Genomic DNA, 115,343 nt, shown 5'->3' with positions numbered 1-115,343 from the left:
TCAAGAGGATGTTAAGAAAGGTGATTTTCCGAAGGAGCTATCTTTCAAGAATTATAAGGCGAGATTGCCTTCTGATCATTTTCCAGTCGTAGCTGAAATAACGATCCCGATTCGGTAAAAACAGGAATTAAAAATTAACGTCCCTTTAGCAGTATGATTTGAAAACTTACTGCAAAAGGGACGTTTTTAGTTTACGGTATACTCTAAGACAAAAAGTAGCAAAATGATCAGCGCCAGCATGGATATGTTTCCCAATATATCGCGTATCGCCTTTGGCTGTCTACTGATAGAATTTTTGATATTCATAAATCTATTATTTGTTGTACATATCTCCGAAAGGCATTTTACTGCTTCATCCTAACAATTTCGCAGAATAGATTGCCTTTGATTTTAGCATTATGCAAAAAGTAAGCCAAAATATAAGTTATCTCACAGTAGGCACGCCGTTTTGATAGCAAATTTCCTTAAACTTTGAGGATAAACCGCTATATTGGGTCGTAACCATGTGATTAAATAAGACGAAGGCAATAATGTTAAATCAATACATCAAAGACCACACGAAAGAGGCTCATCAATCGCTAGAAGGTGTGGTGATTAGGCAATTAAAAGCGATCAAAACCGAAAAGGATTATGCAAAAATATTGCAGAAGTTCTATGCCTATTTTTCATCGGTAGAGCTTGCTATTCAGCCATTCATTAATGAAGGTGTACTTCCTGATTACGCCGAACGGCGCAATTCTCAGCATATTCGTGCCGATATCAAAGCATTAGGTGAACAGGTAGACGAAAACATACGCGCAGTTGTTCCTTCCGTCCGAAATGTGCAGGAAGCACTTAGCGCATTGTACGTTTTGGAAGGCTCGATCCTTGGTGGTCCGTACATCGTACAGATGCTCAAAAAGTATGGCATTAGTCGAGGATTTAGTTTTTTCTCTGGATATGGTGATCAGTCGTCCCATATGTGGGATAGATTTATTCACATTCTAAACACCGTCGGTAGCGACCCGTCAACCTATGCGAGTAGTGTGGATATGGCAAATCAGACTTTCGCGCGTTTTCAAGATGTACTGAATTCCGATACGCAACAATAAACGATGAGCTAAACAAACAATACAGCTAGAAAGCCTGTTTATCCAACGTGCTAATAGAACAACTATCATGTGGAAGGAACAAGATCATCAGTTATACCAGGAATTTACCTTTGCTAATTTTTCACAAGCATTTGCTTTTATGACGCAGGTCGCCATGATCGCCGAATCACTCAACCATCATCCCACCTGGAAGAATACATATAATAAAGTAGAAATCTGGTTGACTACTCATGACAGTGGTAACACCATAACAGAAAAGGATCGTCGATTCGCAGACGCTATAGATCAATTAAGTATATGAAGACAAACCCGACCAAAATGACCGTGTTAGGAAGTTTTAACCAAGTTTTAGCTTTCATTGTACTGTTTTTTCTGATTATGTATTTCGCCAAGGGCTTTTTAGTGCCGATTGTGGTTAGTGGCCTTATGGGGATGTTGCTCTTGCCGGTTTGTCGCAAGTTGGAAAGTTGGAATATGAGCCGCGGAATTGCGGCGGCTGTATCGGTGCTATCTACCTTATTGCTCATCGTCGGTGTAATGTATGTACTCGTCAATGAATTGGTTGGCTTAGGAGCAGAGATGGCATCGATCGGCGAAAAATTCAATGCGATGTTTGCGCAGGGACATAGCCTAGTTTCTGAACATTTCGACGTGTCGATATCTAAGCAAAAGCAGTATTTACAAGAGCAAATCGCGACTTGGTCGAGTTCTGCTGGCAAACTGCTCGGTGGAGTGCTATTTTCAGTGGTTACGATCCTAGGTAATTTATTGATAATTACAGTTTACACCATATTGATGCTGATCTACCGTCGTCGAATCAAAAGTTTTGTATTGCAGATTGTAGACAAGTATGCTGGTCACAATGAAGTAGGCCACACGCAAGAAATCGTGGACAAGATCACTCGCGTATCCAGTCGTTACGTCGCGGGCATTTTTCTGGTGGTATTGATTCTTTCTGTGATTTATTTTATAGGACTTACCATTATTGGTATTGAGAACGCTTTGTTTTTCTCTATCGTGGCTGCCCTTATCAATGTGATTCCATATATCGGTTCAGTCGCTGGCGGTGGTATTGTTGTATTGTATACTTTAATTACACGGGATACGCTCAGCATTCCTATTATTGTCACGGTATTTTTTACGGTGACGCAGCAGTTGGATAGCTATCTCCTAACTCCAAAAATTACCGGTGGGCAAGTGCAGTTAGGGCCATTGTTTACAATTATGGTTTTGTTGCTTGGTGGTATGGTCTGGGGCACAGCGGGAATGATCTTATTCATTCCATTGCTTGGTATATTTAAAGTGATATTTGATCAGGTAGATACGCTCAAACCATATGGTTACCTTATCGGAGATTGACAGTTCCTTCCAATTTTAACTGTTTAGGAAACGCTTAAAATGCTTCGCCATTAAAGATGTAGATATTTGCTCCTTCTCTCGTGAAAGCTAGGTCAAATCGTAGATAAATGTCTTTCTTAGGGAATAGTAAGAATCGTAAGCCTACACCACCAGCGACGCGCGTATTGCGCATTTGAAAGGAACCTAAGTCAGGCGCCACATTTCCTACTGAGCCAAATATAGCTGCACCAAAACGTTTGCTGAATGAAAATGGTAGGATTCGGTATTCGGCCTGCGCAGCCAACATCGCTCGGTCTCGGTATCTCCCAAGATAATATCCTCGCATCAAGCGATCGCCACCCAACAGCGCCGTTTGATTGAATGGAGGTTCACCATGCACGTACTGGCCGACGGCCTGCCATGCAAATACCGTATTCTTCTTGACTGTATGAAATGAGCGAAGATCAAGATTGATCGTGCCAAAATCATGTTGGCTTACAAAACCTTTTATCGTTTTGAGATATGCTATTTCGCCAAACAAACCCTCGCGTACGTTAAGAACATTGTGTCTATTGTCGTAAACAAAGCCAAATCCTAAACCCATGTTGCGAGTGCCTTCGCCTCCGCGCGGTATTTCAAAAGGTTGCCCTTCCTCCGGTTGCTGAAAGTTGACGCCAGAAAGTAATTGAAAATCAACTTCTGGGCCGGCAAAGAAATTATCGGCAATTTTCCGTAAAACGCGTTGCTTGGCCGAGATTTGAAAAGCATCTACAGTTGCTGGGTTTTCCTTTGATGTGCCTGGGCCAATGCCGTAATAAGAAAGAGGGAACCGTTGAATTTTAGTTTCGCCCAAGAAAAACCATTTATCCTGATCGCCATACAATGCGTTTTCTAATTGTAAGCCATATTGACCTTTAAATGTGAAAAAAGTAAAAGCTTGCATTTCGCTCAACCTGTTCAACGTGTCGCCATTAGCATAATAGAGTTTTAAGGTGGATAAACCCAATTCGACGCCTGTCTCTGGCGCACTTGCGAAGGTAGGATATATCGTCAGGTTGGCCTTGCTAGCCTCTGTAGTATCGTTAATGATAGAGTTAACATATCGTCCTACCCAGCCATTGCGAAGCCGCGTGGCAAACTGAGCATTGACATAACAACTAACAAAAAACAACGACAATAATAGAGTAACTCTAAGCATTTTGCATATATCCTTAAATCTCGAAACACATGCCGCAATGTGGAGTGCAGCCTATATTCATTTCTTGTAAACTCTCTGTGCAAATTGATTGCCGAAATGTATATATGTGAGCGAATAATTAAATTTTTTTGATTTTTATTCAAAAATGGTCAATTTAATTGGTATAGCGGGTAATCTCTGTAAAGTTGACTTTTTGATTACAAAAAATGATGTTGTCACAATGATATATTAAAAAAGGTGACATGCCACTAACGGCACGCCACCCATAATTATCTAGCTATAAATAATGTAGAGCGAATAAATCAATGATCGTGTTCGGCATGAATTTCGAAATTCAATGCCAATTCATTCTCTCCAGCAAACGCAGCAGCATAATCGCTACGATTCCAGTCCAAACGTGTAATTTTTTCTTTTACACCAGATTGCAATTTGCGTAATACAAATGTGATTTGGCGTGATTTGCCGGCATTACTATGTCCGATACCAAAATAAGATAATACTCCCGTTGTTCCTGTACCACCTGCGCCTGTGACAGCCGTACCATCTCCATAGGTTGTTTCCCTCGGTTGGAAGATAGCCCCGCTTTCATCGGTTGTATTCGAGTTGAGAATATAATCGCCACCTACTAGAAATGCCTTGTAGTTGGCTGCCGCGGCTTCTGTCGCAACAATATCTGCCGTAACTTCATGCCCAGTATGATCCCAAGCTTTTAAATCAATGCGATAAACTGCTTCGGCATCGAGGTGAAGATGACCGTTAGCTGTTGCTTCTCCTTGTGCGTTGAAAGTGACCACCTGCGCCGTTCCATCTGTCGCACCAGCCAAGCCATGAAAATGATCGCCATGTGGATACACGCCCTCTCCCGTTACTTCTGTGAAAGTCAATTCGGCCTTTTGTATTCCTTCTTGGACGATATCTACTGGATCGTCGCTGCTACAGGAAGTAAATGATGTGATAAGACCAACTGCAATGATAGCGCTTAAAAATTTGTTTTGTTTTTGATGTTTCATAGATATGATGATTTAATTAAATGCCAGTAGCTATTTTTCCTGTTATTGCAACAGTGTGGCAAATGTACGACATCATCTCTTTAAATGCAACAATGTTGCCAAACAAAAAGCTCCGACAGAGAAATCTGTCGGAGCTTTTTTTAAAATAGCCCGAAGGTGAGTGGTATGCTTATTTTACTTCTTCAAAATCAACATCCTGTACATCATCTCCACCGCCGTTGCTGTCGGCTTGGCCTGCATCGCCCTGAGGCTGTTGTGCAGAACCATCTTGAGATGCTTTGTACATGTCTTCAGAGGCAGCATTCCATGCCGCTTGCAATTCTTCAGAAGCCGTGTCGATCGCAGCAAAATCACGTGCAGCATGTGCTGCTTTCAGTTTCTCTAAACCAGCTTCAATTGCTGATTTTTTCTCTGCAGGGATTTTGTCACCGTATTCAGTCAACTGTTTTTCGGTTGAGAAAACCAAGGCATCAGCTGCATTGATCTTGTCTACTTCTTCCTTCAGTTTTTTGTCCGCATCAGCATTTGCTTCAGCTTCTTGTTTCATTTTTTGAATTTCTTCTTCGCTCAAGCCAGATGAAGCTTCGATACGAATGTTTTGCTCCTTACCAGTTGCTTTATCTTTAGCAGATACTTTGATGATACCATTGGCATCGATGTCAAATACAACTTCAATCTGAGGCACTCCACGTGGAGCTGGAGGAATATCTGTTAACTGGAAACGACCCAGCGTACGGTTCTGAGCAGCCATCGGGCGCTCACCTTGTAATACGTGGATTTCTACTGATGGCTGATTGTCTGCCGCGGTAGAGAATACTTCTGATTTCTTTGTAGGAATTGTTGTATTTGCTTCTATCAACTTGGTCAATACACCACCCATAGTTTCGATACCCAAAGAAAGAGGCGTAACATCTAATAACAATACGTCTTTTACTTCACCTGTCAATACGCCACCTTGAATCGCAGCGCCTAATGCCACTACTTCATCCGGGTTCACGCCTTTAGAAGGTTCTTTTCCGAAGAAACTTTTTACTGCTTCCTGAATAGCAGGGATACGAGTAGAACCACCTACCAAAATGATTTCGTCGATATCTGATGTACTGTAACCAGCGTTTTTCAATGCTGTTTTACATGGTTCGATCGTACGTTTGATCAAATCATCTGCCAAGCTCTCGAATTTCGCGCGAGATAAAGTACGCACTAAGTGTTTCGGTCCAGTCGCATCAGCGGTAATGTATGGCAAGTTGATCTCAGTAGAAGAAGTGGATGATAATTCTACTTTGGCTTTTTCGGCAGCTTCTTTCAAACGCTGTAAAGCCATTGCATCTTTCTTCAAATCAAATCCGTTGTTCTCATTCGCGAACTCAGAAGCCAACCAGTTGATGATTACGTTATCAAAGTCATCACCACCTAAGTGTGTATCACCGTCAGTTGATTTTACTTCAAATACACCATCACCTAACTCTAATACCGAAACGTCATGAGTACCACCACCACAGTCAAATACGACAATTTTCATGTCTTTATTCGCTTTGTCCAAACCGTAAGCTAATGCTGCTGCAGTTGGTTCGTTGATGATACGTTCTACTTTAAGACCGGCAACTTCACCCGCTTCTTTAGTAGCTTGGCGTTGTGCATCATTAAAGTATGCTGGCACAGTGATTACAGCACGAGATACCTCTTGACCCAAGTAATCTTCTGCTGTCTTTTTCATTTTCTGCAAGATCATCGCAGAAATTTCTTGCGGCGTGTATTTACGATCATCGATCTCTACACGTGGCGTGTTATTTTCGCCTTTTACCACATTGTATGGTACTTGAGATACTTCTTTTTCGGCTTCGCCGTAAGAAGAACCCATAAAGCGTTTAATGGAATAAATAGTTTTGTGCGGGTTGGTAATGGCCTGACGTTTTGCAGGATCACCTACCTTGCGCTCTCCACCCTCAACAAATGCAACAACAGATGGCGTTGTACGCTTTCCTTCATTGTTCGCAATAACCACCGGCTCGTTACCCTCCATTACGGCAACACATGAATTCGTGGTTCCTAAATCTATACCTATTATTTTTGACATATCTTATTTTGTTTCTCGTAATCTTAATTTCCTATCCTATATCAACCGTTGTGCCAATATTTATATGGCATTTGTCGCGTCATAATTCTGTACAATGTGTCTTACTGTTGTCAAATTTGAATGACATCCTGTCATTTTTAAGACGGTGCTGAGTAATAGAGTGGCAAAATTATGACAGTATGAGCATCATAGCTGCTCAAGAAAATTGTGTATTTTAGCGGCAAATTAATTGATTTATGAATTTCGACGAGTATCTGGTACATTTTGGTGACATACTTGCACAACCTGAAAAACACGCACCCTACGATAACGAGGAATATTTGCAATATGCAAAGATGAATTGGACGCGCATGAGTCGTTGGACAAAACGATTCGAGCCCAATGAAGCAATGAAACGCTATGTAGATAGCATTACAGAAGAGCAGCATTGGATCGTAATTACAGAACCTTGGTGTGGCGATGCAGCACATTCTGTTCCGCAGATCTACCAAATGGTTAAAAATAATCCTAACATCGACTTTGATATCCAGCTTCGTGATAGCGAGCCGCACTTGATCGATGATTATCTGACGAATGGCGGTAAATCTATTCCCAAATTAATCATTCGCAATGATGTGGGGCACGACAAAGCCGTGTGGGGTCCACGACCAGCACCATTACAAGCAATTTTTGAAGCCATGAAGGCCGACAACCAACCTTTTGAGGAAATCAAAGAAGCGCTTCAAAAATGGTATAATGAGGATAAAGGAGTAGCTATTCAGCAAGAGTTATTAGCCTTGCTTGCTTAATAGCCGTTTCAACATCTTATACCGAGTATCATCTTGCAATACACGTTATGGACATAGAAAGTTTGCGTATTTATTGCTTACAAAAGCCAGGCGTATCGGAAGAACTGCCGTTTGGGCCAGATACGCTGGTCTTCAAAGTTGGGCTAAAGATTTTTCTTTTAATAGGATTGGATCAGGTCGATGCGCTTAGTTTTAATGTCAAATGCGCTCCAGAATGGGCGATAGAATTACGCGAATCGTATCCGCAAACGGTCTTTCCGGGGTATCATATGAATAAGAAACATTGGAATACCGTCTTTGCGCATCGCGAAGCTGATGATCACCAACTACGCGAGTGGATTGATCATTCGTACGATTTAGTCTTCCGTGGACTGCCGAAGAAGCAGCAGGAGGAAATAAAAGAAATGGAGTAGGTGTTGGCCTACTCCATTTCTTTTATACGATCTTTTATATATGTGCTTACATTTTTAAGCCAATTTCGCGAAGGCGCTCATCCAAATATTGTCCTGCGGTGTAATCTTCATACAATTTTGGGTATTCGTCTGAGATCGTCGCATCCAAACTCGCCAAGCTCATGCTCGATTTTGGATGTAAGAAGAATGGCACGGAATACCGCGAAGTCTTCATCAATTCACGCGGCGGATTTACCACACGGTGTGTAGTCGATTTCAATTTATTATTAGTCAATCGTTGCAACATATCGCCTACGTTGACCACGATATCTTCCCCTTTTGCTTTGATCGGAAACCACTCATTGTCTTTCGTGAGTACTTCCAAGCCATCTGCACTAGCACCAATTAATAAAGTAATCAGGTTAATGTCCTCATGCGCTCCAGCACGCACCGCGTCTGGTGAGATCGCATCTGGATTTTCGATCGGGAAGTAGTGAATCGCGCGAAGAATCGAATTACCATTAATCACGAAAGATTCAAAATAATCTTCATCCAGATTGAGGTATACAGCAATCGCTTGTAGAATATTTCTACCCGCATCTTCTAGTTTTCTGTAAACTTCTGCGGTAATTTCATTAAAACGCGGCAACTCCGATACGACAATATTATCCGGAAAGTCTGTTTTCGAATATTCTTCCCCCACAATAGTTTGTCCGCGTTGCCAGAACTCTTTTAAGTCAGGCGTGCTGGCATCCTTCGCTTTTTCTTTCCCTTTAGATGTATAGCCACGCTGTCCAGCTAACTCCGGGAATTGGTAAGCGTTTTTAATATCTTCTGGTAGGTCAAAAAAATCTTTAACTACTTTATACAGTTCATCAATCAACGATTGGCTTAACCCGTGATTAGCAATCGTGACGAATCCTGTCTCGTTAAAGGCCTTGCCAATATCTTGTGAAAACTGTTTGCGCTGCGCGTCATTCCCTTCGGTATACTGCAACAAATCTAGTCTAGGTATGTTTATATCTGCCATGCGACATATTTTTGTGATTACGCAAAGTTAAATCATATTGGGCGAATTGCGTAATGCGATTTTTTACAAATTAAGGAGATAATAATTTTGGATTGTGCTAAACATCTGTTAAATTTGATATGCTAGCATAGTAATTGATAGCAACTACTAATTATGAGTCAAGATAACACATTAGATTATTTTTTGAAAGCCTGTTGGCAGAATTTGGCGAACAAGTACAACCAGATCGCTAACCAGCACGGCTTTACGCAGGCTGCAGGTTATATTTTGATTAATATACATCGAGAAGGTACGCCCGTATCTCATATAGCCAACTCTACCGGAGTGAAAACCACTAGCCTTTCCCGAGTGCTAAACAATTTAGAAAATTTGGGATTTATTTATAGGGAAGCTAGTACGACGGATAAACGATCCGTTAAGGTGTATTTGACCGAGTTGGGTGTCGAGAAAAGGAAAATTGCCAAAAATGTCGTGCGTGATTTCAATTCATTTTTGGATAAAGAGCTGTCTGCCAAAGATCGAACACAATTAATCAAAACCTTATTGAAGATTAATGACCTCGTCTCGCAATACGACCCGAAAGTAGAGAAATCGACAATAGAACTTTAACGTCTGCCGATCGGTATTGGCAGCTCGCAATAGTAAATCTAAAATAAGATGGTATGAAAAGAAATATTAAAAAGGTAGCCGTGTTAGGTTCGGGCGTAATGGGCTCGCGGATCGCATGTCACTTTGCAAATATTGGTGTAGAAGTGCTTCTTCTGGATATCGTTCCAAAAGAGCTTTTACCTCAAGAAGAATCAAAAGGACTGAATCTGGAAAGTAAAGCAGTGCGAAACCGAATTGTCAATACTTCCTTAGATACGGCACTAAAATCAAATCCTTCTCCCATATACAGTAAGCGGTATGCCAACCGCATCAAAACCGGAAACTTCGACGACAACATGAAAGATATTGCCCAGTACGATTGGGTAATCGAAGTAGTCGTAGAAAGATTAGATATCAAAAAATCAGTGTTTGATCAAGTCGAGAAGTACCGCAAAGAAGGCACTTTGGTTACTTCCAACACTTCTGGAATTCCGATCAACCTTATGGCTGATGGCCGTAGCGAAGATTTCAAAAAGAATTTTTGTGGTACGCATTTCTTCAATCCACCGCGCTATCTAGAGCTATTTGAAATCATCCCCACCAAACATACCGATCCTGCAGTGATCGATTTTCTTACCTACTTCGGCGACAAGCTCTTAGGTAAAACAGTGGTATTATGTAAGGATACGCCTGCTTTTATTGGCAATCGTATTGGTGTCTATTCTATGTTGGCACTCACTCATTTGGTCGAGCCGCTAGAGCTTACCATAGAAGAGGTAGACAAGTATACCGGCCCCGCTATGGGACATCCAAAATCTGCAACCTTCCGTACAGCGGATGTGGTTGGATTGGATACATTAGTGAATGTCGCAAATGGATTAATAGAAAATGCCCCGGATGATGAGGCCAAAGGTGTCTTTCAATTGCCTGCCTATATCAGTCAGATGGCGGAAAAGAAATGGCTGGGCGAGAAAACAAAACAAGGTTTCTACAAAAAGGTAAAAGACGATAAAGGAAACTCGAATATCCTATCCTTAAATCTCAAGACGCTAGAATATGGCGAACAGCAAAAGGTGAAATCCAGCACGCTGGAAGCAACCAAGCCTGTAGAAGATATTCGTAAACGTATGAAAGTGTACGAACAAGGTACAGATAAAGCTGCCCAATTATTTCGTGCTATGCACTATCCCCTGTTCGAATATGTGTCGAATCGTGTGCCAGAGATTACAGACGATTTCTACCGTATTGATGATGCTATGCGAGCTGGTTTTGGTTGGGAGCTGGGGCCATTTGAGGTGTGGGATGCTTTAGGCGTACGCGAAACGATCGAAAAAATTAAGAGCGAAGACAAACGTTTGCCAGGCCAATCAGGCGAAGTCGCTTCATGGGTACACGATATGCTGCAAGGAGGTCATGAGCAATTTTATAAAGTGATTGACGGCGTTAAGAACTTCTATGACATCAAATCCAAGTCCTATCAACCTATACCTGGCACAGAAGATTTGATTGTGTTAGATAATATTCGCGACAAGAAAACGATCTGGAAGAACACCGGCGTCACCATTACAGATCTTGGTGATGGCATTATCAACTGCGAGTTTCATACCAAGATGAATACCATTGGTGGTGATGTTATTCAAGGCGTAAATAAAGCGATTGACCTAGCCGAGCAAGAATACCGCGGCCTAGTCATCACCAACGAAGGCAAGAACTTCTCTGCCGGAGCTAATATAGGCATGATTTTCATGATGGCCGTAGAGCAAGATTATGACGAGCTGAACATGGCGGTTCGCATGTTTCAAAATACGGCTATGCGTCTACGTTACTCGTCTATTCCGGTAGTAGTCGCTCCTTTCCAACTCACGCTTGGCGGTGGTTGTGAATTCTCCATGCACGCGGATTTTGTACAGTTACATGCCGAAACCTATATGGGCTTGGTAGAATTTGGCGTGGGAGTTATTCCAGGTGGCGGCGGTTCCAAGGAATTTGCACTACGTGCTTCAGACGAGTTCAAGGACGATCAAATTACACAAAACACGCTGAAAGAGCGCTTTTTGACCGTTGGGCAAGCAAAAGTATCGACCTCTGCTGTAGAAGCCTACGAGTTAGGCTATTTGCAACAAGGCAAATATGCCATCACGATGAATAGGAAGCGCCTTTTAGCGGATGCGAAAGCAAAAGCACTGGAGCTGGCCAATGAAGGTTACTTACAGCCTGCAGCGCGCAAGGATATCAAAGTATTGGGAAAACAAGGACTAGGGATTGTGTATGCCGGAGCAGCGTCAATGCATGCTGGACATTATATTTCGGAGCACGACAAGAAGATCTCCGAAAAGCTAGGCTATGTCATGTGCGGAGGCGACCTGTCTGTACCCACCGAGGTTTCTGAGCAATATTTGCTAGATCTAGAGCGCAAGGCATTTTTAGAATTGTGCGGCGAACGGAAAACCTTAGAACGAATACAACACATGTTGACAAAAGGTAAACCACTTCGTAACTAAAAAGAGCAGCATAAAAAAGTTTAAACCAGGTCGATAAGGTTGGTGTACTAAACGCCGAAAAGTCGATCATTTAGTAGAATAATAATCATGGAAGCATATATTATAGCAGGTTATCGCACCGCAGTAGGTAAGGCACCGAGAGGCGTATTCCGTTTTATGCGCGCAGACGAATTGGCAAGTGAAGTCATTCAACACATGGTGTCTACCATTCCTAATCTGGATGTGGCGCAAATAGATGATGTAATTGTGGGCAACGCAACACCCGAGGCCGAGCAAGGTCTAAACATTGCGCGAATGATCTCATTGATGGGATTAAATACAGACAAAGTACCCGGAGTTACCGTCAATCGGTATTGCGCTTCGGGGTTGGATACCATTGCGACTGCAGTCGCAAAAATTAAAGCTGGTATGGCAGATTGCATCATCGCAGGAGGTGTAGAAGTAATGTCTGGCATGCCGATGGGCGGCTGGAAACTAGCTCCAAATCCCAAAGTTGCCAAAGAAAATCCAGATTGGTATTGGGGAATGGGCCTAACGGCAGAAGCAGTAGCCAAAGAGTACAATGTATCTCGCGAAGATCAAGATGTATTTGCATTGGAGTCACATCAGAAAGCTATTGCAGCGATTAAGAATGGTAATCTAAAAGATGGTATTGTCCCGATTAAGGTAACAGAGAATTACTTGAAAGATGACAAAATCACCTCACGAGATTATGTAGTAGACACCGACGAAGGCCCTCGTGCAGATACGTCTTTAGAAGTATTGAACAAGCTAAAGCCAGTATTTGCAGCAGATGGCGTTGTGACGGCTGGAAATTCTTCCCAAACCTCCGATGGCGCAGCTTTTGTGCTCGTCGTGTCAGAAGCTAAACTTAAAGAGTTAAACGTCGCACCGATCGCTAGGATGGTGAGTTATGGAGTAGCTGGAGTACCACCGCGTATTATGGGTATCGGGCCGATTTATGCCATTCCCAAAGCATTGAAAATGGCTGGATTAAAAAAAGAAGATATCGATTTGATTGAACTCAATGAAGCTTTCTCTTCGCAATCCCTAGCCGTTATCCGAGAATTGGAATTGGATCAAAGTAAGATCAATGTAAATGGAGGCGCCATTGCCCTCGGCCATCCACTAGGATGTACAGGAGCAAAACTCACCGTACAAGTGCTGAACGAAATGAAGCGTCGCCAAAATAAATATGGCATGGTCACAATGTGTGTCGGCTCTGGACAAGGAGCGGCCGGTATATTCGAAATGCTATCCTAAAATGTTCCAACGATAAACTATACAGATATGAGCAATAATAGCGCAATCAAGGGCGGAGAATTCGTGATCCGCGAAACATCTTACCAAGATGTCTTCATCCCCGAAGAATTCGATGAAGAAGCGAAAATGATACGCCAAACCTGCACTGACTTCATCAACTCAGAAGTCATGACAAATTTAGACCGTATTGATAAGCAAGAAGACGGTCTAATGCAGCAATTACTTAATAACGCAGGCGAATTAGGTATGCTTGGAGTATCTATTCCAGAGCAATACGGTGGTTTTGGAAAAAACTTCAATACCTCTATGCTTGTGGCAGACGCAGTCGGTGGAGGGCACAGCTTTGCCGTCGCAATTTCCGCACATACCGGTATTGGTACTTTACCAATTCTCTATTATGGAAATCAAGCACAAAAAGACAAATACATTCCAAAGTTAACGACCGGAGAATGGAAAGCATCTTATTGTCTTACGGAGCCCAATTCCGGTTCTGATGCTAATTCTGGACGAACCTCCGCGAAATTAAATGCCGAAGGTACACACTACATCATTAACGGGCAGAAGATGTGGATCACCAATGGTGGGTTTGCAGATATATTTATCGTTTTCGCCAAAATAGACGATGATAAAAACTTAACCGCATTTATCGTAGAACGCGAATTCGGAGGAATTACGATGAATCCGGAAGAACATAAACTTGGTATCAAAGGATCTTCCACACGGCAAGTCTTTTTTAATGATTGCGCCGTACCAGTCGAGAATATGCTTTCAGAGCGCGAGAATGGGTTCAAGATCGCTGTTAATATTCTGAATATTGGTCGTATCAAGCTTGGCGCATCAGCGATTGGCGCATCACGTTCCGTGATTCACGCTTCTGTTCGCTATGCCAATGAGCGTGTACAGTTCAATTTGCCAATCTCCAAGTTCGGAGCGATTCGGTACAAATTGGCAGAAATGGCCACTCGACTGTACGCTAACGAAAGTGCGGCTTATCGTGCCGGCCAGAACATTGATGATGCGTACGATGCATTGATCGCCGAAGGCATGGACGAAGCCAAAGCCAAATTGAAATCCGTAGAACAATTTGCTATTGAATGTGCCATAATAAAAGTATGGTGTTCCGAAATGCTTGATTATGTAGTCGATGAAGGAGTACAGATTTATGGAGGAATGGGCTACTCCGCCGATGCACCAATGGAGCGTGCGTACCGTGATGCACGAATCAATCGAATTTTTGAAGGAACAAACGAAGTAAATCGCCTTCTAGTTGTCGATATGTTGTTGAAGCGTGCGATGAAGGGTGAATTGGATTTGATGGGGCCTGCAACTTCAGTCGCCAACGAGTTAATGGCAATCCCCGATTTCGGAGCAGACGATGACACGCCATTTGCGGCAGAAAAGAAAATCATTGCCAACCTGAAAAAGACAGGCTTATTAGTTGCTGGCGCTGCGGTACAAAAGCTCATGATGTCTCTATCAAAAGAGCAAGAGATCCTGATGAATATAGCAGATATTATTGGTTACGTCTATGTCGCCGAATCAGTGCTGTTGCGCGTAGAGAAAATTTATCATACCAAAGGCGAAGAAGCGGCTCAGTTGCCAACCGACATGGCGCGGGTCTATCTACATTCTATCGTAGATAAAGTGCAGATCGCAGGTAAGGAAGCGTTAAATTCATTTGCCGAAGGTGATGAATTGCGAATGATGCTAGTCGGATTGAAGCGTTTTACTAAGGTTGAACCGTTTAATATCAAAGAAGCTCGTCAACGAATTGCCCGAAAGCTCATTGACGACAATAAATATCCCTTCTAAAGTGATATAACATTATTATTTTGCACACACTAATAATTAGAATACCCAATGGTTAGCTCCCTGTTCGCAGGGAGCTTTTTTGTGGCTTACATTAGCCTTTGAGATCAGCAAAAAAGAAAAAACAGGCGGCATTAATTACAGAAATGTCTCTTTTATATATCATCCATCACCATCCGTATTATTTTTTGGGGACTGATGATTTTAATAGTCAGATCTCGCTTATTTAACAAAAAAAGATACTTTTACCAAAGTTTTCACTAAAATTGTACTTTATCCGCCAAAAATAAGAGTCTATGTAATTCCTAATTTCTGCCAAACACTGATGTATTTAATGCGCGCAATGTGTCGCCGCCTTTTCGTATCCAGTAAAAAAAAGAAATTATGCTCGAATTACAGAATATCACTTATATCCTGCCGAATGGCAGTATGCTGCTATCGGCAGCAAATCTCACTTTACAATCTCGACAAAAAATAGGTATCGTTGGCAGAAATGGAGCTGGTAAATCCTCGCTATTTCGCTTAATCACTGGAACAATCACGCCTCAAGAAGGGCAGATTATTTGTACCGCAAATGAAATCTATATCGTTCCTCAAAACTTTGGGCAATTCGACCAGATGACGGTCGCACAGGCCTTAGGAGTAGATGCCAAAATCAATGCTTTGCGCGCTATACTGGCTGGTAGCGCCTCCGAAAAACATTATGATGTTTTGCAAGATGATTGGACTATCGAAGAGCAAGCCGTACATGCACTGATACGCTGGAAGCTATCGCCCGATATCTTAGATGCTCCAATGCATCGGCTAAGTGGCGGAGAAAAAACAAAGATTTTTCTGGCAGGTATAGCAATAGGTAAGCCCGACTTGATCTTGCTTGACGAACCTACAAATCATTTAGATCAGTGGGCACGCGAACAGCTGTATCTTGAAGTGAAAAGATCTAACAGCTGCTGGGCGATCATTAGTCACGATCGTATGCTGCTGAACCAAATGGAGCGAATCATCGACCTCGATGCAGGGAAGCTAACCAATTATACTGGAAACTATGCACATTATCGCGCGCAACGCGATGCCCAAGCAGAAATGTTGCAACAACAGATCGAGCAACAGCAAAAAGAGCTACGTAAAGCAAAACTGGTGCAAAGAAAAACGCTGGAGCGTCAGCAGCGTAGCGACGCGCGAGGGCAGCAAAAACAGGAGCGGGCAGGCGTTGCTCGCATTATGATGAATACATTGCGAAATAAGGCGGAACAGAGTACGTCAAAAACCAAAGAGGTACATGCTGATAAAATTGATCGTTTACAAAGCTCATTGAAAGATTTGCGAACAGATCGAGTGGATAATTCTGCTATCAAAGTAGTTTTTGACCCTGCTAAAGTACATAAGGGTAAACTGCTTTTCGAAGCGAAGCAGTTGCAATTGCGGTATAATGACGTACCGCTTTGGACGGAGCCAGGCATTGACTTTCGCATCACAAGTGGAGATCGTGTACATATTATCGGGCTCAATGGATCTGGAAAATCGACTTTGTTAAAGCTATTTTTGGGCAGGTTAGAGCCGAATGGCGGGCAAGTATATCGAGCAGAAAGCAGCATTTTATATTTGGATCAAGATTATACCGCTATTAATCCCACTGAAAGCGTGCTGGAACAAGCACAAGAAAGTAATTTGCATGGCTTAGAGCAGCACGAGGTCAAGACGCTTTTAGCCAGGCACCTGTTTTATGAGTACGATTGGGACAAACCTGGCCAAGTGTTGAGCGGAGGCGAATGCATGCGTTTGCTTCTTTGTAAGATGGCGATTCGGCAAGAAGCTCCAGATGTATTGGTATTGGACGAACCAACCAATAATCTAGATCTCTTTAGTCTTGAAATTTTAACTGATGCCATTCGCGATTATAAAGGTACGTTGATAGTGGTATCGCACGATGCATCGTTTGTTGGTGAATTGGCACTTACGAAAACACTAATGCTATGCCTTAATGGTTCTTAAATAAGCATCTCCAAAGGTGAAATATGCCCAAGCCCAGCGCTTGGGCATATTTGATAGGAACAAGAGCAGAAGTTAGGAGCCGCCAAATTCCATTAAGTAAGCCTTTAGGAATGGATCGAGATCACCGTCTAATACGGCTTGCGTATTAGATGTTTCGACGCTAGTGCGTAGATCTTTGATCAATTTGTAAGGATGTAATACATAATTACGTATCTGCGAGCCCCATTCTATTTTCTTTTTTGAGCCTTCAATGGCAGCGCTAGCTTCTTGGCGTTTTCGCATCTCGATCTCGTACAATTGCGATTTTAGCAAGCGAAGAGCATTCTCTTTATTCTGTAATTGCGAGCGCGTTTCCTGATTTTTGATAATGATACCCGTAGGTTTGTGATGTAGGCGCACCGCAGTTTCTACCTTGTTCACATTCTGTCCGCCAGCACCGCCCGCACGAAAAGTATCCCATTCTATTTCGGAATCTTTTACATCGATCTCAATATTATCGTCCACCAAAGGATATACATATACCGAGGCAAAGGAAGTATGTCGTTTGGCGTTGGAATCAAACGGAGAGATGCGCACCAAGCGATGAACTCCATTCTCACCTTTTAAGTAACCATATGCAAAATTGCCTGAAAATTGCAGAGTTACTGATTTGATACCGGCTACATCACCTGCTTGATAATCTTGTTCAGTGACTTTGCAGCCATGTTTTTCGCCCCACATGATATACATGCGCATGAGCATGGCTGCCCAGTCGCAACTTTCTGTTCCGCCTGCTCCAGCCGTGATTTGTAAGATCGCATCTAACTGATCTTCTTCAGCACTAAGCATGTTTTTAAACTCCAGTTCAGCGACACTTTCCAGTGCTATTTGATACAATTCATCTAGCTCCTGCTCGCTAGCATCACCACTTTGGAAAAAATCGTACATTACCGCCGTATCATCTACCGCGGCAGATACTTCGTCAAATTGATCTGTCCACACTTTCGTGTTTTTGATCGACAAAAGCACCTTTTCGGCTGCTTTACTATCGTCCCAGAAGTCTGGCCGTAGCGTAATTTCTGTCTCTTCTTCTACTGATTTTTTTCGGACATCGATGTCAAAGATGCCTCCTCAGGGATGTTACACGATCCCTCAAGTCTTGGATTTGTTCTTTTGTCATAATCACAAAAGTAACAATTGCTGGCACGTTTTCTCCTTTTAAAGGTCGAATTAAGTATGTCAATTTACAGCAATACACTAATTCTTGCCGACATAAACCGAATAGATGTACGAAGTATTAATTAACTTTAACTGAACGTTAAAAGTCGGCAAGCATGGAAACTCCATTTAGAAATCAATCTTTAAAAATTAAACGTACCGTCAGATTGACGCAAATTTTGGCAAAATATGGGTTTCAAGATTTACGAGGAAAGTACAGCTCTTCGGCAGCGTCGGACGAATTATCATCTGAAACAAGTGAATTGGCGTCGCCTTATAAGCGCATTCGCCTCGCGATCGAAGAATTAGGGCCTACATTCGTTAAATTTGGTCAGACGCTTTCCTCAAGGGAAGATTTGTTGCCAAAAGAATTGATTGTCGAGCTTAAAAAACTGCAAGACCGTGTCCCTACGCAAGAATTGGATATTCGCACTTATCTAGAGGACGAATTGGGAATTGATGTAAACGATCATTTTACCGAAGTTCGTGATACACCAATAGCTTCTGCTTCTATTGCACAGGTATACGAAGCATCGCTAAGGAATGGAGATCAAGTTATTTTGAAAGTGAAACGCCCACACATTAAGGAAACGATAGATTCAGATTTGTTGATACTAAAAGATATTGTCCACTTTTTATCTAATTACTTCGACAGTATTCGCAAGATCAATTTAGAGTATATCTTACACGCGTTCAAAAAAACACTGATGGAAGAAGTTTCTTTTATTAACGAAACTAAAAATATTCAACAGTTTGCTCAAAATTTTCGCGGTAGTGAACACATCAAATGCATGAAAGTTTACGAAGATTACAGTAACGACAATCTGCTGTGTATCTCTCGGATTTCAGGTGTTAAAATCAACGATGTGGAAAAAATAAAATCCTTTGGGTTGAGCGTAAATACGATAGTGGATCGAGGCTTGGATGCTTTCTTGACACAAATCCTTTATCATGGATTTTTCCATGCCGATCCGCATCCAGGCAATATACTGGTTAACTCGCAAGGTCAGATTACATTTCTGGACTTGGGCGCAGTCGGTACTATGTTGCCATCAGATAAGCTGCTATTGGAGGATTTTGTTAGTTCTTTCATTGCAAAAGATGTAGATAACATCATCTACATCATCAAAAAGATGGCCGTTCATATCGAAATTGAAAATGAAAAAAACTTAAAAAGAGAAATATCAGCGCTCTTGGAAATGGCAAACGCTAATTCGCTAGCCAGCATCGATACCAAAGTGTTCTTCTCCAAATTTTCGAATATTTTAAATGAGAATAACATCATCATGCCCGACCATATTTATCTCCTGGTGAGAGGTATTGTATTGATGGAAGGGATTGGGCGGGAGTTGCTTCCGGATATGAATATTGTAGAGAAACTCAAGCCATACGTTGATGACATGATCAAAAAAAGATTGTCTATGGAGCATATACAATCTCAATTGATGAGAAAACTACAAGAAAGTTATCACCTGCTCGATCAAGCTCCCCATAACTTGCGCGTTATCGCACAAAAGCTAGAACAAGGGGATTTGTCGATTGTTGTACAAAGTCAAGAACTAAAGAATATCCAAAAACAATATAAGAAAAATCAATCAACCAGTCGGTTACTTGCCATTGGATGCGTTTTTTTTTATTGGCGGATGCCTACTATCGGGCGGTCATCATTTTTTGATCTTCGGATTGCCAATAATCTCGTGGTTAGCTTTTTTTGTAGGGCTCGCTTTTATGGCATACGCTAAAGTTAGAAATCTAAAAATAGACTAGTTGGCTTGACCGTAAATTAGTGTACTTTGCTAAGCATATCAAAAACACCTTGTCTTTCCACGATAAGCGTAGTATATTAGTTGATATTTCTCTTGGCAGAGGATCTCAACTATCTTAATAGAAACACATTTAATATTATCCGACATATGTTGCCAAAAATAAACTTTACAGAGACGGCTTCTTACAAATACCTCGTAGATCACTATATTGATCTCAATACACATTCATTGAAAGATCTTTTTGCAGAAGATGCTGAACGTTTTGAAAAATTCTCCATTCACTTTGGTGATATTTTATTGGATTATTCCAAAAATCGCATCAATGATGAAACAAAAGCATTACTGATCCAGTTGGCGCGAGAGTGCAAATTGGGCGATGCCATAAAAGCGATGTTTTCTGGCGAAGCCATCAACGAGACGGAGGGCAGGCCAGTTTTGCACACGGCATTGCGCAATCGCAGCAATAAACCTGTGCTAGTAGATGGTCAAGATGTTATGCCGCAGATAAATGATGTTTTGGCACAGATGAAAGCATTCTGCGAGCAGATCCATTCGGGCAGTTGGAAAGGTTTTACGGGCAAGGAGATCACCGATGTCGTCAATATCGGTATTGGCGGTTCAGATCTTGGACCTGTTATGGTAACCGAAGCGCTAAAGCCATACAAAACGCATCTTGATACGCACTTTGTATCCAACGTGGATGGGACGCATATCGCCGAAGTTCTCAAAAAAGTGAATCCTGAAACAACCTTGTTCCTGATTGCTTCGAAGACTTTTACTACGCAAGAAACTATGGCTAATGCTAATTCGGCGAAAGACTGGTTCTTAGCCGCAGGAGCATCACAAGCTGACGTTGCCAAACATTTTGCGGCATTAAGTACCAATGCCAGTGCCGTGGCAGACTTTGGTATTGATACTAAAAATATGTTTGCTTTCTGGGACTGGGTTGGCGGCCGTTACTCATTATGGTCTGCTATTGGCTTATCCATTGCATTGAGCATCGGATTTAATCATTTTGAAGAGCTTTTAGCTGGTGCGCATGAAACTGATGTTCATTTTCAAGAAACCGACTTTGAAGAGAATATTCCCGTTATCCTAGCGTTGCTAGGAGTTTGGTACAACAATTTCTTCCAGTCAGAAAGCCACGCAATCCTGCCTTACGATCAATATTTACATCGGTTTGCGGCTTACTTCCAGCAAGGCGATATGGAAAGTAATGGCAAATACGTGGATCGTAACGGCGCGCGTGTTGAGTACGAAACAGGTCCAATTATTTGGGGTGAGCCTGGCACCAATGGTCAACATGCTTTCTATCAGCTGATTCATCAAGGTACTAAATTAATTCCTTGCGACTTCATTGCGCCGGCGGTATCACACAATCCGATGGGAAATCATCACACACTTCTTTTATCAAACTTCTTCGCTCAGACAGAAGCCTTGATGAACGGGAAGGAAGAAGATATCGTCGTAGCAGAATTGCAAAAGGCGGGCAAATCGGAGGCAGAGATTGAGAAATTGAAAGCCTTTAAAGTATTCGAGGGTAATCGTCCAAGCAACTCATTCTTGATCAAGAAAATTACGCCACATACCTTGGGTGCCTTGATCGCACTATACGAGCACAAGATTTTTGTGCAAGGCGTGATTTGGAACATATTCTCTTTCGATCAATGGGGGGTAGAATTAGGTAAACAATTGGCAAATCAGATCTTGCCAGAGCTAAATAGCGAAGACGTCATCACTTCGCACGATAGTTCGACGAATGGATTGATAAATCAGTTCAAAAAGTGGCGTTAAGAATAGAAATATTGTAAAAATTAGGACACAATGATCTAAATGTGGTCACTATTTCCGAGTTTTAGGACGAACTCATGATTAAAAACATGAGTTCGTTTTCATTTAAGCCCAAATATTAGCATTATGAATAGCTTTAAAGAGTGCAGTTTTGTAATACACGGTTTGTTTATTGCGGTCGCAACAACTTCGTTAGCCAACCCATCTTTTGGGCAAGTTCAACAACTTCGTCAGCAGCAAGAAACCGTTGTCAGCGATCCAATTATTCAGCAAATTGTTGATGAAGCGAATAACAATTCGCAGCTGGAAGATTTAGCTTTTGAACTTTTGGATGTGGTGGGACCACGTTTGGTGGGTACGCCGCAGATGACTAAGGCGAATGACTGGACTGTTGAGAAGTTTCAGAGCTGGGGCATAAAGGCCGAAAAACAGCAGTTTGGCGAATGGCATGGTTGGGAACGTGGCATATCGCACATCGATATGGTACACCCTCGCGTCAAAACTTTGGCCGGCACTCAATTAGCATGGAGCCCAAGCACCAATGGCAAAGCAGTAGAAGCAGAAGTAATTGTACTGCCCGAGTGGAAAGATTCGCTAGATTTTCGAAGCTGGTTGCCAGCTGTGAAAGGCAAATATGTGATGATCTCGCAACCACAATTAACAGGACGACCGGACTATAATTGGAAGGAATATGGCACGCCAGAGTCCATCGATCGCATGAACGATCAGCGTATAAGCTTGATCAAAGCATGGGAAGAAAATATTGCTAAAACAGGATTCTCGGCCAATTCTCTACCATCAATTCTAGAAGAAGCCGGTGCTGTTGGTATCCTGACCAGCTTTTGGTCATGGGAGTTTGGTGCAAATAAGATATTTGGTGCTCGCTCTAAAATGGTGCCGTCGCTAGATATCTCACTAGAAGATTACGGCATCTTGCATCGCCTGGCAGCGCGTGGACACAAGCCGCGAATCAAAGTAGAGACATCATCTAAATCGCTCGGCATCGTACCTTCCTTTAATACGATTGCAGAAATAAAAGGTACTGAGTTTCCAGATGAATATGTAATTCTTTCCGCTCATCTGGACTCCTGGGAAGGAGGTTCTGGTGCTACAGATAATGGTACAGGAACAATTACGATGATGGAAGTTGCTCGTGTACTCAAAAAAATCTTGCCAAACCCGAAACGAACAATTTTGATTGGATTATGGGGAAGTGAAGAGCAAGGCTTGAATGGTTCGCGCGCTTTCGTTATTGATAATCCCGATATTGTAGAAAAAACACAAGCTGTGTTTAACCTTGATAATGGTACAGGTAGAGTAGTGAATATCGATGGTTCGGGGTTTGTGCATTCGTACGATTATATCGGTCGTTGGCTATCGGCGGTCCCAACAACTATAACAAAAGAAATTAAAACTAATTTTCCAGGTAATCCGGGCAGCGGCGGTTCAGATCACGCTTCTTTCGTGGCGGCCGGTATTCCAGCTTTTATGTTAAGTTCGCTATCGTGGGGTTATTTTAGCATCACTTGGCATACCAATCTTGACACCTATGATAAGTTGGTGTTCGACGATTTGCGGAGCAATGTCATTTTAACAGCAACGATGGCCTACAAAGCGTCAGAAGAACCAGAATTAGTCAATCGTGAGCAACGCGTAATGCCTGCAGGACGAAATGGACAGCCAACTGCTTGGCCTGCCATCCGTCAGCCACGACGCACAGGCGTCGGGTATTAATTGGCTTACATGGCTGTTCAAAAATAGAAGAACAGCCTTTTAAATATCCGAATGAAGTATGTGTGTAGCTTTGTAGCTTCGCCATTCGTTAATAAATCTTAAAAAGAGAATTACTTGGTCGATAATTCTTTAAATTTACAGACTAATCTACTCTACACATCGCAAATGTTTCCTATCTTGGTGAAGCGGAAAGTATGAAATAGATCCGGATTTTAATTCTTAGAATGATACATTTAAATCAGACAATAAATATGTTTAAACAGTTATTAGTTTCGTTGGTGTTAGTGTCGGTGTTGGCCTGTGGATCGAAACCTAGAGTTAGTCTGAATCAAGAAGAAACCTTAAAGCCATCGGCGCAGCATGAGGTGATTGCCAAGGAGGTGGCAAATATATTGGAAAATATCAGTTATAAGAAGGTTGCCATGGGCGACTCGCTGTCCAACATCGTATTTAAAAATTTGTTGAATAGCGTGGATATGGGCAAGGTGTACCTTTTGCAATCCGATATTGACGATTTCGAGCAATTTCGCAATTCCATCAGTCAGGATTTTAAAGATGGCGATTTGTCTGCTCCGTTTTACATGTTTAACCAATATGCAAAACGCTATATAGAAAGCATGGAGTACGCGCTTTCTCAGGTCGATGTGGAGCATGATTTTACTGTAGAGGAAGAATACATTAACAATCGGGAGAAGCTAGGCTGGTTCAAGACGCAAGATGAAGTAAACGACCAGTGGCGCAAGCGCGTGAAGTATGATTTGCTAAATCTAAAGTTGATTGGTAGTGATACCACTAGCATGGAAAAACACAAAGATGTATTGCGCTCGCGCTATAAGAACTTGATTTCGCAGGCCAAAAAAATTGATTCCAATGAGGTGTTTCAAGTCGTGATGGGTTCGCTTACCGATGCGGTTGATCCACATACCACATATTACAATCCATTCTTCGCACAGGCCTTCAATGAGAGTATGTCCAACACATTAGAAGGTATTGGAGCGCAGCTAATGATGGAAAACGAAACCGTTAAGATTACGGATATCATTGCAGGCGGACCTGCTTTTAAAGACAAACGACTTAAAATTAATGACCGAATAATTGGTGTAGCGCAAGGTGATGGCGAATTCGAAGATATTATAGGATGGCGATTAGATGCGGCAGTGTCGAAAATCAAAGGGCCAAAAGGTACAGTAGTGCGATTACGCGTGATCCCTGCAGGCCAAGATTTAACAGCGCAGCCAAAAATCGTTGAACTAACGCGTGATAAAATTGTATTGGCCGAAGGCTCGGCCAAATACGAGATCAAAGATGTGAAGGGAGATGATGGCGCCAACTACAAAGTAGGAGTAATCAGTTTACCGAAATTCTATATTGACTTTGAGGCATTGCGTCGCCGTGATCCAAATTATAAAAGTGCCACGCGCGATATTCGGTATATCTTAGATACATTGAAACAAAAGGATGTACAGGCAGTAGTACTCGATTTGCGAAATAATGGCGGAGGATCCTTGCAGGAAGCGATCGAGCTAACTGGTCTGTTTATTGACCAAGGTCCCGTTGTACAAGTTAAAGATGTGCGTAATCGCGTAGAGATCAATAGCGACCGTGAGCCAGGAGTTTCTTGGGATGGTCCGTTGGGTGTGATGGTCAATAGATTCTCCGCTTCGGCTTCCGAAATCTTCGCTGGTGCAATTCAGGATTATGGACGCGGCGTGATCTTAGGTTCTACGACCTTCGGTAAAGGTACGGTACAGTCTGCCTTAGATATGTCGCGCTTTATCAGTACGACGAGCCGTTTGCTGCTCAAAGCATCGGACGCGAGTGAAAGTAAAAAGAATGAAAACATTCCGGCAGGTGCGCCGGAGTTTGGCCAAATCAACGTGACCATGGGCATGTATTACCGAGTTAGCGGAAGCAGTACACAGCACAGAGGTGTCGAAGCAGATGTGTCATTCCCATCTCAATTCTCTGCTGATAAATTTGGTGAAAGTTCAGAGCCGGCAGCATTGCCTTGGGATTCGATCAAAGCAGCGCCTTTCAAAAAGGTAGCAGATCTGAATAGCATCAATAAAACACTGAATGAAAAACACCAAAAGCGTATTGAAAAGTCGCCAGCATACGGATTTCTGCTGGAGGATATCAAAAAGTTCAACGAGGAGGATTCTATTCCAAAAGTAAGTTTGAACGAAACCAAGTTGCAAGCAGAACGGGATAAATTCAAAAAAGAGAATCGTGAGCGAATCAATCAGCAACTCAAATATTTGGGTATGCCACTATGGGAAGAAGGTAAGCCGCAGCCACAGCACGAGTTTGACTTTATATTGGATGAAAGCTTGACGGTAATGACGGACTATATCCGACTGAGTGAGAAATAACAATTAATTCCGATAAAGTATTAATCAGATTTCTGATGAAAACAAATGGTCGTAAGCTATAGCTTACGACCATTTGTTTGTTTTGTGGTATGAGATGCAGTAGCAATTGCTGCCGTTTTGTTTCTACGCTTCGCGCGAGGACGGGCTCGACAAAAGCTTACATCCAAATAACTTAAAAAAGCTTCTCGCGCAATTTCCAATATTGTGTCAACTCCTCCTTGGCTTCTTTGAATTGAGATAAAGCGATATGCGCTTCCCCTTTTTTATCGTGTATCGCTAACTGAAGGAGGGGATCTTGCTCTTCGATAGCCAACTTTTCGGCTCTAGCAAATTCAGCCAAAGCTACCTTGTAGTTTTTTTGCGCCAGTTTAGACGATGCAAGCATGTACTCTATTTTGCCGAGCTCGCGGCGAAAATTGCTGCTAGCAGCCAGGTCGCGAGCCTGGATCAAAAACCACTGCGCTTCGGTGTGTTTGTCGTGCATCTGATAGATGGCTGCCAACAGTTGCCATGCCAGCACCTTACTTTGTCGATCTTTGGCACGATTGTACAACGGAATGGCCTTACGAATGATCGAGTTCTCAGCAAGTTTATAATCTTTTAGATATGCCTGAACTAATGCAATTTTTGTATAAGCATGTGCTTGGTCTACAATCGAGCTTCGCCGGTCCAATTTTGCTAGTAGGCGCTCTTGTAGGCTTGCCGCCTCTCGATAATTGTGATTGTATAGATATACATCTGCCAGATTACGTTGAAGATCCGAGAAGTCACTTTCTAGCATGCCCGTATGATTCAGCTCCACTGCGCCGATAAGCAAACCTACTGTTTGAGGTACATAATGCTGATTGAGCGACAGCCAGGCATACTCATTCATCAGAGCAGCTGCGAGCGCTGTGTTGCCCAATGAAGTTTCTTGATTGATAGCCTTATTCCACTCTTCGGTCGTGCTTGGCAATGTCGCGTAATACTGCTGAACCAAATACCTTTTACTGGTAAACCGAAATTCGGTGAGTAGATCCTCAAACTGCATCGCGCGTTCGATCGAGTCTTGGAATGTCCTTTTCTCGGCATACTCATCGATTAGAATCTCACTTTCAGTACGCGGTGGAGGAAGAAAATAGACCTTCGGTCCAATCCCATCAAACGTGGGATTGTATTTGGGATTTGAATCCGTAGCCGGCTTTGCCGATTGGGCCTGTGCGCCACAAAGGATGCCAAGCGATCCTACCGTGACAACTAACTTCTGTATGTGCTTCATCGTTCTAAGCTAAGATACAAAAGTATTGAGTAAGTTGATGTCTTTTCGCGATAAACAGAAAACGGAATCCGGAGGAAATCTGTTAACTTAGTCAGCAGGCATTACTAAGACTAAAATACAAGGCAGAGCCTATGGCAACGAAGATACCTCTAGCAGAGCGCATGCGCCCCAAAAATCTTTCCGACTATATCGGTCAAAGTCATATTGTCGGCGAAGGCGCAGTGCTTTACAATGCAATTCAACAAAAAAATATCCCTTCCATGATATTGTGGGGGCCTCCAGGAGTGGGCAAAACCACACTGGCGCTACTTTTTGCGAAAGAGATTGATCGGCCATTTTTTAGCCTGAGCGCCATTCAATCGGGTGTGAAAGAAGTGCGTGAAGTGATCGAGAAAGCACGCCAACTTTTTGAGTTCAATCAAGAGCAGCCGATTTTATTTATTGATGAAATTCATCGTTTCTCCAAATCGCAGCAAGATTCGTTGCTGGGAGCTGTAGAGAAAGGTTTGGTTACTCTAATCGGCGCTACCACCGAGAATCCTTCTTTCGAAGTCATCAGTGCACTATTGTCCCGATGTCAAGTTTATGTGTTAGAATCGCTTTCGGAAGAGCAGTTGGTAGCTATTATTCAGCATGCATTGACCACCGACGATACACTGCTAGAGCAGCAGCTCAAGATCACAGAGTATGAAGCTTTGCTGCGCCTCTCTGGCGGAGATGCCAGGCGGTTGCTCAATGTACTGGAATTAGTTGCTCAGGCCGCACATCAGCAAAAAGCAATCATTGACAATGATTTTGTGCTAAAGCAGGTGCAGCAGAACATGGCGCGCTATGATAAGACAGGCGAGCAGCATTACGACATCATTTCAGCTTTTATCAAATCTATTCGTGGTAGTGATCCCAATGCTGCCGTGTATTGGCTCGCGCGAATGATTGCTGGAGGTGAAGATCCAAAATTTATCGCAAGACGCCTGCTGATTCTGGCTTCTGAAGATATTGGTAATGCCAATCCAAATGCGTTATTGCTAGCGAATAATTGTTTTCAAGCTGTTAATGTGATTGGCTGGCCAGAGTCGAGAATCATTTTGTCCCAAACGGTGACCTATCTGGCTAGCTCTGCGAAGAGCAATGCGGCGTACGAAGCGATTAATCAGGCGCAAGCCTTAGTAAAGCGCACGGGTGATTTATCAGTGCCATTGCATTTGCGCAATGCGCCCACCAAACTGATGAAAGAGCTGGATTATGGAACAGAATACCAGTATGCCCACGCATTTCCAGGCAATTTTGTAGATCAGGAATTTATGCCAAATGAGCTGTCTGGAACAAAACTATATGACCCCGGCCACAATGCGGCCGAGGATAAAGTAAGGCATTCTCTGCGCGAAAAATGGAAAAGTAAATATAAGTACTAATCCGATTAGAATAACTTAGCAGGATAAGTGCCGTTTTTGATTAACTCAGAAATACTTTCCTGTACGATGGGTTTGTCTTCTTTGTATGTCACGCCAAACCATTTGGACGAAGTCGGAATGACTTTAAAATTTGCCAAACCTTGCTTTACCATATAATCAGGGATCGTTGGGATGAAGAATTCTGCCTTCGGATTGTCCGCATTTTTGGCGACAAAATCTGGGAATAGATCTTGAAGCACGTTGAATATATGTGGCGTGAAACCCCAAAAGTTCATTGATACACGCGTGTCGAATGGAAGCTGATGTTTTTCTCCCTCTTCTTCGAATACGATAATGTTCGAGTCATCGTCGCCTTTTGCGTAAAAGATATTAGTACGCTCGGTGACCGATTGCATATTGCCAGCCGAATCCACTTCACACACGCCACGAGAAACATAGCCATAATCAGACATGGTGTTACCCAATTGGAACCCCATCGATGCCATATTGCTGTTCGTTGCGTCTTCTGTTAGAAATTTGGCCATCTTGTCATACGCATCAAAGCCATAGAAATCATCCGCATTGATTACACAGAAGTTTTCTTGAACCTGTTCTTTGGCAGACATCACGGCGTGCGCCGTACCCCACGGTTTTGTACGTTCGATCTCACGATCAATCCCAAAACGGCGTAGATCAAAATTCTGGAAAGCGTAAGCAACCTCAATTTTGCCCTTGAGTTTTTCGTCAAAGGTACTGCGCATTACGTCTTCAAATTCTTCACGAATTACGAAAACCACTTTGCCAAAACCGGCACGAATAGCATCATAAATAGAATAGTCAATAATAGTTTCCTTATGAGGGCCAAAGCCATCAACCTGTTTAAGAGAACCATAACGGCTAGCCATTCCGGCTGCAAGTACTACTAGTGTGGGTTTGCTCATATTATGACGCTATTTCGTTTTTTAAATGTTATCTTTCACTGAAAGCAGCCCAAAGATAGAACATTCTCGCGGGACATATAAATTTTGTTAATTTTCGCCAAGAAAAGCATCGTGTCATATGTATCACTATTTTTGGCGAAAATTTTGCTAGGTTAATGCAAAGGGAAGTCAACTTTTGCAGGGTCGATGGCGATTGTAAATGAGAGTAATGTAAACTTAGATAGCTAAAAAACAACATATTATGAAGAATCAAGCTTTAGAGCAAAGCTTCAATGAAATTTTGGAGGGTAATAAAGGCTGGGTAGATTTTGTCAGTAAAGACACAACCGGCAGATTTCAGCAATTAGCAAAAGGGCAAAGTCCAGAAATTCTGTGGATTGGTTGCGCCGACAGTCGTGTGCCTGCCAATGAGATTACAGGTCGTAAGCCAGGAGAAGTATTTGTACATCGGAATATCGCCAATATGTGCGTGCACTCGGATATGAGTATGCTCTCGGTGCTAGATTATGCGGTAAATGTGTTGAAAATTAAGCACATTATCGTAGCTGGTCATTATGGTTGTGGTGGTGTAGCGGCGTCATTAAGCAGAAAACAATTCGGTATTATCGACAACTGGTTGTGTCACATTAAAGATGTATATCGCTTGCACGCCGAGGAAATTGACGCTATTAAGGATGAAGAAAAGCGGGTCGATCGATTAGTTGAACTAAATGTAAATGAGCAAGTTTTCAACTTATGTACTACTTCTATCGTGCAAAATGCTTGGAAAAATAACCAAGATCTGGCTGTACATGGTGTCGTGATCAATATCGGAACAGGTGAATTGGTAGATCAGCAGTGCACTTTTGAATCTAATGATGAGCTAGGTAAAGTATTTGCCTACCAATAGGCTTAAAATAAGCCATTCAAAACAAACAAAAGCGGCCTAAGGCCGCTTTTTCATTATCTCCGTATCTCACCCGCCTGTGTGATAGCAATACCATAAGGATCAGCAAATTGATCTAGTATCACTGCAAATTCGCCGCGCGTAATGGCACTTGCGGGATCGTACTCGCCTTCAAAATGAAATTTCTTTTGCCAATCTTCCGTGATCTGTCTGTTTACCTCTTGACCACGCGTGGCCAGAAACGTCACCAATTCAATTGCATCTTTCCACAATAGTTCTTCACCATCATGCTCCATAAACCAAAGTTGGCTTCGAGAATATAATGCATTGAGCACTGTACGAATCTCCGCATACAGCACTTCTCTTTGAGGATCAAACATATTTTGTTCGATAGCGAACAATCCAGTTAGATAGATTTTCTGTATGCTTTTAAAATGTGGGTTTTCTGTGGCAACATCCAACACGGGCAACAGTCTGCTATGATAAGTCAGTAACTCGGATTGTAACTTGCGAAGATCTATTTTATCAATTGTAGTCTTGAAAAAGGTAACGTAAGCTGCGGTAGCGCCAATAGCTTGTGCATAATGCATGCGCAGCGGAATATTTCCTGCCGAAGGTTCGAAAGCGCTTAATGCTTGCAAAGAGAAAAAATTGTTTTTAACCGATCCGAATAATTCTGGAGCGGTCAGTGAGTAGATCTTTCCATGATCTTCACCTATCGCTAATGTGGTGCGAGGTAAATTCTGAGTAGCACTTTCCAGAAAACCGGCCTGACCGGTTTGAGCTTGTCCGCGATCCTGTTCTGGGATCCTGATTACGAGTTCTTGCTTCGTCGAAGCGTCTATTACAGCGCGAAAATCATAACGTTTACGATCATTTAATTGTACTTGCCAACCTCTTTTGCCTAAGGAAATCTTTTTGATGGTGGTGTTTTCTACTAAAGTCAGGTTTGGTAGTTTTGCTGCGATTCGCTCTGCCGCTATCCACAATTGTCCTGCTGCGATATGTTTTTTTATTTCAACAGCCACGCTATCACTTGGCGTTTTGTGGTCGGCCATTTCCATCAGGAGTTTCATCCAGATGCCGCCATCCAATGAGTAATTTTTAGTGAGAAGCCAGTCTTCATCTTGGTTCATCGTAGCTTGCGCTTCGTGCGGAATAACCCACAGCGTGGGCACATTGGAAAGGGCGGCTTGTACAGCGGCGGCATACGCCTCCACGCCGCCTCCATATACCAACAAAGTAGGTTTTGATTTGCGTTGCGCAAGCAATAAAAAAGGAAAGAGTAATAAGAATAACAAGAAAAGGCCAACCTTTGTCATGGATTTTATATTAGGAAGAAATAAAGTTCACCATAAATGCCGGCTTATTCAAATATGGAAAGGTATTTCCACAAAGTATTACAAGCTGATTTCGTCGTTTACGTGTAGCAATTATACCGAGGAATTACCTAAATTTGCAGCATGTTAGAGGAAGAAAAATCACTGAATTTTATTGAGGAAATCATAGAAACTGATTTGAGTGAGGGTAAGAATGATGGTCGCGTATTGACCCGTTTTCCGCCCGAGCCCAATGGATATCTTCATATTGGCCATGCCAAGTCGATCTGTTTAAACTTTTCTATTGCGAAAAAATACAACGGACAGACCAATCTACGTTTCGACGACACTAATCCGCTTACCGAGGATACCGAATATGTAGAAAGCATAAAACGCGACATTCAGTGGTTGGGCTTTCAGTGGGCAAATGAATTGTACACTTCTGATTATTTTGATCAGTTATACGCTTTCGCGGTCGAGTTAATACGCAAAGGATTGGCTTACGTGGATGATAGCACGGCCGAAGAAATTGCGGCTGGGAAAGGCACTCCAACAGAACCGGGCGTACCTACGCCGTATCGTGATCGTTCGATCGAGGAGAATTTGCAATTGTTTCAGGAAATGCGCGATGGCGTATATCCAGACGGTGCAAAAGTATTGCGTGCAAAAATTGATTTGGCAAATCCAAACATGCACTTGCGCGATCCCTTGTTATATAGAATCAAGCATGCGAACCACCACCGTACAGGCGATAAGTGGAAGATCTACCCGATGTATGATTTCGCGCACGGTCAATCAGATGCGATTGAGAAAATCACGCATTCGATCTGTACGTTGGAGTTTATTCCACATCGTCCATTATACGATTGGTTGATCAATAAATTAGAAATCTTCCCGTCCAAACAATACGAGTTTTCACGCCTAAATCTGAATTACACGGTGATGAGTAAGCGTAAGCTGCTTCAACTGGTCAACGAAGGTTTGGTAGAAAGTTGGGATGATCCGCGTATGCCAACTATTTCGGGATTGCGCCGTCGTGGTTATACACCGGCGAGTATTCGCAACTTCTGTGAGCGCATCGGTGTACAAAAGCGCGAGAATATGATCGATGTAGGTTTGTTGGAATTCTGTATCCGCGAGGATCTTAATAAAACAGCCTGGAGACGTATGGCCGTGATCGATCCGATCAAATTAGTCGTAACCAACTATCCAGAGGGAAAAGAAGAAATCTTAGTTGGTGAGAATAATCCAGAAGTAGAAGGAGGAGAAGGCTCACGCGAGATTCCATTCTCCCGCGAGCTGTGGATTGAGCGCGAAGATTTTATGGAGAATGCGCCAAAGAAATTCTTCCGTTTGGGTCCTGGTTTGTCAGTTCGCCTAAAACATGCGTACATCGTAGAATGTCATGATTTCGTGAAAGACGAATCCGGAAAAGTAACCGAAGTGCATGTGAACTATTTGCCAAACTCCAAATCTGGAGAAGATACCTCTGGTCTGAAAGTGAAAGGAACCATTCATTGGGTATCTGTACCACATGCCAAAACGGTGGAAGTACGTTTGTACGATCGCTTGTTCCAAGACGAAAATCCTGCGGCCGCAGAAGATTTCCGTGCATCGATCAACCCAGATAGTTTGCAAATTGTAGAGCAAGCTTACGTGGAGCCAGATCTGGCGAATGCTGAACTGGGCAGAGGATATCAGTTTATCCGGATGGGATATTATACTTTAGATACTAAATCTACACCAGAGCACTTGGTTTTCAATCGCACGGTGACGCTGCGCGATTCTTGGGCTAAGGAAGTGAAAAAAGGATAAGAAAAACAAAAGAGCGGATCATGAGAATCCGCTCTTTCTATTTATTGTCCAAAAATTTGATGATATTTCTGATCTAGCGCCTGCACCTCGGCAAGCAAAGCTGGATGTTTTTCTTCTTGCAGCATCTCGGTGTACATCGCCAAGGTTATCATTCCTAAACGAATATTGCGCACATCCAATTCTTGGTTGCTGGCATATACAGAAGCTTTATAGTCCATATCTGCGGCCAGAAAGGCGAGGTTTTGCTGCAACATCGTATTTGCTTCGCTGGATTGTTTTGTTTTGTACAAGGTATCGATCACCAACGTGTTTTGATATACTTGAGTAAGATTGTTTACCTGCTTAGGCCGTTCTTTGTAGGCAATAGCCGCAACGCGCCCCGCTTTATCGAGCTCGTCTTGCTGCCGCAATTCTTGTAATGCTAAATGCAACACATCAGGATATAAGTAATTCTCATAGATAAAGCGCGAATCGGTGTCCAAGTGTGCCAATTGATTCAGATTGCCCCATTGCAGTTTCTGCGTGATGTTTTCATACAATGTGTCCATATTCACCAAAGTTGGTTGCTCTGTGGGCTGACCGCGTTCCACCGGCATCAGCCGATGCACCAATCCTTCTGATACCAAATATTTGTTTAGTCCCATCGTATGCTCTTCGGGCATTCTTGAGAAGAAGTAAACCGGACGTTCCCAATTATTATTCACCAACAAAGACATTAATCCCAGCTCGGCGCGCGATACATAATTCTTATTGTACGTCCATTCCAACTTTTCAGGAATGCTATCTTCCCAAGTTTTAGGAACTACCTGATGGGCGATTACCGCTTCTTTATCAATGGGGAGCTGGAAGTTTTTAGTGGGTAAAACGTTCGCGTATTTTCCGTTTTGCAGCTGTAGCTGATTGCTCTGATTGTCTGACAGCATAATGTCGAGCAGGGTGCTAACATCCACATTTCCATCGATCTGCATATCGACAAAATGCAATACTTCACGTACGCCTTTCGCGATCTTCTGCGGATCAATGTGGATCGGCAATGCCTTCAAATCGGCCTGATCCTGCATCAGTTGTTCCAAATACCAGTCCGATTGTAGATAACCAATATTAACCACGCGTACATCGCGACGCACTTGTTCTACTTCTTGCAAATACCATAATGGAAAAGTATCATTATCGGTGTACGTGAATAGAATGGCATTCGGAGCACAAGATTCTAAATAATTGTACGCCATATGCTTCGCCATCGTGCGATCAGATCGGTCATGATCGTCCCAATTTTCTATAATTAACAAGGTGGGTGCAGCCAATAGTCCAATTATTACGGCCGAACCTGTTGCCCAACGCAGCGCCATCCGCTTACGCAAAAGTTCTGTAATGGCCAAAACGCCCATCCCAATCCAGATCGAAAACATATAAAATGAACCCGCATACGCATAATCGCGTTCGCGTGGTTGCAATGGTGATTGATTCAGATACAATACAATGGCGATGCCCGTAAAAAAGAACAGCAAGCTAATGACTAGTGCGTCGCGTTTACTTTTGCGGAAATGCCAGATCAGCCCTGCTATACCAATCAACAGCGGTAAAAAGAAATAGGTGTTGCGGGACGGATCTTTGGTGAAAATCGGATCGAGAGTCTGTTGTCCGCCTAAGCGCACCTCATCAATGGCTTTGATACCCGACAGCCAGTTTCCATTGAAGGAAGAAACCATCGGGTTCGGCGTATCATTTTGCCTACCGACAAAATTCCACATAAAATACCGCCAGTACATGTGGTTCAGTTGGTATCCTAAGAAGAAGTTGAGATTGTCTGCTTGCGTTGGCGTTTGCCCATCGTTTAAGCCCAAGTAGTTTTGATAGTACGCAGCATGGCGCTCACTCCAAACACGCGGGAATAGCATTTCTTGATCATACACATACGATTTGTTAGATGAAATTTCGGTGTATTTTGAAGCGTCTTTTCTATAAAAGGATTGTTCATTGACATCAATAGGATTAGCATTGAAAGTGGGTCCTTTCAATAATGGTTCCGACGGATATTGCTCCCGCGTAATGTAACCATACAAAGAAAATACATCGTCGGGATTATTATTATTCAGCGCAATTTCTGTTTGAGCCCGCACGGGCAAAAAGGTGTAGGAACTGTATCCAAATAGGACAAAACAGGTAGCTAGTAGCGCGATATTCCAGATCGGTTTGTTACGCTGATTGGTGATAACCAATCCGTAGATCAAGCCGGCAATCAAGAGAATGACAAAAAAAGCAATGCCACTACCAAAAGGCAGGTGGAAGCTGTTCACAAAAGCAAGATCAACATAGGCTGCCATCTTCACCGTGTATTGAATAATGCCCCACAGAATAAATCCAAGTACGCCCACGCCGATCACCATCGTTTTTAAAATGCCTTTCCAATGTACTGTTGGCGATAGCTGATAATAGATCAATAAAGCGATCGCCGGAATGGTGAGCAAGTTGAGCAAGTGGACACCGATGGATAATCCCATCACGTAAGCGATCAACAGCAGCCATCGGTTGGCATCGGGTTGATCCGAGCGATGCATCCATTTCACAGCCAACCACAATACAACTGCGGTACATAATGACGACATGGCATATACTTCGGACTCGACCGCGGAATACCAAAAGGTGTCCGTAAATGCGTAAGCCAAAGCGCCAATAGCGCCTGCGCTGATGATTTGTAAGCGTTGTGTGGTATTCGGCTCGATGCCGCGTTTGACCAATACTTTGCGCACCAATGCGGTAATAGTCCAACACAAGAAAACAATGGTAAAACCACTGCATAGCGCTGAGCCGATGTTCATCCAAAATGCCACACGTGTCACATCGCCGCCTGCAAGGTTGCTAAAGATATTTTGAATCATGAGGAAGAGCGGCGCACCGGGTTGATGTACGATCTGCAACTTGTAAGCCGAAGCAATAAATTCTCCTGTATCCCACCAGCTTGTGGTACGATCAGCCGTGAGGATATATACGAGGGTTGCCAGTAGGCCACATAGCCATCCCGTAAGATTATTCCATTTATTGTAATTCATAATAAGGTAGTTAAACAGAATTAAAAGTAGCGAATTCTTATTCTGTGAATTAGATGATTAACATAACTTAACAGACTTGCGTGAACAAGAAATTAATTCTAATTTACTTCCGTTATGAAGAAGCCTATTCTGGTGATAAAGTTTGGCTCTGCTGCGGTGACCGATCAGCAGGGAGAAGTAGATGAACGCGTTATTTTAGAGATCGCGCGACAAGCCAGTAAATTACAAGAACAGTACAATATTGTATTGGTGTCATCCGGGGCTGTAGCTGCTGGGAAAAGATTCTTGCCGCATTATCGCGGTACATTATCCGAACGAAAAGCTGCGGCGGCCATTGGTAACCCACGCTTGTTGCAAACCTATGCCACGTATTTCAAACCGTTTAAGATTGCGCTGGCGCAAAGTCTTTGTGAGCGACAGCATTTTGCCAACCGCGATCAGTTTCTACAATTGAAAAGCACATATGAAACGCTGTGGCGCAATCAAATTATTCCAATTGCGAATGAAAATGATGTGGTCAGCAGTCAAGAACTGAAATTTTCGGACAATGATGAGCTGGCGACCTTGATTGCCGTAGGATTTGGCGCGGAGAAATTGCTTTTTAGCACGTCGGTTCCGGGCGTTTTAGATGCCGCTGGCGAGGTCGTGCCGGAGATTGCGCAGATTGATAGTGCGGTGTTGGGCTTGGCGCGCAAAGAAAAGTCGGCTGTAGGTTTAGGAGGAATGACTTCCAAACTTAATTTTGCGCGATTGGCGAGCCAAATGGGTATTGAATCGGTGATCTTCAGCATGAAGACAGAAGATGGATTGCTGAAAGCAATGCATGGCGAAACCGGTACCATCTGCCGAGCACAAGGCAAACGCATTTCTTCGCGCCACAAGTGGATGGCTTCGGGAAGTTTGATTTCGGGGAAATTACAGATTGACACAGGGGCTATAGCAGCTTTGAAAGCAAGAAAAAGCCTATTGGCTGTCGGTGTTCAAGAGATTATTGGCGATTTCGTAGCTGGAGAGATTTTCCAACTCGTCGATGAGCAACAGGTCGTGTATGCCGTGGCCAAAGCGCGTATTGATTCTGCGGAGTTGCGCGCACATGCAGGAGAGAAAAACTTGGAAGTCGCACATGCGGATGACATTGTATTGCTGTAGTACTTTGCTATACTTTGCGTGTATCTCTTAGGATGAATAAGGTGAGTTTATCGAGCTAATAGTAGCTCGTGAGCGACTATTAGCATGATCTGTTGTTTAAAATAAAAAGTAACATTTAATATAATCGAATGGGAATACGAGTTGAGAAAGATACCATCCTTAACTGGATCAATGAGATGGGCAAATTTCTACGATTAGTCGTAGAGAAATGGGAGAGTGGTTTGTCTTCTCCTGAAGAGCATGCAGAAATTGGTGCGGGATATACTGACTTTTTCGGCAAAGAGCGGGGCTATTTTCAGTCGCTAGATTTGGTCGCGTTGAAAACGTATACCGATGAAACATTGCAAGTAGAGCAAGTCCGCCCTTTAGCGTTGCTGATGATGTACGATGGATTTTTAACAAACGATAGATCGCTATTAGAAAAAGCCAAAGGTTTGCTAGAGCATCATGCTGCTAAGACAGGCAGTTTTTCATTCGAGGATTTTGATCATCTAGCGAAGCTTGATGCCAAGTTGAAGCAGGGCTAGCAGCTTTGAATAAAGCTCAGATTCATTAAAGAAAACACCTTTTCTAATGCTCGACTATGCCAATCTCATTGGTGTAGTCGAGCATATTTTTTAGTTAGCATTGTTTCATCACGAGTACCTTTTGTATCGATTAGATTCGGCTAGCTTCTTCGTGGTTACTTTTCTCTAGTTTCCGAATGCTAAATGCTTTTCCCAAATTGAAGTTATACGTTAAAGATAAATTGAAAGCCCTCGTTTGTTGACGATTCTGGATCACAATGGTTTCGTCATTAAAATAGCTAGTGCCCCCAAAATTAGCCGTGTAAAAAATGTCACTTACAGAAGCAGCTACAGTAAACTTATCTTCGAAAAATTTCTTCCGAAAGCCTACATCTACACTAGCGATAGTTGTGGTAATCAGGTTTCCTGACAGGATTCTCGGGGTGTAAATAGCAGTTAAATTAGCAGTATATCCTTTTCCCAATTTATAATCATGATTGGTCTGAAGCATTAAGCTGTAAATGGAAAGATCAAATTGGGGTGCCACAGAAGTCGAATAGCTGAGCTCCAAATTGCTGCTGGAGTCCCACCAAGAAGCGAACTTCACCGGAGCGTTACCCGTGATTGAAAAACGCTCTGCTGTACCAGTATTAGCTCTATTTACGATAATGTCTGGTGCATCAGGAGTCAAGATAAATACCTGATTGATGATACCTTTGGTCTGGGAATAAGCAAATCCAAGATGATATTTTTGTTTAAGTAAATAACCAATCTCTGCACCTGTCGTGAGTTGAGGTTGCAAATTCGGATTTCCTGTAACAACTGTGAAATTGTCGATAAAGTATTGGTAAGGGTTCATTTCTGTGTAGGTTGGTCTACGGATGCGCCGATTAGCAGATAAGGTTAAGATATGAATGCCTTCTGCATCCAATTTTTTCTGTAGGTGTAAGGACGGAAATAGATTAAAATAATCTTGGCGAACCAGAGAATCCTGCAATTCGCTGCTCAAATCTCCTTTGATATTGCTGTGTTCTCCGCGCAATCCTAACAAAATTTCTGTTCCCCAAATCGTTCCTGATAAGTTAGCGAAACCCGCAGTAACACGTTCTCTATAAAGAAAATCAAAGGCATCCTGTCCGTACATCCAGGTACCATTATTGAAAATGTCATAGACATTATTGTTGTCAATAGTTGCCGTAGCGATTTTTCCTCCGAAAAGGATACTCCAATTGGTAGAAATCTTTTCGTTATACTTCACCTCGGCTGTGAATAGCTGGAGATTGCTGGGAAACCTGAATACAAAAGCGGTGTCACTTATAGGGTTCCCTAAATAATTAAAGGTTGTACTATTGGTGGTTGAACTAGCATCCGCCTTGTTAACTGTGTAATCCGCGATCAGCTGTAACTGTGAACCTAAGGTGTCAGTTTTCCAAGTGTAGTTTAGTCCTATATTCTGGTATTGTGTATTTCTATATATTGGGAAATCACCATTAGAAAATAAGTTACGCGTTTCGTCTATTGCTATGATCTCAGTAGACGAAATCATCGGCATGTCGGCCTTAAAACTTCGTGCCGTATAATCTAAGGAAATAAGATGATTTTCATTGAAATCATACGTTCCGTACAATCTTAAACGGTTGATTTTTCGTGTTTCGTCAGAGGTGGTTTTATTAATATAATCGCTGCCATCAGCGAGTGTCCGGTGTTGATCTAAGTTTTCGAACATCTTCCCATTGAAATAGGAATAGTCTGCCGAGAGGGCCAGTTTTCCAGTATTATAACTAACGTTCGCAAAGGGTCTAAATCCGGCAAATCTTCCTAAACCTTGACTAAAGTCATGTCCAACGTGCGCATTTAAGCCAGACTCGCGTCTTTTTTTCAGGATAATGTTGATCAATCCGCCAGAGCCTTCGGCCTCAAATTCTGCAGATGGTTTGGCAATCACCTCGATGGATTGTATGTCTTCTGGTTTAAGGCTTTTCAAGTAATCCGTTAGCTCTTGCCCAGCAAGTTGCAAAAGACGGTTATTCACCATCACGCGAGCACCCTGCACACCATTGATAGCGATGTTGTCTCGAATAATAGATACTCCTGGGGCCATTCTAAATACATCGAATGCTGAACGCCCAGCTGCAGCTGCAAGATTATCTACGTTTAGTACTACGCGATCAATCTTACGTGTAATAGTTGGTTTTCGCCCTTGTACGGTGACACTTTCTAAGACGTTTTGCGCTGCTATCAAATAGATGTTGCCAAGTTCTTTGTTTTCATCAACATCTATTATTATTTCCTGTGTTTCAAAGCCGATGTTTTCTATTACAAGGGTGTATGCACCTTCGGAAACGGCAGTTAGCCGAAATTCGCCATTTTCGTCTGCGGTGGTGGAAGCTATGGCTTGCTGCTCTGTGGCAAGTTTGAGCACAATCATTGCATATGCTAGCGGTTGGTTATCTGTATCAATAACTTTTCCGGATATTTCGAATTTGTTTTGAGCGAATAGTGTAAAACAGTTAAACAGCAAAATGCTATAGCAGAGTAAGGCTTTCTTTGTAAACATACATTTTAGTTAGTTAGATTCAATACTCACTAATATTATAAAATAACTGACTTTTACAAAAAGTACTCGTTTAACTAGATGATATTTTCGACGAAGAATCGTATGCTAGCTATTTATCACAATAGAATACGACAAGTCTGATGTGAAGAGCGTGGAATTTAGGATCCTCAATCATTACATAATACAATATTGTATCATGTAACAGCTCTTTTGAATTAACCTCTTACCGCAATATCTCTCGTGCGATCACCAAGCGTTGGATCTCCGAAGTTCCTTCGTAGATCTGAGTGATTTTTGCATCGCGCATCAATCGCTCTACATGGTATTCTTTGACATAGCCATAGCCGCCGTGGATCTGTACAGCTTCTACCGTGTGCTTCATAGCTACTTCGGATGTATGTAATTTCGCCATAGCCGCTTCTTTACCGTATGGAAGGCCTTGATCTTTTGTCCAGGCAGCTTTATAGGTGAGCAAGCGCGCGGCTTCGATCTCCACTTCCATATCGGCTAACTTGAATTGTATCGCTTGATGGTTATTGATCGGCTTACCAAAAGTCTTCCGTTCATGCGAGTACGCCAAAGCCAGATCGTATGCCCCAGCCGCAATACCCAATGCTTGTGCCGCGATGCCGATGCGTCCACCGTCCAAAGTTTTCATGGCAAACTTAAATCCGAATCCATCTTCTCCGATGCGGTTTTCTTTCGGAATTTTTGCGTCGGAGAACATTAAAGAGTGCGTATCCGAACTTCGTATTCCTAGTTTGTTTTCTTTTGGTCCAATACTGAAACCTGGCGTACCTTTCTCTACGATCAATACATTGATTCCGCGATGTCCTAAAGCGGCATCCGTTTGCGCGATCACCAGATAGATATCTGCATTGCCACCATTGGTAATCCAATTTTTCGTACCATTTAAGAGATAGTGATCGCCCTTATCCTCGGCGGTAGTGTGTTGTGAAGAAGCATCCGATCCTGCCTCTGGTTCAGACAATGCAAAAGCGCCTAACTTTTCGCCAGTAGCTAGTGGGCGAAGGAATTTTTCTTTTTGCTCTTCTGTGCCATATTCATTCAAACCCCACAATACGAGCGAATTGTGCGCGGAAAGTATTACGGCTGCAGAGGCATCTATTTTCGCGATCTCTTCCAATACCAATACGTAAGCTAACGTATCCAATCCTGCACCGCCATATGACTCTGGAACCATGAGCCCCATAAAACCCAGATCTGCCATTTTCTGCATGAATTCATGCGGGAAGAGTGCTTTTTCATCTCTTTCGATCACACCTGCCTTGAGCTCTTGGGCGAATTCACGAGCTGCTTCTTGAATCATTGTATGTTCTTCGGATAACTTAAAATTCATCATATCGCTTACGTTGGTTATTCAAATATAATGTTATTTATTATGCTGGCATAATAAAAGAATCTGTTTTTTGTCACTAAAATTGCGAGGATCTGCCTATTTTTGAATATATTATCTCATTAATACCTTTGCTAGAACCCTTATGAACAGTTTTGAAAATAATCCTGTCGACTTAGATAATCTGCCGAAGTGGGAGACGCTCTCATTTCATGGCATTTCCAAAAAATATCGGGTTTTTATCCTGACAAATACGGTGCTCATTTGGTTATGTGCATTGGTTATTCTGGCAGTTGTGGTATTGACGTCCGACGATGATAAGAGGATGGAAAATTCCATCTGGATCGCTACCGCTGCCTCGTGGACGGTGCTTCTTGTCCTTTACTTGGTTTTTAACTTGATTTCTTTTCGCCGTCGCGGTTACGCGGTTCGTAAGCACGATGTATTGTATCGAGCAGGCGTGTTCTCTCAATATACATTGGTGATACCGATCAAACATATACAGCATATTAAAGTAAAGACATCTGTGCTCAGCAGGTTGCTAGGTTTGGTGTCTGTCGAACTATTTACGGCCGGAGCCGGCAAGGATATGCAGATCGCAGGATTGGAAAATCAACATGCGATGGCCTTGCAGCAGCATTTATCAGAGCGCGTAGCTGCTATTGAGCAAGAAAATCCGTCAGAAGATGCCTAATACAATAGATTTTTCGAAACCTACCCGATTAGATGCAGGCGGATTTGTCGTGGAGGGATTGCTGTCTTTTGGTCGGGTGCTGCGTTCGATGGCGATCCCGATTATCTTTATTGCTGTACGCAATGGACATATATTCTTGACTTGGCAATTCTGGGCTATTTTTGGAGTATTGGTTATAGGGCACTTTGTATTGGCTTATTTTCGTCATCGCAATTTTAGCTTTTATATCGATGAAAATGCATTTGTGCTGCAAAGCGGATTGCTCAGTAAGAGCAAAATCGTCTTGAAGTTTGAAAATATCTTACAAGTCAATGTTCGGCAGAATGTGGTGCAGCAGGCGTTGGATCTGTATAGTGTAGAAATTGAATCCGCAGGAAGTAAAGAAAAAGAAGTCGATCTGTATGCTTTGAGTGAGCCGACTGCCTTAGCACTGCGCGATTATTTAGTGGCTCAACGACTTACCGAATCTAGTCGAATTGATACGGATGGCACCGTGACTGCAACAGGGGAAGATGAGCTTCTTTTTCGGATCCCGAATACATCGATCTTATTGGTCAGCTTATTTACAAATTATAAACAAGGGCTTTTATTATTCTTCACCTTTTTGCTTGGTCTGTTCGATGCTTTTCGAGATTTTATTCCACAGGTAGATTATGAGGGATATTATCACGACTTCCAAGCGCAATGGATGAATTTTGTCGGCCAACTCTTGCTGATTTTTGCTATTATTATCTTGATCCCGATTGTCATCAACCTCATCAAATACTTTGCAGTCTATTTTAGTTTTTCTCTCAAAAGAAATGGTAAGGGTGACTTTATGATGCATTATGGACTATTTCAATTGCAGCAGGTGATTTTCAACCGTACGAAAATCCAGATGATGACTTTTGTGCAGAATCCAATATTACGCATGATGGATCTTGGTGTGCTATCGTTGCATCAGGTGATCACCGACGTGCAGCGCAGCAGTGAGAGTACCATTCATATTCCGGGGATCAATACTTCCGCGAGAGTGGCGGTGTGGCAATTGATTTTTGCAAGATCGCTGTCGGAGCCAAACACCACACTAAAACCAAAAATTGGCTTATTCATAAGTCGGATGGTGAAGCTTAGCGTATTGATGATTGGTTTATTAGCATTTTGGTATTATCGAGATGGTGGAATGTTTGAGTTAGCTACGATTGGTTTTTTCTTTTTCCTGATCGCCATTTATAATATCATCTACTATCGTTCTTATTCGTTCAGGTTATTTGGTGATAGCCTTACCAAAGAAGATGGCGTATGGGATCGTAAGCAGACGGTGATTCCTATTGATCGAATCTTGGCGGTCAGCGTATCTCAAACGCTATGGCAGCGCGGGGTGAAGACGGGTAATCTTCATATCAGTACCGCGTCAGGCGAGATCACTTTTCGTCATTTCGATCGGCAGACACTGGTCGATTTATCCAATGTTTTGTTGTATTCTATTGAAAAAGAGTAAATTTTGACAAAACAGTAACTTCTCTCCTTTGTTATCACTATAATATCTATTACATTAGTAGATATTATAATTGTTCATTAAGAAAGGAGTTTAAGATATGAGTTTAAGATTAGGCGATGATGCCCCAAATTTTCAGGCACAAACGACTGTTGGCGATATTGATTTTTACGAGTATACAAAAGATAGTTGGGTGGTATTATATTCGCATCCTTCCGATTATACACCGGTATGTACCACGGAGCTAGGACGTACTGCGCAACTTAAACAAGAATTTGAAGCGCGTAATGTAAAAGTTTTGGCATTAAGCGTAGATTCGGTAGAAGATCATCACGAATGGATTAAAGATATCAACGAGACGCAGCAAACGACAGTTGAATTTCCAATCATCGCTGATAAGGATCGAAAGATCGCCGAACTGTACGATATGATACATCCCAATGCTTCGGCCACTGCTACGGTACGTTCGGTATTTGTGATTGGTCCAGATCGTAAGGTAAAGTTGACGCTGACTTATCCAGCATCTACTGGAAGAAACTTTCAAGAGATTCTTCGCGTGATCGATTCGTTGCAACTAACGGCCGAATATTCGGTAGCTACGCCAGCAGATTGGAAACATGGCGAAGATGTGATCGTAGTACCTGCTATTAAGACGGAAGATATTCCGGCCAAATTTCCGAAAGGACACAAGGAGATTAAACCATACTTGCGCACTACGCCACAACCGAATATTTAGGAGCAAGTATCACATCACAATCTTTATTGATATTGATGCTGACAAATAAAAAGAGGCTCATAACTATAGTTATGAGCCTCTTTTATAATTCGGGGAAACCACTATGCGGGTTTTAATATACTTTGACAATGTAGATGAAATCTTGTAATTTCTTGATCTGTTCCGTACGGCTAAGGCTGCTCATCGAATTTTTTTCGCTGAGCTCTAGACCGCCTCTTAACACCTCCTCAGGAATATCTTTAAGCGCATTCATCAATGCTTCGGTCTTAATTGCAAAGCCCGCGCCATCAATGCCTTTTTGCTTTCCAGAAATAATGCCGATAATGTTTCCGTAATGATCAAAAACAGGACCGCCACTATTACCAGGGTTTAGCGGAATAGAGATCTGATAAGCTAAAGTATCGCCTGCATAACCAGTGGCCGAGCTTAGATAACCTTCGCCATATACGGCCTCGTCGCGAGGATAACCAATGGTAAAGATGTCGTCTCCTAAATCTAGATTTTGTCGGCGGAATGAATACGGAATATTTCTACTTGGTGTAAATTCACCATCGTTGATATGAAGTATTGCCAAATCCTTCGTCATATCTTTGTAGATAATGTCGGCTTTGTACGATTCTCCTAAGCGATTTTGTAGATGTACAGAATCTGCACCGTTTACTACGTGATAATTCGTTACTACGTACCCATTTTTGTTCAGTAAGAAACCTGTAGCACCATAATGCATATCTGGCTGTTCACTTTGGCTATTGTTAATGTTTTTGATAGCAGTATGCTGTGCATTAACATTGCGTTTTACATTGTTTACCTCCCGGCGCAGAGCACTGTAGTCAGAAGTGGTTCTTTTGATGGTTGAAAAATACCCAGTGCTGTATAAAGTAGCCAAAGAAGACAATATCGCAACAACGGCAGCAGCTACTCCATTAATGCGTAGCACGTTCCACATGCGTCTGAAAACTGCTTTACTTTGGTAATTTTGTACAAGCACATCATTCAGCGATTGCTTGAATTCTGCTCGTCGCTTGTACTGCATCATGTCGCTAATTAGCGCTTGATGTTGTTGAAATTTTTCTTCAAAAAGGGGATTCTCCACACGGAATCGATCGAATTCCGCGCGCTCTTCTATATTTAGCTCATCCGCCAAATACCTATCGGCTTTTTCCAGAAATTCTTGTAAAGTCCATTTTCCCATCGTCCGTTGTTTTTGAAGGTCTGTTTCACCACATCCAGTCAGAATCGTCCGAATGCGAGGCAGGGATATAAGCTAGGCATCGTGCGGGTTTCCACTGAAAAATAATTTTTTCAATCTTTGCAAGCACTTATATTTTTGCGTTTTGGTGTTATCCGTATTGGTATAACCAAATTTTTCGCAAATGTCTTGCATCGACTTATTACGGAAATAAAAGTCCGTCAATATACTTTGACAAGGTTCGCCTAATACGCGCAGCGCGCTTTCCATTTTCTCAAATTGCTGCTCCTGCACTTCATGCAATTCCAAATCCTCGTTAAGATCTAAGCTTTCTTCTAATCCATCTTGCTCAATCGAATAATGGTTATTCGATTTCTTGCTTAGCTGCTTCAGCCACAATCTGCGACTTACTGCATATAGAAACGTTTTTAGCTTGCTTTCTAGTACGAAGCCTTGTCCAGTAACCTTATCATACAATACCATAACAGCTTCTTGAAAGACATCTTTAGCTTGGTCTTTCGATCCGTTGTTATTCAAGATCATCCGCTCCACATACGGGTAATGCAACTTATACAGTTGCAAAATAGCTCGGTTATCGCGATTGGCTATGCCTTTTAATAAAGACAAGTCGTCGATCTCTTTTGGCAATATGTTTCTAATATTACTCACCTATTAATACGTAATTAGCTAAAATAGTAACCCTTTGTTGCTTACTTAATTTATGAAAATAATGTCAAACGTACTGGATTTTTTGTGAAATGTATGTGATTCAGGTTGTGTTTTCGCTATCTAATTGACAATGAGCTTATTTTTTGATGCATGTGCCCCCTTATCATTTAGTGCTGATGTTCTTCCATTTGTAACTAAAACGTGGTTTGCTGCAATTTGTTTCGTTGGCCTATCTTTAACAAAGAGCGCTGAAATACGTGAGAAACAAAAAAAGGTCTTCATCTCAAAAGACGAAGACCTTTTACAGTTGGCGGTCTGGACGGGACTCGAACCCGCGACCCCATGCGTGACAGGCATGTATTCTAACCAGCTGAACTACCAGACCAGTATTCTCAAGACTTTTTAATTGTTGTTTTAAAAGAACGTTTCGGAATTGTATTCCTTTTTTATTGCGGTCTGGACGGGACTCGAACCCGCGACCCCATGCGTGACAGGCATGTATTCTAACCAGCTGAACTACCAGACCATTTCCCTCTTTTTAGAAGGTGTGCAAATATAGTGTTTATTTCCATATCCACTAGCACTTTTTTCAAAAAAGCTACTCTACGGTACCTTCCTTCATCTTTTCTGCATTCTCTGCAAACTGCAATGCGTCGATAATATCTTGGATTGCGCCATCCATTACGGCAGGCAAGTTATACATAGTCAGGCCGATGCGATGTTCGGTGACGCGGCCTTGCGGATAATTGTATGTACGGATTTTGGCCGAGCGGTCTCCGGTAGAGACCATGGTTTTTCTTTTGGCAGCAACATCTCCGTGCTTTTTCTGCACTTCCAATTCATACAATTTGTTACGAAGCATTTCCATCGCCAACTCCCGGTTGGCCAATTGCGAACGCTCTACTTGACAAACTACCACAATACCAGAAGGCTTGTGTGTTAATTGCACCTTTGTTTCGACCTTGTTGACATTCTGTCCACCAGCACCGCCAGAGCGGGAAGTTTGCATCTCGATATCGCCCGGGTTGATTTCCACATCCACTTCTTCAGCTTCTGGCAATACAGCTACCGAAGCAGCCGATGTATGCACACGGCCTTGGGTTTCGGTGTCTGGTACACGTTGTACACGATGTACTCCCGATTCATACTTCAGCTGTCCGTATACGTCTTCACCAATTACTTTTAAGATCACCTCTTTGTAACCGCCCGACGTACCTTCTGTCACATCCATCACTTCATTTCTCCAGCCTTTGGTTTCAAAGTAACGCGTGTACATACGATACAAATCGCCCGCGAAAAGCGCAGCTTCGTCGCCACCGCTACCACCACGGATCTCAATGATGGCATTTTTGCCATCTTCTGGGTCTTTGGGAATCAGCATCAAGCGGATTTCTTCTTCCTTTTCTTCTCTCTGAGTCCACAAGGTGTCCATTTCTTCTTTGGCCATCTCGCGTAGCTCTTGATCTTTTTCGTTCGCGAGAATATCTTTGTTTGTATCGATATTGCTTACGATGTTCTTATAGATATGGTATTGTTCGACGATTTTACCTAGATCTTTATACTCTTTATTTAGTTTAGCGAAACGTTTCATGTCGCTAATCGTATCTGGATTGCTAAGTTCGGCCTCGACACTTTCCCAGCGTTCTTTTATTGCTTGTAATTTCTCTAACATAATGAATGTCTAATGAATAATGTGCGGGCATCGGCTAAGGCGAATACCTCTATAAAGGTGCAGTGCCAGATCGTGCAGCATTATTGTCAAAGTGCACAAAAGTACTTAAAAAACTTCGCTTTAGCATGCGCTTGCCGATATTAAAGATCGACTATATTAGCAACAATTCTGCAATTGCTACTTATCCTTCCAGCTTGTTAATGTCAGGTCGTGACCATCCCATACGGCATAGGTTTCAAAGTTAACCCATTCGCCCAAGTTTACGATCCTGCTCTGATTTGCGAGTGGTAAATCGTATGGAAGATGGCGATGCCCAAAGATGTAGTAATCATGATGATCGGTCTTTTCGACTGCGGACGCATATTGATATAACCATTCTTCATCTTCGCCCAAGAAGCCTGCATTCTCTCCGCTTGCCAATCGACTTTGCTTGGACCACAACGTTGCAATGCCGATCCCTAAATTAGGATGTAAGCGCGCGAATAGCCACTGGCACAAAGCGCTTCGAAATATTTTCTTTAAAAATTTGTATTTCCGGTCGCCCGGGCCTAATCCATCACCATGATGCAAGTAAAAACTTTTTCCATCCAATTGGATCACTTTTTCATCAGCGATGATGGTTGCGTTCAGTTCTTCTTGTAGATAACCAAACATCCACATATCATGGTTGCCTTTGAAAAAGGTAATCGGGATACCCAAGTCGGCTAACTCGGCCAACTTCCCCAAGAAACGAATGTAGCCTTTGGGAGCCACGGTTTTGTATTCAAACCAAAAATCAAAAATATCGCCAATTAGGTAAAGTGCTTTTGCATCTTGTTTGATATGATCAAGCCAAGAGACAATGCGCTTTTCACGAATCTTAGATGCTGCGAGCGGATAGGCTCCTAAGTGGAAATCGGAAGCAAAATACACTTTGGTTTTCGTGGACATAACGACGAAATTACCTATTTTTTGTATTATGTTAGTATATTTAATTTTTTCGAACAAATAGCAAAAAAAGATGGTTAATAAAAGATTTGGTTATGTAGTGGTTTCCTTGGCATTTGTGGCCTGCAATGAATCTAAGGAAATCGCGCCGGCAGAAAGCATTGCTGTGAAACCCTATCCGCAAACGGAGAAAGTAGGGCAGCAGGACGTATATTTTGGAACTACGGTAGATGATCCATACCGTTGGTTGGAAGATGACCTTTCTGAAAAAACCAAAGCGTGGGTCGTGGCCGAGAATGAAGTGACGAATGACTACCTGAGTCAGATTCCATTTCGCGAAGCGATGCGTGAACGTCTACAAAAATTGTGGGATTTTGAGAAAGTAACTGCACCTTTCGAAGAAGGTGATTTCACGTATTTCTACAAAAATGACGGTTTGCAAAATCAATATGTATTATACCGCAAAAAAGGTGAGCAGGACAAAGAAGAAGTATTCTTAGATCCGAACAAGTTCTCGGAAGATGGTACTACATCATTAGCGGGAGTGAGTTTTAGCAAAGATGGCTCCTTGGTTGCTTATCAGATCTCCGAAGGTGGCTCAGATTGGCGTAAAGTGATCGTGTTAAATGCGGCTGATAAATCGGTCGTGGGCGATACCTTGGTCAATGTGAAATTCTCCGGATTATCTTGGCGAGGTAATGAAGGATTCTACTACAGCAGCTACGATAAGCCAAAAGATGGTTCGGCACTTTCTGCGATGACCGACCAGCACAAATTATTCTTCCATAAACTGAACACGCCTCAGGCAGATGATGAATTGATCTTAGGTGGATCTACCTTTCCACGCCGTTATATTGGAGCGGGCGTGACAGAAGATAATCGGTTTTTGATCGCAAGTGCGTCGAATACGACTTCTGGAAATGCCTTGTACATTAAAGATCTGACAGATCCTGCGGCTAAGTTTGTGCCGATCGTCGATAATATGGAAAAAAATCATTCGGTAATCGACAATGACGGCACGAAGCTATTTATCTACACCGAGCTGAATGCGCCAAATGGTCGCGTGGTATCGGTTGATTTTGCTAATCCGGGAACTGCAGCTTGGGTAGATGTGATTCCTGAAACAGAACAGGTGCTACAACCATCTACCGGTGGTGGAAAGATCTTTGCCAACTACCTGAAAGATGCGACTTCTTTGGTTAAGCAGTTTGATCGTAACGGGAAACTGGAACGAGAAATTGATCTTCCAGGTGTGGGTACTGCGTCAGGATTTGGCGCAAAACAAGATGATAAGACATTGTATTATTCTTTCACGTCGTATGTAGATCCTGGAACGATCTTCAAGTATGATATCGACGCGGGCAAATCAGAAGAATACCGACGCTCGGGCGTGTTATTCGATGCGGATAAGTATGAATCGAAGCAAGTATTCTATACGTCGAAAGATGGCACTAAAGTGCCGATGATCATTACGCACAAGAAAGGCTTGAAATTAGACGGTACAAATCCAACCTTATTGTATGGATATGGTGGCTTCAATATTAGCTTGACTCCTTCATTCAGCACGAGCAATATCTTATTGCTCGAGCAAGGCGGTGTCTTTGCCGTAGCCAATTTACGTGGTGGTGGTGAGTATGGTGAAAAATGGCACTTGGCCGGTACAAAATTGCAAAAGCAAAATGTATTTGATGATTTCATCGCGGCGGCAGAATATTTGGTAAATGAGAAATTCACTTCATCAGAGCGTTTAGCGATTGCTGGTGGTTCTAACGGTGGTCTGTTAGTCGGCGCCGCAATGACGCAACGTCCAGAATTATTTAAAGTAGCATTCCCGGCGGTAGGTGTCTTGGATATGTTGCGCTACAATAAGTTTACGGCTGGTGCAGGTTGGGCATTTGACTATGGTACTGCCGAAGATAGTGAAGAGATGTTTTCGTATTTATACAAATATTCTCCATATCACGCTTTGAAAGCCAATACCGCTTATCCAGCGACAATGGTGCTAACGGCTGATCATGATGATCGCGTGGTGCCAGCGCACTCGTTCAAATTTGCGGCGCGCTTGCAGGAATACCATACAGGAGATAATCCTGTTTTGATCCGTATCGACACCAAAGCAGGACACGGAGCCGGAAAATCAACCGAAATGGTCATCGCCGAGCAAGTTGACAAATGGGCATTTATGTTCCAAAATATGAACGTGCCATTCAAAGAGATTAAGTAATATCTGCAAGGAGATCTTGAATAAATTAAAAGAACGGGCTGTATGAATATTCATACAGCCCGTTCCTTTAATTGTTAGATGGCGCTACCAGCATATCACGCTTTGGCTAGTGCTATTGATTCACTGTTGTCAGCACATTATATGCCGCATATTATAGCGATATGGTAGGTTCTACGATAATATTTGTTTCGCCTATCGTCGTGCGCCGATTCGAAGAGTTGCTTCCAGTTTCACTTGCAATCCGCCTCTAAAATCTTGATTAAGGCGCGTTCTGTTATCTCCAATATTAGCTGCCGATATACCTGCCATTTTACTATCGCTCGTGGCGAACAGGCCAAAGTCTGCGGTAGAATAGCCGCCCTTCAACCTTAGTAAGAGCTTGGAATCCGCGGCTGCATACTGAAAATAGGGGGTAAAGCTGATCTCATTGTTTTCGACATATAACTGAGTTGGCGAATCTGGTCCAATAAAAAAGCTTCTGCGTATAGCGAAGAAGTCAAGACCTATGCTAGTTTTTTTTTGGTTATTGAATGCATAGTTGACATCGGCTACTAGTGGTAGGCTGGCATCTATAGTTAGTTTATTATTAGGGCTTCGGTAGAAAAGCCCAATAACAGGAGTTCCAAAAAATCCGTACGCCTCCTGAGATCCATACAAACCAAATTTCCAGGTAAGGGTTTCGCTTTTTACGTTTTTGAGCATAGCAATTCCGCCCATCAAAAAGGACGAGCCAAAATTACGCTGATAGTCCGAGGCAAATTTGGGCAAAGCGATTATGTAACCATTCCATTCATCGTTGAATGTCTTGGCGACACCAAACTTTATAATCGTATTGTAGAATGTGCTGTTTTCATTGTTTATCAACGCTAAACTTTTGATGCTTAAATCTCCACCAATTAGTACATGCGAACTAGGTGCAATCTGCATTGGCGTGAGTAATGATACGTCAAAACCTTTCATACGAGAACTTCTATCTATGGCTTCGTTAGAGATTTGCGTATTGGTGTAACCTATTTTTACGACATCTACATAATCTTGGGCATAGAGTGGGCCTGCTGCCCATAGCAAACAGAGAAATAAAAATATTCTTTTCATAACAAAAGTTTTGTTGGTGCAGTTGGCACATGGGTTTAATTTTACAACGGATTTGTGGAGTAGATAAACTCCGATTGGTTAATTTGCAGCATTAATAATCCTCTGTTAAGTTATATAAATTTTCTAATTAAGAAAATATTTTTTATTTGTTTATTGAAACAAATTGTCTTGTTACATGGTTGAAGGGGTGTTTTTTTTAAGTGCAAAATGGGATCAATCCTCTTGAATACAATAACGGGGGAATATAGTTATGACTATATTCCCCCGTTTGGTGGATAGCTATTTTATGAAAATTTACTTAGATGCTTAGTTTGCTTTTCATGGTTTTTGAGATACCATCTTTGTGCAGTAATAAAGAAATCGTTTTGTAACGAACGAATTCTTTAGTGACATACATGTATCCCTTGTAGTCATTTGACTCACCCCACGAATTTTTTACGGTGTAGTATTCCTTGCCATTTTGATCTTTGACCATTCCGACGATATGCATGCCATGATCATCGGTTGTCGAATAATCATCGAACGCAGCCTGACGTTGTGCCGGAGTGATTGTTGCTTCTGCTTTCGGCTCGTTAAACATCTCTGCTTGCTCTGTCGCGGTCATTTTTTCAAATGGTTTCTCAGGTACGTATGCTACACCATTGCGCCAGCTAAAGCTTTTCTCGGATACATCAGTTGCCCAAGCCACGGTAAAACCTTTGCTTAGTGCTTGATCGATGATATCCGTTAGATCGTTGATCTGAACATTGTGAAAGCGCTCGAAAGACCAGTTATCCGGAATTAATAACACGAATGATTCGTAATATGGATATGCTTCAAACGAAGAAATCGCGACATAATCTGCCGGTTTGATACCGATAACTTGGTCGGCAAAGGTACGCGGCGTATAATTTTTTCCGTTGTAATCAAAGCTTTCAGGGACTTTGCCGAGATATGCATCAAGTACTCCAGTGTAAGCCTGAATCCAATTTGGATTTGGCTTTTTAGACTTAGCAACATTCTCGGTCATATTGTGTAGGATTGGCGTCATTTCCCCAAAATTGTTGCGAGTCTGTCCGTCCTGCAAGCCACTATATACCTCTTTAGGTACGGCTCCGTACTTCTTGAAAATAGTGAGTACATCGTGCACTTGTCCGCCTTCACCTTGTGCTTGGTCACCGTGCAGTCTTACATAGTTTTTCGCTTTTTCGATATAAGTTTGTCGTGCGGTATAGATTTGCGAAATCTCTACTGGAGCCTTGCCCATACGAATCATCTCCGACTCTAAAAAAGAGTTGCCAGAGTAAGACCAGCACGTACCAGTAGACCCCTGATCTTTAATTGGTGTATTCTCCAGATTAAGCACTTGCGTGAATTGAAAGCCAGCTTTACTATTTTCGCTCGCATTGTCCTGGATTGAGTTGATCAGGTTGTCTTGTGCTTGTACACCTACCGCGCTTATGAATAGCCCCAGCGATAGTACAATCGATTTGTTTAGATACATGGTGTAGTCGTGTTTAGTTATTGGCACGAATTTATACATTATGTACGAAACTACGAATCGGCTTTATGGTCTGATCATTGGGTTATCTTCTGCCTTTTTTGGAAAAATAAGAGAAGCTATAATGCTGATAGCCAATATGCCTATAATAATGATCAAAGAGTGAACGGTTTCGAATCCCCAACTGTGTAGCCAATCATGTAGCAACATCTTTACACCGATAAACACCAATAAGAAGGCCAGGCCGACTTTGAGATAATGAAACTTGTGAATGATATTGACCAACAGAAAAAACATCGAACGCAAACCCAAGACGGCAAAGATGTTGGAGAAGAATACGATATATGGATCTTGTGTAACCGAGAAAATCGCGGGGATAGAATCAACTGCAAAAATGAGATCGGTAAATTCAATAACTAACAACACCAGAAATAATGGCGTCATGTAACGCACTCCGTTCTTAATGTCGAAGAAATTGCCGCTCTCCGTCTCGTGTGTTACCTTGAAATATTTGGAAGCAAACTTGACTACGGGATGGCTTTTAGGATCTACCTCTTCTTCTTCATTGCGTTTGATGTACATCATCACTCCGGTATAGACCAAGAACGCACCAAAAAGATATAATATCCAGCCAAATTTGGCGATCAGTGCTGCGCCGATGAAGATGAATATGCATCGTAGCAGAATAGCGCCAATGATGCCCCAAACTAAGATCTTGTGATAGTATTTTTCTGGAATACCGAAAGAGGAGAATAACAGCACCATCACGAAGATATTATCTACGGATAACGCGTATTCAACGACGTATCCAGTGAGGTATTCCAAACTCAAGTTGCGATTGTACAGGGCAAGACTTTGCTCAAAGCTATTCTCTACGATTTCAATATTGTGCGAATGCCGATGTACCACTTCTTTGAGCGTTGCCATGTCGACAATGCTATGTAATTCGTGCCCCCAGAAATACAGAATAAGGCCAAAGCCTAGCGCGAAGGAAATCCACACCAAACTCATAATGGTGGCAGATTTTAGGCTGATTGGTTTGTTGCCTTTCGCAAACAAACCCAGATCAATAGCTAGCATGAGGATGATAAACAGTATAAATCCTCCAAAAAACAGCAATTCGTGGCTCATATTTATTTACTACGTTCGGTGGTGTATCGTACTAATTGCTCCAGCCCGGTTTTGTAAACGCTATCCGGAAATTCTGCCAAGATATCAAACGCTTCTTTTTGATACTGTAGCATGCGCTCGGTAGCCATCTCTAAACCATTGCTGCTGCGCACAAATTCGACTACTTCGGCGATCTTTGCGCGATCCTCATTGTGGTTTTTTACCAAGTTAATGATGCGCCTCTTTTCTTTCTGATCGGTCTCTTGTAAGGCCAATATGAGTGGGAGCGTCATTTTTTTCTCCTTTACATCATTGCCTACGGGCTTGCCCACATCATCCACACCAAAATCAAATAGATCATCTTTGATTTGGAAGGCAATACCGACTTTTTCACCAAACAGATGCAACCTGTTAATTGTTTCTTCCGAAGCTCCAGCAGAAGATGCTCCACAGGCGCAACAAGATGCGATTAACGATGCGGTTTTTTTACGGATGATCTCAAAATAAATGGGCTCTTTGATGTCCAGTTTACGCGCTTTCTCGATTTGAAGCAATTCGCCTTCGCTCATTTCTTCTACGGCGTCCGACATGATTTTGAGCAAGTTGAGTTCATCATGTTTTACAGATAACGACATGCCTTTGGATAGCAAAAAATCGCCGACTAATACGGCTACTTTGTTTTTCCACAACGCATTGACCGAAAAAAAACCTCTTCGCTCATACGCATTGTCTACTACATCATCGTGCACCAGTGATGCGGTATGCAACAATTCTACCAATGATGCACCGCGGTAGGTAGATTCAGTTATGTCGCCTGTAAGACCTGCAGATAGGAAAACGAACATCGGTCGCATTTGTTTTCCTTTTCGTTTGAGGATATATTGCGTGACCCGATCCAGTAAAGGAACCGAACTTTGCATGGATGCTTTGAATGTTTTTTCAAAGCGTTTAAGGTGTTCGGCAATAGGTTCTTGTATTACGTCAAGTGTTAGCATGGATAGGTTATAAAACCGAATAATAATTGTCCAACGGTTATAGTTTTACAGTAAAAATAGGAAAAAATTATACGTTAGCATTTGCCGCATTTTCCAACTCTTCGTACCATGCTTCGCCGTATTCTCTTATGAGTGGATCTTTTAGGAATTTATAGACCGGTACCCCGAGCTCTTTGCCAAAGGTACAGGCATCACTACAGATTGACCAGCGGTCATAATGTAGTACATCAAATGATGGGTAGTGTGTGGTACGGATCGGATAAAGGTGGCAAGATATCGGTTTTTTCCAATCTATTACACCATTCTCTTGTGCTTTCTCGATGGCGCACTTTGTCATTCCATTTTCCCACATTACGTAGGCACATTCCTTGTTGCCATCGACACAAGTAGTCGTGAGGTCACCGTCCATGTCTACGACATGTGTGCCTTGCTGCTCGACCGCCTCAATGCCTTTCTCTGTCATGTAAGGTTTTACCTTCGGGTAGATTTCTTCTAATATATCTATCTCACGGGCGAGCAGGGGCGCACCCGAGTCACCTTCTACACAACATATTCCTTTGCATTTGTTAAGGTTGCAAACGAAGTCGTTATTGATTATATCTTCATTAACGAGGACATTACCTACTTCAATCATGGTCTTATTATTTTGAATAGCTGGCGCGCTGTCCTAGTTTGTATTTTAAACCTTCGGCACTTACCAATTCTAACGTCACTGATCCGATCAGAATTTCCACGTGCGCTTTCACCGGGATTCTGTTTCCATCATTTGTGACCCAAAGATACAGTTTACTATCCTTTTTGAAAATACGACCAGGGGATATCTCTGGACTTAGCTTAATACATTCGAGTGTGCCGAGTGCCGTTTTGATCTTTTCGACACCAATATACTCTACACTAAGCTCGGAAATACCACTGCTTAAGAAATAATTGATATCGAATTTATCTCCTTTTTTTAATTTCGAAAAATCGAGGTTCCGCGCAAAATAATACGCCGATACTAAGTCAAAAAATTGTGGTTTACTACTCTTAAAGGTGCCTTTTTTGCCAGTTACAGTTCTATTCTTATGATCAAAAGATGCATATTCCTCCCTGCTGTAGCTACCTTCTTGGATATTTTCTACATAGAGATATGGTAGCAATGTCCTTTTATTTATATACGATTCATATTTATTTTTGACGGTATATAACGAAAACGCTCCAGAAGTGGAGCCGCTGGCAAACAAGCGGAAAGTAGGATCGGGACCAAACTTTAGGTTCGAATCGCTCACTTGTAAATAAGCCGATGCCGCATTAAGTATACCATACTTTAGCTTATACCTCAGCTTTTCACCTCCTTGAAACGTTGATTCGGGAAGATACGGCAGTTGCTGCGCGAAAGATAGTGAAGCTATCAAGCAGGTAAAAACAAATGTGGCTAACGTATTTCTCATAGTTTTTTAGACCTGCGTGGTGGGGTATGGTTTAAGATTTTCGTTTGAAAACGGGTACGGTTGAGCAAGGTTCGCCGTACATCACACTTTTAGCAATCTTGGTGAGTTTGCCGGTGAATGTGACAAATGCTTCTGTCGGGATCGCGATATCGCCACATCCTTTTACGACGACTCGCTGATCTACATATTGCGTATAATCTAAATTAGCGATGATGTCGCGGAAAAGATTGCCGCGCACACTGTCGGCATCGCCAAAGTGTACAGATGCTGCAATAGGGGATAATTTTGTTGACAATAACATGTATGCCCATGTAGGGACGATCGCATCGGTAGAGCAGATGATACCGACATGCTTTTCCGTATAGGTAGACCAGTCATTGTTTTTGATGAATTCACGGAAATCTTTTTCTTTTAAGATTAGTCCGTGAAACAGGTTGTCTTTGATGTCATAAATAACGATTTCCTGTTGCGGGGCGAAGTGCGCAAGATCTACGGTCATCAAACCGCTTTGTGCGACCTTATTTACGATAGTTTCTTGTATCTCCATAATCTAAAAAAATAAAAAAGCTGGACACATACTATATGTCCAGCTACAAATCTAGTTAATATATCCTAATAGAATCTAATACGATTGTCATCAATCTTCGCATTGTCTTGAAGTGCTCTAAAGATACCACCCCAAGCGCGTTGCGTTGTGTTGGTCATCATTTGGCGTTGCTGTTTGTTCAGTTCATCTCCGGACAACGCTTTTGGATTTACGAAACCAACCACTTGTACTGCGTATACGCCTTGATTACCTTCTATAGCTGCTGAAGGCTTGTTTGGCTGCAAGCCAAATACGGTACCTACTACTGCATTTTCTAATGCGATGCCTGGGATTACTGGGTTAGCAAATACGACATTTTCTACAGTTTGTACGTTTTTGCTAACTTTTTGTGCAATCTGATCGATAGATGATGAACCGCTGATGGCGTTGTTCAATTTTTCTTTCAGCATTCTTGCCTTCACCATGTTACGCACCGCTGGCTCAATTTCGCTTTTTACTGCTTCTAGAGGCTGGATGCCTTTTTCTTGAATACCGGTGACACGTGCCACGATGTAATGACTCTCTGACTCATATACTTTGTCTGAAATCTCACCTTGCTTAGCTCCAAATGCCCAACGCAATAATTCGCGAGGTACTTCAGTCCCGTTCAATGTGCCATCCATTGCTAGTGTGCGCGCAGAAGTTTCTACGTTCAAGCCGTGTTTGCTAGCTACTTCTTTGAAGTTTTTCTTGTCTGCTTCGGAGTAGAAGGCATTGGCTTTTGCGTAAGCAGCATCTTGTGTTGCACGACCTGCTACAATAGATTTGTCGATAATCGCTGTTTTAGCAATTTTGGAGTTGCCAACTTGGCGCTCGATCTTGATTACGTGCACTCCAAAGTCTGATTCTACGACAACTACATCGCCGGCTTTTCCTCCGAAAGCAGCTTCTTCAAAAGCTGGTACCATACGACCGCGAGTGAATGTGCCAAGCTACCACCGTTTACTTTACTGCCTTCGTCTACGCTAAATTCTACCGCTAATCCAGCGATGCTCTCGCCACGTTGGATTAATTGCTTGATAGAGTCTGCTTTTACTTTAGCTTTTTCAACTCCACCTTCAGCTACTGGATTTAACAAGATGTGACTTGCTTCTACCGAGTCAGGACTAAATTTGGTGTCTAATACTTTTGCTATTTCGTACACGTTGCCGCTTAAGAACGGACCGACTACTGTACCACTCGCTGCATTGAAAACTACAGAATCTAATGCTGGATTAAGCTGGTTACGGCTGTAATAACGCACCGGATATTTTGTTTCGGAGGTACTGGCTACAAATTGCTCTTCGGTAGTAGAGTTTTGTAGGTCTGATTTCAGCTGATTGATCTCAGAAACGATCATAGCTGTATCGGCCGCTGTGGGTCTAGCATCGAAGGTAATGTACTCCAGTGAGCGCACTTCTTCCGTATTTTTGAATGCTTTTTTTCTTTTGTCGTAGTACTCCTTATAGTCGTTATCTGATAGTTTGATCTCGGCATCTTTTACAGAAGCATAATCTAACATTACGTACTTAAAGTTAGCAATCTTATTACGAGAATTATGCTCTTGCTCTGCTTCCAAAGCGGTAGTGTAGATGCTGTTTGATACGAGGTTAGAATACTTTTCATTTAGGCGCTGCGCACGAACACTTTCTAGTAAAGCTTCCCACTGAGCAGCTAATTCTGGGTTATTCTTCGCTTCGGCGCTCACCATGGCGACCTGATTTTTATCAAATTGGCCAGTCTGCGGGTTGGTAAACTGTTGTATAATTTGTAAAGATGGATTTTCTCCAAATACCAAACTATTCAGCTCATCTTTACCTACTGTGATACCAATTTTATCGATCTCTTGCTTTAATAATTCTTCAGATATGTATTGATTCCATACTTGTTGTACAGCATAGCTGCGCATTTGAGGAGAACTACCGCCACCCATCTGCTGTTGGAAACCGGCTACTGCCTGATCTACCTGCACATTGAAGGTTTGGTAATCTATTCCTTCTCCATTGACGCTACCCACTTCGTTTTGGCTTTTCATCCAAAAAGGAGTTCCGTAATTGATTACGTCACCTAGCAAAAATGCTATAATTGCCAATCCAATAACGAATATTACTAAGCCTGCTCGGCTTCGCAAATAGCTCATTAGTCCCATATCTATCTATTTGATGTTGTTAATTGCTTGATTTACCTATTTTATACCTGTTTCTTGAAAACAAGGCGCAAGATACAATTTTTATTAAAAAATCAATCCTGTCATCTAAAACATTTTGAGTGAGCAATTCAGAGGTTGGTAGGATGTAAATCTTTCGTGATGGCAGATTTAACTTTCTTGACTGTGTGATGCTTATTTGCAAAAGTCCCGTATCGTGTACTGTTGCGGAGCAATGGGATTTAGGTAATCTAAATATACAACGCGTCTTACTGTAGTTTGATGTCTTGTTTGACAATTAATTTATACTAAAGTAATATAATTATTAATAAAGAGAAAAATTAAACTTTTATATTTGTTTCTGTTGTCACGTATGACGAGCGATCAATATAGTTACGAATTATGAAGTTTAATCCGGTATTAATTGCCTGCTTAGTGGTGTGGCTCATCGCATTGCAGGGTTGTAAGAAGGCGGATGTTACCTCAACGGAGTCGGATATACAATTTAGTACTCAAATAAAAGCAGTGATGCCCGAACAAGACTCGGCAGTACTCCTGCAAACGCAAGATATTGGGGTATTTGCAACACGTTCTGGAGGTGGTTTGGACATTGCTAATGTGATAGCGGAAATAAACAATGCGCGATTTCTAGGGCAAGATGCTGCCGCTTTAAGATTTTGGAAAGCAGAGGTTTTTAACAAACCTTTCTTAGTAGATCAAGAAGGGAAGCTAGGCCGACGGAATCGTAGTAATAAAGGATATCCGCTAAGGACATTCATTGATGGGACTTTCATTAACGGCTATAGCGATCACTTTCCGGTACTTATCTATCTGATAAAGCCCAAATAAACAGCAAGTTAATGACCTTTCTTTAAAATCCGCTTGAAGGGAACAGATTATTATCGCGCGTTATCCAATATCCAGTTGGAGATTCCATATCTATTCTCACGAAGTTGGCATCGGCGCTAAATGAGTTAGCAGCTTGGTTACCGCGTTCGTCGCTAAAAAAGAAAATGATAGGTACAGTATTATAGTATTTTTGATTCTTTTCGTCGTAGAACAGTTCTTCCGTTTTGATCACAGAGCCGTCTGCTTTTGTGATCACGACATCATCTCGAAATTCGGTGAGCTGTTCACTTTGCCTTAGCAAAGCATAATTTGATTTGATACGCTGCGTCTCTTGAAGATTTTCATCGTAAAAGATGATTTCTACTCCCTTATTGAACTCGGAGTTATTTGTACTGTCATGATACACACGCATTTCAGGCGCTGTCATGACAGCCTTTACCTTTGCAGAGTCGCTGTACGTAACGGTCACTTGAAGAGACACATCTACTGCCTCCTCCTCTGGTATAGACGCAATTCTTTCGATATCACGCATATCATTCTCACAAGCAGACGATAAGGATAGCAACCCAAGTGCTAATCCAGTTATGAATAACCAATTACGCCAAATTTGTGGGCGCTTCATGCTAATCTATACTACCTCGGACAAACCATGTATCATTGATCGTGAAGCCCAAGTGAATGTTGATATAGCGTTCACGAACCAAGTTGTTCTGCAGCGTACCACGTTGTCCGAATTCTCCAGTAATGTTCAACATAGAAAACGTACGGCCAAAACTTTTTTGCGCCAACGGAATACCAAAACCTGCCGAAATAGCCATGTCATTAACCCGTCTATTATTCAACGTGACCTCTGTCTGATTATAGCGCAAACCCAATCTATAATCGACTATATTAAAGTATTTGGGCGAAGTAGGATCTGGTTTAAACTGCCCACCAAGTGCTACACCAATATTTTTGCCTAACGGTGCTTGACCTTCACGTTGTTGCATATAAGACCAGTCTGCATATTTGAAATCCGCACCTACAGTCCAATTATAACCCTTAGATACGGTAATACCGATATTATGTTTTAAAGGAAGATTTATACGTTGATTAAAACTTATTGGACTAATAATGGTATCCAAAGCAATCGCATCTAAAGCACTTCCGCCTCCAGATGTGATGGTTCCCATCGAAGAGTTTTCATTTCTCACCTGATTGTTCAATGTTCCCGAGTAACCAATAGTCATACTCATACGATTACCCAACGAACGGAAGTATTGCATACCGTAGTCAAGCATAAAGCCGCGAACATATCGGTTGTTTGTTTGGATAGTGTTGTATATCTCAGCATTATTTGGGAATTCTACAGTTGCCCTATCCGTCAAATTACCAAAGAGGTAACCTGCGTTTGCACCGATACTCAACCCTTTTATCGGCAAATTCACACCGTAACCGAAGTAGGCTTTGTTCAAACCTCCGTCGCCTGCAATACTCTTGCGATACCGCAGATCACCAAGATTCTGATCTTCGTAGGCGTTATAGCCAACGTCCGAATAAGGTAACAATCCGAAGGATAAACCACCAGCTTTCTTTAAGGGAATACCAAAAGTAATATGTCCGAATGCAAAATCAGCAGTTTGGTCTGTCCCGCTTCCTTTGCCTAATTGTGTGAAATTACCATACATACTACCGTCGAAGATAGTTCTATTCATTGCTGAGTAGGACGCGGGATTAGATACATTTAGTGTTGGCAGTCCACCAAGGTAACGTAAGCCAGCAGCGATGCCACCCATCGAGCGTTGTTGCGGAGTCAAATCTTCTCTCATTTGCCCCAGACCAAATTGGGAGTAAGGAGAGTGGGAAGTGGTCGTTTGTGCATGAACTGCCGTTAAACCTAGGCTTAATGCGCCACCAGAAAGCAAAATGGAAAAAGCAACCCTAAGTAATCTATTTTTCAACGCGTGTTATATTAAGTGTTCTCGGTATCCACCAGGATTTGGAAAATTTTCAGGTGAAATTTTGGTACAAAACTATTTAAATTTTAACGCATTCACCTGATTATCTTGTTAAAAAAGGTTAAACACCTTTCTGTCAGTGGTTTATAGAAATTGTGAACATATTATTCCTACAATCATCAGGAAATACACTGATTCGAAAACCCATTTGCTTTTTGCGTGTGTGAAATAATAGGCCAAGTAGATTGACAAGGGTGGCACGCAGAGAAGAAAATGATTGATAGTGAAGCCGTCGTCAGAAAAAAAAGAAGCTGCAATTAGCAACAACATATAAAACAACAATTTGAACGATTTTCGTACATGTACTACGCTTTTGTAATACTGATCTTTGAGTACGCCCAAAAAGAGTAACATCGCAACAACGACTGGTGCCAACGCAATGAGATCGTACCGATCTACTCGTATCGCAGAGCTGAACGGCTTTGTGAGCGGAGAGAATACCAGCAAGAACTCGTCAAAACGGTAATTCCAATAGTAGACCACACCTAATAAAAAATAAACGGTGATAAAACCTAGCAACGGCGTAAGCCACTCTCTCCAATCAAAGGGTCTGAATATGAGTAAACTTGCCCACAATAGTAACAACATTACTGTAAAAGGGAAGTAGATCAGGCTGCCCAAAGCGACTATTATTCCTAAATCAAATAAGCTACCTTGTATGTTGCTTAGTTTGTAAATTTTGAACAGCTTGGATAGCATCCAAATCGTTAAAAAGTTACAAATCAAGGTCGGTGATAGTACTAAGAAGGGAAGAAACAGGCTTACCAGCGTCATAAACATAAGCGCCGTAAGAAAGCTAGGCTTGCCTAAAAAGTTGTAATAGTTGATAACTCTATTGAGCTGAAATGCCTGAAAAAGCGTCAGGATTAATGTAATGAGTACATTCAGATAGGGAGGTAAACGATCGCCTATCTGAACCTGCAACAGATTATGCAAAATCGGCTCGAACAAAATGGGTTCCAGTCGATCAGGTAATTGCAAAAACACACCTAAGCACAATACCAAACCAACAACTGCTACCAGTAGTATATTTAGTGCAGATAAATTACGATGTTGGCTTATTATCATGGGCGACGCAGCTTACTTCCTTTTCTCTAATTTGGCGACCCGACGATCCAATGTGAAAAGATAAGTAGCGACTCCAACAAAAATAATCAGCATGACTGCGATTACAATGTAAATCTTTCCTTCGGAGCGTAGCGAAGTGGCCATTTCTACAGGTTGCGCCATGGCTTGCATGATCGCCAACATCATTCCTACGATAAGCGTTATTTGTTTTTTCATAAGATGCTAAGTAGCTGAATTGTCAAAATTGTCGTCTTGTTCTTCGATCAAGCGAATCCTGTAGCGCATGGTGCCAATCCAAACACCAATTAAGATCCAGCCGATGGCTGCGGTGTAGAATACTGGGCGCATATAATTATCCATATCCAAGCTGCCAATCGTCGAGTTGCCACCGCTGCCCGGATGTAGAGAATCCGTCAGTTTTGGTAATATATAAATGAGTACAATCATCACCGGGAAGGCGAAAATATTGTAGATTGCCGAGATTTTTGCGCGTTTTTGCTCTTCTTCTAAAGCATTTCTCAATACCAGATAAGCGAGATACATGAGCGTAGCGATGGCAGAACCATTCAGTTTTGGGTCATTGGGCCAAGGATCGCCCCAAGTTATATAGCCCCAAAGCATGCCTGTCAACAAACCAAGTCCACAAAATAAAATCCCTGTGTTTACCGCTTCTACGGCGATCAGATCGTGCTTTTTATCGGATGATCCTAAGTATTTGATGCTGTATATGACAGAGATTAGGTACAAAAAGATCATCGCAAACCACATCGGTACGTGGTAGTATACGTTGCGTATCGTTTCGTTGAGTATAGGAAGTTCGGGAACAGGGCCTAATAATCCAGCTATGACAGAGCTGCCTACCATGATTACTGCCAATATTTTCCACCAGGTTTTTCTCATATTAATTTAAGAAAACAAGATTTTAATCTCGCCAAAGGTAAGGAAATAACAATAAAGAAATAGCAATCGTAATGACATTAATCGCTATCAAAACAAATAGCTCGCTACTGCTGGCCGCACGTTCTAGGCCTTGTATGGCGTGTTGAGAAAGCTTAATAAGCATGATAAGTAGTGGTATAATGACTGGAAAACTTAATATTGCCATTATTGTACTATTGCTGCCCGTCTTAGCACTAATCCCTGAAACCATTGTAAAAACGGAAGAGAAGCTAATAGCGCCTAGGGACACCGCAATAAAGTACAGAAAAAGATCGCCAATAGGATTTCTAAAGATGGTGCCGTATACCACAAATGCTGTTAAGCTGATTAAGATCATCAGGAGCGCATTGTACACAATTTTGGAAATGACAAGTGCCCTAGGATTTAAGATGCTATAATAATAGAGATAGCGATGTTGAGTTTCTTGTGTGAATCCGCGTGCTATAGCGGTTATAGACGCAAACAGTAGAATGATCCAAAACAATGCATTCCAAACGAGCGTATCCACAGTTTTGAATGCTTGATAGCATACAAAAACTGTGGATACGACGTATAATAGAATGCTGTTAAAAGCGGCTTTTGAGCGCCACTCAAGCATAATATCTTTTATAACTAAAATTTTTACCTGCTCCAAGAAGTTCATCACTGCAAATATAGTAATGATTACTCTGGAGAAGTAAATGTGAAGCGTAGAATTATTACGCTTTATTTAGTTCTGATTTTGCTTTTGAAGCATATTCACCAGAAACATCTTTCACGTTACCAGCTGCTTGAGAAGCTTTATCAGCCCATTCATTAGCTTTTACTGCAGCCTTATCAATCGCGGTTTTTCCAGCATCTTTAGCTTTACTCTTCAACCCGTCTAAATCTTCTTTTGCAGATTTAGCAAACTCACGCGCGCGTTTTGCTTCTTTCTTCGATAACTCTTTCACCGAGCGAGTAAGATCTTTCAATCCTTTGTTTGCGTTGTCTAATTGCTTTTTACCATCTTCAGTGCCCAATAGATAATATGCAGCAGTACCTACTGCCAAACCTAAAAGTGCAAAGGCTACTAATCCGTTCTTGCTTTTCATGCTTTCTTCCTTTTTAAAATCTACTAATCTGTTGTCTATTAACTTTCAAACAAGGCTTATTCCAAAAGGTTTTTGTAAAACAGAAATTAACAAATTTTAACCTGTAGCGATATCCAGTGATTGCAAAGAGTAAAGGTGATGATAAAGGCCTTGGCATTTGCCCATTAATTCCTGATGGCTTCCCGAGTCGGTGACGATGCCATTTTCGACCACTAAAATCGTATCAGCATCACGAATTGTCGATAGGCGGTGCGCTATAATTATAGACGTACGATCTCGCATTAATTCTTCTAAAGCCTGCTGTACCAATCTTTCGGATTCTGAATCTAATGATGAAGTAGCTTCATCCAAGATCAAAATTGCTGGGTCTTTTAGTAATGCACGTGCAATAGCGATTCGTTGCCGTTGACCGCCAGATAATTTGACTCCACGCTCACCTACCATGGTGTGATATCCTTCAGGGAAACTCATAATGAAGTCGTGTGCATTAGCTCTTTTAGCGGCACTGGTAATGGCTTCGATGCCGGCTTCCAGCTTCCCATAGCCAATATTTTCTGCAATAGTGCCACCAAATAGTAAGACATCCTGCGGTACAATTGCTATTTGATTACGTATATCGGTAAGGGAAAAATTTTCGGCTGGTACGCCATCATACAGCACAGTGCCACTTTTTGGTTCGTAAAATTGCAATATTAAAGATGCAATCGTCGATTTTCCGGTACCGCTTGGCCCGACGATCGCCAGCTTTTGACCAGCACTCACATGAAACGAAACTCCGTTCAGAGTTTGAATATCGGGCCGAGTAGGATAAGAAAAATCCACATGGTCAAAGGTTACATCACCCCGGATCACTTTAGTTATCGTTCTATTTTCGGCAGAAATCTTTAATTTTTCCTGTTTCTCGCTCAGTATTTCTAGTACGCGCTCGCTTGCGCCCACTGCTCGTTGCACGTTGGCATATAATTCGGGAAAGCTACCCATTGAGCCCGCTACAAACATCGAATACAAAATATACATCGTGAGATCGCCCACCGTGATATCTCCCATTGCGACAAGTGTGGCGCCGTACCAAATGACGACGATGGCGGCGCCAAATACGCAGAATATGATAAAGGACGCAAACACACCGCGAAACGTTGCGCCGCGAACTGCCAAGGTAACCACTTCACACAGCTTATCCGCGTAGCGTGTAGTTTCCCGATACTCGTTTACAAAGGCTTTTACATTCGAAATGCCTGAAAGCGTCTCTTGCACAATAGCGTTAGAATCTGCTAGCTTATCTTGTGTTTCCTTCGATATTTTACGGATGAATTTTCCAAATACAAATCCGGTCAAGACGATTATGGGCAGTATAGCTAGGTTCATGAGCGCTAGTTTTGCCGATACAAACACTAGTAGCGCGACGCCTAAGATCAAACTAATCGTTTGCCGCAGTAGCTCAGCCAGCGTCGTGGTCATGGTATCCTGAATCTGCGATAGATCGGATGATATGCGGCTATTCAATTCGCCTACACGCCTATTGGCAAAGAAATCCATGGGCAAAGCGATGAGCTTGTGGTATACTTCTTGGCGAATAGTTGAGAGTGCCTTTTCTGAAACTTCTACGAAAAGGCGGATACGAAAAAATGAAATAACCGATTGAAAAAAGAGAATAGACATAGATATGATGCCAATCTGCACAATACTTACTGGAAGCCACTCAAAACGTTGTTTGCCTTGCGCTGCATCGACCATGGCGCCAAGTAAGGCAGGAAAGGTGAGCATGGTCAAACTGGAAAGTATCAGAAAAACCATCCCCCAGATAAATTTTGAACGATAAGGAAGTATGTACCTAAAAATCTGGTACCCTTTTTTCATTACGTCTAAATTTAATTTTGGCTTAGGTAGATCTTCTCCATTATTATTGCCACTATTTAATCGTTGTCTTGCCATGTCAATCTACTATTCTCGAATTTGAGAGCCTACAAATTTAGCCATTAATCGGATGTTGCCTATCAAAGTTCCGTCACTTTTTGGCGCTAGCGAATTGCTTACGTAAGTAAATGATGTAGCCTATTAACCCAATTGTAACGATGCTGAATAGGTAAATCCATACATTACTTTGATGTTCGTCTTTGTCAAGGTTGTGAACTTGCGTGCGCAATTTCTCGTTTTCTGTTTGTAGTTTGGTAATGGTGCGCATATAGGCAGACGATCGCGTGTCGTACTCATCCGCTAATTTTTGATAGTGATCTTTTTCGAAATCCTTTAAACTCAGTAGTTTTTGTGTTTCCAGGAAGATGTTGTTATCATAGATTACTACAGCCTTTAGGATATCGATAGATTGTTGCATATCCCGCTTGGATTTGAAAAGACCAAATACGCCCGATTTTTTGAGTACCGACTGGTCAAATTCGCCAAACTTATGTTTGCGGTGCTGTAACAGGCTATTGACTTTTGTGCGCTGCATTTCGTAGGATGTAGAATCTACACTACTTTTTACTTGCGCGTGTCCAGTTAGTAGGGCGAAAAGCAAACAAGTATTGAGTATCGCGATTCTGAATATGAGCATCGGAACTTGAATTAAGTTGGCCATGAATAAGAGCGATTTAATAAGCGGTATATTTTTCACCTTATATTTTATTGGAAAAGTCAACCAATATGCTTTCATCTTGGTGCAAGCCAAGTAGATTACTCGCATTACCCTTGTTGATTGCTATTTCTAGAAAATTACTGATGCCAAATAGGCACAGCTTTTCTCCTTCAGACACTTCATTGTAATGCCAGCACAATTGGCTGATCGTTTCATTTCGCTTAAAGCGTAACGTAAACTCTCTACCGGTCTGCACACGATTAAAAAGATCTTTACTGATATTGCTAATCACATTGCCAAACGAATCGATGTAGCTCACATGTCCCTTTATCGTGTCGGCCGTATAAACCGGTTGAAGGGTGCCTTTGAGCACCGGGTTGTCAATCGCAAGACCAATCTCTTGAAGCGATCCGCCACTGGCAATATGGCAAGCCGCTTTGGTTAATATATCTGCTAATGGGAAATGCAAATAACGAAGATCCTGCATGATATTAATTTCCACCACTTCATCAGCTTGCTCTTCACCCAAAATAATCCCAAAGATCCCATTATCCGCCCCTACGAAATAATGGCCTCTAAATTTCATGGCAATATAACGCGATCCCTCCAGAAAAACGGTGTCAATACCAATCAAGTGCACAGTATCCGGCGGGAAGTAACGATAGGCATTGTTGATAACGAAAGCAGCATGCTGTATGTTGAACGAAGGTATTTCGTGCGTAATATCAACCAAGCGCACATCAGGCAATAGGGTGATAATACTTCCCTTCAGCGCCGCCTGATAGAAATCCCGATGTCCTAAATCTGTCGTTAAAGTTATTACGCCCATATGCACAATCTGATAGCGCTCTATCTATTTTTTTTCATGGATAGATGGCAATTCATCAACCTCTGTTATGGATTGACTAAGCTACAAAAGTAATAAAAACTACCGCCATGCACAGTACGTCGTGTTAAAACTTTACACATCGTATGTTCAAAAAAATAAAACTGTAATATAGCGTAAAGTAGATCGAAGAATGTTATTTTAGTAAACAGGAGTGCGTACGAGTTTTTATAATAAAAGGAAAGTAAATTGGGTGAGTTAGTTATTCGACTAGAAGATGTCAATCTTGTAACACTTTGGGGTGCTCAAAACGAGAACTACGAGTTTTTAAAAAAGGTTTTTCCAAAAGTGCGATTGATTGCACGAGGTGATGAATTAAAAGTATTGGGAGAGGAAAAGGAGCAATCATTATTCAACCAAACCTTTGAGAAAGTTTTGGCACATGTGCAACGATTGCAAAATTTATCTGCCTTAGATTTGGAAAGTATCGTTAGTGATGTGGTGCCAGCACCCATTCTTTCGAGCGCTTCGAAAGAAGCGGCTGCGATAGCCGATCCAGCGTTGACTAGAGGGGAGCCGATTGTTTACGGTACCAATGGTATTATTGTGCGTGCTCGTACACCCAATCAGCGGAAAATGGTAGACAGTATTCACAAGAATGATATTCTTTTTGCTGTTGGTCCTGCTGGAACTGGTAAAACGTATACGGCCGTCGCGTTAGCCGTGCGAGCCTTGCGCAATAAAGAGATCAAACGCATCATCCTGACAAGGCCAGCTGTGGAAGCCGGAGAGAATCTTGGTTTTTTGCCTGGCGACCTGAAAGAAAAGGTAGATCCATACCTACGGCCACTATACGACGCGCTAGACGATATGATCCCGGTAGAGAAACTGAAAGGTTATCTGGAAAATCGTACCATCGAAGTAGCTCCGTTGGCATTTATGCGTGGTCGCACATTAGACAATTGTTTTGTAATCTTGGATGAAGCGCAAAATGCTACAGATATGCAGCTCAAGATGTTTTTGACGCGGATGGGGCCTACCGCAAAATTTATCGTGACGGGCGATTTGACGCAGATTGATTTGCCAAAGAAAACGCAGTCAGGATTAGCTACTGCGATCAATTTGCTGGATAATATTGAAGGAATTGATATCGTACACCTCACAGGCTCAGATGTAGTGCGGCATAAGTTGGTAAAGCGAATTTTGGAAGCATACGGCGATATCAAACAGTCGTAGCGCGCCGCGCTTTGCCGAAAACTTCGTACTTTAGTCCCTCCATTGTCTGACGGGCGTGGGAGCAAGTCAAAAAAACGCTTTGAGAATGAACGCAATAAACGAAACGAATTTTAAATTTAATAAACAAACTGCTTTTTATAGGGGCAAAGTGCGTGATGTATATACCATCGATCACCAATATTTGGTCATGATCGCTTCGGATCGTATTTCCGCATTTGATGTGGTGTTGCCAGAGCCCATTCCGTACAAAGGACAAGTGCTGAATCAAATTGCAGCCAAGTTTTTGGCTGCTACTACCGATATTCTGCCCAACTGGGTGTTGAGTACGCCAGATCCAAGTGTGACGATTGGTCATGCATGCGAACCATTTAAAGTAGAAATGGTAATCCGCGGATATCTCTCAGGCCACGCTTGGCGTACTTACCGCGATGGCGGACGGCTTTTGTGCGGCGTGACCTTGGCAGAAGGACTAAAAGAGAATGATAAGTTGCCCGAGCCAATCATAACCCCTACAACCAAAGCGGCCGTAGGACATGATGAGGACATTTCGCGAGAAGCGATACTGGCCAATGGAATTGTAAGTGAGCAAGATTACCTGCAACTAGAAGAATATACCAGAGCACTGTTCCAAAGAGGTACCAAAATCGCGAGCGAGCGCGGTTTGATTCTTGTGGATACGAAATATGAATTTGGCAAAAAAGACGGTCAGATTTATCTGATCGACGAGATTCATACGCCAGATTCTTCTCGTTATTTCTACGCCGATGGTTATGAACAAAGACAAGCTTCTGGAAGTCCCCAAAAACAACTTTCTAAAGAGTTTGTACGCCAGTGGTTGATGGATAATGGCTTTCAAGGAAAAGACGGTCAGCAGATACCAGAGATGACCGAAGAGGTAATTTCGTCGATCTCGTCGCGCTATATCGAATTGTACGAGCATATCACGGGAGAACCTTTCGAATATCCAGAAAAAGGCATAGCCAACGAACGTATACAACAAAATGTAGATCAGGCATTGACACAGATCTTTGCCACAAAAGAAGGATAACTATGAAATTCACGGTAGAAAAAGGAGAACGTTTTGTGGTGATTGAACCGCACGCTACTTGTCTGAATGGAGAGGTTGCCGGCAAGCTAAAAGGTGAATTTATGCTACGTAATACTGGCGGACAAAGAAATATCATCTTAGATCTTAACCGTGTGGAGTCTGTAGATGAAGATGGGATACGTGTTGGGTTGCTTGCGCGTCGCTTATGCAAATCTATGGGCGGACTTTTTATCTTGGTCAACATCAACGACAATGTGTTGAGCTTTATGAAGACGATCGGATTAGAATCCTATTTTAAATCAGCGAAAGACATTGAAAGAGCTAAAGATATGATCTTTGGCAATGAGCTTCGTTTGGATCTTCGGGTCGATCAATAATATGCGCTTCTCTGTTCTCATATTAGGAAACAGTTCGGCTACTCCTATGTACGAGCGGCATCCTACTGCTCAAGTCGTCAATCATAATGAGCAGTTGTACTTGATCGATTGCGGAGAAGGCACGCAGATGCAACTTACACGCTACGGTATCAAAAGTAACCGGATCAACCACATTTTTATCAGTCACCTACATGGCGATCATTACCTTGGTTTGGTAGGTTTGGTGTCATCGATGCACCTGATGGGCCGCAAAAGCGATTTGCATCTATATGGGCCAGCACCGTTAGAAGAGATTCTGGCCTTAAATTTTAAATATTCTGAGACAGAACTTCGCTACAACCTGATTTTTCACCCAACTAATCCGCACGAACAGGAAGTGGTTTATGATTCCAAATTATTACGCGTAGAGTCATTTCCATTACGTCATCGGATTGCCTGCACCGGGTTTCGATTTCAGGAAGGTGAGCGTCCTGCCAAGTTAGATATGGAAAAGGCTGCCAAATTGGAGATTCCTACAGCTTTGATAAATGGAATAAAGTGGGGTTTGGATTTTACAGATAAGGATGGCAAGGTATATCCATCTAGCGAATTAACGACAGCGCCACCTCGGCCAAGAAGTTATGCATATTGCTCAGATACGGTGCGAATTCCTGATTATCTCCCATCGATTCATCGCGCAAATCTGCTATATCATGAATCTACTTTCTTAGATGAGATGAGGGAGCGTGCCGTGGAGACATTTCATACTACGGCCTTGCAGGCAGGTGAGGTTGCCAAGCAAGCAGAAGTTAATCATTTACTTTTAGGTCATTACTCTGCACGCTACAAAACTAGGGAGCTAAATTTGTTATTGGATGAAGCCCGTTCTGCATTTCCGCATACCGATCTTTCTGTAGAAGGAAAGTGGTATGATGTGGAGTAGTATATCATGCATTCTGCCAAAATAGTTCATGTAATTCATGATATTTTGCTCATATTTACAAAATCATAATTTTTCCACCATTTAGTTAGTAATGTCATTTAATTTAGACTTTCTTTTAAGGGAAAACATAAAAAATCTACATCCTTACTCGTCTGCCAGGGATGAATTCGATGGCGAGGCAAGCGTGATGTTGGATGCTAATGAAAACGCTTATGGCTCACCGTTGAGTCAGTCTTTCAATCGCTATCCTGACCCATTGCAGTTGGCTGTAAAGCAAAAATTATCGACCATCAAAGGTGTGCCTGCCGATCATATCTTCCTGGGCAACGGCTCTGATGAGGCGATCGATCTTCTATTTCGAGCATTTTGCAGGCCAGGCATAGATAACGTTATTTTGTTGCCACCAACTTATGGCATGTACGAAGTTTCGGCCAACATCAACGATGTTGCGGTACGCAAAGTGACACTAACAGCCGACTATCAATTAGATATTGACGGCATTGCAGCAGCAATAGATGCACACACCAAAATAATTTTCATTTGTTCGCCGAATAATCCTACGGGCAATAGCATACGCCGTCAGGATATTGAAACTATTCTCGTCAATTTTGATGGCATTGTGGTGCTAGATGAGGCTTATATCAATTATTCCAAGCAAAGTTCGTTCTTGCCGAGTTTGGTGGAGTTTCCCAATCTGGTCATTTTGCAGACTTTGTCCAAAGCTTGGGGATTGGCTGCGTTGCGGCTGGGCATGGCGTTCGCCAGCAAGGAGATTATTCAGGTATTCAACAAGATAAAACCACCATATAATATCAACCAAGCAACACAAACTTTTGCCATCGAAGCTCTGGAGCGGATCGATACGGTCAATGCCTGGATTCGAGAAACGGTAGATGAACGCAGCTTGTTGGTACAGCAGTTACAACGTATTCCGCAGGTGCAGCATATCACACCATCAGATGCTAATTTCGTATTAGTGCGTTTGCAAGACGCACGGGAATTATACCGTTACTTGGTGAGCAAAGGCATCATCGTGCGCGACCGATCGACAGTGACCTTGTGCGAAGGTGCGCTGCGCATGACGGTGGGTACGCCCGATGAAAACAGAGCATTGTTGTCACAAATTGAAGAATTCTATACCTAATACGAGATATGTCAAATTTATTGAAGCGCGTCTTATTTATCGACCGTGATGGCACTTTGATACTGGAGCCCGAAGACGAGCAAATTGATTCGTTTGCCAAGTTGAAATTTTATCCAGGCGCCTTGCAGTACCTGCCCAAAATCGCGAAAGAACTAGATTTTGAATTGGTATTGGTAACTAACCAAGACGGATTAGGCACAGATTCGCATCCGGAAGACAACTTTTGGCCTGTGCATCAGTTTATCATGGAAACTTTCGCCGGAGAAGGCGTGGTGTTTGCCAGAGAACATATCGATCGTACCTTTCCTCATGAAAACGCAGCTACACGCAAGCCAGGAATTGGTTTGCTAGGCGAATATTTTGATGAAGAAAAGTATCATTTGGCCGAATCCTTTGTGATCGGTGATCGGGTAAATGATGTGAAGTTGGCACAAAATCTTGGTGCGAAAGCCATTTGGCTTGGAGGCAATACGGCGCTTGGCCAGGCAGAGAATGTCGAGATATCGGCAGATGCTGTAGCATTGCAGACCACTGATTGGAAAGCAATCTATGAATTTCTAAAATTGGGAACACGCACAGCATCGCATCAACGTAAAACCAATGAAACCGATATATCCATCGCCATCAATCTGGATGGTAGCGGCAAATCGGATATAGACACCGGGTTACCATTTTTCGACCATATGCTTGACCAGATTGCCCGTCACGGTGCATTGGATCTCACGATTCGCGCCAAAGGTGATCTGCATATTGATGAGCATCATACGATTGAAGACACCGGAATCGCTTTAGGCGAAATTTTCGCGCAAGTGCTGGGCGACAAGCGTGGTATTGAGCGCTATGCGTTTACCTTACCGATGGACGATTGTTTGGCACAGGTGGCAATTGATTTTGGAGGTCGTAGCTGGATTGTGTGGGACGCCGAATTCAAACGTGAGAAGATTGGCGATATGCCAACCGAGATGTTTTTCCATTTTTTCAAATCCTTCAGCGACGCTTCGCGTACTAATTTGAATATCAAAGCTGAAGGTGATAATGAACATCACAAGATCGAAGCCATTTTCAAAGCCTTTGCCAAGTCGATTAAGAAAGCGGTAAAGCGCGATGCAGATAATATGCAACTGCCAAGTACCAAGGGCTTGTTGTAGTCGTTTACTCGGCAAAATATTTAATAGACCACATGATTGGAATTGTAAACTACGGAGCAGGCAACATATTTTCATTGACAGCCGCATTAGTGCGTTGCAATCTGCCATACGGTATGATCAATGAGCCGGCCGATTTCGATAAATACGAACGTATTATTATCCCTGGAGTTGGCCACGCTGGTGCTGCTATGCAAAAATTGCGCGATTCGGGATTGGCAGAAGCCATTCCTTCGCTTACCAAGCCGGTGTTGGGGATTTGTGTCGGTATGCAGTTGCTCACCAGCTTTTCGGAAGAGGGTGGTGCAGCCATGTTGGGCATTTTTCCGATGCGTACGCTTCATTTTCAACAACGCATTTCCGAAAAAGTACCACATATGGGCTGGAATACCACGCAAATACGGCATGATAACCGGCTGTTTGATGGCATCGCAGATAATACGTACTTCTACTTTGTACATTCTTTTTTTATCGAATTCCAAGAAGAATTCACGGCCAGTTCGACCACATATGGAGTTGAATATGCAGCAAGTATTCATAAAAAAAACTTTTATGGCGTACAATTTCATCCAGAGAAATCTGGTCCAGCAGGGGAGCAATTGCTCCTAAACTTTGCTACGCTGTAAACATAAACGGTAAAGATGCACCTCTGAACATGCAGAATCGCGCGTACATCGTTACCAATAATTCGTTATTTTTGAACAGTAAACTGATTTTTTATATTGATTGATTCTACCATGTATATTATACCAGCTATTGACGTTTTAGACAAAAAAGTAGTACGCCTCCGCGAAGGAAACTATGATGATGTCACCCACTACGAGATATCTTTAGAAGAGCAAATTACCAACTACCACGCTAATGGCACGGAGATCGTGCACATCATTGATCTCAATGGCGCCAAAGGTGATTTCTCCAATCAGCAATATCTTTTTGAGGTATTGAAAAAAACGGATATGAAGGTGCAATACGGTGGCGGAGTTCGCAGTATTGATAAGGTAAAAGAATTAGTCGATGCCGGCGTATACCGCGTGATAGTGGGTACACAAGCCATTACGAATCCTACTTTCTTGGAGGAATTAAGCGCCCTAAACGAAGGTAGAGTGAAATATGCCGACCATGTAGTCGTCGCTATCGATGTGCTCGATGAGGTAATTAAGTATTCGGGTTGGTTAGAAAGCTCGCCGATCAAATTAATTGAATACATTGATAAATGTCTTTCTTTGGGCTTTTACCGCTTCCTTTGTACCGATATCAGTAAAGATGGCAAGCTAGGTGGAGCCGGTGTAGAATTGTATAAAAAACTATTGGATCACTCTCCCATCATCAAATTGATCGCCTCGGGTGGTATCAGTTCGATGGAAGATATACAGGCGTTGCAAGACTTGCAACATATCGAGTCGGTCGTAGTAGGTAAGGCTATTTATGAAAATCGCATTTCTATTGATGAGATCAAAGACTGGAACCTAAAAGCATTGATTAAGTTCTAGTATGCTCGCAAAACGTATTATTCCCTGTCTGGATGTAAAAGACGGCCGCACCGTAAAAGGGGTCAACTTTGTCGACCTGCGTGATGCCGGCGATCCCGTCGAGTTGGCTTGGCAATATTCGCAGCAGGGAGCAGATGAATTGGTATTTCTCGATATCACCGCCACACACGAAGGTCGTAAAACGACAATCGATTTGGTCAAGGCAGTAGCGCGCCAAGTCAATATTCCATTCACTATTGGCGGTGGGATCAATGAATTGAAAGATGCCGATGCCTTGCTGGCAGCAGGTGCAGACAAGATTTCTATCAATTCTGCTGCAGTACGCAATCCGAAGTTGATTGATGAGCTTGCTAAATCTTTTGGAAGCCAGTTTGTGGTCGTCGCGGTAGATACTCGTTTCGTCACGACAAGAAACTATGTGCATTTGCGTGGCGGTCGCGAACTGACCGATATTGTCACAGAAGAATGGATCAAAGAGGCCGAAAGCCGAGGAGCAGGAGAGATTTTACTCACGTCCATGGATCACGACGGCACAAAGAATGGATTTGATGTATCTTTGCTATCGCGGATCAATGCAGCGATAAACATTCCTTTGATTGCATCTGGTGGTGCAGGTAATGAACAGCATTTTGTAGATGTGTTCCAGCAAAGTGGCGTAGATGCTGCTTTGGCAGCATCAGTATTTCACTACGGCGAAATACTGATTCCAGACTTAAAAGAAACACTAAGAAAAAACCACCTAGTGGTGAGATAATAATAAAAACCGAAGGGATATAAAGGCTTATGCAGAAGGTAGATTTTTCAAAAGGAGACGGTCTAGTCCCAGTGATTGTGCAAGATGCGCAAACGCTGGAAGTGTTGATGCTAGGATATGTGAATGACGAAGCTTGGGAAAAAACCCAAGCAGAGCGCCGCGTTACCTTTTATTCGCGCAGTAAGCAACGCCTGTGGACGAAAGGCGAAGAAAGTGGACATTTCTTAGAAGTGCAAGACCTGCATGTAGATTGCGACCAGGATACAATCTTGATCAAAGCATTACCAGAAGGGCCGACATGCCATACCGGAAGTCGAAGCTGCTTCAATACCGAGCACAACCAAAATTTCCTTTTCGAGCTAGAACGTGTAATCCAACAACGCATCGATGTCCCTGTAGAAGGGTCTTATGTAAATAGCCTGCGCCAAAAAGGATTAAATAAGATCGCACAAAAAGTGGGTGAAGAAGCAGTCGAAACTGTTATCGCGGCACTGGCAGAGACGCAACACGATTTTATCAACGAATCATCAGACTTGATCTTCCATCTCATTTTATTATTAAAAGAAAAGGGATTGGGCTTGCAAGAAATTGCTGCCAACTTAGCATCGCGGCATAAGTAAACCCGGCTATTGCATAATATTCTTTTTTCTTCGGCGCAGCGTGAATACCTGCGCCACTATACCGATTGCACATATCAATATATTAAATAAGAATGCCTTTGTGCCGATCTGATCTGTCAGGAAGAAGTACAGAGCGGCTACAGCTAGTAGGCTAAAACCAATAATGATCACGACGGATACCTTTTTCATAACGAGGGAGCTTTAGTATTCTGATACGTATTATCGTATTACGGTCAAGAATACTACAGCTAAGCTGCTGAAATTGTTTTTGTCGTGAACGAAGCCGTATCTTTGTAACTATGCCAGATGTCTCTTTACTCCATACGCTTCGCGGTCATCAAAACCCTATTTATACCTTAACAACCGTCGGTAATCACACCTTGTTCTCGGGTGGTAATGACAAAGGCGTCGTAGAATGGGATTTGCAAACTATGCAGTTCAAACGGATCTTGTGCGCCGTGTCGCATTCTGTATATGCATTGCATCGGATTCCCAATACCGATTTTTTGGCGATTGGCTTGCGCTCTGGCGAGGTTTTGATTGTCAATTATGTGGAGCAGAAGTTGGTGACAAAGCTAAAAACGGAATCGGGTGCCGTGTTTGCCATCCAAGCTTTGTCCGAGAAATCAGAATTGATTGCGATTGGCGAAGAGGGAGTAGCTTACGTATACGATACGATCTATTTTAAGCTTCTGTATCGATTCCGCGTGTCGAAAGATACAGTACGCGCCATTGCAATCGATCCAGAAAACGCTACAGTCTATTTTGGAGACAAATCTGGTGCGATCTACCAATATGATAGTGCTCAATATGAATTTAAGCAGCAGGTTTTGGCACATAAGATGCCGGTAACGAGTTTATGTGTTGTGGGTGAACAACTGTTTTCTGGTGGCAGAGATGCCAAAATGTACCAATTATCTACCGCTGATTTTGCGGTGCAACATGAGATTACACCGCATATGTTTACCGTTTATGGTATCGTTTCCAATGTCGATCAAACACAGATCGCAACGGCGAGTCGCGATAAAACTTGGAAGATCTGGGATCCGAAAACCTTGACGCTACTCAAAAATATCAGTGTGGATCGCGGTTATGAAAGCCATATGCTATCCATTAACAGCATACTGTGGCAAGATGAGAAAATCTTCACTGCAGGTGATGATAAAGCGATTAAAGTGTGGGGGATAGCGGCAGGCTAAATTATTGAGGCTGCGGTTAAAATCTGTACCATTTCTTGTAAATATTTCGCATCTACCGCATCAAAACTATTCAACTCCGCACTATCAACATCTAAGACGCCAACGCAGTTATCGTCATGCATGATGGGAAGAACAATCTCCGAGCGAGACAAAGAGCTACATGCAATATGACCTGGAAAGGCTTCTACATCAGGTACAACAATGGTTTTGGCCTGCGCCCATGCCGTACCACACACACCGCGATTGTGCGCAATGCGCGTACAGGCTACAGGTCCTTGAAACGGGCCTAATACCAATTGCTCGTCTTTCACTAAGTAAAAACCTACCCAGAAAAAATCAAACTGCTCTTTTAAAGCTGCCGCAAGGTTGGCCATATTGGCCACAAAATCGGATTCGTAATCAATCAGCGCCTTAACTTGCGGAAGTAAAGCTTGGTATTGTTCTTCTTTAGTACCAGTTGCACGTGTTAAATCTTCGGCCATAGTAGAATCGTGGGATAAGCGGGATATTTATAGTTTTTTCAGTGCAGCTTTGATAAGGCTTTCTACAGATTGATCTTCTGATGAGGATAATAAAATTTGCTGCATGACCTTTTCTATCTGCGGTTTAGGGAATCCCAACATAATTAATGCAGATGTGGCCTCATCGTGTGCTGATTGAGTCGGCACGTGATCCATCAATAAGGCATTCGGACCTTCTTTTTTCAACTTATCCTGTAATTCTAAGATCACGCGTTGCGCCGTTTTAGGGCCGATGCCTTTGATCTTTTGAATCACGGCTACTTGCCCTTGTACTATCGCCTGCTGTATTTCTTCTGGCGTAATGGAAGAAAGCATCATCCGCCCCGTATTGGCGCCAATTCCTGACACAGAAATCAAGTGATTAAATAAGTGCCGTTCACTCTCTGTCGCAAAGCCGTACATCGTGTGTGAATCTTCACGCACTTGAAAAGAAATGAACAGCTTACAACGCTCCACTTCTTTGATTTGACTGAATGTAGTCAAGGAGATGTGTACATGGTAACCCACGCCACCCACGTCAATGATGACGTGGGTAGGGGATTTTAATACGAGCTGTCCGTCGAGGTATTCGTACATATTCTTTTGTTGGATAAACTTATTTTTCTCTAGATTGAGCGTCTACTACTGCAATTTTTACCATGTTGACAATCTCTCGTACCGAACTATCCAATTGCAATACGTGTACTGGCTTGTTCATGCCCAATAAGATAGGTCCTACAGCCTCAGCCTCACCCACTTCTTGCAATAGTTTATAAGCAATATTACCTGATTCCAAATTCGGGAATATCAACGTATTTGCAGCTTCACCGTTCAATTTGTTGAAAGGGAAGTTTGCATTCAACATCTCTTTATTCAAAGCAAAGTTGGCTTGCAAATCGCCATCTACGATGATATCTGGTGCTTTTTCGTGCAAGATTTTTACCGCTTCACGTGCTTTGTCGGCTACACGGCCTTCGGTCGAGCCAAAATTAGAGTACGAAAGCATCGCAATGCGTGGCGTAATATTAAAGCGCTCTTTAACTGCATTATTGACCAAAATGGTGATTTCGGCCAAATCTTCTGCACAAGGATCTTCATTTACGGTTGTATCAGCTAAAAAGATTGGGCCTTTTTTGGTTAACATCATATACATACCGGCTACACGGCTACCTGGTTTTGCCCCGATTACTTGAAGCGCCGGGCGAATAGTATTTGGATAAGTACGTGTTAATCCAGATATAAATGTATCGGCTTGTCCAAATTCGACCATCGAAGCTGCGTAATAATTACGATTGCTACGCATCAATTTTTCGGCTTCCAAATGGCTAATGCCACGTCGTTGGCGTTTAGTGTACAAGTGATCAACGTATTTTTTGAATTCCTCGGTTTTCGATTGTTTGCTTGGATCGATGATCTGCGTACCTTCTAATTCAAATGCATATTCTTCGATAATGTGACGAATACGCTCTTCGTCGCCCAATAGGATAGGAATAGCGATGCCTTCTTCTTGTACGATTTGTGCAGCACGCAATGTTTTGTAATTGTCTGCTTCGGCAAATACTACTCGTTTCGGGTTGTTCTGCGCACGCGCAGAAAGCGTACGCATGATGCCATCATCTTTACCCAAACGCTTGCGCAATTCTGTTGTATATTCGTCCCAGTTGTCGATAGTTTGACGGGCAACTCCAGACGCTATTGCAGCTTTGGCCACTGCCACAGATACTTCTGTTATCAAACGCGGATCGGTCGGTTTTGGAATAACATATTCTTCCCCAAACGGAGGTTGTTTGTGTTGTAAGCTTGGTTTACCTCTTCTGGCACAGGTTCTTTGGCCAATTTGGCGATAGCATGTACCGCAGCAATCTTCATGTCTTCGTTAATCGCCGTTGCGCGTACATCCAAAGCTCCACGGAAAATGTAGGGGAATCCCAATACATTGTTTACCTGATTTGGGTAATCAGATCGCCCTGTTCCCATAATAATGTCGTTGCGCGTTTTGCAGGCAAGATCATATGCGATTTCTGGATTAGGATTTGCCATGGCTAATACGATAGGTTTGGCAGCCATAGATTGTAACATCTCGGGAGTCAGTACATCTGCTGCAGACAATCCGATGAATACATCACTATCTTTGACCGCATCGGCCAACGTATAAATATCACGATCAGTTGCCCACTCTGCTTTGCTAGTGTCCAAATTGTCACGATCGCTGCGGATAACACCTTTGCTATCCAACATCACAATATTTTCTTTTTTAGCGCCTACAGCAATATACATTGCAGTACACGAAATTGCTGCCGCTCCGGCACCGTTAACAACGATTTTAACTTGGCTAATGTCTTTCTGCTGCAACTCGCAGGCATTGATAAGCGCTGCGCCAGAAATAATAGCGGTACCATGCTGATCGTCGTGCATGACCGGAATATTCATTTCCGCTTTTAATCTGCGCTCAATCTCAAAACATTCAGGTGCTTTGATGTCTTCTAAGTTGATACCTCCAAAAGTGGGTTCCAACGCTTTTACAATACGGACAAATTCATCTACATTTTTAGTATCCAACTCTAGGTCAAATACGTCGATGTCTGCAAAGATTTTGAACAACAAGCCTTTGCCTTCCATCACCGGCTTACCAGCTTGTGCACCAATATCACCCAGCCCTAATACAGCAGTACCGTTCGAAATAACCGCTACCAAATTGCCTTTCGCGGTGTACTTGTACGCATCTTCGCTATTCTCCGCAATGGCCAAGCAAGGCTCTGCAACTCCTGGTGAATAGGCTAATGATAAATCCCGTTGTGAACTATGTGGTTTGGTAGGGACTACCGCAATCTTGCCCGGACGACCGGATGAATGGTAACGTAAGGCGTCCTTTTTTCTATTTGAACTGCTCATTGAATACTTTTTTGATGTAAGTTTATGTTTGTGGGTACAAATCTATTATTATTCCATGACTTGGAGAATTATTGTTTCAACACGTTCAGTAATTTGAACATACGCTGACGCATACGCGCTGTGCTACCTTTGTAATTATTGACAAAAAGCGTGAAAGTCAGCTCTTGTCCAGCCTTGCTCGTCTGAAATCCGGTGTAGCCAAGTACACCGCCTATGGTACCACTTTTCATTTTCATTTGATTGATCGTGGGCAGACTTTTGTAGAAGTCAGCGTACCACGGCCTACTACAAGCGTATTGCATGATGCGGTTCATCGCATTGGCCGTCACGCGGTTTGCAGGCGATAATCCAGAACCATCTAGCATTCCTAGATCCACAGTAGGAATGTGTAAGGTTTTGTTCCAATGCGCAATGACATAATCGGCGCTTTCTGCTGTGGTTTTCACCTTTTTCTGCTCGCGTCCGATCGTTTTCAATAAGGCTTCGCCAAATAGGTTAATGCTTTTGTGATTGAACCAATAAATGATCTCAGCCAATGCGGGCGACTGATGCGTTGCAATGGTTTTCCCTGTAGATGCTACGTAATTGTTAAGTTTATACGCAGAAGCCGCAACGCCATCCACCAGCACACCTTCCTGTATCAGATTTGCTTTCAAATCGTGTGCGAGCTGATAGGCTGGATCCGGGATAGAGATCTCGATGGTTTTAGTCAGATCTTTACCATAACTGCCTTTTAACAGGATGGAATTGGCGTATGGTGTAGAAAAACCAAATACCTTGTCGCCTGTTCCTGCATTTCCAGTAGTCACTTCATTTCGGATGGTCAGATAACTCAGATCTACCGATAATTTTTTGATAGCCGCTGGTTTACCAACCGCTGCGGGCGAGAAGGTAATGCCTACTTTGTTCTCTTTCCAATTTAATCCCGAAACCCCAGCGCCATAGTAATTGCCAATGTCTGCCGCTGGCCAACCCGTCGGCACTTGATTACCGTCGAATATAGTATCATCACCAATGATACGACCGCGAATACGTTTAATGTCCAATTGTTTAATCGCAAAAGTCCAATTATCTAAGATATTTTGTGCTTGCGTAGAAGCGTAGCGATCACTGCCTAAAGTCGGGTCGCCGCTGCCTTTTATAATAATATCACCATCGAGGTTTCCTAGTTTATCAATGGTGCCAGTATATGATATGGTCGTGGTGTATTTATAATCGAAACCCAACAATTCGAATGCGGTGATACTCGTAATCACTTTCAAGGTCGAAGCAGTAGCCATTCCAGTATTTGCTTGATGCTCAAATACGACATGTCCCGTTTTTGAATCGGTGACAATCAAGGCGGCTTGCTGCGTCGCCAATCCGCCTTCGCTCCGAAATTGATTGAAAGCGTTTGATATTTGGCTGCTCAGGTTTTGCGCTTTTGTACTACTGAATGATAGTATAATAGAAAGTAGAAAAAGTAATTTTAGCTTTGGCATACAACAAATATCGGGATGCATTTTGAAAAAGCGGCGAAGAACTAAAGATATAAAAAGGTCTTACTGCAACTTACAGTAAGACCTTTTTATATATCTGAGTTATCTAAATAGCTTTAGTTTTCTCTTTCAGCCAAGCTGCTTCTTCTTCAGTGAGCAAAGGAGCAAGTTGGTTATACGTCCAATCGTTATACTGATTTAGCCAGTCGATGTGTTTTTGATCCAGCAACGCTGTGTTTACCAGATCTGTTGCGATATAGCAAATCGTCAATGTCTCAAAATCCATAAAATCGCCAAATTCATTATGCGAAAGCATCCGGCTCAGCACCAGATTTTCAATACGAATACCATACGAACCTTCACGATACAATCCAGGTTCTATAGAAGAGATCATTCCTTCTTCTATAGCAACATCCACATTCGATGGATTTAGGACCTGTGGACCTTCGTGCACATTTAGAAAGAATCCGACGCCGTGTCCTGTACCATGCCCATAGTTGCGCAATGTTTCCCAGATTGGGCGACGTGTGATCGCATCGATCTGATAGCCGCGTGTTCCTTGCGGAAAAACAGCCATCGATCCTTCGATCAATCCTTTCAGCACAATGGTATAATCTTCTTTTTCTTCAGCAGTGATATTTCCTAACGAAACAACGCGTGTAATGTCGGTAGTGCCTGATGTGTATTGGCCGCCCGAATCTACCAATAACAATCCGCTCGGTTTTAGTGTAGCATCACTTTTAGGCGTCGCTTTATAATGTGGCAATGCACCATGCTCCAAGTAGCCTGCAATGGTATCGAAAGAAATGTCTACAAATCCATCTTGCGCTGCGCGGAACGTGCGCAACTGGTCGGATATGCTGATTTCTGTCAATTGACCTTTGCTTACATTTTCTTCTAACCATTTGAAGAAACGCGTGAGCGCTACTCCATCTTTTAGCATGGTTTCGCGCGAAAAGCTAACTTCAGTTGGGTTCTTTACTGCCTTCAAAAAGGTAGAAGGATTGGTGTCTTCTAATACTGTTACGTGCGCTGGAATACTTTCGTAAACGGCGTAACAAGTCCGTTTTGGATCGATTAGGATCTGTTCTACTGCCAATTGTTGAACAGCGGGATGCACGCTGTCGTATGGTTTTATGTCAACACCTGCGGCGTTCAGCTCCGCTTGATCAGCTGCCGACAATTTGGTGTTGTCAATGAAGAGCGTTGCACGCTCCAACTCTATAATCAAGAAACCGAGCACCACTGGATTACAAGGCACATCATTACCGCGAATATTCAACGTCCAAGCCAAGTCATCTAAAGAAGAAATGATATGTGCCTGAGTATGTAGTTTCTCCATTTTGTGGCGAATAGCGGCAATTTTGCTGGCGGCATCTTGTCCCGTTGTATCGGGGTGGATGAGGTAAGCTGCATCTGTTGGAAGCAATGGCCTGTCTTCCCAAGCGGCATCCAACAAATCTTCACTGCCTTTAACGCAAATGCCTAATGGTTCTAACTTCTCTTTGATGGTATTTGCCAAAAGGAGTGAAGTCAGGTTACCATCGAAAGCAACCGTGTTTCCTTTGCTAAACTTCTCGCTTAGCCATTCTACATATTCTGCTTTGTGCTGTATTTTGAGTTTTACCAACTCAAAACCAGTATCTACGAGCTGCTCACGCCCTTGCACGAAATAACGCGCATCGGTCCATAATCCAGCAAAATCTTGTGTAATCACCAACGTGCCTGCCGATCCAGTAAATCCCGAAGTCCAAGCAATCGCTTTGAAGCGATCAGGAAGGTATTCGCTGATATGTGGATCTGCCGAAGGAATAATATAGGCATCTATACCGCGCTCCGCCATGGATTCGCGAATAGCTGCCAGCTTTTTAATGTGTTCCATATGTGATGTTGTTTTGTGCTAAAAAAATCTACTTAGGTATTTGCCAGAATAGATAATTCTTGCGCCACACGGCCAGCGATCTGCACATACGCTTGTGCTACAGGTTCCTGATCGTCCAGTAAAACCGGAAAACCATTGTCGCCTGCGTCTGCTACTGCTTTCACTAGCGGTATTTCGCCCAAGAAAGGCACGTTATTTTCGGTAGCCAATCGCTTGCCGCCATCTTTTCCAAAAATATAATATTGCTTATCTGGCAATTCTGCTGGAGTAAAATACGCCATATTTTCAACAATGCCCAAAATTGGCACGTTGATGCCTTCCATACGGTACATCGCCATTCCTTTGATCGCATCTGCTAGCGCAACATGTTGCGGTGTCGTTACAATTACTGCTCCAGAGATTGGATAAGTTTGTGATACGGTGATATGAATATCGCCTGTTCCAGGTGGCATATCGACTACCAAATAATCGATCTCACCCCAATCGGCATCATTGAAAAGCTGTTTGATTGCAGAAGTAGCCATCGGGCCGCGCCAAGGAATTGGCTGATTAGGGTCTGTAAAGAAACCAATACTCAACAGCTTCAGTCCGAAGCGCTCGATCGGTAAGATTTTAGTTTGCCCATCAGCTGATTGTGTGGATTGAGGCTTTGCGCCTTCCAAGCCAAACATAATCGGCAACGAAGGTCCATAGATATCCGCATCGAGCAAACCGGTGCGCGCACCTTGCTGGCTTAGCGCTAATGCCAAATTGGCTGCAACGGTAGATTTACCGACTCCGCCTTTACCAGAAGACACTAAAATAATATTTTTAATACCCTTCAGTTGGTTGCTGTCGGCAGCGATCACGCGCGATGTCATGTTAATGTCTACGTCAATCTCTTTAGAGACAAATAAACTGATGGCATTACGGCAGGCATGCTCGATGTGCCCTTTGAGCGGACAAGCAGGTGTCGTCAAAACGACATCGAACCGAATTTTGTTAGGAAGGATCTCTATATTTTGGATCATGTTCAGCGTCACGAGATCCTTTTTTAAATCAGGTTCTTCGACGTGACCAAGCGCATGTAGGATTTGTTCTTGCGTAATCATTATTTTTCGTTGGATATACAAAGCTAAATAATGCGGTGCACACTCGTGTCATTTAGATGTTTTTAATGTTTTTTGTCTATTTTTAACCCGTACTTTCAGATCATATTACTCGAGGGAAATCACACTATGTTTGCTAAGAAGATTTCGATCACCGCACAACAGAAAAAATGGCTTTGCATTTCGCTCGCGGCTTTGGTTGTGCTGTTGGCGATCGGCTTTATCTATTATTTTTCGGTTCGTCAGAGTTTGTTGGATCGTGCTATGCTTCGTGCACAAAAGCAATTAAAGGAGGAATATGGAGTTACATTGCGCGTGGAAGATTACGCTTCGCCGGATTAAGCACTGTAGCGCTAAATGGCGTAACAGTGATTCCAGATTCTGCGGCGCAGTTAATGGCGGTGGAACAATTGCAGGTATCGGTCGAGCTATGGCCTTTATTACGCAAGCGCATCAAGCTCAATGCGGTCGGTATGGATCGCGCTTCTTTTACTATGATAAATGACGGTGACGGCACTAACTATGACTTCTTGTTTCGTAAGAAAACAGCTTCCACGAAAGATACCTCCTTAACGGCAAGTAGTTTAGCGCAAAAAGTAGATCGTTTGATCCGCCAAGCATTCGATAAAATCCCCTCCAATCTGGATCTAAACGAAGTGCGCGTCACCTATCAGGATAGTTCGGGCGTGCAAGGGTTGTATGTGCCCGAAGGTAAAATGCGCAATGGTCGCTATGACGTCGATGTATTCTTGAATGAGGTAAGCGACAAATGGAATCTGAATGGTATAATAGATGCGGGTGATGAAGAGTTCAGCGTCACCGTGACATCAGATCGCGAAGATATGGAAGTGCCTTTCTTGCGCAGTAGATTGGGATTAGCAGTCCGGTTTAAGGCCGTAACTTTCGATCTGAAAGAGATAAAACGGCACGGTAAAGATCAATTAAAATTGTCCGGAAACTGGGAAGTGGACCAATTGCAGGTACAACATCGCAGACTGTCCGAAAAACCCATCGTCGTACCTCAGGCATCTGCAGAAGGCGGTTTTCTGCTGGCCGAAAATGCCGTGGAGTTGTTAGAAAACTCCTCGATCAAAGTGCGTGATTTTGTGGTGAAGCCAAAACTCAAATACACACATACCCCAAGCAAATTGCTGGAATTATCTGTCAGCACAGGTCAGTTTGCGGCACAAGATTTCTTTGATGCGATACCCACCGGCTTGTTCGAAACCTTGGAAGGCATCCAAGTGAAGGGCAATATTGCTTATCAATTGGATTTTAAAGTAGACTTCGACAATCCGGAAGATTTGGTGTTTCGCTCGCAGATGGACGATCGCGAATTGCAGATTGTACGTTGGGGCAGGGCCGATGTGGCAGCTTTGAATCAACCATTTGTACATGGAGTCTACGAAGATACCAGCAAGCTACGTGATATCGTGGTGGCAACCTCCAATCCCAACTTTAGAAATCTAGCACAGATCGCGCCGATCCTACGACGTACGGTATTGAATACCGAAGATCCATTTTTTTACAAACATCATGGTTTCGAAGAAGAAGCATTCAAGCTATCTATCGTAACCAACATCAAAGAACGCGCCTTCAAGCGTGGCGCGAGTACCATCTCCATGCAATTGGTGAAAAACTTGTATTTAGATCGTAATAAAACCATGACGCGCAAGTTTGAAGAGATCATACTGGTGTGGCTGATGGAGCGTTCCAAAGTAGTCAGTAAAGATCGCTTGTTTGAAATCTATCTCAACATCATTGAGTGGGGCAAAAATGTCTATGGTATCACCGAAGCGGCCAATTACTATTTTGGCAAGACACCAGACGAGTTGGATCTCGGCGAGAGTTTGTTCTTATCGAGTATCATTCCTCGTCCTAAAACTGGTTTGTCATCTTTCGATTATACCGGTCATTTGAAACCATGGGTACGCCGGCATTTTAATACCTACGGTTACATTTTATCAAAACTAAATCAATTGCATGACGTCGCTGTGCCCGAAGCGTACGGTTTTTATGGCGTTACCTTGCAGCCTAATCTTCGGCCACCTAGACCATATGGTGTCGTTGATTCCATCCCTTCATCGGATGATTTGCATGATCTGATTGATGGTATTGATGCAGAAGAACAGCAGCGCCGTAGCTTGATAGAACGCCTGTTTGGCAAAAAGGAACAAGAAGAAATTGAAGAAGAATAAAACCCCATATGCATGAATAATCTAATAACGATTGACGATCTCGATTTTGAATTGCTAATCGACAATGATCAGATACGTAAGAGTACTCGTCTCATTGGTATCGATATCAATGTGAAGTACAAAGATAAAATGCCTGTTTTTATTGGCGTACTGAATGGTTGCTTTATGTTTATGGCAGATTTGTTAAAGCAGGTGACGATTCCGTGCGAGATGTCGTTCGTGAAACTTTCGTCCTATCACGGTACAGAGCAGCAAGATATCAAAGAATTGCTTGGACTAGAGATGGACCTTCGCGGTCGGCACATTATCATCGTTGAAGACATCGTAGATACAGGTAATAGCTTAAAACATACAATGGAGGCGCTAGAGAAGTTGGAAGTGCAATCTATCGCAGTTTGTACTCTATTGATCAAACCGTCATCTATGGAGCATGAGTTTGATAATATACTTTATACCGGTTTTGAGATCGAAAAAGAATTTGTTGTCGGCTACGGGTTGGATTACAACGGTATGTGCCGAAATCTTATGCATATTTACAAACAGATCCCGAGAGAAGAAGAGTAAAGATACCGCATAGCGCGATAGTACTTATTCTCTAAAAGAGCAATCTATAACATGATCATTCACCATGCCGACTGCTTGCATGTACGCATAGCAGATCGTGGTTCCAAAAAATTTGACGCCACGCTTTTTCAGATCTTTTGCGATAGCATCGGATATTGGTGTAGCCGCGGGAACTTCGATTAGGCTATGAAAATTGTTGATAATGGGACGATTCTCTGGCATGAACGAATAAAGATAGTGATAGAAGCTGCCAAATTCAGCTTGTATGGCTAAGAAAATCTGCGCATTGGTAATCGTACTTTTCACTTTTAGACGATTGCGAATAATGCCAGCATCCAACAGGATTTTTTCTACGTCTTCTTCGTTAAAATTCGCTACTGCCCGCGGATCAAAATCTGCAAATAACCGTCGATAATTCTCACGTTTGCGCAAATGGTGATCCAGCTCAGTCCTGCCTGTGCTGATTCCAGTACGAGGAATTCGAACAAGACACGATCATCTGTCACTACACGACCCCATTCCTGATCGTGATAGTCTTGGTATAACTTATCTTGGCCGCACCATCCGCAGCGAATATATTTGCCATCTTCCATCTTATTGGTGAAAATACAAGTTTCTTCCCAATATTTGCTATAAGTAGATCATCCGATTTATCTTTTGTCAATTCCCGATTAACTCTCTATTTTTACGACCACATGCAAATAAAAACTTTTTGGATTTCCTTTTTGGCGATGGTACTACTATTGCTCTCGTCTGTCTCCGCTAAGGCACAGCATTTTGATGTCGCGGAGGATTCTGTTGAGCGGCTGCGAGATAGTCTTCGGCAGGAATATCTACAAGATTCGATCCGACAAGTTTACGATACGCAGTACAGCGCTTTGATTTATGACAATCCGTATCGCGAAGGTTTTTTGGATCATCGTCTACGCCATGTCTTAACAAATGCTCCCGGCGAATGGTTAGTATGGGACGAATTTGTCGTTGTCGCGTCGTATCAAGATACAGTCGCCCAAGGAGTGAGTCGAGCACATCGCCCTTTATGGGTATTTGTTACCGCTATGATTCTTTTTCTATGTGTAGGAATTATACGTTTTATCTTTCCGGCAGAGTTTCATATCATTATCGACGCTTATTACCGAGAGCGTTTGCTACAACAGATCAGCAAGGAGGATAGCATAGCGACCTCTTGGCCTTATGTTTTTTTATACAGCATATTTAGTCTGGCCTTGGGCTTGTTTATCGTGGTGTATATGTCTGGATTTCGCGATGCGCATTTCCTTACGTTTGGCAATTATATGAGAGCATCCGGGTTGATAGCTATTCTCTTTATCCTGAAAATATTATTGGTGCGTTTTTTATCTTTTGTTTTTAGATTGCAGCGGCTCGTACGAGAATATATCACCGTTATTTATTTGGTATATTTTAATAGTGTATTATTTCTTTTGCCATTTCTGCTGTTTATTATACTCTCGCCGGCGGCTTATTTTAATATTATATTAATTCTATTCGTGGTATCGATATCTATTATGTTCATATATAGAGTTTTGCGAACTGTTTTGAATGTATTTGGTCAGACTCGGTTTTCGATATCCTATTTAATTATTTATCTTTGCACCTTGGAAATTGCTCCAATCCTATTGCTGATTAGAGCCCTGGGCAACTAAATAATTTCATATTTATGCAGATTGATGTAGAAAGAGCAAAGAAAGTAAAGAGCATACTAGTGACTTTGCCAAGACCTGAAAATGATAAATCTCCTTATTTCGCATTGGCGGAAAAATATAACTTAAAGCTCGATTTTCGTGCTTTTATCCACGTGGAAGGCGTTTCGGGTAAAGATGTAAAGAGGGATCGAATCAACTTTTCGGATTATACCGCAGTGATTTTTACTAGTAAGAACGCAGTCGACCATTTCTTTCGCGTATGCGAGGAGATGCGCTTTGAGGTATCAGCAGATATGAAATATTTTTGTATTACGGAAGCAATAGCGCTGTATCTTCAAAAGTATATACAGTATCGTAAACGCAAAATTTTCTTTGGAAAGCAAACCGCCAAGGATTTGGAAGATGTGCTGAAGAAGCATAATTCTGAAAAGTTTCTTTTCCCATGTTCGGATGTGGCCAATGAAGAAACACAAAATTGGTTGCAGGACAATGGATATGATTCAACTCCAGTCGTACTCTTCAAGACGGTCATTAGTGACCTGAACGATTTGAAAGAGGTTTTTTATGATGTCATCGTATTCTTTAGTCCGTCAAGCGTACAATCGCTCTTCGAAAACTTTTCTGATTTCGTGCAAAATAATACACGTATTGCAGCATTTGGTGCTACTACGCAACAGGCGCTGCTAGATCATGGTCTGATCTTAGACATACCAGCACCTACACCAGAAGCGCCTAGTATGACTATGGCTGTGGAACAATATATTAAAGCAGTCAATAAATAAGCGATTTGCTAATAACGTAAAAAGGATGACACGCAGTCATCCTTTTTTTAGTAATAGGGCTTCAGGATGCATATAGCATTTGTTTAGAATAATTCTGGTCACTTACACAATCCAATTGTGCTTGGGCTGATTTTTGTAGTGATTATTTTTTTATGTTTGTACTTATATAAAATAGGTGAGCTTGTGAAACTAAAACCCGTTGAAAGCATCTCAGGAATATCCTCCAAAGATTTTGTGAGGGATTATCTGAGCAAAGGTCAGCCTGTGCTGATCAAAGATTTTATAAGGAAAGACAGTCCTTGCTGGACCAAATGGAATTATGAGTATTTCAAAGAGATAGCAGGTAACGAAAAGATAAATGTGTACGGGCGTGAAGAAGAGGGGCAACAACATGCTGCCAGTCCGCCGATCGGACAGATGACATTTGGTGAATACCTTGACCTCATTCGTAAAGAACCTACGGAGTTACGTCTTTTTTTATTCAATCTGATGAAGATCAGACCTGAGCTAAAGAAAGATGTGCTTTTCAATGATGTTACTGGCGGGAAAGTGCTACAGTGGTTGCCTTATATGTTCTTTGGTGGCGAAGGCTCTGCTACGCGAAACCATTTTGATATCGATATGTCACACGTATTTATATCGCAATTTCAAGGTTCTAAACGTATTTGGGTGTTTCCCAATAATCAATCAGACCTAATGTACAAGTTGCCGTACAACTTTCACAGTATTGTTAATCTGAAAAATAGTGATCCGGAGAAATATCCAGGTTTAAAACTTTTGGATGGCTACGAAGCGGTAATCAACCCTGGCGATACGCTGTATATGCCAGCAGGTTGGTGGCATTACATCCAATACGAAACCGAAGGCTATTCGATCTCTGTAAGAGCATTAGCAAATTCTTTGTCAGAAAAAATCAAAGGAGCGCGCAATCTATTTGTGACTCGCTATTTTGACGATACCATGCGTAAAATCTTTAAAGATCGGTGGTTTAATTATAAAATAGATATGGCTCTACGCCGTGGCGAACGAGCTGTTCGCAAACGATTGAAAAATTGATATTTGATACAAAAAAGGCAAGATCATTGATCTTGCCTTTTTTGTATCAAATATCTTATCACATTATTCTTCTGCGTTTTCTTCCTCCGCTTGCTTGATACTATTACGGTAGAATAGCGTATACGGATCGCTCGGGTACACGTGCATATCTGCCTTATGCTTGAATGGAATGGCTGGATCGAAGATCTCTTCCAGCGTCTTGCGCAAAAAGCCGACAAAGGCTTCTTTTTGTTCGCGTAAATAATCGCCTTCCAATGCACCCATTTCTTTGCTGACGAATAGCGTACCATCTTCGCGCATACGGCGTGCGACATACAGATGCGGTTCTAAGTTGCGTAGCCCCGTTTTCTCCTCGAAAACATAGGTATAAAACAGCGTTTGGATCAGCGCTTTGTGAATATCGTTGGTGCCTTCGGTCAGCGCAAATACGGTTTCCGCACTTTCCTCGTCCGCTTTGTTCTTCGCTTTTTTGAAAGCCACTTTATCCGCGCCCGTTTTATAATCTACAATACGGGTCTTCACTTCACCATCTTGAGTAACGACCTCATCGATTCGGTCAATAATGCCGTATATCTTAATGTATTCGGTTTTTCCTTGCACCGTAATCGGGAAGTCGAAGTAATAATCCTCGCTATTTTCTAATTCGATAATGCGAAACGATTGGTACTGTTCAATATCGTATTCCAAATACATACGAATGTAGGCCGAAGCAATCTGCAGCATGATGCGCTGCAAGCTGTTCAGATCGGCTGCCGTATCGTACGTGGTGTGGTACTGATGGCCGATCTCTTGCACCACCATCGTCTCAATCTGTGAAATACTTTCTGCTAAGCGCTTGGTGGCCACAAAATCCTTCATTCCCCGATAGGGAGTGAAAATTTTTTCCATCACTTCGTGAATGATAGAACCCAGATTATTGATTTCAAACTCTTGAGATACCGAAGGTGGCTCTTTGATGCCGGCAATATGCTTCAAGAAAAATTGTAAAGGCGATTGCAGATAGGTCGTGAATCCAGTTGCCGAGATATGGCTGGTCTTATCGCGCAGGTAATTGTTATACAGATTTTTCCAGATTTCACCCGTTTTTTCAATAACCAATTCAGGTTCTTGCGCTGGGAAAGAAATGGGCTGCTGTTGTGTATGATGAACGATGTTGAATTGGCTCTCAAATGCCAATTGCTTAATAAAACGACTTTCCTCGCCCGAACTATTTTCATCCACAATGCTATTGTAAAACAAATGAATGGATTCGCTGTACTGAAAATGGCGGTAGAAAATATAGGCCGACAACGCATCTTGATTGGCCAGAATAGGCAATCCATAGGCACGACGCAGATTGTCGGGCAAGAAGGTTGGCGAGTTGGTTGTTTTTGGCAAAATGCCTTCGTTGGCACCCAAAATATATACATGATCGAAGTTGAGACTACGGCTTTCTAACAGACCCATAATCTGAACGCCTTGCAGCGGATCCCCTTCGATGGCAGTCGAGATCGGCATCAGCGCTTTCCGAATCAAGCCGATCTGAAAAGGAATATTCAATGGCCCAATTTGATCCATACCGAGTAAGAGCTGCTGTAGCACGCGCCGTGTTTCGAACAGCAAGGTATAATCGATCTGCAAGGCAATGCCCTCGCTGTTTGTCGATTCCTGCAGTTTTTCCAGCATCGTGATCATCGCCGGGATGAGCGCTTTAGATTCGGCGACCGGCGCGAAGAAATCTGGAACGACAGCACTGCTGATCTGCAAGACATCCAATCCTACTTCAAAAAGTTGCTTATCGAGTACTTCTTTCTGAATACTATTCTTTTGTTCACTGCCGATCCTGATCAGCGGATGGCTAAGGAAACTTTCAATAATGGGGTAGGGCAGTTTGTCCTTCTTGCGCCAACCTATTTCTTCCTGTACGGTGAGCCACAGATCGAGCAAACCGTACAAAGGCGATTGCAGTAACGGAAAACCAGTCGTGATATTCACCTTGATAGCAGGCAAACTTTGAAGGAGTGGCACGAGCAAGCTTTCGTCGGCCAATAAGATGGCGGATGATTTGCCATCTTGTTCGTTTTTCTCCAAGATTTGGTAAAGCAGTTTCGCTTGGCTTACACGCCCAAGCGCGGCATACAAATGGATATCATCACGCCGCTGTCCGATTACATGTGGAGCTTCGCCCAATGAATTGACCAGTTGGCTTATATTCCGTCGGATGAAAAGTCCAGCTTCCTGCATCGTATCTTCGACGTAGTAAGCATCGGTATCAAAGTAGAATAAAGCTTTGTCTTCGTCTTGCCATCGCTTGAATAAACTAGATTCGACGCGGTTCAATGCGTTAAACCCTACAAAAAGTACTTTTTTATAAGGAGCAATAAATTGCTGATTGGTAGCACGGCCTTCGGCCAATTCCCGATACAGCGTCGGATAGTTCGTTTGCTTTTCTTGCGCCAAACGCGCTTTGAAACGACTGTACAATTGCGGCAATCGCTTCCATAACTGTAAAAATCGCTGTTGTACACCCGTATGCCCAGCCATAGAGAAAGATTGCCAAAACTGCCGGATATATCCTTGTTGTTCTGGCGTGAGGTGCTGAAATTCTAAATCGATCTTTCCCGTATCATACAATTCAGTGTAAATCTGATCTACCGCCACCAATTCATAATCCAACTGACTGAAATCACTGAGAATCAGTTCGGCTATTGGATAAAACTCTTCGGGGCTTTCGGGGTCGCGACGTTCTTGTTGCAGCAGTTCGTTATGAATCTCATACAGGTAGAAGAATTGCCGTAAGGCGGAAGCATCGGTTTTGTCTGTCGCTTGTTTGAAAAACTCTTGAATGGTGAAGAACTGTGGCGACCAAATCGCTTGCCCGTATACTTCAGAAAGATATTTCTTGAGGTAGGTGATCGGACGTTTGTTATTGAACACGATGGCGATTTCGGAAAGATCCTGCCCGAATCGTTGTTGTATATCTTCGGCTACTAATTGTAGGAATGGCTTCATGAGATTGTCTGCTTTTAATGTGTGGCGTGGCATCGCTATACGACCTCCTGTAATTGATTAGAAATGGCGTAATACAAAAAGCCTTTCACGTTTTGATAACCCAAATTGCGCAGCGCTTGCATGTATTTGTCTACCTGCGCTTGATGGCCGACATAGTCGCCTTGCGTAAACTTAAAATCGAGCACGATCGTATCTGTAGCATTGGTAAATACCTTGTCCGGACGAATCGTTTCTCCTTCTTTGGTGATTATGCTCGACTCATTCCAGATTTTGTAATCCTGTGTGAGCCATTCGCTGATGCGCGGATGATGCCAAACTTGATAAATGTGCTTGCGCAATTCTTCCGTATCGTTTTTGGCTAATAATCCCTCTTCAATATATTGAGCGATTCGAGATTCTATCTCTGCTTCGCTCGCTACTTCAGATAGAATCTCATGTGCCATAATGCCATATTGTGCTGCTTTTTCCACTTGTGGTAGCGTAGCTAATGATCGGCGGTTGGATTTGCTCCAGGCTTGATCTAGTTCTGCGGAAATTGGATATTGGGAAATGCTGATGCTATTGCTTTCTGTAGAAATAGGAGCTTCAGTTGCTTTAGGGACGATCGGATCATGAATCTTTAGTTCCGCGTCTGCTACTGGAAATGGGCTAGTAGTGGTATCCAATACTTGGTACAGCGCGTCGCTGATGTATTCATCTTTAATTTCTAATCCGCTGATCTCGCCCGTCTTTTTGTCGACCGTCTCCTTGAAAAATGGCGCGGTGATGTACAGATGCTTGATGGCGCGTGTGGTGGCGACATAGCAGGTGTTCAGCGCGTCCATGTAATTGAATAGCATTCTTCGAAGTATTGCTTGTAGAAGAGTGACTGCCCTAAACTTGAGGTATATTTTAACGGAATTTTGCCCAATGCTTCGAATGGCGTGCCGTCGGCATCGATCCAAAAATCGCCTAACGCCATGCCGTCGAGTTTCCAAGCGGCAAATGGCAACATGACCACATCGTAAGCCAGTCCTTTCGATTTGTGCACCGTGGTCACTTCGATCGCATCGATCTTGCCACCAGAAGGCAGTACGGCGCGATGGCCATCTTCTTCCCAATATGTCAGAAATTGATGAATGCCGCGCTCGCCATTGGCCGAAAATCCAGCAACCAAATCTTTGAAAGCCAATAAATACGGGATATGCAGATTGTCCGGCTCGGTAAAGCCAAAAATTTCGATCAATCGCTCGATGAGTTGTACCAAAGGCAGCTTCGGCCATTGATCCCAAAACTCGATCAACTTAGATGGTAAGATCGCGTTTAAACGCTGTATGTCATTCTCCCGAAATAATAACCATTGATCTTGATCGAATGCTTCTTGGCGTTGCAGGATTTGGTAGAGATAAGCCATGTTGGCTTTGTGTACGGTGTGTTTGGCAGAATTATAGACTAAGGCGCGCAGCGTTTCGATGAAAAGCTGAATCGCATCGTTGGCCTGCAAGCTAAGTGCATCGCCAGAAATCACCTCAAAGGATAAATTGGTGTTTTGCTTATAAGCCATCAGGGCTTGGATCACATCTTGTGCTTCTTTATTTCTGCGTACCAAAATACCGATCTGATTGGGTCGGTATTTGCCCGAAGAAATCCATTCGCCGATCTGCTCACATAATTTTTGTGTTGCATCAGCCGCCACGCGGTTGCTGCGGTATCGGCCGTCTGTGACGGGCAAATAGACCAGATCAATTTCGCCTTGCGGCTTATCAGAACCTTGTTTTCCAGCAGGAACGTCTTGATGACTGTTTTCGTACGCTTTGATCAACATCTGGTCATTGCCAGATTGATGCCACCAGCATAAATCTTCTTCGATTAAAGCTTCTTGCACCTGTGCATTGAGTACTTGTTGCAGATGCGTAGGTAATCCTGCGTAGATGTAATTGTTGAATTGGATAATGTTGGGCAAGCTGCGGTAGTTCACGTCCAGCGTTTCGTTAGCGATAAAGCTCGGTTTGTCCTGCTCCGTCAAGTGAAATGCTGCTCCAACTTGTTCTTCCACTTGCTGCAGCAAAATGCGCCAGTCGCCATTGCGCCAGCGATAAATGCTTTGCTTCACATCGCCCACCACGAGGTGTTCGCTCAGCTGTCGATCGGCATTTCCCAACGCGTTGATGAGCAAAGGGCTGTAGTTTTTCCACTGCGTGCGGGAGGTATCTTGAAATTCATCAAACAGAAAATACCGAAAACGACTCCCAATCTTCTCCCAAATAAAAGTCGGATCGTTGTGCGCATCCAATCCGAGCTTGCTAAGCAATAATTGCGAATCGGAGATAAGCTGTGCGCTGTTTTCTTTGCGCCAGCGCGCCAATAGATCACTCATTTCTTTGAGCAAGCGCAAGAAATATAAGTTGGCCTGCACCGATTGATACGCCACGAAAGTTGGGAAGAGCTTTTCCAGTTCAGCCATGTTCTGTAGGACGGGATTGAATTGCGCCATTAGGTCATAACGTACTTGCTTTTGTTGGTCGGTGAAAGCATCTTCGTTATTGATCAGCTTGGTGTATCGCTCGATGGTTTTTTTAAGGTCGCTAGCTGACAGCTTATTGACTTGCGGGCGCAGTTTGCTGGCGGCAAATAGGGGATTGCGCGACTTCCCTTTCAATTCATCACTTTGTATTCCAGAAGCGATATATATATCTTGAAAGTGGCGGATGGCTTCGGCAAAGGCGTCGGTATAGCCTTTGGTCATGGTGGCGCTTTCCTGATTGAGGTTTTCGAAGACTTGGCGCGCATCGTTTTGCAAGATGTGGGCGTCAAACTCTTGGAAGTTTTCCGAAAAAATCAATCCAGCCAAGGATAAAAGTTGCTGGCGGTAATTCCAGTTTTCGTTATTAGCGATCTTTTTCTCGGCGTATTCGATGATCCATTCCAGTAAATCGGGACGATCATCTAACAATTGATTGAGCATCACGGTGAGTTCGGCCTTCACCTTATTAATATTCATTTCCACTTTGTAACCAGCATCCAGATGCAGTTCGTAGGTGAAACTGCGGATTACTTTTTGGGAAAATCCATCAATGGTACTCACGGTAAAATGGCTGTAATCATGCAATATCCTACGATATACACGATGTGCTTTTTCTTGGATCAGCGCTTCCGTCCATTCGGGCGATTGCGCTAGCAGGATGTTCCTAAAGTCGGCTATTTTACGATCTTGATGGCCTTCGGCCAATCCTTGCAGCACGGAAAGAATGCGCTCTTTCATCTCTGCCGTGGCTTTATTGGTAAACGTAACGGCCAAAATCTCCCGATAGCTATTCTCGTTGTGTAATAGCAGCGTGAGGTAATGGATAGTAAGGCTAAACGTCTTGCCAGAGCCGGCGGATGCTTTCAGAATCTTTAATGGAGGAACCGTCTTCATACCGTGAAGGTAACAACTACTGCTTGCATTTGGAAAAAGGTAATACTGCGATTCTAAGCTTTAGCGAACGGTTATTTCGTGCTGCTGCGAAATGCGCTAGCAGCAGCAGTAGATAATAATTATGGGGCGGTTTATCCCGCCCCATAATCATGTAAAATGGATGTACTACTGCACTTCCACGGTTGCGTTATTCAAAACAGTGAGTTTTGCGCTAAAAATGTAAGCCGAATCCTGGCGGTCTTTTGCTGTTTCTTCGATGATGGATTGCTTGCGATTCACTTTCCCTTTAAATAAAGTAGTGCCTTGGTAGCTTATGGTAACCTCTTCGTCCAGATTAACAACTTCGTCATTGAGGTAGATTGAGAGATTATCCGCGTAATTCTGGATAATCTGAATATGATTTCCCTCTTTCCGGATACGGATCGCTTGATCTTCCTTGTCGGCAACGCCAGGTTTAATCGTATCTTCATCGGAGATGCCGATCCAATAGAACCTGTTGTGCGGATGTACCGCATTCTGTACCCATACAATTTCATTTGGATAAGGGTTGCGAACGAAATTAGCCATAAATGGGATGGCGATCTTGTCTTGCATATTCATCCAGTGTGGTAGATCGTCAAATATATTTACTTGATGAATGTATTGTCCGGGATGTTCTTTTGCGAGTTCATACAATCGTATTTTCCACTCCGCAGCCAGTCCAGCGCGATTAAAAGGCGTATCGCGACCACCCATATTGAGTGCAAATCCGATGTTGTTTAAGTTGAGTGGCGTGATCTCGCCTGGATGTCCGGCGCTCATGCTGGCTGCTGCCCAGTAATCTGCCATGCGCGAAGCCAAACGATAAACGCCATCGCCTCCGGCGGAATAACCCATAATATATACTTTGTTGGGGTTTACGTCGGCGAATAATACGGCGGCCTGAATGCTCTTCTTTAATAAATCATCCATCTCCTGTTGAAACCACATATTCCAGTCGTTGACGGGTGCACGCGGTACAATCACCACACCTTCTGGAATGTTATACATCTTCGGTTGGTCACTTGTCATCCTGATTTGGTTTTTCCATTGTCCATCATTTACTTCCGCAGGTGCGTTGCCACCGCCATGCAGAGAGATGTACAAGCTACGGCCATCCGCAGGCTTATCACCGTAGGTTTCTGTTGCAAATGGCATTATCTTATCCCCTGCGGTGAACTTTCTATCCTGCCATGGAGATTGAAGCTCATTAGTAAGCTGGGCGCGCACGATACTATCTGAGGCGATTTGTAGCGCTTTTGCTTCTTCGCGGCTCAATCCTTTTGAGGTAGCGTTGGCAAAACCATTTAGCTTTGATTGCACGTCGGATGAAGCAAGTCCTTGGACGGCTCGCTGACTACAGCTAAACAGTAGGAGCGATGATGCCAAAGACAAGTAGGTCATTGTTTTGATTAATTGCATGGTAGATTATTTGGTTGGTTTTTGTTGATGCTGTAAAAATAAATATTTATTTCATTTGTAATATGCTATTTATAGCCTTGACCGATGTTTTGGAAAATAAATGCCAAGAACATTTTAATAATGTGCGAATCAGGCAGTAATGCGACGAATTATGTTGGAGCAAGCTGATTTAAGGATGTTAAAAATCATTTTGTCTTTACCAATCAAATAGTTACCTTTGCGTCCCCTCTTGTGATAAGCTCGGGGGATATGTTGAATACATAAATAATTAAAAGAAAATGGCAACTAAAATCAGATTGCAAAGACACGGTAAAAAAGGAAAACCTTTTTACTATGTAGTAGTGGCAGACTCTCGTGCTCCACGTGATGGTAAATTCATCGAGCGTATTGGTTCGTACAACCCTAACACTAACCCAGCGACTATCGTATTAGATTTCGAAAAGTCATTGGATTGGATCAATAAAGGTGCACAACCTACAGATACAGCTCGTGCTATCCTTTCTTACAAAGGTGTTTTGTATAAAAAACACTTGCAAGGTGGTGTGAAAAAAGGTGCTTTTGACGAAGCTAAAGCAGAAGAACTTTTCGCTACTTGGTCTGAAGGTAAAGAATCTCGTATCGAAGGCAAAAAGTCTACATTGGCTTCATCTAAAGATGAAACTAAGAAAGCGGCTCTAGCAGCAGAAGCGAAGAAAAAAGAAGAAAAAGCAGCGGCTATCGCAGCTAAAAATGCACCTGTAGCTGAAGAAGCTCCTGCAGAAGAGGAAGTTGAAGCAGCTGAAGGTACAGAAGAAAACACAGAAGAGACTGAAGGATAATTTCAATTTCTAATGTATTCAGAAAAGCCGATCCCGTAAAGGATCGGCTTTTTTTTGTGACTAAGATGTACGTTTTTGACAGGTTTTCCGTGTAGCGTTTTTGATTTCTATTGTTTAAAGTTGCGAGATACAAATGGTAGGCAGTAATATAATGCAGAATGCCAATAAAGCGCATCGTGAGCACCATCTCTTATTCGGAATTCAACAGGGATATTTGCCTTTCGCATGGCACGAAAAAAATCGATGTTAGTATCCAATAGAAAATCATCATCGCCACAATCAACAAACCACTTAACAGTCCTCAATTCTTCTTTTTGTTTTTCTGTAGCATTGATTACATAATCTACACAACTGTTTTCGATTACCGACTGTGACAGCAAGGTGAACTTGTTTTCCTCTTTGGGAGGAGTTGAATTATCTGGCATAGACATTAATGCACTCATCGCATAAACGGAGCTATACATATCTGCATGACGTTGCCCGTAGCTGGTACTGCCACCGCCGCCCATCGATAATCCAGCAATTGCTCTGTTCTGTTTGTCGCCAATTACGCGGTAAGTGCTTTCTATATGCGGTACAAATTCTTTGTAAAAGAATTGTTCGTAATTCCACCCTGGCATATCAAAATAGCCATTCCACTCTGTTTTAGGGTCGCCACCTGCATTAGGACTTACAATAATCATGTCTACTGATTCGCCACTAGCTGCGAGTTGATCTTGTACTTCACGTACATCATATTTTTCGAACCACGTGGTGTTTACTCCAGATAGTCCGTGTAAGATATACAGAATAGGGTATTTTTTCTGAGGATTATGCACATAATCTTTGGGCAAGTAAATGGTGTACGCCCGGTCTGCGTTCAAAATTTTGCTATGGATCGTTTTAGTTTCTACTGTACTTTTTGCTTCCTGATTTTGGGCGCGAGCACCAATTGCGACATTAAAAAGAAGCAGCAATAATAGGTTATATTTCATGGCTAAAATAGATTGTGGTATCTGTAAATATAGCAAATTTTGTGCTGGCTTCTTAGTCCGTATGATCGACATTATTTGATTCGGCTATACTCACTATCGGCGTATTGGATTCAATGATAATAGTGGTATGGATCGGTAATATTTGTTTCCAAACTCCAGATATATCAAAACGATCATTAGAATCTTCATTTTGGATAGTAAATATGTATTCGCACGTGCGTTCTACATACGTCATCTTGCCGCTTAGTTGCAGCTTTCTGTACGGATCGACATCAAAATGCGTGCGCGAGCCATTCTCATCCAGATAGGATGTTTGCGTAGTGCCTTCTTTGTATTTTACTGGTGGCGACCATCGGCTGCCGCCTTCAACTGCTAACTCTTCCATAAATAGCATAGAATCTTGCTCGCTTCCAAGCCATGCAAAAGCACCGTAATCTTCGCTTTCAAATGTCGATGAGTGCTTTACATTTTGAAATATTTGCTCTGTCGCCATGCTCTTCACTTCTGATGAGCCGTTGATAAGTTGTAATGGGGAGCACTCATGATCACTTGTATACTCCTTTCGCAGATTTGTGAGCTCTTTAATCTTTTTACCTACAATTCGGTAACGCGATGCTCGATGTTGTGTGATCTTTAATTCCTCTTTTTGCCCGTTAGCATCTAAGCCAATACGAACCGTTCTGGGTGTCTGCTCAAAATTTTCTTTTAATCTTAGAAATAATGCAGCACCATTATCTGATTTGGCCATGCTCAACCAACCGTTGGCAGCGTATATCGTGTCCAAACCGTCTAATCTCAAGGCTTGACCATTACTATCCACTACATCTGATTGTGTGTCTTCGAGCTTCACATAATCTACAACCCAAGGCTCGCCAGATATTTTGATATGTGTAGCCAGGCCGCTGCTGATGGAGAAGTTCTTATAGTTTTCCGGCACTATCTCAAGCTTTGGAGTTTGCTTCTGGCAGGCCAAGAGCGTAATACTGGCAAGAATGAATAGGAATAAGGTGTGTCTAAAATGCTGTAGATTCATAATGAGTTATTGGGTAGTGTGTTATATGCCGAGTGAATGTGAATGGCTGCGCTTAAATATATAAAAAAAAATTATGAAGATATTTATAGTCAGCTTGTAAGTCATTTTGTTAAGGTAAGATAGGTGTAGTTAGGAATTTTCAATTTCAAAGATATTATGACATATCAATTTGCAGTGATATTTGAAACCGACTTACATAAGTTCTAACTATTAGCGGCGCGATGTTACATATTGAAGTTAGTAATCGGACGCTTGTTTATTTTAACTTAAATTTACACAGGTATTTAATTAATCAATATTTTATTTTTTTTGAATTTATTTTTATTTAAAGATGATGTTTTACGATGGATATTATTATTTAGTGCATTGATTCCATCGTTTGGTATTGCGCAGGAGCAGGATGATTTTGATGCGCAAAATCTTATCAAGCTTAATGCGCTACCCTTGGCGTTTGGCAAGTTTGCAGTAGAGTATGAACATTCGGTTGTAAACCGTATTTCTGTCGGTGTAGAAGTCGGATTTTTCCCAAAAAGTCGACTTCCTTTTAGATCTATTATAGCTAGAAGACCTAGTGATAGCGCCGTTCAAGATCTTATTAGAAATTTTCAGAATTCTGGTTTTTCTGTGGCTCCCGAAGTACGATTTTATATCTCCAGTCGCGAGCGCCTTACAGGTTGGTATGTGGCGCCATATTTTCGGTATGCGACCTATAACGCTATGACGCCTTATGCATTCGAAGTTAGCCAAGAGTTTATGGGTCAAGTGGTGTATGAGCGGTCAGACGTGATTCCGATATCAGGTAGAGTAGATTCTTTTGTGGGTGGCGTGTCTATCGGAGCAAACTTTAAACTTGCTGACCAATGGTTTTTGGACTGTAGAATTATCGGTCCGGGATATGGAAGTGCAAAGGGAGATTTTGTTGGGAATATACAACTGGAAGAGTTTGAACAGCAAGTATTGCGCGAAAGACTTGCCGATCTTCGGCAGGATCTGCACGACTTTACAATCCCTATTCATATAGCATCTGAAGTTAGTAGCGACGGCTTAACAATTAACGTGCAACGTAGTCCTTGGGCTACGCTTCGAGCCGGATTATCTATAGCTTACCGATTTTAGATTGTCGTCTGCAGTTGTGTATCAATTAATGATTCTTTCTGACATTGTTGAAAGGTTTCCTTTAATCTAACTATATCTTAAAACATCTGCGTACTTTTGTACTATGACTATTGATGAATCTTTCTACATAGGGTATATCTCTAAAACACGAGGACTTAAAGGTGAATTGCAATTCTTTTTTGAATTTGAGGACTATAAAGAATTGGATTTTGATGTGCTTTTTGTAGAGATCAACAAAAAGTTAGTTCCCTTCTTTGTCGATCAAATAAAAGTACAAAGCAATAGTACCGCGTACCTAAACCTGGAGGATGTGGATCATATCGATAAGGCACAACCACTCGTGCGTAAGAAGGTGTATCTACCAAAAGATAAAATGCCGGTGCGCGATCCAGATGATTTTCGATATACTGATCTTGTTGGTTTTGAAGTGATGGATAATCAGGAAGGCAAACTTGGAATTATTACCGGAGTGCAGGAATTGCCACAGCAACATATTGCCACGGTAGATATGGGAGGAAAAGATTTACTGTTTCCACTTACGGAGCAGTTGATCGTGAAAGTCGGTAAAGACGAAAAATTACTGGAGGTAACCCTACCAGAAGGATTAGTAGCACTGTATCGCGAGCTGTAGTAAAGATCCTCCATTTTTTATGGAGGATTTGTTCTATATTTAGCGGATCTAACCTGATATAATGACGCTATCCACCCGTTTCTATTCCTTGGATATTTTTCGAGGCGCTACTGTCGCGTTGATGATTCTTGTCAATAATGCTGGCAATTGGGCACATAGTTTTGCTCCTTTACGCCATGCTGAGTGGCATGGATGTACGCCGACCGATTTGGTTTTCCCGTTTTTCTTATTTGCCGTGGGCAATGCGCTGGCACTAGTTATGCCGCGTTTGCAAGCAGCAGGCGAATCGCAATTCTGGAAGAAGGTGCTCCGAAGAAGTTTGCTTATTTTCTTGATCGGACTGGGTTTAAATTGGTTTCCATTTGTCGCGTGGTCTGCCGACGGCTTGACCCTCAAAACATGGGTACAATCGACCGATGCTACGCAAGGAATTCGAATTTTGGGTGTTTTGCAGCGCATTGCTATCGCTTATTTGGGAGCTTCGGTACTTGCTTACTATATGAAGCCAAAGGTTTTGATCTATACTTCTGCGGCGTTGTTGTTTATTTATTGGTTGTTGTGCATATACTTCGGTGAGGGAGATCCTTATATGCTCACAGGATGGTTTGGTACTGATGTCGATAAAGCGGTGCTTGGCGTTGCGCATATGTACAAAGGTGAAGGCGTGCCTTTTGACCCGGAAGGTATTGCGAGTACGCTGCCTGCAATAGTACAAGTTGTTTTTGGATTTCTGACAGGCGAATTTATTCGTCAGCACGGTACAGTATCTTGGCTTTGGAAGGGTTTGCCCGTGTCGAAAGAGCCTTTTTTTAAAACTATTGCCGGGCTGATGGTTGGCGGATTTATCGTATTGATATTGGGGTGGATCTGGTCATTGGGTTTTCCAATCAATAAAAAAATATGGACAAGCTCATATGTACTTTACACCAGCGGCTTGGCTATACTGACGTTGGGTAGTGTAATTTGGTACACGGATCTGCAAGGTGCACGCAATATCTTCACCCGCTTCTTTGACGTATTTGGGAAAAATTCGCTTTTTATTTTTGTGCTGAGTGGAATGTTGCCACGGATCTCCGGACTCATTAGAATAGCGCAAGGTGTAAACGAGCAAGGAAATGTTGTTTACACAACACCTTTAGCTTGGTTTTACCAAAACGTATGTGCCCACGTGCCGGGACCTCCCGAGGTCGGATCCTTTTTTTACGCGTTGTGTTTTTTGCTACTGATGTGGTCGATATGTGCGATCCTAGATAATAAGAAAATCTATATAAAAGTATAGTTGGGCAGATTGCATGTAGATGCCGTCAAACATGTTGTTGTCTATTTGTAATAGATTCAGTACCTTTGCAGGCAATTAACAATTTTTATTTACGCTTTTATATTATTCAAGAATGTATTTAAGTAAAGAGTACAAAGCAGAAATCTTCGCAGAATTCGGAGGTGGAGCAACAAACACAGGTTCTGCAGAAGGACAAGTCGCTTTATTTACTAAAAGAATTGCTCACTTAACTGAGCATTTGAAAAAAACAGAAAAGATTTCAATACGCAGTTTGCCCTACAAAAATTGGTAGGTAAACGTCGTTCATTGTTAGCTTATTTGCACAAGAAAGATATCGAAAGATACCGTGCGATCATCAAAGACTTAGGTCTACGTGAGATCATCAAATAAGTTTTAGTAAAAACAAGATTAAAGCCATCCGATTTATCGGATGGCTTTTCTTTTTGTGCACACTGTAGAAAATTGAATAAGCTAACGATATTTAGTGTACCTTTGTGCTGAAATAAAAAGTCTTAGTATTTTCGGTATGTCGCCATGATGAAAACATACCATAATGAACACAAAATGAGTTATAACGAAATTAAAACAACTATCGATATGGGCAATGGGGCTCAGATCGAACTTTCTACCGGAAAGTTGGCCAAACAGGCAGACGGATCAGTAGTGTTGAAACAAGGAAACACCATGCTGTTGGCAACAGTGGTGTCTGCCAAAGAGGCAAAACCAGGAGTGGATTTTCTTCCATTATCTGTAGATTATCAAGAAAAATATGCAGCTACCGGACGTATACCTGGTGGTTTTTTACGTAGAGAGGCAAGATTGTCTGATTACGAGGTATTGATATCTCGTATCGTGGATCGTGCGTTACGTCCATTATTCCCTGAAGATTATCACGCAGATACGCAGGTCATGATTTCTTTGATCTCATCAGACAAAGAAGTGATGCCAGATGCATTAGCAGGTTTAGCAGCTTCTGCTGCGATCGCGGTATCGGATATTCCGTTCAACGGACCTATTTCAGAAGTTCGCGTAGCAAAAATCGATGGCCAATTGGTGATCAACCCAGTACGCTCTGAATTAGAAAAAGCAACTTTAGAATTCATCGTAGCCGGATCAGCACAAGATATCGTGATGGTAGAAGGCGAGGCGAATGAAATCTCTGAAGCAGAAATGGTAGAGGCAATTGCTTTTGCACATGACGCAATCAAGAAACAAGTAGCAGCTGTCGTAGCATTGGCAGAGCAAGTGGGCAAAACGGTAAAACGTACTTATAGCCACGAACCGACCAATCCAGAATTGCGCGAAGCGATCTTCAAAGCTACATACGAGCAAGTATATGCTGTCGCAAAATCGGGTTCTTCTAAGCACGATCGTTCGGAGCAGTTTGCTGCTATCGGCGCTGCATTCTTCGAAACATTGGGCGAAGAAGTAGATGCAGATACGGCTTTCTTAGCTAAAAAATATTTCCACGATGTACAGTACGATGCTGTACGTAACCTTTTGTTGGATGAAGGTATCCGCTTGGATGGCCGTAATTCTAGAACGGTTCGCCCGATCTGGACAGAAGTAGATTACTTGCCTGCGGCTCATGGTTCAGCGGTATTCACTCGTGGTGAAACGCAATCGTTGACTTCCGTTACTTTAGGAAGTAAAGACGACGAGCAAATGATTGATGGAGCATTCATCAATGGTTACAATAAATTTATCTTGCATTACAATTTCCCAGCATTCTCTACGGGCGAAGTAAGACCAAACAGAGGTCCAGGCCGTCGTGAAGTTGGTCACGGTGCTTTGGCAATGCGTTCATTGAAGCAAGTGTTGCCTGCACAAGATGAGAACCCATATACGATCCGTATTGTATCTGATATTTTGGAGTCAAACGGTTCGTCTTCTATGGCTACTGTGTGTGCGGGTACTTTAGCATTAATGGATGCTGGTGTTAAAATTAAAGCTCCAGTATCAGGTATTGCAATGGGATTGATCTCGGATGAGAAAACAGGAAAATATGCGATTCTTTCGGATATCTTGGGTGATGAAGATCACCTAGGTGATATGGACTTTAAAGTAACTGGTACGGCAAATGGAATCGTCGGTTGCCAGATGGACTTGAAGATCAATGGTCTGAAATGGGAGGTGTTGACACAAGCATTGGATCAGGCAAAAGAAGCTCGTCTTCACATCTTAGGTGAGATGAATAAAACATTGACTGCTCCACGTGAAGATTACAAATCGCATGCGCCTCGTTTGGTATCGATCACGATCGATAAAGAATTTATTGGTGCTGTTATCGGACCAGGTGGTAAAATCATCCAAGAAATGCAACGTGAAACTGGCGCTACGATCTCTATCGAAGAGGTGGACAACAAAGGTATCGTACAAGTATTCGCGGACAACAAAGAAGCGGTTGATGCTGCCTTAGGCCGTATCAAAGCCATTGCTGCTAAACCAGAAGTTGGTGCAGTTTATGAAGGTAAAGTGAAATCTATTATGGCTTTCGGTGCTTTCGTAGAGATTATGCCAGGGAAAGATGGTTTATTGCACATCTCAGAGATCGACTGGAAGCGTCTGGAAAATATGGACGGCGTATTCACCGAAGGTGAGATCGTAAAAGTGAAACTATTAGATGTGGACAAACAAGGTAAGTTGAAGCTTTCTCGCAAAGCATTATTGCCACGTCCTCCACGTGATGAAAAACCAGCGGCCCCTTCTGCACCAGCAGAATAGGTAAGGTTGGATTGCTCAATACAAAAAGGGCTCGCTATTTTAGCGAGCCCTTTTTGTATTCTTTATGATGTGTTCATTACAGCATCATAACCGATTCGATCTGTGATACCAGCTTGTAGTAATTCACCACCTCGTCGGCCGAGTTGACATACGTTTCGACAGTGATGGATTTGTATTTGCCGCCACTGGATTCCTTGAATGTAAACTTTGAACTCGTGTGTTTGAAAATATCACGAATTTCAGGCTCCTTGTCTAAGGCGCTTTTCACGATAAACTTAAACTTATATACGGAAGGAAATTGCTCGACATCGAGCAATTTCTCCTTAAAATTTTGATAGAAATCTTTATCATTTCCATCTTCCATATCCTGGACGTTGATGTTGCTAAAATCTGACATATATAATCCTTTCTCCTTGTTTAGCAATAAGTATACCTATCTTTTGGCTTATTTACCAAACTTTTTGTTTGGTTTGCCGCTCATTTCTAGCTCCAACTTGCCACCTTGTATTAATTCTTCGTGGGTGATGTATGTACGTGTAAGTGCTTTGCCATTTAGTTTCGCTGACTTAATGTAGATATTAGCGTCGCTTTGGTTTTTTGCATCGATTACGAAGGTGTTGCCATTTGGTAGGTTGATCGCAGCATGTTTCATTCGTGGAGATCCGAGCACATATTCGCCGCTCATTGGGTTCGCTGGATACAATCCCATAGATGAGAACACGTACCAAGCACTCATTTGTCCGGCATCGTCATTTCCACACAAGCCATTTGGCGCTGATGTATAGTTTTGCACCATCGCTTCGTTGACCAATTTTGCTGTTTTCCAATGTTCGCCAGCCATTGCGTATAGATAAGGAACATGATGATTTGGTTCGTTTCCTTGAGCATATTGGCCGATCAATCCAGAGATATCTGGCGATGCATTGTCCAATTCTTCCGGCAAGTTGATAAACTCATCCAAGCGATCAATAAAAGCTTTTTTGCCACCAAGTAGATTGGCCAAACCATCAACATCGTGTGGTACTAACCACAAATATTGCCATGCATTGCCTTCACAATAGTCGTTTTTACGGTGCTCAGCCATCAATGGATCGAATGGACGACGGAAATCACCATTGGCATAACGACCTACAAAAAAGCGTTCGTCTTTGTCAAAATAGATTTCGTATAGTTTCGAACGTTTTTTGAAGTATTCGGCATCCTCAGTTTTGCCTAATTTCTCGGCAATGCGGTATACGCCATAATCGGCAATGGCGTATTCCAATCCCCAAGCCACCGATTCATTGTCCATGCTATCGATCGGAATAAAGCTCAATTCGCGTACGAATTTCAAACCATAGTCGTCGCCCATTGCAGTGGTTTTTACCGCTTCCCACAACAATTCGTGGTCTTTTTCGTCCACTAATCCTTTTAGGAATGCATCGGCAATAATTGGAATAGCGGGTAAGCCGACCATAGTATTAGTCTCATTTGCCCAAAGGTGCCATACCGGCAATTTGCCTTGTTGCTGATAGATTGACAAGAAAGTCTTGACGAAATCTGAGGTCACTTTTGGCTTTTCCAAAATAGTCATTAATGGGTGCAATGCACGGTAAGTATCCCACAAAGAGAAAATCGTGTAATTCACAAAATCTGCATTGCGGTATACTTGCTTGTCGGTACCCATATAATCGCCATTGTGATCGTCAAAGATCGTAGGAGCGAAGTAAGAGTGATACAAAGCGGTATAAAATACTGTCTTCAGATCATCGGTACTCTGGTAATCGATCTTGCCGAGCGTGGTATTCCATTTTGCATCAGCATCAGCAGTTGCTTCTTTAAAATTCCAGTTCGGGATTTCTTGCGCAATGTTATCCAATGCATTTTCGGTACTCACGGGCGAAAGTCCTACTTTCAATTCGATGGTATTGTCTTGTGCGGCATCAAAGAAAAGAGCCGCTTTTATTTCGAGGCCTTTGTAGGCATTGTAGCCTGTTTTAGCTTTATCGCCGTCAAAGAATTTTACCTCTTTGATCGGTCTTGATGTTTTGATCGCGAAATATACTTTTTGATCGGTAGCCCATCCTGATGAGAAGCGGTAACCTACGAATGTCGTTTCGTCGATCTGTTTCAAATACGTATCTGTGGCTTTGTCCCAATTCATGCGAAAGCCCAGATCTACTAAAAGGTGCGCATTATCGGTATTGTCATATACATATTGGTGATAGCCCACGCGCTCTGACGCCGTCAAATTAGCTTTGACCTTGTAATCGTCTAGGTACACGCTGTAAAAACCGGGTTTTGCGATCTCGTTCTCTTTTTTGAAGTGAGAGCCATAGCCGGTGTGCATTTTGTCAAATTCTGCTGGTTTTAAATGCAGTTGGCCCGTTGCGGGCACCACCATAATATCATTCAGATCACCAATACCGGTGCCGCTAAGGTGAGTATGTGTAAATCCGAGAATATCTTCGCTTTTATAATTATAGCCACTGCACCAGTCCCAACCGTTAAATTGATCCCAAGTTTGCGCGATTTGTGTAGGTCCGAGTTGTACACCGCCAAAAGGTACGTTTGCTCCCACAAAAACGTGCCCGTGCTCGGCAGAGCCAATAAATGGATCGACAAAAGCAGTCGGCTTTTGCTGTGCTTGCGCAGTCGATGCGACTACGATAGCCAAAATGAATTTAGTTTGTTTAATTAGTTTTCTTAACATCTGTGTTTAGGAATATTGAATATGTAAATCTACGAAATTTATATTGACCACTATTAAAACCTTTTAGCAAAAATGGTGGCGTCGGAATATCATGATGTGCTAAAATTTTTGCTAAAAAATCTATATTTTAGGCAAAAAATAACCCTAACAATTATGAGCAAGAGAATCCTGATTAGTGATATTGCTAAATCACTAGGCGTTTCTGTCACTACCATTTCTTTTATATTGAACGGCAAAGCCAAAGAAAAGCGGATAAGTGACGCATTGACCAATCGGGTGTTGGAGTACGTGAAAAAAGTGGGGTATAAGCCCAATCAATTGGCGCAAAGCCTACGTACCGGGCAAACAAAGATTTTAGGATTGTTGGTCGAAGATATTTCCAATCTCTTTTTTGCTAATATTGCTAAGCATATCGAAGAATTTTCGTACGCAAGCGGCTATCACCTGTTGTACTGTAGTATGGGTAATGATACGGTAAAAGCTAAGGAGCTGATTCAGCTGTTTTATGACCGGCAGGTAGATGGGTTTATCATCACGCCGACTGAAGGACTTGAAGATGTTGTTGCGTTACTGCTAAAAAACAAAGTTCCTGTCGTGCTTTTCGATCGCTATATTCCGCAGGTTGAGACCAATTATGTGGTGTCTGATAATTTCAATGGCGCCTTTCGTGCTACGAAACATTTGTTGGAAAATGCGGACAACCGTCGTATAGGTTTTGTGTCGTTGTATTCTGATCAAACGCAAATGCGCGATCGTATGGATGGATACATGAAAGCGCTGGACCAATACCAGCGACAAGCCTATATCAAAAAAATTCAAATTGACGAACAAGAGGATGTTGCCATAGCGCAGATTTTTGAATTTATTGAAGATAATAAGTTGGACGCGGTGTTATTTGCAACCAATTATTTGGCGATTACAGGGCTTAAGGTTCATAAGAAATATGGAAAGCTCCCGGCGATGGTTGCTTTCGATGATCATACCTTATTCAAATTGCACGAACCTTCCATCTCGGTCGTGTCCCAACGAATTGAGACCATTGCCGAAGAATTGGTGAAAGTTTTGCTAAGACAGATCCGTAACCCGCAAGCCGATGTAAAACATATTGTAGTGCCATGCGATCTGAAGATCCGAGATTCTTCTACAGCTAAAAGCAACTAAGAAATCGCTATTTAGACCGCATTCAGTATCTGGATCGCGCGCAGCAGCGTTTCCTCTTTTTTAGCAAAACATAGCCGAAGCGTTTGTTGTTCTTTGGCATTTTGGTAAAATGGTGCTAAGGGGATAAGTGCTACGCCTTGCTTCTCGATCAATTCTAAGGCGAAGGTCATTTCTGGTTGATCGCTGATCGCTTTATAGTTGAGTAATAGGAAATAGGTGCCTGATGATGGTGTCATTTCGAAACGGGAAGAAGCTAATCCTGCTATTACCAGATCCCGTTTTTTCTGCATAAACAAAGAGAGCTCGTGATAATAGTTTGGGTCATCTAAGTACGCTGCAATGGCATGTTGCATGGGTGTATTCACACTAAAAACATTCTGTTGGTGTACTTTTCTAAATTCCGCCGTTAGCGCAACGGGAGCGATTGTATAGCCTAATTTCCAGCCTGTGCAGTGCAGGAGCTTGCCAAAGGAGGCAATGACAAAGCTGTGTGCACGAAGATCTTCGAATAATACAGCCGATTGATGTTGCTTCTCATCATAAATCAAATGTTCGTACACTTCATCACTAAGAACAAATAGTTCGTGTTGCACTACGATCTGTTGTAGTTGCAAAAGATCTTCTTTTGTCCACACTGTGCAGCTCGGATTGCCTGGGTTGTTGATAATAATAAGGCGCGTGCGATCTGTTACGCAATCGGCAACTTCCTGCCAATCCACCGCGAAGTGTGGCGCGGCTAGCGCTATTTCAACCACTTTCCCGCCAAAAAGTTCGACGGTTGGGCGATAGCAATCGTAGGCCGGTTCGAAGATAATGACCTCATCACCCGGATGGATTAACGTAGCAATGGTGGTAAATATGGCTTGCGTAGCACCATTTGTAATTGTTATCTCCTTTTCAGGATCAATATTTATTTGGTAGAAACTTCGGTATTTCTCAGCAATGCGTTCGCGTAATAATGAAAGACCCGGCATTGGCGCGTATTGGTTAGCTTGATGATGCATAGCAGAAGTTACTAAATCCACTAATTTTGGATCAACCGGGAAGTCTGGAAAGCCTTGTGCCAGATTAATCGCCTGATGTTTTTGCGCCAGGGCGCTCATTTTAGAAAATATATTGACGCCTTGCTGAGGCAACTTAGAATTCCATTCA

General features: G+C 42.5%; 98 protein-coding genes, 2 tRNA genes and 3 pseudogenes (1 of these 103 running past the window's edge). 50 read left to right on the top strand and 53 right to left on the bottom strand.

All coding sequences use genetic code 11. The annotated features are described in order from the left end of the window. The 4 genes from A0125_RS13960 to A0125_RS13945 form a co-directional block, all read left to right on the top strand. Nucleotides 1-118: the final stretch of an endonuclease/exonuclease/phosphatase family protein gene (locus tag A0125_RS13960; RefSeq protein ID WP_197464887.1), read on the top strand. Its footprint begins 833 nt before the window's first position; only the last 118 of its 951 coding nucleotides appear in the window; its start codon lies beyond the left edge, outside the window; its stop codon occupies nt 116-118. A gap of 412 nt (nt 119-530) precedes the next feature. Continuing rightward, a complete protein-coding gene (locus A0125_RS13955; RefSeq protein ID WP_066757591.1) occupies nt 531-1,091 on the top strand; it encodes a biliverdin-producing heme oxygenase in 561 nt (186 codons plus the stop codon). Nucleotides 1,092-1,158: 67 nt separating this feature from the next. Next, a complete protein-coding gene (locus tag A0125_RS13950) occupies nt 1,159-1,392 on the top strand; it encodes a 4a-hydroxytetrahydrobiopterin dehydratase (RefSeq protein WP_066757589.1) in 234 nt (77 codons plus the stop codon). Further along, nucleotides 1,389-2,450 (top strand): AI-2E family transporter, encoded by a 1,062-nt coding sequence (locus tag A0125_RS13945; protein ID WP_066757587.1) that lies wholly within the window; start codon nt 1,389-1,391, stop codon nt 2,448-2,450. Before A0125_RS13950 ends, A0125_RS13945 begins: the two co-directional genes overlap by 4 nt. A 34-nt stretch (nt 2,451-2,484) precedes the next feature. Here A0125_RS13945 and A0125_RS13940 read toward each other — a convergent pair whose 3' ends face one another. The 3 genes from A0125_RS13940 to dnaK form a co-directional block, all read right to left on the bottom strand. Then, nucleotides 2,485-3,627 carry a BamA/TamA family outer membrane protein gene (locus A0125_RS13940; RefSeq protein WP_066757582.1) on the bottom strand — a complete coding sequence of 381 codons (1,143 nt, stop codon included), beginning with the start codon at nt 3,625-3,627 and terminating at the stop codon, nt 2,485-2,487. Nucleotides 3,628-3,929: 302 nt separating this feature from the next. After that, on the bottom strand, nt 3,930-4,637 hold the full coding sequence (locus tag A0125_RS13935; protein ID WP_066757579.1) for a hypothetical protein: 708 nt from the start codon (nt 4,635-4,637) through the stop codon (nt 3,930-3,932). A gap of 169 nt (nt 4,638-4,806) precedes the next feature. Beyond that, nucleotides 4,807-6,711 (bottom strand): molecular chaperone DnaK, encoded by a 1,905-nt coding sequence (dnaK, locus tag A0125_RS13930; protein WP_066757577.1) that lies wholly within the window; start codon nt 6,709-6,711, stop codon nt 4,807-4,809. Nucleotides 6,712-6,947: 236 nt separating this feature from the next. On the opposite strand from dnaK, the gene A0125_RS13925 reads away from it, so the two are divergent. Both A0125_RS13925 and A0125_RS13920 read left to right on the top strand, forming a co-directional pair. Beyond that, nucleotides 6,948-7,499: a thioredoxin family protein gene (locus A0125_RS13925; RefSeq protein WP_066757574.1), complete on the top strand. Its 552-nt coding sequence runs from the start codon at nt 6,948-6,950 to the stop codon at nt 7,497-7,499. Between the two features lie 47 nt (nt 7,500-7,546). Beyond that, the gene (locus A0125_RS13920) at nt 7,547-7,912 is read left to right on the top strand and encodes an MmcQ/YjbR family DNA-binding protein (protein WP_066757571.1); all 366 of its coding nucleotides are present in this window, start codon (nt 7,547-7,549) and stop codon (nt 7,910-7,912) included. A 46-nt stretch (nt 7,913-7,958) separates the two neighbouring features. On the opposite strand, the gene A0125_RS13915 is transcribed toward A0125_RS13920, so the two are convergent. After that, nucleotides 7,959-8,921 carry an isopenicillin N synthase family dioxygenase gene (locus A0125_RS13915; protein ID WP_066757568.1) on the bottom strand — a complete coding sequence of 321 codons (963 nt, stop codon included), beginning with the start codon at nt 8,919-8,921 and terminating at the stop codon, nt 7,959-7,961. A gap of 153 nt (nt 8,922-9,074) precedes the next feature. Between A0125_RS13915 and A0125_RS13910 the strand changes: the two genes are divergently transcribed. The 5 genes from A0125_RS13910 (at nt 9,075) to A0125_RS13890 (ending at nt 17,074) form a co-directional block, all read left to right on the top strand. Then, the gene (locus tag A0125_RS13910) at nt 9,075-9,530 is read left to right on the top strand and encodes a MarR family winged helix-turn-helix transcriptional regulator (protein WP_066757565.1); all 456 of its coding nucleotides are present in this window, start codon (nt 9,075-9,077) and stop codon (nt 9,528-9,530) included. Nucleotides 9,531-9,583: 53 nt separating this feature from the next. Beyond that, a complete protein-coding gene (locus A0125_RS13905) occupies nt 9,584-12,010 on the top strand; it encodes a 3-hydroxyacyl-CoA dehydrogenase/enoyl-CoA hydratase family protein (RefSeq protein WP_066757562.1) in 2,427 nt (808 codons plus the stop codon). 87 nt (nt 12,011-12,097) lie between these two features. Further along, nucleotides 12,098-13,273: an acetyl-CoA C-acyltransferase gene (locus tag A0125_RS13900; protein ID WP_066757560.1), complete on the top strand. Its 1,176-nt coding sequence runs from the start codon at nt 12,098-12,100 to the stop codon at nt 13,271-13,273. 27 nt (nt 13,274-13,300) lie between these two features. Next, complete coding sequence (locus A0125_RS13895) at nt 13,301-15,085, top strand: acyl-CoA dehydrogenase family protein (RefSeq protein WP_066757557.1); 1,785 nt, start codon at nt 13,301-13,303, stop codon at nt 15,083-15,085. A 381-nt stretch (nt 15,086-15,466) separates the two neighbouring features. After that, entirely contained in the window at nt 15,467-17,074 is a 1,608-nt protein-coding gene (locus A0125_RS13890) for an ABC-F family ATP-binding cassette domain-containing protein (protein ID WP_066757554.1), read from the top strand. A 72-nt stretch (nt 17,075-17,146) separates the two neighbouring features. Here A0125_RS13890 and prfB read toward each other — a convergent pair. Next, a protein-coding gene (gene prfB / locus A0125_RS13885; RefSeq protein ID WP_156472559.1) for a peptide chain release factor 2 occupies nt 17,147-18,233 on the bottom strand; the annotation gives its coding sequence in 2 pieces (ribosomal slippage) (nt 17,147-18,172 and nt 18,174-18,233; 1,086 coding nt in all). Between the two features lie 154 nt (nt 18,234-18,387). Here prfB and A0125_RS13880 point away from each other — a divergent pair. From A0125_RS13880 to A0125_RS13865, 4 genes are all read left to right on the top strand, one after another. After that, the gene (locus A0125_RS13880; protein ID WP_066757551.1) at nt 18,388-20,013 is read left to right on the top strand and encodes an ABC1 kinase family protein; all 1,626 of its coding nucleotides are present in this window, start codon (nt 18,388-18,390) and stop codon (nt 20,011-20,013) included. A 171-nt stretch (nt 20,014-20,184) separates the two neighbouring features. Further along, a complete protein-coding gene (pgi, locus tag A0125_RS13875; RefSeq protein ID WP_066757548.1) occupies nt 20,185-21,831 on the top strand; it encodes a glucose-6-phosphate isomerase in 1,647 nt (548 codons plus the stop codon). Between the two features lie 123 nt (nt 21,832-21,954). Next, nucleotides 21,955-23,562, top strand: coding sequence for a M20/M25/M40 family metallo-hydrolase (locus A0125_RS13870; protein ID WP_066757545.1), 1,608 nt, complete (start codon nt 21,955-21,957; stop codon nt 23,560-23,562). 251 nt (nt 23,563-23,813) lie between these two features. Further along, entirely contained in the window at nt 23,814-25,934 is a 2,121-nt protein-coding gene (locus A0125_RS13865) for a carboxy terminal-processing peptidase (RefSeq protein WP_066757538.1), read from the top strand. 172 nt (nt 25,935-26,106) lie between these two features. Here A0125_RS13865 and A0125_RS13860 read toward each other — a convergent pair whose 3' ends face one another. Continuing rightward, entirely contained in the window at nt 26,107-27,192 is a 1,086-nt protein-coding gene (locus tag A0125_RS13860) for a tetratricopeptide repeat protein (RefSeq protein ID WP_066757535.1), read from the bottom strand. A gap of 131 nt (nt 27,193-27,323) precedes the next feature. Here A0125_RS13860 and A0125_RS13855 point away from each other — a divergent pair, with 131 nt between their 5' ends. Next, on the top strand, nt 27,324-28,604 hold the full coding sequence (locus A0125_RS13855) for a replication-associated recombination protein A (protein ID WP_066757533.1): 1,281 nt from the start codon (nt 27,324-27,326) through the stop codon (nt 28,602-28,604). 5 nt (nt 28,605-28,609) lie between these two features. On the opposite strand, the gene A0125_RS13850 is transcribed toward A0125_RS13855, so the two are convergent. Then, nucleotides 28,610-29,524, bottom strand: coding sequence for a nucleotidyltransferase family protein (locus A0125_RS13850; RefSeq protein ID WP_066757530.1), 915 nt, complete (start codon nt 29,522-29,524; stop codon nt 28,610-28,612). Between the two features lie 241 nt (nt 29,525-29,765). Here A0125_RS13850 and A0125_RS13845 point away from each other — a divergent pair, with 241 nt between their 5' ends. Continuing rightward, on the top strand, nt 29,766-30,413 hold the full coding sequence (locus A0125_RS13845) for a carbonic anhydrase (protein WP_066757527.1): 648 nt from the start codon (nt 29,766-29,768) through the stop codon (nt 30,411-30,413). 53 nt (nt 30,414-30,466) lie between these two features. Here the strand turns inward: A0125_RS13845 and A0125_RS13840 are convergent, their stop codons facing one another. After that, nucleotides 30,467-31,732, bottom strand: coding sequence for a hypothetical protein (locus tag A0125_RS13840; RefSeq protein ID WP_066757525.1), 1,266 nt, complete (start codon nt 31,730-31,732; stop codon nt 30,467-30,469). Nucleotides 31,733-31,752: 20 nt separating this feature from the next. On the opposite strand from A0125_RS13840, the gene A0125_RS16675 reads away from it, so the two are divergent. Next, entirely contained in the window at nt 31,753-31,821 is a 69-nt protein-coding gene (locus A0125_RS16675) for a hypothetical protein (RefSeq protein ID WP_156472563.1), read from the top strand. A gap of 52 nt (nt 31,822-31,873) precedes the next feature. Beyond that, entirely contained in the window at nt 31,874-33,544 is a 1,671-nt protein-coding gene (locus A0125_RS13835; protein WP_066757522.1) for a glutamine--tRNA ligase/YqeY domain fusion protein, read from the top strand. A 41-nt stretch (nt 33,545-33,585) separates the two neighbouring features. On the opposite strand, the gene A0125_RS13830 is transcribed toward A0125_RS13835, so the two are convergent. Then, complete coding sequence (locus A0125_RS13830; RefSeq protein ID WP_066757519.1) at nt 33,586-36,594, bottom strand: protein O-mannosyl-transferase family; 3,009 nt, start codon at nt 36,592-36,594, stop codon at nt 33,586-33,588. Nucleotides 36,595-36,708: 114 nt separating this feature from the next. Here A0125_RS13830 and proB point away from each other — a divergent pair, with 114 nt between their 5' ends. Together proB and A0125_RS13820 are read left to right on the top strand one after the other, a co-directional pair. After that, a complete protein-coding gene (gene proB / locus A0125_RS13825; RefSeq protein WP_066757516.1) occupies nt 36,709-37,743 on the top strand; it encodes a glutamate 5-kinase in 1,035 nt (344 codons plus the stop codon). Nucleotides 37,744-37,871: 128 nt separating this feature from the next. After that, nucleotides 37,872-38,270, top strand: coding sequence for a hypothetical protein (locus A0125_RS13820; protein WP_066757513.1), 399 nt, complete (start codon nt 37,872-37,874; stop codon nt 38,268-38,270). A gap of 130 nt (nt 38,271-38,400) precedes the next feature. Here the strand turns inward: A0125_RS13820 and A0125_RS13815 are convergent, their stop codons facing one another. Both A0125_RS13815 and A0125_RS13810 read right to left on the bottom strand, forming a co-directional pair. Beyond that, nucleotides 38,401-40,806: an outer membrane beta-barrel protein gene (locus A0125_RS13815; RefSeq protein WP_066757510.1), complete on the bottom strand. Its 2,406-nt coding sequence runs from the start codon at nt 40,804-40,806 to the stop codon at nt 38,401-38,403. Between the two features lie 223 nt (nt 40,807-41,029). Beyond that, nucleotides 41,030-42,166 (bottom strand): acyl-CoA dehydrogenase, encoded by a 1,137-nt coding sequence (locus tag A0125_RS13810; protein WP_066757507.1) that lies wholly within the window; start codon nt 42,164-42,166, stop codon nt 41,030-41,032. 142 nt (nt 42,167-42,308) lie between these two features. Between A0125_RS13810 and A0125_RS13805 the strand changes: the two genes are divergently transcribed. From A0125_RS13805 to A0125_RS13795, 3 genes are all read left to right on the top strand, one after another. Further along, on the top strand, nt 42,309-42,857 hold the full coding sequence (locus tag A0125_RS13805) for a PH domain-containing protein (protein ID WP_066757504.1): 549 nt from the start codon (nt 42,309-42,311) through the stop codon (nt 42,855-42,857). Beyond that, on the top strand, nt 42,850-44,337 hold the full coding sequence (locus tag A0125_RS13800; protein ID WP_066757500.1) for a PH domain-containing protein: 1,488 nt from the start codon (nt 42,850-42,852) through the stop codon (nt 44,335-44,337). The genes A0125_RS13805 and A0125_RS13800 overlap by 8 nt, the downstream gene beginning before the upstream one ends. Nucleotides 44,338-44,434: 97 nt before the next feature. Continuing rightward, complete coding sequence (locus A0125_RS13795) at nt 44,435-45,070, top strand: peroxiredoxin (protein ID WP_066757497.1); 636 nt, start codon at nt 44,435-44,437, stop codon at nt 45,068-45,070. A 112-nt stretch (nt 45,071-45,182) separates the two neighbouring features. On the opposite strand, the gene A0125_RS13790 is transcribed toward A0125_RS13795, so the two are convergent. The 6 genes from A0125_RS13790 to A0125_RS13765 all read right to left on the bottom strand — a co-directional run bounded on the left by A0125_RS13790 (nt 45,183) and on the right by A0125_RS13765 (nt 49,530). Further along, entirely contained in the window at nt 45,183-46,262 is a 1,080-nt protein-coding gene (locus A0125_RS13790) for a trypsin-like peptidase domain-containing protein (protein ID WP_066757494.1), read from the bottom strand. 72 nt (nt 46,263-46,334) lie between these two features. Beyond that, a complete protein-coding gene (locus A0125_RS13785) occupies nt 46,335-46,928 on the bottom strand; it encodes an RNA polymerase sigma factor (RefSeq protein ID WP_066757491.1) in 594 nt (197 codons plus the stop codon). A 308-nt stretch (nt 46,929-47,236) separates the two neighbouring features. Next, nucleotides 47,237-47,313, bottom strand: a tRNA-Asp gene (locus tag A0125_RS13780). A gap of 67 nt (nt 47,314-47,380) precedes the next feature. Next, nucleotides 47,381-47,454 (bottom strand) — tRNA-Asp (locus A0125_RS13775). A 72-nt stretch (nt 47,455-47,526) separates the two neighbouring features. Beyond that, nucleotides 47,527-48,600 (bottom strand): peptide chain release factor 1, encoded by a 1,074-nt coding sequence (gene prfA / locus A0125_RS13770; RefSeq protein WP_066757488.1) that lies wholly within the window; start codon nt 48,598-48,600, stop codon nt 47,527-47,529. 177 nt (nt 48,601-48,777) lie between these two features. Further along, the gene (locus A0125_RS13765; RefSeq protein ID WP_066757485.1) at nt 48,778-49,530 is read right to left on the bottom strand and encodes a UDP-2,3-diacylglucosamine diphosphatase; all 753 of its coding nucleotides are present in this window, start codon (nt 49,528-49,530) and stop codon (nt 48,778-48,780) included. A gap of 70 nt (nt 49,531-49,600) precedes the next feature. Between A0125_RS13765 and A0125_RS13760 the strand changes: the two genes are divergently transcribed. Then, nucleotides 49,601-51,751 (top strand): prolyl oligopeptidase family serine peptidase, encoded by a 2,151-nt coding sequence (locus tag A0125_RS13760; protein ID WP_066757481.1) that lies wholly within the window; start codon nt 49,601-49,603, stop codon nt 51,749-51,751. A gap of 192 nt (nt 51,752-51,943) precedes the next feature. Here the strand turns inward: A0125_RS13760 and A0125_RS13755 are convergent, their stop codons facing one another. From A0125_RS13755 to A0125_RS16220, 9 genes are all read right to left on the bottom strand, one after another. Further along, the gene (locus A0125_RS13755) at nt 51,944-52,846 is read right to left on the bottom strand and encodes a hypothetical protein (protein ID WP_066757474.1); all 903 of its coding nucleotides are present in this window, start codon (nt 52,844-52,846) and stop codon (nt 51,944-51,946) included. 298 nt (nt 52,847-53,144) lie between these two features. Beyond that, complete coding sequence (locus tag A0125_RS13750) at nt 53,145-54,329, bottom strand: C1 family peptidase (protein ID WP_066757472.1); 1,185 nt, start codon at nt 54,327-54,329, stop codon at nt 53,145-53,147. Between the two features lie 63 nt (nt 54,330-54,392). After that, nucleotides 54,393-55,457, bottom strand: a complete 1,065-nt coding sequence (locus tag A0125_RS13745; RefSeq protein WP_066757469.1) for a TerC/Alx family metal homeostasis membrane protein — start codon at nt 55,455-55,457, stop codon at nt 54,393-54,395. A 2-nt stretch (nt 55,458-55,459) separates the two neighbouring features. After that, nucleotides 55,460-56,431: a polyprenyl synthetase family protein gene (locus A0125_RS13740; RefSeq protein ID WP_066757465.1), complete on the bottom strand. Its 972-nt coding sequence runs from the start codon at nt 56,429-56,431 to the stop codon at nt 55,460-55,462. A gap of 67 nt (nt 56,432-56,498) precedes the next feature. Then, nucleotides 56,499-57,065: a DUF3109 family protein gene (locus tag A0125_RS13735; RefSeq protein ID WP_066757462.1), complete on the bottom strand. Its 567-nt coding sequence runs from the start codon at nt 57,063-57,065 to the stop codon at nt 56,499-56,501. A 7-nt stretch (nt 57,066-57,072) separates the two neighbouring features. Further along, nucleotides 57,073-57,861, bottom strand: a complete 789-nt coding sequence (locus A0125_RS13730; RefSeq protein WP_066757459.1) for a DUF3108 domain-containing protein — start codon at nt 57,859-57,861, stop codon at nt 57,073-57,075. Nucleotides 57,862-57,892: 31 nt separating this feature from the next. Next, nucleotides 57,893-58,408, bottom strand: a complete 516-nt coding sequence (locus tag A0125_RS13725; RefSeq protein ID WP_066757456.1) for a DUF2480 family protein — start codon at nt 58,406-58,408, stop codon at nt 57,893-57,895. A gap of 65 nt (nt 58,409-58,473) precedes the next feature. Continuing rightward, nucleotides 58,474-59,280 carry a peptidyl-prolyl cis-trans isomerase gene (locus tag A0125_RS16225; RefSeq protein WP_231863236.1) on the bottom strand — a complete coding sequence of 269 codons (807 nt, stop codon included), beginning with the start codon at nt 59,278-59,280 and terminating at the stop codon, nt 58,474-58,476. A gap of 23 nt (nt 59,281-59,303) precedes the next feature. Next, nucleotides 59,304-60,566 carry a peptidylprolyl isomerase gene (locus A0125_RS16220; RefSeq protein WP_317038826.1) on the bottom strand — a complete coding sequence of 421 codons (1,263 nt, stop codon included), beginning with the start codon at nt 60,564-60,566 and terminating at the stop codon, nt 59,304-59,306. A 408-nt stretch (nt 60,567-60,974) separates the two neighbouring features. Between A0125_RS16220 and A0125_RS15935 the strand changes: the two genes are divergently transcribed. Then, a complete protein-coding gene (locus tag A0125_RS15935; RefSeq protein WP_066757447.1) occupies nt 60,975-61,421 on the top strand; it encodes an endonuclease/exonuclease/phosphatase family protein in 447 nt (148 codons plus the stop codon). 22 nt (nt 61,422-61,443) lie between these two features. Here the strand turns inward: A0125_RS15935 and lptC are convergent, their stop codons facing one another. The 10 genes from lptC to A0125_RS13665 form a co-directional block, all read right to left on the bottom strand. After that, complete coding sequence (gene lptC / locus A0125_RS13710; RefSeq protein WP_066757444.1) at nt 61,444-62,043, bottom strand: LPS export ABC transporter periplasmic protein LptC; 600 nt, start codon at nt 62,041-62,043, stop codon at nt 61,444-61,446. 1 nt (nt 62,044) lies between these two features. Then, the gene (locus A0125_RS13705; protein ID WP_066757439.1) at nt 62,045-63,361 is read right to left on the bottom strand and encodes a hypothetical protein; all 1,317 of its coding nucleotides are present in this window, start codon (nt 63,359-63,361) and stop codon (nt 62,045-62,047) included. Nucleotides 63,362-63,502: 141 nt separating this feature from the next. Beyond that, nucleotides 63,503-64,486, bottom strand: a complete 984-nt coding sequence (locus tag A0125_RS13700) for a DUF6427 family protein (protein WP_066757436.1) — start codon at nt 64,484-64,486, stop codon at nt 63,503-63,505. A gap of 12 nt (nt 64,487-64,498) precedes the next feature. Further along, nucleotides 64,499-64,702: a CcmD family protein gene (locus tag A0125_RS13695; RefSeq protein ID WP_066757433.1), complete on the bottom strand. Its 204-nt coding sequence runs from the start codon at nt 64,700-64,702 to the stop codon at nt 64,499-64,501. A 6-nt stretch (nt 64,703-64,708) separates the two neighbouring features. Continuing rightward, a complete protein-coding gene (gene ccsA / locus A0125_RS13690) occupies nt 64,709-65,386 on the bottom strand; it encodes a cytochrome c biogenesis protein CcsA (protein ID WP_066757430.1) in 678 nt (225 codons plus the stop codon). Between the two features lie 22 nt (nt 65,387-65,408). Beyond that, the gene (locus A0125_RS13685) at nt 65,409-66,068 is read right to left on the bottom strand and encodes a heme exporter protein CcmB (protein WP_066757427.1); all 660 of its coding nucleotides are present in this window, start codon (nt 66,066-66,068) and stop codon (nt 65,409-65,411) included. Nucleotides 66,069-66,123: 55 nt separating this feature from the next. Continuing rightward, on the bottom strand, nt 66,124-66,498 hold the full coding sequence (locus A0125_RS13680; protein ID WP_066757410.1) for a YtxH domain-containing protein: 375 nt from the start codon (nt 66,496-66,498) through the stop codon (nt 66,124-66,126). Nucleotides 66,499-66,594: 96 nt separating this feature from the next. Then, nucleotides 66,595-68,430, bottom strand: a complete 1,836-nt coding sequence (locus A0125_RS13675) for an ABC transporter ATP-binding protein (protein ID WP_066757407.1) — start codon at nt 68,428-68,430, stop codon at nt 66,595-66,597. Nucleotides 68,431-68,503: 73 nt separating this feature from the next. Then, the gene (locus A0125_RS13670; protein WP_066757405.1) at nt 68,504-69,109 is read right to left on the bottom strand and encodes a hypothetical protein; all 606 of its coding nucleotides are present in this window, start codon (nt 69,107-69,109) and stop codon (nt 68,504-68,506) included. Between the two features lies 1 nt (nt 69,110). Beyond that, entirely contained in the window at nt 69,111-69,899 is a 789-nt protein-coding gene (locus tag A0125_RS13665; RefSeq protein WP_066757402.1) for an SAM hydrolase/SAM-dependent halogenase family protein, read from the bottom strand. Nucleotides 69,900-70,145: 246 nt separating this feature from the next. Between A0125_RS13665 and A0125_RS13660 the strand changes: the two genes are divergently transcribed. The 10 genes from A0125_RS13660 (at nt 70,146) to hisIE (ending at nt 78,632) form a co-directional block, all read left to right on the top strand. After that, nucleotides 70,146-71,132, top strand: a complete 987-nt coding sequence (locus tag A0125_RS13660; protein WP_066757394.1) for a PhoH family protein — start codon at nt 70,146-70,148, stop codon at nt 71,130-71,132. Nucleotides 71,133-71,217: 85 nt separating this feature from the next. Further along, nucleotides 71,218-72,180 carry a phosphoribosylaminoimidazolesuccinocarboxamide synthase gene (locus A0125_RS13655; protein ID WP_066757391.1) on the top strand — a complete coding sequence of 321 codons (963 nt, stop codon included), beginning with the start codon at nt 71,218-71,220 and terminating at the stop codon, nt 72,178-72,180. A gap of 2 nt (nt 72,181-72,182) precedes the next feature. After that, nucleotides 72,183-72,557, top strand: coding sequence for an STAS domain-containing protein (locus tag A0125_RS13650; RefSeq protein ID WP_066757383.1), 375 nt, complete (start codon nt 72,183-72,185; stop codon nt 72,555-72,557). Beyond that, nucleotides 72,523-73,479 (top strand): ribonuclease Z, encoded by a 957-nt coding sequence (locus tag A0125_RS13645; RefSeq protein WP_317038825.1) that lies wholly within the window; start codon nt 72,523-72,525, stop codon nt 73,477-73,479. The genes A0125_RS13650 and A0125_RS13645 overlap by 35 nt, the downstream gene beginning before the upstream one ends. A gap of 91 nt (nt 73,480-73,570) precedes the next feature. Next, nucleotides 73,571-74,623 carry a histidinol-phosphate transaminase gene (gene hisC / locus A0125_RS13640; RefSeq protein ID WP_066757377.1) on the top strand — a complete coding sequence of 351 codons (1,053 nt, stop codon included), beginning with the start codon at nt 73,571-73,573 and terminating at the stop codon, nt 74,621-74,623. 8 nt (nt 74,624-74,631) lie between these two features. Then, nucleotides 74,632-75,771: a bifunctional histidinol-phosphatase/imidazoleglycerol-phosphate dehydratase HisB gene (gene hisB, locus A0125_RS13635; protein ID WP_066757374.1), complete on the top strand. Its 1,140-nt coding sequence runs from the start codon at nt 74,632-74,634 to the stop codon at nt 75,769-75,771. Between the two features lie 32 nt (nt 75,772-75,803). Then, on the top strand, nt 75,804-76,394 hold the full coding sequence (gene hisH / locus A0125_RS13630; RefSeq protein ID WP_066757371.1) for an imidazole glycerol phosphate synthase subunit HisH: 591 nt from the start codon (nt 75,804-75,806) through the stop codon (nt 76,392-76,394). Nucleotides 76,395-76,505: 111 nt separating this feature from the next. Beyond that, nucleotides 76,506-77,258, top strand: coding sequence for a 1-(5-phosphoribosyl)-5-[(5-phosphoribosylamino)methylideneamino]imidazole-4-carboxamide isomerase (locus A0125_RS13625; protein WP_066757369.1), 753 nt, complete (start codon nt 76,506-76,508; stop codon nt 77,256-77,258). 1 nt (nt 77,259) lies between these two features. After that, nucleotides 77,260-78,012 carry an imidazole glycerol phosphate synthase subunit HisF gene (gene hisF / locus A0125_RS13620; protein ID WP_066757366.1) on the top strand — a complete coding sequence of 251 codons (753 nt, stop codon included), beginning with the start codon at nt 77,260-77,262 and terminating at the stop codon, nt 78,010-78,012. Between the two features lie 29 nt (nt 78,013-78,041). Beyond that, the gene (hisIE, locus tag A0125_RS13615) at nt 78,042-78,632 is read left to right on the top strand and encodes a bifunctional phosphoribosyl-AMP cyclohydrolase/phosphoribosyl-ATP diphosphatase HisIE (RefSeq protein WP_066757363.1); all 591 of its coding nucleotides are present in this window, start codon (nt 78,042-78,044) and stop codon (nt 78,630-78,632) included. Nucleotides 78,633-78,638: 6 nt separating this feature from the next. Here the strand turns inward: hisIE and A0125_RS15645 are convergent, their stop codons facing one another. Next, on the bottom strand, nt 78,639-78,821 hold the full coding sequence (locus A0125_RS15645) for a hypothetical protein (protein WP_156472557.1): 183 nt from the start codon (nt 78,819-78,821) through the stop codon (nt 78,639-78,641). Between the two features lie 110 nt (nt 78,822-78,931). On the opposite strand from A0125_RS15645, the gene A0125_RS13610 reads away from it, so the two are divergent. After that, the gene (locus A0125_RS13610; protein ID WP_066757362.1) at nt 78,932-79,831 is read left to right on the top strand and encodes a WD40 repeat domain-containing protein; all 900 of its coding nucleotides are present in this window, start codon (nt 78,932-78,934) and stop codon (nt 79,829-79,831) included. On the opposite strand, the gene A0125_RS13605 is transcribed toward A0125_RS13610, so the two are convergent. The 6 genes and pseudogenes from A0125_RS13605 to A0125_RS13580 all read right to left on the bottom strand — a co-directional run bounded on the left by A0125_RS13605 (nt 79,828) and on the right by A0125_RS13580 (nt 87,674). Beyond that, entirely contained in the window at nt 79,828-80,313 is a 486-nt protein-coding gene (locus A0125_RS13605) for a GAF domain-containing protein (RefSeq protein WP_066757359.1), read from the bottom strand. The two genes, A0125_RS13610 and A0125_RS13605, sit on opposite strands and share 4 nt — an antisense overlap. Nucleotides 80,314-80,340: 27 nt before the next feature. Next, nucleotides 80,341-80,928, bottom strand: a complete 588-nt coding sequence (ruvA, locus tag A0125_RS13600; protein WP_066757356.1) for a Holliday junction branch migration protein RuvA — start codon at nt 80,926-80,928, stop codon at nt 80,341-80,343. Between the two features lie 19 nt (nt 80,929-80,947). After that, nucleotides 80,948-83,223 (bottom strand): annotated as a pseudogene (locus A0125_RS13595) (NADP-dependent malic enzyme). Nucleotides 83,224-83,291: 68 nt separating this feature from the next. Then, nucleotides 83,292-84,704, bottom strand: a complete 1,413-nt coding sequence (gene dacB / locus A0125_RS13590) for a D-alanyl-D-alanine carboxypeptidase/D-alanyl-D-alanine endopeptidase (RefSeq protein ID WP_082785042.1) — start codon at nt 84,702-84,704, stop codon at nt 83,292-83,294. Nucleotides 84,705-84,807: 103 nt separating this feature from the next. After that, complete coding sequence (locus tag A0125_RS13585) at nt 84,808-86,583, bottom strand: aminopeptidase P family protein (RefSeq protein ID WP_066757353.1); 1,776 nt, start codon at nt 86,581-86,583, stop codon at nt 84,808-84,810. Between the two features lie 32 nt (nt 86,584-86,615). Further along, nucleotides 86,616-87,674, bottom strand: a complete 1,059-nt coding sequence (locus A0125_RS13580; RefSeq protein WP_066757351.1) for an Mrp/NBP35 family ATP-binding protein — start codon at nt 87,672-87,674, stop codon at nt 86,616-86,618. A gap of 126 nt (nt 87,675-87,800) precedes the next feature. Here A0125_RS13580 and A0125_RS15930 point away from each other — a divergent pair, with 126 nt between their 5' ends. The 3 genes from A0125_RS15930 to hpt are packed head-to-tail and all read left to right on the top strand — an operon-like array spanning nt 87,801 to nt 90,433. Then, nucleotides 87,801-88,013, top strand: coding sequence for a hypothetical protein (locus A0125_RS15930; RefSeq protein WP_066757349.1), 213 nt, complete (start codon nt 87,801-87,803; stop codon nt 88,011-88,013). 26 nt (nt 88,014-88,039) lie between these two features. Then, entirely contained in the window at nt 88,040-89,869 is a 1,830-nt protein-coding gene (locus A0125_RS13570) for a transglycosylase domain-containing protein (RefSeq protein WP_066757347.1), read from the top strand. A gap of 12 nt (nt 89,870-89,881) precedes the next feature. Then, on the top strand, nt 89,882-90,433 hold the full coding sequence (hpt, locus tag A0125_RS13565) for a hypoxanthine phosphoribosyltransferase (protein WP_066757338.1): 552 nt from the start codon (nt 89,882-89,884) through the stop codon (nt 90,431-90,433). Between the two features lie 24 nt (nt 90,434-90,457). Here the strand turns inward: hpt and A0125_RS13560 are convergent. Next, nucleotides 90,458-91,026, bottom strand: a pseudogene (locus A0125_RS13560) (DNA-3-methyladenine glycosylase I). Nucleotides 91,027-91,128: 102 nt separating this feature from the next. Here A0125_RS13560 and A0125_RS13555 point away from each other — a divergent pair. From A0125_RS13555 to A0125_RS13545, 3 genes are all read left to right on the top strand, one after another. Further along, on the top strand, nt 91,129-92,097 hold the full coding sequence (locus A0125_RS13555; protein ID WP_066757335.1) for a DUF4271 domain-containing protein: 969 nt from the start codon (nt 91,129-91,131) through the stop codon (nt 92,095-92,097). Between the two features lie 14 nt (nt 92,098-92,111). After that, complete coding sequence (locus A0125_RS13550) at nt 92,112-92,879, top strand: uroporphyrinogen-III synthase (protein WP_066757332.1); 768 nt, start codon at nt 92,112-92,114, stop codon at nt 92,877-92,879. 183 nt (nt 92,880-93,062) lie between these two features. After that, entirely contained in the window at nt 93,063-93,935 is an 873-nt protein-coding gene (locus tag A0125_RS13545; RefSeq protein ID WP_066757710.1) for a cupin-like domain-containing protein, read from the top strand. A 63-nt stretch (nt 93,936-93,998) separates the two neighbouring features. On the opposite strand, the gene A0125_RS13540 is transcribed toward A0125_RS13545, so the two are convergent. The 4 genes from A0125_RS13540 to A0125_RS13525 form a co-directional block, all read right to left on the bottom strand. Then, a complete protein-coding gene (locus A0125_RS13540; RefSeq protein WP_197464886.1) occupies nt 93,999-96,926 on the bottom strand; it encodes a PD-(D/E)XK nuclease family protein in 2,928 nt (975 codons plus the stop codon). A gap of 35 nt (nt 96,927-96,961) precedes the next feature. Continuing rightward, nucleotides 96,962-97,750: a hypothetical protein gene (locus A0125_RS13535; protein ID WP_156472555.1), complete on the bottom strand. Its 789-nt coding sequence runs from the start codon at nt 97,748-97,750 to the stop codon at nt 96,962-96,964. Next, nucleotides 97,738-100,323 carry a UvrD-helicase domain-containing protein gene (locus A0125_RS13530; protein ID WP_066757324.1) on the bottom strand — a complete coding sequence of 862 codons (2,586 nt, stop codon included), beginning with the start codon at nt 100,321-100,323 and terminating at the stop codon, nt 97,738-97,740. Before A0125_RS13530 ends, A0125_RS13535 begins: the two co-directional genes overlap by 13 nt. A gap of 165 nt (nt 100,324-100,488) precedes the next feature. Further along, nucleotides 100,489-101,763 (bottom strand): alpha/beta hydrolase family protein, encoded by a 1,275-nt coding sequence (locus A0125_RS13525; RefSeq protein WP_066757322.1) that lies wholly within the window; start codon nt 101,761-101,763, stop codon nt 100,489-100,491. A 278-nt stretch (nt 101,764-102,041) separates the two neighbouring features. On the opposite strand from A0125_RS13525, the gene A0125_RS13520 reads away from it, so the two are divergent. After that, nucleotides 102,042-102,581, top strand: a complete 540-nt coding sequence (locus A0125_RS13520) for a 30S ribosomal protein S16 (protein ID WP_066757320.1) — start codon at nt 102,042-102,044, stop codon at nt 102,579-102,581. A 107-nt stretch (nt 102,582-102,688) separates the two neighbouring features. On the opposite strand, the gene A0125_RS13515 is transcribed toward A0125_RS13520, so the two are convergent. Both A0125_RS13515 and A0125_RS13510 read right to left on the bottom strand, forming a co-directional pair. Beyond that, nucleotides 102,689-103,555, bottom strand: a complete 867-nt coding sequence (locus A0125_RS13515) for an alpha/beta hydrolase (RefSeq protein ID WP_066757707.1) — start codon at nt 103,553-103,555, stop codon at nt 102,689-102,691. Between the two features lie 52 nt (nt 103,556-103,607). Continuing rightward, entirely contained in the window at nt 103,608-104,588 is a 981-nt protein-coding gene (locus tag A0125_RS13510) for a hypothetical protein (RefSeq protein ID WP_066757317.1), read from the bottom strand. Nucleotides 104,589-104,897: 309 nt separating this feature from the next. On the opposite strand from A0125_RS13510, the gene A0125_RS13505 reads away from it, so the two are divergent. From A0125_RS13505 to pnp, 5 genes and pseudogenes are all read left to right on the top strand, one after another. After that, entirely contained in the window at nt 104,898-105,704 is an 807-nt protein-coding gene (locus tag A0125_RS13505) for a DUF3575 domain-containing protein (protein WP_066757304.1), read from the top strand. A 103-nt stretch (nt 105,705-105,807) separates the two neighbouring features. Then, on the top strand, nt 105,808-106,335 hold the full coding sequence (gene rimM / locus A0125_RS13500) for a ribosome maturation factor RimM (protein WP_066757302.1): 528 nt from the start codon (nt 105,808-105,810) through the stop codon (nt 106,333-106,335). 61 nt (nt 106,336-106,396) lie between these two features. Further along, nucleotides 106,397-107,614, top strand: a complete 1,218-nt coding sequence (locus A0125_RS13495) for an acyltransferase family protein (protein WP_066757299.1) — start codon at nt 106,397-106,399, stop codon at nt 107,612-107,614. A gap of 112 nt (nt 107,615-107,726) precedes the next feature. Further along, nucleotides 107,727-108,004: pseudogene (gene rpsO, locus A0125_RS13490) on the top strand (30S ribosomal protein S15). Nucleotides 108,005-108,178: 174 nt separating this feature from the next. After that, nucleotides 108,179-110,338, top strand: coding sequence for a polyribonucleotide nucleotidyltransferase (pnp, locus tag A0125_RS13485; protein WP_066757704.1), 2,160 nt, complete (start codon nt 108,179-108,181; stop codon nt 110,336-110,338). Nucleotides 110,339-110,414: 76 nt separating this feature from the next. Here pnp and A0125_RS13480 read toward each other — a convergent pair whose 3' ends face one another. Next, complete coding sequence (locus tag A0125_RS13480; RefSeq protein ID WP_066757293.1) at nt 110,415-110,735, bottom strand: DUF493 family protein; 321 nt, start codon at nt 110,733-110,735, stop codon at nt 110,415-110,417. A 48-nt stretch (nt 110,736-110,783) separates the two neighbouring features. Continuing rightward, on the bottom strand, nt 110,784-113,030 hold the full coding sequence (locus A0125_RS13475) for a GH92 family glycosyl hydrolase (RefSeq protein ID WP_066757290.1): 2,247 nt from the start codon (nt 113,028-113,030) through the stop codon (nt 110,784-110,786). Nucleotides 113,031-113,183: 153 nt separating this feature from the next. Here A0125_RS13475 and A0125_RS13470 point away from each other — a divergent pair, with 153 nt between their 5' ends. Then, nucleotides 113,184-114,191: a LacI family DNA-binding transcriptional regulator gene (locus A0125_RS13470; RefSeq protein ID WP_066757701.1), complete on the top strand. Its 1,008-nt coding sequence runs from the start codon at nt 113,184-113,186 to the stop codon at nt 114,189-114,191. An 11-nt stretch (nt 114,192-114,202) separates the two neighbouring features. On the opposite strand, the gene A0125_RS13465 is transcribed toward A0125_RS13470, so the two are convergent. Then, nucleotides 114,203-115,343: methionine aminotransferase (locus A0125_RS13465; RefSeq protein ID WP_066757287.1), on the bottom strand; the 1,141-nt coding region annotated here is incomplete at its 5' end.

The sequence above is a fragment of the Sphingobacterium populi genome (assembly GCF_001586775.1).
Taxonomy (GTDB): Bacteria; Bacteroidota; Bacteroidia; order Sphingobacteriales; family Sphingobacteriaceae; genus Sphingobacterium; species Sphingobacterium populi.
This window is presented reverse-complemented; position numbering and strand designations above follow the sequence as displayed.

Bases quoted from the DNA above. Each gene is read 5' to 3' on its own strand.
- A0125_RS13925 (WP_066757574.1), top strand. From the start codon at position 6,948: ATGAATTTCGACGAGTATCTGGTACATTTTGGTGACATACTTGCACAA.
- A0125_RS13730 (WP_066757459.1), bottom strand. From the start codon at position 57,861: ATGAGAAATACGTTAGCCACATTTGTTTTTACCTGCTTGATAGCTTCA.
- A0125_RS13645 (WP_317038825.1), top strand. From the start codon at position 72,523: ATGAGCTTCGTTTGGATCTTCGGGTCGATCAATAATATGCGCTTCTCT.
- lptC (WP_066757444.1), bottom strand. From the start codon at position 62,043: ATGAAGCGCCCACAAATTTGGCGTAATTGGTTATTCATAACTGGATTA.
- A0125_RS13795 (WP_066757497.1), top strand. From the start codon at position 44,435: ATGAGTTTAAGATTAGGCGATGATGCCCCAAATTTTCAGGCACAAACG.
- A0125_RS13745 (WP_066757469.1), bottom strand. From the start codon at position 55,457: ATGAGCCACGAATTGCTGTTTTTTGGAGGATTTATACTGTTTATCATC.
- A0125_RS13585 (WP_066757353.1), bottom strand. From the start codon at position 86,583: ATGGAACACATTAAAAAGCTGGCAGCTATTCGCGAATCCATGGCGGAG.
- A0125_RS13650 (WP_066757383.1), top strand. From the start codon at position 72,183: ATGAAATTCACGGTAGAAAAAGGAGAACGTTTTGTGGTGATTGAACCG.
- A0125_RS13755 (WP_066757474.1), bottom strand. From the start codon at position 52,846: ATGAAAAGAATATTTTTATTTCTCTGTTTGCTATGGGCAGCAGGCCCA.
- A0125_RS13535 (WP_156472555.1), bottom strand. From the start codon at position 97,750: ATGGACGCGCTGAACACCTGCTATGTCGCCACCACACGCGCCATCAAG.
- A0125_RS13815 (WP_066757510.1), bottom strand. From the start codon at position 40,806: ATGTTTACAAAGAAAGCCTTACTCTGCTATAGCATTTTGCTGTTTAAC.
- A0125_RS13480 (WP_066757293.1), bottom strand. From the start codon at position 110,735: ATGTCAGATTTTAGCAACATCAACGTCCAGGATATGGAAGATGGAAAT.
- A0125_RS13760 (WP_066757481.1), top strand. From the start codon at position 49,601: ATGGTTAATAAAAGATTTGGTTATGTAGTGGTTTCCTTGGCATTTGTG.
- A0125_RS13915 (WP_066757568.1), bottom strand. From the start codon at position 8,921: ATGGCAGATATAAACATACCTAGACTAGATTTGTTGCAGTATACCGAA.
- A0125_RS13530 (WP_066757324.1), bottom strand. From the start codon at position 100,323: ATGAAGACGGTTCCTCCATTAAAGATTCTGAAAGCATCCGCCGGCTCT.
- A0125_RS13900 (WP_066757560.1), top strand. From the start codon at position 12,098: ATGGAAGCATATATTATAGCAGGTTATCGCACCGCAGTAGGTAAGGCA.
- A0125_RS13495 (WP_066757299.1), top strand. From the start codon at position 106,397: ATGACGCTATCCACCCGTTTCTATTCCTTGGATATTTTTCGAGGCGCT.
- A0125_RS13880 (WP_066757551.1), top strand. From the start codon at position 18,388: ATGGAAACTCCATTTAGAAATCAATCTTTAAAAATTAAACGTACCGTC.
- A0125_RS13870 (WP_066757545.1), top strand. From the start codon at position 21,955: ATGAATAGCTTTAAAGAGTGCAGTTTTGTAATACACGGTTTGTTTATT.
- A0125_RS13700 (WP_066757436.1), bottom strand. From the start codon at position 64,486: ATGATAATAAGCCAACATCGTAATTTATCTGCACTAAATATACTACTG.
- A0125_RS13735 (WP_066757462.1), bottom strand. From the start codon at position 57,065: ATGATTGAAGTAGGTAATGTCCTCGTTAATGAAGATATAATCAATAAC.
- A0125_RS15930 (WP_066757349.1), top strand. From the start codon at position 87,801: ATGTTTGCTAAGAAGATTTCGATCACCGCACAACAGAAAAAATGGCTT.
- A0125_RS13895 (WP_066757557.1), top strand. From the start codon at position 13,301: ATGAGCAATAATAGCGCAATCAAGGGCGGAGAATTCGTGATCCGCGAA.
- A0125_RS13845 (WP_066757527.1), top strand. From the start codon at position 29,766: ATGAAGAATCAAGCTTTAGAGCAAAGCTTCAATGAAATTTTGGAGGGT.
- A0125_RS13695 (WP_066757433.1), bottom strand. From the start codon at position 64,702: ATGAAAAAACAAATAACGCTTATCGTAGGAATGATGTTGGCGATCATG.
- A0125_RS13510 (WP_066757317.1), bottom strand. From the start codon at position 104,588: ATGAATCTACAGCATTTTAGACACACCTTATTCCTATTCATTCTTGCC.
- A0125_RS13470 (WP_066757701.1), top strand. From the start codon at position 113,184: ATGAGCAAGAGAATCCTGATTAGTGATATTGCTAAATCACTAGGCGTT.
- A0125_RS13610 (WP_066757362.1), top strand. From the start codon at position 78,932: ATGCCAGATGTCTCTTTACTCCATACGCTTCGCGGTCATCAAAACCCT.
- hisH (WP_066757371.1), top strand. From the start codon at position 75,804: ATGATTGGAATTGTAAACTACGGAGCAGGCAACATATTTTCATTGACA.
- A0125_RS13765 (WP_066757485.1), bottom strand. From the start codon at position 49,530: ATGTCCACGAAAACCAAAGTGTATTTTGCTTCCGATTTCCACTTAGGA.
- A0125_RS13935 (WP_066757579.1), bottom strand. From the start codon at position 4,637: ATGAAACATCAAAAACAAAACAAATTTTTAAGCGCTATCATTGCAGTT.
- pnp (WP_066757704.1), top strand. From the start codon at position 108,179: ATGAGTTATAACGAAATTAAAACAACTATCGATATGGGCAATGGGGCT.
- hisF (WP_066757366.1), top strand. From the start codon at position 77,260: ATGCTCGCAAAACGTATTATTCCCTGTCTGGATGTAAAAGACGGCCGC.
- A0125_RS13680 (WP_066757410.1), bottom strand. From the start codon at position 66,498: ATGAAAAGCAAGAACGGATTAGTAGCCTTTGCACTTTTAGGTTTGGCA.
- A0125_RS13805 (WP_066757504.1), top strand. From the start codon at position 42,309: ATGAACAGTTTTGAAAATAATCCTGTCGACTTAGATAATCTGCCGAAG.
- A0125_RS13655 (WP_066757391.1), top strand. From the start codon at position 71,218: ATGAACGCAATAAACGAAACGAATTTTAAATTTAATAAACAAACTGCT.
- A0125_RS13850 (WP_066757530.1), bottom strand. From the start codon at position 29,524: ATGAGCAAACCCACACTAGTAGTACTTGCAGCCGGAATGGCTAGCCGT.
- A0125_RS13820 (WP_066757513.1), top strand. From the start codon at position 37,872: ATGGGAATACGAGTTGAGAAAGATACCATCCTTAACTGGATCAATGAG.
- A0125_RS13940 (WP_066757582.1), bottom strand. From the start codon at position 3,627: ATGCTTAGAGTTACTCTATTATTGTCGTTGTTTTTTGTTAGTTGTTAT.
- hisC (WP_066757377.1), top strand. From the start codon at position 73,571: ATGTCATTTAATTTAGACTTTCTTTTAAGGGAAAACATAAAAAATCTA.
- A0125_RS13800 (WP_066757500.1), top strand. From the start codon at position 42,850: ATGCCTAATACAATAGATTTTTCGAAACCTACCCGATTAGATGCAGGC.
- A0125_RS13955 (WP_066757591.1), top strand. From the start codon at position 531: ATGTTAAATCAATACATCAAAGACCACACGAAAGAGGCTCATCAATCG.
- A0125_RS13675 (WP_066757407.1), bottom strand. From the start codon at position 68,430: ATGGCAAGACAACGATTAAATAGTGGCAATAATAATGGAGAAGATCTA.
- A0125_RS13555 (WP_066757335.1), top strand. From the start codon at position 91,129: ATGCAAATAAAAACTTTTTGGATTTCCTTTTTGGCGATGGTACTACTA.
- A0125_RS13550 (WP_066757332.1), top strand. From the start codon at position 92,112: ATGCAGATTGATGTAGAAAGAGCAAAGAAAGTAAAGAGCATACTAGTG.
- A0125_RS13855 (WP_066757533.1), top strand. From the start codon at position 27,324: ATGGCAACGAAGATACCTCTAGCAGAGCGCATGCGCCCCAAAAATCTT.
- proB (WP_066757516.1), top strand. From the start codon at position 36,709: ATGAAGAAGCCTATTCTGGTGATAAAGTTTGGCTCTGCTGCGGTGACC.
- A0125_RS13685 (WP_066757427.1), bottom strand. From the start codon at position 66,068: ATGAACTTCTTGGAGCAGGTAAAAATTTTAGTTATAAAAGATATTATG.
- A0125_RS13750 (WP_066757472.1), bottom strand. From the start codon at position 54,329: ATGTATCTAAACAAATCGATTGTACTATCGCTGGGGCTATTCATAAGC.
- hpt (WP_066757338.1), top strand. From the start codon at position 89,882: ATGAATAATCTAATAACGATTGACGATCTCGATTTTGAATTGCTAATC.
- A0125_RS13625 (WP_066757369.1), top strand. From the start codon at position 76,506: ATGTATATTATACCAGCTATTGACGTTTTAGACAAAAAAGTAGTACGC.
- dacB (WP_082785042.1), bottom strand. From the start codon at position 84,704: ATGCCAAAGCTAAAATTACTTTTTCTACTTTCTATTATACTATCATTC.
- rimM (WP_066757302.1), top strand. From the start codon at position 105,808: ATGACTATTGATGAATCTTTCTACATAGGGTATATCTCTAAAACACGA.
- A0125_RS13520 (WP_066757320.1), top strand. From the start codon at position 102,042: ATGGCAACTAAAATCAGATTGCAAAGACACGGTAAAAAAGGAAAACCT.
- A0125_RS13840 (WP_066757525.1), bottom strand. From the start codon at position 31,732: ATGACAAAGGTTGGCCTTTTCTTGTTATTCTTATTACTCTTTCCTTTT.
- A0125_RS13945 (WP_066757587.1), top strand. From the start codon at position 1,389: ATGAAGACAAACCCGACCAAAATGACCGTGTTAGGAAGTTTTAACCAA.
- dnaK (WP_066757577.1), bottom strand. From the start codon at position 6,711: ATGTCAAAAATAATAGGTATAGATTTAGGAACCACGAATTCATGTGTT.
- A0125_RS13865 (WP_066757538.1), top strand. From the start codon at position 23,814: ATGTTTAAACAGTTATTAGTTTCGTTGGTGTTAGTGTCGGTGTTGGCC.
- A0125_RS13740 (WP_066757465.1), bottom strand. From the start codon at position 56,431: ATGCTAACACTTGACGTAATACAAGAACCTATTGCCGAACACCTTAAA.
- A0125_RS15645 (WP_156472557.1), bottom strand. From the start codon at position 78,821: ATGAAAAAGGTATCCGTCGTGATCATTATTGGTTTTAGCCTACTAGCT.
- A0125_RS16220 (WP_317038826.1), bottom strand. From the start codon at position 60,566: ATGAGCTATTTGCGAAGCCGAGCAGGCTTAGTAATATTCGTTATTGGA.
- prfA (WP_066757488.1), bottom strand. From the start codon at position 48,600: ATGTTAGAGAAATTACAAGCAATAAAAGAACGCTGGGAAAGTGTCGAG.
- A0125_RS13810 (WP_066757507.1), bottom strand. From the start codon at position 42,166: ATGAATTTTAAGTTATCCGAAGAACATACAATGATTCAAGAAGCAGCT.
- A0125_RS13475 (WP_066757290.1), bottom strand. From the start codon at position 113,030: ATGTTAAGAAAACTAATTAAACAAACTAAATTCATTTTGGCTATCGTA.
- A0125_RS15935 (WP_066757447.1), top strand. From the start codon at position 60,975: ATGAAGTTTAATCCGGTATTAATTGCCTGCTTAGTGGTGTGGCTCATC.
- A0125_RS13525 (WP_066757322.1), bottom strand. From the start codon at position 101,763: ATGCAATTAATCAAAACAATGACCTACTTGTCTTTGGCATCATCGCTC.
- A0125_RS13860 (WP_066757535.1), bottom strand. From the start codon at position 27,192: ATGAAGCACATACAGAAGTTAGTTGTCACGGTAGGATCGCTTGGCATC.
- hisIE (WP_066757363.1), top strand. From the start codon at position 78,042: ATGCAGAAGGTAGATTTTTCAAAAGGAGACGGTCTAGTCCCAGTGATT.
- A0125_RS13890 (WP_066757554.1), top strand. From the start codon at position 15,467: ATGCTCGAATTACAGAATATCACTTATATCCTGCCGAATGGCAGTATG.
- ruvA (WP_066757356.1), bottom strand. From the start codon at position 80,928: ATGTACGAATACCTCGACGGACAGCTCGTATTAAAATCCCCTACCCAC.
- A0125_RS13830 (WP_066757519.1), bottom strand. From the start codon at position 36,594: ATGAATTACAATAAATGGAATAATCTTACGGGATGGCTATGTGGCCTA.
- A0125_RS13950 (WP_066757589.1), top strand. From the start codon at position 1,159: ATGTGGAAGGAACAAGATCATCAGTTATACCAGGAATTTACCTTTGCT.
- A0125_RS13665 (WP_066757402.1), bottom strand. From the start codon at position 69,899: ATGGGCGTAATAACTTTAACGACAGATTTAGGACATCGGGATTTCTAT.
- A0125_RS13920 (WP_066757571.1), top strand. From the start codon at position 7,547: ATGGACATAGAAAGTTTGCGTATTTATTGCTTACAAAAGCCAGGCGTA.
- A0125_RS13725 (WP_066757456.1), bottom strand. From the start codon at position 58,408: ATGGAGATACAAGAAACTATCGTAAATAAGGTCGCACAAAGCGGTTTG.
- pgi (WP_066757548.1), top strand. From the start codon at position 20,185: ATGTTGCCAAAAATAAACTTTACAGAGACGGCTTCTTACAAATACCTC.
- ccsA (WP_066757430.1), bottom strand. From the start codon at position 65,386: ATGAGAAAAACCTGGTGGAAAATATTGGCAGTAATCATGGTAGGCAGC.
- A0125_RS13905 (WP_066757562.1), top strand. From the start codon at position 9,584: ATGAAAAGAAATATTAAAAAGGTAGCCGTGTTAGGTTCGGGCGTAATG.
- hisB (WP_066757374.1), top strand. From the start codon at position 74,632: ATGTCAAATTTATTGAAGCGCGTCTTATTTATCGACCGTGATGGCACT.
- A0125_RS13790 (WP_066757494.1), bottom strand. From the start codon at position 46,262: ATGGGAAAATGGACTTTACAAGAATTTCTGGAAAAAGCCGATAGGTAT.
- A0125_RS13580 (WP_066757351.1), bottom strand. From the start codon at position 87,674: ATGATTACGCAAGAACAAATCCTACATGCGCTTGGTCACGTCGAAGAA.
- A0125_RS13910 (WP_066757565.1), top strand. From the start codon at position 9,075: ATGAGTCAAGATAACACATTAGATTATTTTTTGAAAGCCTGTTGGCAG.
- A0125_RS13835 (WP_066757522.1), top strand. From the start codon at position 31,874: ATGTTAGAGGAAGAAAAATCACTGAATTTTATTGAGGAAATCATAGAA.
- A0125_RS13605 (WP_066757359.1), bottom strand. From the start codon at position 80,313: ATGGCCGAAGATTTAACACGTGCAACTGGTACTAAAGAAGAACAATAC.
- A0125_RS13515 (WP_066757707.1), bottom strand. From the start codon at position 103,555: ATGAAATATAACCTATTATTGCTGCTTCTTTTTAATGTCGCAATTGGT.
- A0125_RS13540 (WP_197464886.1), bottom strand. From the start codon at position 96,926: ATGAAGCCATTCCTACAATTAGTAGCCGAAGATATACAACAACGATTC.